Raw genomic sequence first — 114,511 nt, forward strand, 5'->3', positions numbered from 1 at the left:
TCAGGTTGGTGGAGTCGGTACGCATATAGGTGATGTGGCCGGCTTCATACAGCCGTTGCGCCATCATCATGGTTTTCTTCACGCCGAAGCTCAGGCGGGTGCTGGCGGCCTGTTGCAGCGTGGAGGTAATGAAAGGCGCGCCCGGCTTGCTGCTGGTCGGTTTGTCTTCGCGATCCAGCACCGTGTAGCGGGCTTTTTCCAGCAACTTGACCGCGGCGTGAGTCTGCTCGCGGTTAACCGGCTTGAACGGTTTGTCGTGCGCATGGGTCACTTCCATCTGCAGCGCGGTTTCACCCTTCGCCAGCAGATCGGCATGCAGCTCCCAGTACTCTTCCGGCACGAACGCCTTGATGTCGCGTTCGCGCTCCACCACCAGACGCACCGCCACCGACTGCACACGGCCGGCGGACAGGCCGCGGGCGATTTTCTTCCACAGCAGCGGCGAGACCATATAACCCACCACGCGGTCCATAAACCGGCGCGCCTGCTGCGCGTTGACACGATCAATGTTCAGCTCGCCCGGCTGTTTGAACGCCTGTTGGATCGCGTTTTTGGTGATTTCGTTAAACACCACGCGGCTAAAGCGTTTGTCATCGCCACCGATCACTTCCCGCAGGTGCCAGGCAATGGCTTCCCCTTCGCGGTCAAGGTCAGTTGCGAGATAAATGTGGTCGGCGTTTTCCGCCAACGATTTTAACTCGGCGACCACTTTTTCTTTACCCGGCAGGATTTCATAATGCGCTTTCCAGCCGTGGTAAGGGTCGACGCCCATGCGATTTACCAGCGCCGCCTTCTCATCTTTTTTAACTTTTTTCTTGGCTTTGTCTTCGGTTGAGTCAGCGCTCTTTTTGCTGGCTGAGCCACTGGTCGGCAAATCACGGATGTGACCGACGCTGGACTTCACCACGTAGTCACTTCCTAAATATTTATTAATAGTTTTGGCTTTTGCCGGGGACTCAACTATTACGAGAGCTTTACCCATATTTACCTTTACCTAATTTATTTCTTCTAAAAAGAAGTCTTTTATCTCGCCGTGCCGCGGCAATTCGTGTCTCTTTTTTTATATTGCGGCAGTCTGGCAAGAGATCAACAGATTTTTTTCTTTTGGTTGCCCAACTGCTCAACCTGAACGCAAGTTGTTGATCCTGCCTGCTATTCACCCATGCCCCAGAAGTATGGCTGTGTGAGTTTTATTCATGGCGTAAACAAAACCTTCCACCCGACGCCGCAAAATCCCACACTGTACCTGATAAAAAGCGTCACGCAACCTAATTAGCATGGAAAGTCCGATTTCGCCAACCGGCGGCCGCCCATGGCCATCCAGACGGCAAATAAACCTTAGTCGGTTTGCGGATAAAAGCGAACCGGCGTTAGAATATGCGCAGAGTTTTTAGTTTGGAGTCTAATAAATGCGCACGAATACTGCACCTATCGGCCGCGAGGCCCTGCTAGCGGAAGCAAATAACATCATCCGCCAACACGAAGATTATCTGCACGGCATGATCGCCACCGACGTTGAACAAAAAAGCGGCGTTTTAGTTTTTCGCGGCGAATACTTTTTGGATGCCGATGGATTGCCCACCGCCAAAACCACCGCGGTATTTAATATGTTTAAACATTTGGCTCACCTGCTTTCGGAAAAATACCACCTGGTCGATTAAGACAAGAAAACGGGGGCGCCTGGCCCCCGTTGATTCCCGCTCTCGTTGCCGTTACAACAACGGCTTTTCCCCACGCTGCCACCAGCGCAGCAGCAAACGATCGACGCTTTCCGCCGCGCTGCCGGTGAAGCGATCCATCAGGCGTTTGCGGCGCGTATAGCGCACAGCGATCACTTCGTGGTTATCCAGCTCGGCGATCAGCAAATCATCGCTGGTGCCGATGGCGTCGATCAGGCCCTTCTCTTTCGCCTGTGAACCGAACCAGTGCTCACCGGTAGCGACGCTGTCGATGTCGAGCGACGGGCGCTGCTCATGCACAAAGCGCTTGAACAGCTCGTGCGTTTCGTTCAGATCTTCTCGGAACTTCTCGCGCCCTTGTTCGGTGTTTTCGCCAAACAGCGTCAGCGTGCGTTTAAATTGCCCGGCGGTGTGCAACTCCACGTCGATATCGTTCTTTTTCAACAGGCGGTGGAAGTTCGGGATCTGCGCCACCACGCCGATGGAACCGATGATGGCGAACGGCGCCGCCACGATGCGATCCGCAACGCAAGCCATCATGTAGCCGCCGCTGGCCGCCACTTTATCCACCGCGACCGTCAGACGAATGCCGCCTTTGCGCAGGCGCTCCAACTGCGAAGCCGCCAGGCCGTAGCCGTGCACCACCCCGCCAGGGCTTTCCAGGCGCAACAGAACTTCATCCTGCGCCGACGCCACCGCCAGCACCGCCGAGATCTCTTCGCGCAGCGAGGTGACCTCGTGCGCGTCCATGCTGCCCTTGAAGTCCAGCACATACAGGCACGGCTTGGCCACTTCCACCGCGCCGGACTTGGCGCGCTGTTTCTTCAATTTGTCATCAGATTTAGTCTGCTTTTTGAACTGTTTCAGCCAAACCTTCTGCTCGGCGGCATCCATGCGCGCCAGGCGCATATCGCGCTGCATCTCGCGATACTGTTCGCCGAGATCGGTCAGCTGCAGCTCCCCTTTCTGGCGGCTCTTGCGTTGCCCCAAACTGACCGCCAGGATGGCCAACGCGGCGATGGCGAGCACCACCGTGGCGACCTTGGCCAGAAACAGGCCATAAACAGATATAAACTCCACAGATTCCGCCTTTATTTACAGGTTGTTAGTATGCTTATTTCCATTTTAGCCAACCGCAGCGACTGCTGTCGCGGCTAAATGAAAATTCATTGCGCACAGAGCATCACTATGGGGACGATTTACGGCCGAACCAAGCCGCCACCGCCGCGCTTTTGTTACAAAAGAATGCCATTTCAGCCTGCTACGCATTGAAAATGCCCGCGGATTAAGGCATATAACACCCATTATTCATCAATATGATGAGACGGATTCGCTGCGCGGCCCGCAGACGGTCGAGCCTTCGCTCCCGCCCCGGCCGCGCGTTTCACCCTTGCTCCCCGATATCTGCGGGAGAACAGCCACCCAGGCGAGGATTTATCGTGCATTACCAACCCAAACAAGATCTGCTCGAACAACGTATCATTTTGGTCACCGGCGCCGGCGACGGCATCGGCCGTGAAGCGGCGCTGACCTACGCGCGCTTCGGCGCCCAGTTGGTGCTGCTGGGGCGCACCGAGAGCAAACTGCTGGCGGTACAACAAGAGATCGCAGCCCAGGGCGGTGCCCCGGCCCTGGTGGTGACGCTGGACTTGCTGCACGCCACTCAGGAGCAATGCCGGCAGATAGCCGACGATCTGGCGCACCAGATCCCCCGCCTTGATGGCGTGCTGCACAACGCCGGCCTGCTCGGCGACATCGCGCCGATGGCCGACCTGTCGATGACCATGTGGCAAGAAGTGATGCAGGTTAACGTCAACGCCACCTTTATGCTGACTCAGGCACTGCTGCCGCTGCTGCTGAAATCCCACGCCGGGTCGCTGGTGTTCACCAGCTCCAGCGTCGGGCGTACCGGCCGCGCAGATTGGGGTGCCTATGCGGTGTCGAAGTTCGCCACCGAGGGCATGATGCAGGTGTTGGCCGACGAGTACAAAAACCGCAATCTGCGGGTGAACTGCATCAATCCGGGCGGCACTCGCACCAAAATGCGCGCATCTGCCTTCCCGCACGAAGACAAGAACAAGCTGAAAACCCCGGCCGATATCATGCCGCTGTATCTGTATTTGATGGGCGAAGACAGCCGCCGCAAAACCGGCATGAGCTTCGACGCGCAGCCGAACCGCAAACCCGGCGCAGCCGAATAATCAGGAGCGTTTCATGGCGGAAGATCGTCATCAACAGCGCCAGCAGCGCCTGAAAGAACAGGTCGATGCGCGCATCGCTGCGGCGCAGGACACCCGCGGCCTGCTGCTGGTGTTTACCGGCAACGGCAAAGGCAAAACCACCGCCGCCTTCGGCACCGTCACCCGCGCGGTCGGCCACGGCATGCGCGCCGGAGTGATCCAGTTCATCAAGGGCGAATGGCCCAATGGCGAAAAGAATCTGCTGCAGCAACACGGCGTTGAATTTCAGGTGATGGCCACCGGTTTCACCTGGGAAACGCAAAACAAGGCCGGCGACACCGCCGCCTGCCAGGCGGTGTGGCAGCACGGCAAACGCATGCTGGCCGACAGCAGCCTGGATCTGGTGTTGCTGGACGAAGTGACCTACATGCTGACCTACGGCTATCTGGAACTGGAAGAGCTGAAGGAAGCACTCCTGCAACGCCCTGCGCATCAGACGGTGATCCTGACCGGGCGCGGCTGCCATCGCGATCTGTTGGAACTGGCGGATACGGTCACGGAGATGCGGCCGGTGAAACACGCGTTCGACGCGGGCGTGAAGGCGCAACAAGGGATCGATTGGTAACAAAACGTTCTGGCCCCGAACGGGGCCAGAACGGCGGGATTAGCTGCGTTTGCTTGGCTTGCCTGGTTTGCTGCCTGGCGCACTGCGGCGGCCGCTGCCGGCCACCTGCGAGTGGCGCTTGACCGCCCGGCGGATCTGGTTGGCCTTCACGCGGCGGCGCTCACGCTCCACCGGCATTTTGCTGACCGTTTCCGGTTTCAACTCCACCAGCTCGCGCAGGTAGTTGATCGCAGGCAGATCCAGTTCGGCCCAGCCGCCGCGCGGCAGGCCTTTCGGCAGATCGATGTCGCCGTAACGCACGCGGATCAGGCGGCTCACCTGTACGCCCACCGCTTCCCACAGGCGACGCACTTCACGGTTGCGGCCCTCGGTCAGGGTCACGTTGTACCACTGATTGAGGCCTTCACCGCCCTGGAAGCTGATGGTACGGAAGGCGGCCGGGCCGTCTTCCAATTGCACGCCTTTGCTCAGCTGCTTCACTTTCGCATCGTCGACCTGGCCGAACACGCGCACCGCGTATTCGCGCTCCACTTCACGGCTCGGGTGCATCAGACGGTTGGCCAGTTCACCATCGGTAGTGAACAGCAGCAGACCGGAGGTGTTGACGTCCAGGCGCCCTACCGCCACCCAGCGCGAACCGCGCAGCTTCGGCAGGCGATCGAACACCGTCGGGCGGCCTTCAGGATCGCTGCGGGTACACAGCTCGCCTTCCGGTTTGTAGTAAGCCAGCACCCGGCAAACCACCTCTTCGGACTCTTTGATCGACAGGACATGACCGTCCAGACGAATTTTCATCGCCGGCGTCACTTCAACGCGATCGCCCAGCTTGGCGACCTTGCCGTCGACGCTGACGCGCCCGGCTTCAATCATGGTTTCGATTTCACGACGCGAGCCATGCCCGGCGCGCGCTAAAACTTTCTGTAACTTTTCGCTCATTGAGCAACCTCTAATGTCGCCTTCACAGGCGTCGGGGGGATACCGCCGCGGCCAACCGCCACCACGGTCATAATACGTTTATCAGGATCGAACCGCGTATTATACAGGCTTTCTAAGGTGTTGAAACCCACTTTATCGGCGGTGGCCCCCACAGGCGGCGTTCACGGCGCCAAAAAATCCTCCACTGCCCACAGCACCGCGTCAGGCCGTTCCAGAATACCGAGGTGAGTGCGGGCCTCCCCTAGACGCACCACGGAGAAAAACGGCTGCTCGGCGGCAAATGCCTGCTGTTGCCGCAAATAGTCGTCGCGGCGATCCAACGAGTAGATGTGCCGGCACGGCGGCGGCGCGCTCATGCCCGCCAGGCGTTGCAGCGGCGAGCCGAATTGCCGGTAGGCCTGTTCGATGGCCACCCCGGCGGCACGCCAAAGCCGGTAATCTTCCTGCGCCATCTCGACCTCCAGATGGCGTTTGACCCGATCGTGGCGGATGCCGCCCTGCCAAAAGTCGAACAAGGCGTCGCGTGCCGCCAGCCACTGCTGCGGCTGCTGCATGCGGCTCACCGCCGTAAAGAACGCCGGCTCCGGCTGCGTCATGATCCAGTCGAGAAACACCATGCCCCGTACCCGTTGCGGCAACGCTTCGGCCAACGCTACCGCCAGCCAGCTGGCGTGCGCCACCGACAGAGTGACCGCGTTATCCAAACGCAGCGCCGTCAGCAGTTGGCGCACATCCTCCAGCAAGTCGTCCGCCGTCAGCGACATATCCGTGGCTTTTGAAGACAGGCCATGGCCGCGCCAGTCGATGCTGATCACCCGATAGCGTTCGGCCGCCAGAGCGATGAACGGCTCAAACACGGTTTTCGGTTCGCACCAGCCGGGCAGCAACACCAACGTGAGCGGCCCTGAGCCGACATCCTGATAGTCGAGTATCATGTTGGCACTGTGAAATGCGGTCATATTACCTCCTGCGCGTCTCTCCCCGACCCGTTCGGGGAATACCGACGGGGATAAGGTGACAGCGCAGCAGGTATTGATCTATTGAAGTTCGTGCGGAAAGCCCCCTGGGCGCACCTTATGAAAAAATGCGCACTAATTGGAATGGGAACTTAATGGCGCACGCAGGGATAGGCGGCACTTAACGCCAGCATGATCACCGACGGTGCGGAATAATGCAGTTGCTCAGGATGCTCGTTCAAATACTGCATCACCGCGTCGGCGGCTACGCCGATGCTCATCCCGGCTTCCGGGCAGATATTGCGGTTGCCCTGCATGGAATAAGTATCGAATACGCCGGCGACGTATCCCATGAACATGCCGCCATTCAGCGCTTCGGCCACGGTGGCTTCACCGCTTTTATTTTTTACGTAACCGCTGGATTCCGCCAGCAGACCACTGCCCGAATAAAACCCCGCATTTGCCATTGAGGAAAATAATAAGGCCGCTAAAAAAGAAACCTGTTTAATCATTGCTGCGCATCCTGCCCATTATCAATTCTGAAGTCTTCAAGAATAGCGGCTTTCACGCGAAATAGCGTCGCTTCAGCCGATTTTCAGACAATGGGCAAGGTGGCAACAATTGACATCAACGGAAAGGCGCCGCGTCGCCCGCCCCCTCACGCACCACTTCCGGCGAGGATTCGGTCAGATCGATCACCGTGGTCGGCTGTTGGCCAAGGAAGCCGCCGTGGATCACCAGATCGACCACCTTGCCCAAATGATCGTTGATCTCTTCCGGATCGGACTCGGCAAAATCATTGCCCGGCAGCATCAGGGTGGTGGACATCATCGGTTCGTTCAGCGCCTCCAGCAGCGCCAATGCGATCGGGTTCGACGGCACACGCAGGCCGATGGTTTTGCGCTTTTCATTCATCAGGCGGCGCGGCACTTCTTTGGTCGCTTTCAGAATGAAGGTGTAGTTGCCCGGCGTATTGTTTTTAATCAGGCGGAACGCCGTATTATCGACGTGCGCATAAGTCGACAACTCGGACAGATCGCGGCACATCAGGGTGAAATTGTGGTTGCCGTCCAACTGACGGATGCGGCAAATGCGTTCCATCGCCGCCTTTTCTTCCAGCATACAGCCCAGCGCGTAGCCGGAATCGGTGGGATAAACGATCACCCCGCCCTTGCGCAGCACCTCAACCGCCTGGTTAATCAAACGCGGCTGTGGGTTGTCCGGGTGAATATAAAAAAGCTGACTCATGACTTGCTCCTAAAATGATGCCCGCGCGCGTTGCCACGCGCGAAAAATCAGACCGCCTCGCCAGGCTGCGGCCAATCGCGCCACACCGGCTCGACCCCGCCCGGCAGCCACAGTTTGCGGCCCAGTTCGATCCACGAACAAGGCTGATGAAAATCAGATCCTTGCGAGGCCAACAGGCGGTAGTCCTGGGCGTATTTCGCCAACTGCGAGCGCTCATGCGGCGCCTGCTGACACTGCGCCACTTCCATGGCGTCGCCGCCGTGTTCGGCGAAATGCGCCAGCAAACGTTTCAACCACTTCGCGGTCAGATCGTAACGGCCGGGATGCGCTATCACCGCCTGGCCGCCCGATTGATGAATCGCATCAATGGCTTGTTCTATTGTACACCACTGCGGCGGCACGTAGCCGGTTTTGCCTTTGGCCAGATATTTCTTGAACACCTGCGCCATGTTGTCCGCCACGCCAATCTCCACCAGGTAACGGGCGAAATGGCCGCGGGTCACCGCACCGGCCCCCGCCAACCGCTGGGCGCCGGCATAGGCGTCGGGAATGCGCGCTTTACCCAGACGCGCGCCGATCTCCTGCGCCCGCCGGTTGCGACGTTCGGTTTGTTCCGCCAATAGCGCCACCAGCGCCGGGTGCGCGACGTCCATGCCCAACCCAACGATATGAATTTCATGGTTTTCCCACAGCGTCGAGATTTCCACCCCGTTGACCAGCCGCAGCGGCAACGCCTGCTCCGCAATAGCGGCGGCGGCCTCAGCCAAGCCTGCGGTGGTGTCGTGATCGGTGATCGCCAGCACACCCACGCGCATCTCTACCGCCCGCAGCACCAGCTGCGTCGGCGTCAGATAGCCGTCGGAGGCGGTCGTGTGGCTGTGGAGATCGTACAGAGTAAAAGCGGTGGATGGGGGGTTACTGTCTGTCAAAACGGCTATCCGGCAATGGCTTGGCTTTCTATCATACCCGCGATCGGCGGCCGGACGGAAATCTATTCTGCGCCAGGCAGACGATGAATAGAATTCACGCTGATCGCTAAAACATTGTGCAAAAAGAGGGTTGACTTTGCCTTCGCGAACCAGTTAACTAGTACACAAGTTCACGGCAACGGCCGTGTCGGATGAGAGTTAACAAAGAGAGTCTGCAAATGAACACATACATTTCTCTTCACGGTTGGTGGCGTACCTCCCTCTTGCGGGCGGTGTAATCGCGCATAGCTGTCATCTGACAATGCAGATTTCCTGAGCCCGCACCTGATGCGGGCTTTTTTATGGACAGAATTCACTGGAACCACCGATGATGAACACCAAACCACAACTGACATTGCTGAAGGCGCAAGCCAGCTACCGGGGCGATCCCACCACCCTTTTCCACCAGCTGTGCGGCGCGCGGCCGGCCACCCTGCTGCTGGAGTCGGCGGAAATCAACAGCAAACAGAATCTGCAGAGCCTGCTGGTCATCGACAGCGCGCTGCGCATTACCGCACTGGGCCACACCGTCAGCGTGCAGGCGTTGACCGCCAACGGCGCGGCGCTGCTGCCGCTGCTGGACGAAGCGCTGCCGCCCGAGGTGCGCAATCAGGCGCGCCCCAACGGCCGCGAACTGACCTTCCCGGCGATCGACGAGGTGCAGGACGAAGACGCGCGCCTGCGCTCCCTGTCGGTGTTCGACGCACTGCGCACGCTGCTGACGCTGGTGGACTCCCCGGCGGACGAGCGCGAAGCCGTGATGCTGGGCGGCCTGTTCGCCTATGATTTGGTCGCCGGTTTTGAAAACCTGCCGGCGCTGCGCCAGGATCAACGCTGCCCGGACTTCTGCTTCTATCTGGCGGAAACTCTGCTGGTGCTCGATCACCAGCGCGGCTCGGCCCGCCTGCAGGCCAGCGTTTTCAGCGAACAAGCGAGCGAGACACAGCGCCTGCAGCAGCGTCTGGAACAGCTGCAGACCGAGTTGCAACAAACCCCGCAGCCAATCCCGCACCAAACGCTGGAAAACATGCAGCTGAGCTGTAACCAGAGTGACGAAGAGTACGGCGCGGTGGTCAGCGAGCTGCAGGAAGCGATCCGCCAGGGCGAGATTTTCCAGGTGGTGCCGTCGCGCCGCTTCACCCTGCCGTGCCCGGCGCCGCTGGCGGCCTACCAAACGTTGAAAGACAACAACCCCAGCCCGTACATGTTCTTCATGCAGGATGATGACTTCACCCTGTTCGGCGCTTCGCCGGAGAGCGCGCTGAAATACGACGCGGGCAATCGCCAAATCGAAATCTACCCGATCGCCGGCACTCGCCCACGCGGCCGCCGCGCCGATGGGTCGCTGGATTTGGATCTCGACAGCCGCATCGAGCTGGAAATGCGCACCGACCACAAAGAGCTGGCCGAGCACTTGATGCTGGTCGATCTGGCGCGCAACGATCTGGCGCGCATCTGCCAGGCCGGCAGCCGCTACGTGGCCGACCTGACCAAAGTGGATCGCTATTCATTCGTCATGCACCTGGTTTCCCGCGTGGTGGGCACCCTGCGCGCCGATCTCGACGTGCTGCACGCCTACCAGGCCTGCATGAACATGGGCACCCTCAGCGGCGCGCCGAAAGTGCGGGCGATGCAGCTGATCGCCGCCTCCGAAGGCACGCGCCGCGGCAGCTACGGCGGCGCAGTGGGCTACTTCACCGCCACCGGCGATCTGGATACCTGCATCGTCATTCGCTCCGCCTACGTTGAAGATGGCATCGCCACCGTGCAGGCCGGCGCCGGCGTGGTGCTGGATTCCGTCCCGCAGGCGGAAGCCGACGAAACCCGTAATAAAGCCCGTGCAGTGCTGCGCGCCATCGCCACTGCGCACCATGCCAAGGAGGTGTTCTGATGGCCGATATCCTGCTGCTCGACAACGTCGACTCCTTTACCTACAACCTGGTCGATCAGCTGCGCGCCAGCGGCCACCAGGTGGTGATTTACCGTAACCAGATCGCCGCCGAGGTGATCATCGAACGCCTGGAGCACATGACCCAGCCGGTGCTGATGCTGTCGCCCGGCCCTGGCGCCCCTTCCGAAGCGGGCTGCATGCCGGAACTGCTGCAGCGTCTGCGCGGCCAACTGCCGATCATCGGCATCTGCCTCGGCCACCAGGCGATCGTCGAAGCCTATGGCGGCCAGGTCGGCCAGGCGGGCGAGATCCTGCACGGCAAAGCCTCGGCGATCGCTCACGATGGCGAAGGCATGTTCGCCGGCATGGCCAATCCGCTGCCAGTGGCGCGCTACCACTCGCTGGTCGGCAGCAATATCCCGGCCGATCTCACCGTCAACGCCCGTTTCGGCGAAATGGTGATGGCGGTGCGCGACGACCGCCGCCGCGTGTGCGGCTTCCAGTTCCACCCGGAATCGATTCTGACCACCCACGGCGCGCGCCTGCTTGAGCAGACCCTGGCCTGGGCGCTGGCGAAGTAATATAAGGAACACGACGATGCAACCTATTCTTGAGAAACTGTACCGCGCCGAGTCGATGAGCCAGCAGGAAAGCCAACAGCTGTTCAGCGCCATCGTGCGCGGCGAGCTGGAGCCGAGCCAACTGGCGGCGGCGTTGATCAGCATGAAAGTCCGCGGCGAGCGCCCGGAAGAGATCGCCGGCGCCGCCAAAGCGCTGCTGGACGACGCTCAGCCGTTCCCGCGCCCTGACTATCTGTTCGCCGATATCGTCGGCACCGGCGGCGACGGCACCAACAGCATCAATATTTCCACCGCCAGCGCCTTCGTGGCGGCGGCGTGCGGCGCGAAGATCGCCAAACACGGCAACCGCAGCGTTTCCAGCCGTTCCGGCTCTTCGGATCTGCTGGCGGCGTTCGGTATCCGTCTGGATCTGCCGGCGGAAGAAGCGCGCAAGGCGTTGGACGATCTTGGCGTGTGCTTCCTGTTCGCGCCGCAGTACCACACTGGTTTTCGTCACGCCATGCCGGTGCGCCAGCAGCTGAAAACCCGCACGCTGTTCAACGTGCTGGGCCCGCTGATCAACCCGGCGCGCCCGCCGCTGGCGCTGATCGGCGTTTACAGCCCGGAACTGGTGCTGCCGATTGCCGAAACCCTGCGCGTGCTGGGTTATCAGCGTGCGGCGGTGGTTCACGGCGGCGGCATGGACGAGGTGGCGATCCACGCCCCGACGCACGTGGCGGAATTGAACAACGGCGAAATCAGCAGCTACCAGCTCACGCCGCAGTCCTTCGGATTGGAAACCTATCCGCTGGAAGCCTTGCTGGGCGGTACGCCGGAAGAAAACCGTGACATTTTGGCGCGGCTGTTACAAGGTAAAGGCGAGCCGGCGCACGCCGCGGCGGTCGCGGCCAACGTCGCGTTGCTTCTGAAGTTATTCGGACATGAAGACCTGCGCCAAAATGCGCGGCAGGCACTGGATATGATCAACAGCGGGCAGGCCTATGAGCGTGTCATCGCACTGGCGGCAAGAGGATAAATGATGCAGGAAACCGTGCTACACAAGATTGTCCGCGACAAAGCGCAATGGATCGCGGCGCGACAACAGCAACAGCCCCTGGCCGGCTTTCAGAACGACATCGTGCCGAGTGAACGCAGTTTCTATCACGCGCTGCAGGGCACCCGGACGGCTTTCATTCTCGAATGCAAGAAGGCCTCGCCTTCCAAAGGGCTGATTCGCGAGAACTTTGATCCGGTAGAGATCGCCACGGTGTATAAAGATTTCGCCTCGGCGATCTCGGTGCTGACCGACGAGAAATACTTCCAGGGCAGCTTCGATTTCCTGCCGCTGGTCAGTAAAGCCGTCAGCCAACCGGTGTTGTGCAAAGACTTTATCATCGATCCGTATCAGATTTACCTGGCGCGCTATTATCAGGCCGATGCCGTCCTGCTGATGCTGTCGGTGTTGACCGACGACCAGTATCGCCAACTGGCGGCGGTAGCCCACAGCCTGAATATGGGCGTGCTGACCGAAGTGATCAGTGAAGAAGAACTGCAGCGCGCGATCGCGCTGGAAGCGCGCGTGGTCGGCATCAACAACCGCGATCTGCGCGATCTGAGCATCGATCTGAACCGCACCCGCCAGCTGGCGCCGCGCGTGCCGCATGGCGTGACGGTGATCAGCGAGTCAGGCATCAACAGCTATGGGCAGATCCGCGAACTGAGCCATTACGCCAACGGCTTCCTGATCGGCAGCGCGCTGATGTCGGAACCCGATCTGCGCGCCGCCGTGCGCCGCGTGATCCTCGGCGACAACAAAGTGTGCGGCCTGACCCGTCCGCAGGACGCCGCCGCCGCCTATCAGGCCGGCGCCATCTACGGCGGGCTAATCTTCGTCGGCCGTTCGCCGCGCTATGTGGACATCACCCGCGCCCGCGAAGTGATCTCCGGCGCGCCGCTGAAGTATGTCGGCGTGTTCTGCGACGCCCAGCTCGATACCGTGGCGTTGACCGTTGAGCGCCTCGGGCTGCATGCGGTGCAACTGCACGGCGCGGAGGACCAGGCCTATATCAGCGCCCTGCGCGCCCGTTTGCCGGCCGATTGCCGCATCTGGAAAGCGCTGAGCGTGAAAGATCGGGTGCCGGCGCGCGATCTGCAGCATGTCGATCGCTACCTGCTCGACAACGGCGCCGGCGGCACCGGCCAACGCTTCGACTGGTCGGTATTGCAAGGCGAAGATCTGACCAACGTGATGCTGGCGGGCGGCCTGCGCGCCGACAACTGCGTCGAAGCGGCCAAGCTCGGCTGCGCCGGGCTGGACTTCAACTCCGGCGTGGAAAGCGAACCGGGCATCAAAGATCCCGCGCGCCTGGCCTCGGTCTTCCAGACCCTGCGCGCCTACTGAATACGGCTCTATATTAATAACGGATAATAACGGGAACTCTCATGACGCTGCTTAACCCCTACTTCGGCGAATTTGGTGGCCAATACGTGCCGCAAATTCTGATGCCGGCCCTGAAACAACTGGAAGAAGCCTTTGTCAGCGCCCAGCGCGATCCGGCGTTTCAGGCGGAATTTATCGATCTGTTGAAGAACTACGCGGGCCGCCCGACGGCGCTGACGCTGTGCAAAAACCTCACTGCCGGCAGCAACACCAAGCTTTATCTGAAGCGTGAAGACCTGCTGCACGGCGGCGCACACAAGACCAACCAGGTGCTGGGTCAGGCCTTGCTGGCCAAGCGCATGGGCAAAACCGAGATCATCGCGGAAACCGGCGCTGGCCAACACGGCGTCGCGTCGGCGCTGGCCTGCGCGCTGCTCGGCCTGAAATGCCGCATCTATATGGGCGCCAAAGACGTTGAGCGCCAGTCGCCGAACGTCTTCCGCATGCGGCTGATGGGCGCGGAAGTGATCCCGGTGCACAGCGGCTCCGCTACGCTGAAAGACGCCTGCAACGAAGCGCTGCGCGACTGGTCCGGCAGCTATGAAACCGCCCACTATATGCTCGGCACCGCCGCAGGCCCGCACCCGTACCCCACCATCGTGCGTGAATTCCAGCGCATGATCGGCGAAGAAACCAAAGCGCAGGTGCTGGAGCGCGAAGGCCGCCTGCCGGATGCCGTCATCGCCTGCGTCGGCGGCGGCTCCAACGCCATCGGCATGTTCGCCGATTTTATCGATGACGCCGAAGTGGGTCTGATCGGCGTGGAACCCGCCGGCCTGGGCATCGAAACCGGTCAGCACGGCGCGCCGCTCAAGCATGGCCACGTCGGCATCTACTTCGGCATGAAAGCGCCGATGATGCAGACCGCCGAAGGCCAGATTGAAGAATCCTATTCAATCTCCGCCGGGTTGGACTTCCCGTCCGTCGGGCCGCAGCACGCCTTCCTGAACAGTATCGGCCGCGCCGAATACGTGTCGATCACCGACGACGAAGCGCTGGAAGCGTTCAAGGCGCTGTCGCGCCACGAAGGCATCATCCCGGCGCTGGAATCCTCACACGCCCTGGCGCACGCGCTGAAAATGATCCGTGAAACGCCGCAGAAGGAACAGATCCTGGTGGTCAACCTGTCCGGCCGCGGCGACAAAGACATATTTACCGTTCACGACATTTTGAAAGCACGGGGAGAAATCTGATGGAACGTTATCAGCAACTGTTCAAACGCCTGGAAAGCAACAAGGAAGGCGCCTTCGTCCCGTTCGTGACGCTGGGCGATCCTAATCCGACGCTGTCGCTGCAGATTATCGACACCCTGATCGAAGCCGGCGCGGACGCGCTGGAGCTGGGCATCCCCTTCTCCGATCCGCTGGCGGATGGCCCAACCATCCAGAGCGCGACGCTGCGCGCTTTCGCCGCCGGCGTCACGCCAACCCAGTGCTTCGAGATGCTGGCGGCCATCCGCCAGAAGCACCCGACCATTCCCATCGGCCTGCTGATGTACGCTAATCTGGTGTTCCATAAAGGCATCGATGCGTTTTACCAACGCTGCGCCGAAGTGGGCGTGGATTCGGTGCTGGTCGCCGACGTGCCGTTTGAAGAGTCTGCGCCGTTCCGCGCCGCCGCCGCTCGTCACGGTATCGCACCCATCTTCATCTGCCCGCCGAACGCCGATGACGATCTGCTGCGCGAAATCGCTTCGCACGGCCGCGGCTATACCTACCTGCTGTCGCGCGCCGGCGTCACCGGCACCGAAAGCCGGGCGCAGCTGCCGCTGCATCACCTGGTGAACAAGCTGCGCGAGTATCACGCCGCGCCGCCGCTGCAGGGCTTTGGCATCTCCGAGCCCGAGCAGGTGAAGGCCGCGCTGCAGGCCGGGGCCGCCGGCGCGATCTCCGGCTCGGCCATCGTCAAAATCATCGAACAGCACCATGCCAACCCGGCGGAGATGCTGACCAGGCTGGCGGCCTTCGTCAGCAATATGAAGCGCGCCACCCGGGCGTGATCCTCTCCAGCGAGCGCCCCGCCGGCGCTCGCTTTAACAGCTTGTTTCCCCTCAAAGTTTGTTCCATTTATTTACAGCAAAAATTTGAACAAACGCAGGTCTTGTCTCACAATGAACTTTGTTCGCTATGCATTTCTTCGTTTGATTTGGGGAATGCGCTCGCTGCGGCGAAAAACCGTACGAGTTTAAACCATAACATTGCATGGAGAGTAATTTATGAAGCTTTTTAAAACCCTTTCGGCCTTGTGCATGGCCGCCGTTGTGGCGGTCGCGGTGAGCGCTTGCGCGCCGACGGCGAAATCTGAGGGAACGGGCGGTTATATCGATGACACGGTGATCACCACCAAAGTGAAATCGGCACTGCTGGCGGATAAAAACATCAAGTCACGTGAGATCAGCGTGGAAACCTTTAAAGGGCGCGTTCAGCTGAGCGGTTTCGTGACGTCCAGCGATGACGCCAATCGTGCGGTGCAGGTCACTCGCGGCGTTGCCGGCGTGAAATCCGTTGAAAACGTGATGCAACTTAAATAATACCGACACAGGGAGGCGCAACGCCTCCCTGTTTGTGGCCTTCATCAGAAGCGGTAACCCGCCCCGAACATGAACACCCACGGATCCAGACGCGTATCGAAGCTGTGGTGCCCACCGTTCGCATCGTTGAAGCGAGTTTTGGTTTCGATGTTCATCCACCACACCGACATGTTCAGCATCCAGTGCTCATCCAGGTTGTAATCCAGGCCGGCCTGCGCCGCCACGCCCCAGGAATCTTTCAGATCGAGGTTGCTCAACCCGGCGCTTTTGCCGTAGTCGTTGAATTTCTCGTCAAAGAAAGTGGTGTAGTTAACGCCGACGCCCAGGTAAGGACGCAGCTTATCCTGCTTGTCGCCGAAATAGTATTGCGCCATCAGCGTAGGCGGCAATTGGTGAACGGTCGCCAAATCAGTGCCGCCCAGCGTAACCTTGTGGCGGAATGGCGTTGCGGCCAACAACTCAACGCCGATGTTGTCCGTCACCATGTAACCGAAGGTCAGACCGAGCTGGGTGTTGTTTTTCGCATCCAGCGAACCCAACCCCAGCACGTTGTCCGAACCTGCATTTGGACGCACCGTCGCGGTGCCCGCGCGGAACAGGAAATCACCGGCCTGATGCGCACTTGCCAACATAGGCGCCATCATCGTCGCCAATACCATCAGAGTTGTCTTTTTCATTATCCATTCCATTTGTGTGGTTAATCGCTCGAGGGGGAATATACCTACTTTCGGGTATTTGTGATCCCATCGAGATCACATCTTATGTGTAAAAATTTAAAATCCCACTAAAAACAAGGTTACCTAACCGTCTAATAAATCAAGGATTGATCTGCATCAAAAAATCGATTTTGTTGCAAATTATCTACATGTTCAAATTTCTGTTGCGGAGAAAAATGCGGCTGAGGTAATTTCATTTTCCGTGTTGGTTTTGGTTGGTGCCGTGAGGAGTCGGTGGGCAATCAAGATGAGCGAAATCCTTAATCCCTGTGTCAGCTGCGGCGCATGCTGCGGTTATTTTCGAGTGTCATTCTATTGGGCCGAAGCCGAAGACGGCGGCGGCACCGTTCCCCTTTCCTTAACAGAGCCTTTGACCCCGTTCCTGCGCTGCATGCAGGGGACCAACAGCAAGTCCCCCCGCTGCAGCGCGCTGGACGGTGAAATAGGTAAAGCCGTTTCCTGCTCGATCTACCTTAATCGGCCCAGCCCGTGCAGGGAGTTCGATCAGTCCGGTGAAAACGGCCTGCGCAACGAAGCCTGCGATCGCGCCCGCGAACGCTACGGCCTGCCGCCGTTGCCGGTGCCCTTGCCGCTTTCGCTGCCTGAGACGACGATCGTTGAAGAAATAGGCGTAGTGCAATTCGCGGGGTGCCACAGCGGCGTGGAACAGGGTACAATCACCCACTGATTTATCTCTGTTTTCCCGACGCCAAGGAGTCTGCATGCCTATCACGGCCAACGCTTTGTACCGTGACAGTTTTAACTTTTTACGCAACCAACTGGCCAGCATCCTGATGCTGGCGCTGTTGACGGCGTTTATCTCCGTGCTGCTGAATCAGGCCTTCAGCCCTGATGCCGAACAGTTGGCGACGCTCGCTGCCACCACCAGCGATTTCGCCTCGTCTACCGGCATGGGCATTCAGGAAGTGATCCAGCAGATGACGCCGGAACAGCAGATGGTGTTGCTGAAAGTGTCGGCGGCCGCCACCTTCTCTGCGCTGGTCGGCAACGTGCTGCTGGTCGGCGGGATGCTGACGCTGATCCGTCTGGTGTCGCAAGGGCAACGCACCAGCGCCCTGCGCGCGCTCGGCGCCTCGGCGCCCGACTTGCCGCGCCTGCTGCTGCTGCTGTTTATCTGCACCCTGCTGATCCAGCTCGGCCTGACGCTGTTTGTGGTGCCGGGCGTGCTGATGGCTATCGCCTTCGCGCTGGCGCCGGTGATCGCCTCCGTCGATAAAAAAGGCGTGTTCGCTTCGCTCAAGCTGAGCAGCAAATTGGCCTTCGCCAATGCGCGCGTGATTGTGCCGGCGATGATGCTGTGGCTGGCGGCTAAGCTGCTGGTGCTGTTCCTGGTGAGCCATCTGTCGGTGCTGACGCCGAACGTCGCCAGCGTGGTGCTGACCGCGTTGAGCAACCTGGTCTCCGCCCTGCTGCTGATCTACCTGTTCCGGCTGTATATGCTGCTGCGCGGCTAACGCCGGCGTAAGCAAAAACCAAGGGGCACGCTTCGGCGCGCCCCTTTTTTGTTTACCCCACCACGGCGGCTTCCGCCTGCTCCTTACTCTGAATCAGCTTCAGCGCCAGGTACAGATCCGGCACCAAAATCAACTCTTTATCGCGTCCTAAGCGGTTGATGCGGAACCAACGCGTCAGTTCGGTGCGACGCCCCGCCAGCACCAGCCTTACGTTACGCTGTAACAGATCGCGTTTCAGTTCATCGATGGCCGCCAGCACGCTGATATCGGCATGGGTAAAACTGGCCACCGCATCCACCACCACCCAACGTGGCTGGAACGGCGTGCCGTCGACCAAATTGAGGATACGGCGTTTGAAATACGCCACGTTGAAATAGGTCAGCGGCGAATTGAAGCGATACATCATGACGCCAGGTACCACCTTCACCCCATTGTTATTGCCCATGGAATGGATCATACCTTCATCGTTGACGCCCAGCAGTTGTTCCGTCGGCCGGAAGACGGTGCGCAGAAACTGCATCAGCCCCAGCAACACCGCCAGCCCGATGCCGCTGATCACGCCCACCAGCAGCACGCTGAGGAAGGTAAACAGCGCCAAGCGGAACGCCTGCGCGTTGCGACGGCGCAAGATCCAGATACCGCGGATGTCCAGCAGCGACCAGGCCGCATACATCAGCACCACACCCAATCCCGCCACAGGAATAAACTGCAGCGGCGCCATCAGGAACAGCAAGACAAAGGCGATGACAGCGGCGGCGATGATCGACACCAACTGGCTCTTGCCGCCGTTGGCGTCATTCACCGCGGTGCGAGAATCTGCGCCGCTGATGGCGAAACCTTGCGACAGCGCAGAGACGATATTCACCAGTCCCAGCGCGCGAAACTCAGCGTCAGCGTTCACCTCATAACCGTTTTTGGCGGCGAAGCTGCGGGCGGTGAGCATCATGCTGACAAAGCTCACGACCGCCAGGTTAAGCGCCGGGATCACCATATCGCGCAGCAAACCAGGCTGGAAGTCCGGCCACTGGACGATCGGCAGCACGCCGCTGAAACCGCCCACCGTCACCACGCCATGCTGCTGCAGGCCGCCCGCCCAGGTCACGAACGCCGCCAGCACGATAGCGAACAGCGGCGCCGGCCAATTAGGCCGCCATTTTTTAAATCCAAGCAGCGTCACCAGCGTCAACAACGACACCGCCATCGTCAGCCAGTCGCTGTGCAGCAGGTTACCGGGCAGCGCGTAGATGCGCTCGATCAACTGTGCCGGGCGCATCGTAAACCCCAACACCTTGCCAATCTGATCGACGATAATGGTGATCGCCACCCCGTTCAGCAGCCCGCTGAGGATCGGCCGCGACAGCAGATCCGCCAGCGCCCCCAGCTTGAACCGGCTGGCCAGCAGGCACCAACCGCCCATCATGGCGGTCATCATGATGGTCAATTGCCAATGGCGTTCCATATTGCCCGCCGCCAGCGGCGTCACCACCGCGGCGATCACCGCACAGGTGGCGGCATCGGGCCCGACGATCAGCTGCCGTGACGAGCCGAACAGCGCATAGGCCACCATCGGCAAGACGCAGGAATAGAGCCCCACCACCGGGCTGACCCCGGCCAACTCTGCGTAGGCGATAGCCACCGGCAACGCCACGGCGGCGACGGAAAGACCGGCGCGAATATCCGGCTTGAGCCAGCTGCGTTGATAGCCCAATAAATGCGTCAAACCAGGCGTCAGGGCCTGGAGAGATTTCCACTGCATGCTGTTTTCCGCGGTAAATTATCTGGTTATTATGACGCTTACTATGCGGCCTGCGGCCCGCGCTGGCAATGCGCCCGCGCTTTCTTGCGTAAGTTTATGCAAATTCCTGCTTTCGCGGCAGAAATCCGCCGGCCAAACGCCGATAATCGGCAGCGCCCGGCGGTACACAGAGCTCGCCGAATCCGGTATAGTCGGCCGATGAACAGATGATGGATTGATTTATGAAGCAGTTTCTTGATTTCCTCCCGCTAATTGTCTTTTTCGCTTTTTACAAGCTGTACGACATTTACGTCGCTTCCGGCGCATTGATTGTCGCCACCGCGCTGGCGCTGGTGTTCACCTGGGTGAAATACCGCAAGGTCGAGAAGATGACGCTGATCACCTTCCTGATGGTGCTGGTGTTCGGCACCCTGACGCTGGTGTTCCACAACGATTTGTTCATCAAATGGAAGGTCACGGTGATTTACGCGCTGTTCGCGCTGGCGCTGCTGATCAGCCAATGGGTGCTCAAAAAACCGCTGGTTCAGCGCATGCTGGGTAAAGAGCTGACGCTGCCGGACAAAGTGTGGAGCAACCTTAACCTGGCCTGGGCGGTCTTCTTCCTGGCCTGCGGCCTGGCGAATATCTATGTCGCCTTCTGGCTGCCGCAAAGCGTCTGGGTCAATTTCAAAGTCTTTGGCCTGACGGTGCTGACGCTGGTCTTCACCCTCCTCAGCGGTATCTATATTTACCGGCACATGCCGGAAGAACAGAAAAAATAGTTACAAAATTGTTAATGCCTGCGGCGCTTGCCGCGGGCAGTATGATGTTATTCCCTCCTTTTAAAAGCAGACTGCTATGACACAACAACGACCTTTACCCAGCGGCGAGCTGGTGCTGCGCACGCTGGCGATGCCGGCCGATACCAATGCCAACGGTGATATCTTCGGCGGCTGGCTGATGTCGCAAATGGACATCGGCGGCGCTATCCAGGCAAAAGAGATCGCCGAAGGGCGCGTAGTGACGGTACGCGTAGACGGCATGACCTTCCTGAAACCGGTGGCGGTAGGCGACGTGGTTTGCTGCTATGCGCACTGCATTCGCACCGGACGCAGCTCGATCACCATCAATATCGAAGTGTGGGTCAAAAAAGTCTCTTCCGCCCCGATCGGCCAGCGCTACCGGGCGACCGAAGCGGTGTTCACCTATGTGGCGGTCGATGCGGAAGGCAACTCGCGCGCGCTGCCTGAGGGCAAAATGAATTTCCGCGTCGGCTTCGAAGAATAAACTGACGCTACACTGCAAATGCAAAAAGGGTCGCCGAGGCGACCCTTTCTTTTTGGTATGACCAAACTCAGTTCAATTCGGTCGTGCCGTTCAACTTGAAGCGGATAGTGACGGTGCGATCTTTCGCTTCTTTGGCTTCATAGCGCCATTTGCGCATCGCCTGCTTCACTTCACGTTCAAACATGTTGCGCGGTTCGGCCGACAAGATACGCACGTTGCTGACGCGCCCGTCGCTGTCGATATCAAACTGCACCCGCACGCTGCCTTCGATCTGTAAAGCCTGGGCCCGCGGCGGATAGAGCGGATTGGCGCGGCTGATCGGCCTTGGGCCGAGCTCGCGCGAGTTGCCCTGCACCGGCGCGGCAGGCGCCTGTTTCACCGGCGCTTTGTCGATCGGCTTGGCCGGCGAGTCGTTGTTGAACGGCGACGGTTCGCGCGGCTCGACTTTTTTCGGCTCCGGTTTCACCGGTTTTTCGACCTTCGGCTTCGGCTTGGGTTTCGGTTTCGGCTTGACCGGCTCCGGCTTCACAATCGCCTTCGGCGGCGGCTCCACAATAGGTTCCGGTTCTGGCTCCGGCTCAGGTTCGACCTGCGGCGGCTCCGGTTCGGCCGGTGCCGGCGGCGGCGGTTCGGCCATCGCGGCGGTATTGACCATCATGACGCTGATCGGCGCGTCCTCTGGCTTCGGCAGCTCCACCACTTCTTTTACCGAAGCGTAAAGCAATCCCGCCACCAGGGCGCTGTGCAGGCCTACGGACAAGACGAAAGGCACGGATATACGGCGATTAAGGAACATCTTTTTTAGCGGCATAATGATTCTGTTTCCTCTGGTTCGCCAAGTTTAAATGCAAATAGCAATCATATTCAATAACGAAAGGCAAACTATCGCTTTAATCGTCAGTATGCGCGGCGAAAACCAGCAAACTCATAAGGATATTAACCTGGCCGTTGCTTTTTTACCGCCGGGGCGACACGCTTTATTAACGTCTGGCCAGGCGTCAAAAAGTAAAAAACCCGCCGGAGCGGGTTAATTTCGGTGAGTCAGCGTTATTCTTCATCGCCATAGTAAAGCACGCCCAGCTTGATCAGCGGCCGCCCTTGCGCCTTACGGTGCAGGTTGGTGTCGCGCAGCGAATAGACGCAGCCGCAGTATTCCTGCTGATAGAAGCGTTCGCGCTTGCTGATCTCTATCATGCGCGACGAACCGCCCTTCTTGCGCCAGTTGTAATCCCAGTACACCAGATCGGGGTACTTTTCCGCCGCACGGATGCCGCAGTCGGTGATCTGCTGCATGTTCTTCCAGCGCGAGATGCCCAGCGAGCTGGAGATAGTGTCGTAACCATGCTCATGCGCATACAGCGCCGTGCGCTCGAAACGCATATCAAAACACATGGTGCAACGAATGCCGCGCTCCGGCTCATTCTCCATCCCCTTGGCGCGGGCGAACCAGTTGTCGGTGTCGTAATCGGCATCGATAATCGGCACCCCGTGCTGCTCAGCGAAACGGATGTTCTCTTCTTTACGCAGCAGATACTCTTTTTGCGGGTGAATGTTGGGGTTATAGAAGAAAATGGCATACTCGATCCCGGAGGCCTGAATCGCTTCCATCACCTCGCCGGAACAGGGCGCGCAGCACGAATGCAGCAGCAGTTTGTTTTTGCCCGCCGGCAAATCGAGTTTTTCCCTTACCAGTTCCGTCATGTCCTCACCTCAATGGCATATCAGTTTAAGCGCGCCGCACTATACGAATAAAAAGTAGCGGCTTCAAGGCATAAGCGCCAATCCGCCGGGAAATTCGCCCTATGCCGTTCCCCTGCCGCGCCTTTTGCGCTACCTTGGTAGCACCGTTTTATAGCCATGATTTTAAAGGTGAAACATGCTTTATCTGATCTACGCGCAAGACGTCCCCAATTCGCTGGAAAACCGTCTGGCGGTGCGCCCGGCACACCTGGCGCGCCTGCAGGCGCTGCGCGACGCCGGCCGTCTGGTGGTCGCCGGCCCTAACCCGGCCATCGACAGCAACGATCCCGGTGCCGCCGGCTTTACCGGTTCGACGGTGATCGCCGAATTCGCCTCGCTGGCGGAAGCCCAGGCCTGGGCGCAGCAGGATCCCTATATCGCCGCCGGCGTCTACGCCGACGTGACGGTGAAACCGTTCAAACAGGTGTTCTGACCTCATTAGCTGACCGGGAGCGGCGCACCGTTCCCGGATCAATGCGTGCTCTCGCCCGCTCCCGTCGGTAGAAAAAATGCCTTCCCTCCAGGGGCTGTCGCACCGCCCGCCTATACTCTCCTGAACCAGCGGCATCGCCGCGTACTCCGGGAGATCGACCGATGCGACTCGATGTTCACGCTCACCTGTGGAGCACTGAGTATCTGGATCTTTTGCAATCTCATGGCCTGCACGAAGTCGCCGCCTATCGGCAATTGGGCGCCGGCCGCAGCGATCGCGAGCTGGCAGCCCGCTTCGCTCTGCTGGACAGCGCCGGCATCGACATGCAAATCTTGTCGGCGACGCCGCTGTCGCCGCACCTGAAAGACGAGCAGGCGGCCGTTGATGCCGCGCGCCGGATCAACGATGAATATGCGGAGCTGGCAGCGCGTTATCCCGCCCGCTTTCGGGCCATCGCTTCCTTGCCGCTGCCGCATATCGACGCTGCGTTACGCGAGCTGGACAGAGCCTTGACCCAGCTCGGCATGCTGGGCGCGTGTATCACCACCTCGGTGCTCGGGCTGTCTATCGCCAACCCACTGTTCGAGCCGCTCTATCAGGAACTCAACCGTCGCCGCAGCGTGCTGGCCATTCATCCCGCTGGCCGCGGCGCGCACTCGCCGCTCATCGCCGATTACGCTTTAACCTGGTCGATCGGCGCGCCGATCGAAGACACGGTCGCCGCCATGCACTTTATCCTCAACGGCATCCCCCAACGCTTTGCGGAAATGAAAATCATTGTGCCACACCTGGGCGGCCTGCTGCCGATGACACTGGAACGCCTCGACCAAACCGTCGCGTGGGAAGCGCCGAATACGCCGGAACCCCCGAGCCGCGCCGCCCTGCGCATGTGGTACGACACGGTAGGCCACGATCAGGTGCCCGCGTTGCAAGCGGCGGCAGCGACGTTCGGCACAGAGCGGCTGTTGTTCGGCACCGATTTCCCGTTCCAGCCGGGCGAACTGTTTCAAACCACGGTGGACTACGTCCGGCGCGCGGGATTGCCGGAGGAAGATGTGAACGCCATTTTGGATCGCAATGCGGCTGCGCTGTTTGGGCTGGGTGCGGACTGAAGATCCGTCCTCATTCAGTAACGGGCAGGAGACTCCATTCCGGCCCCGGATTTCGGTTAGCTCAAGTGGGCTTTATACGGTTCTTTCACGTTGTGCTTCACGCAGGCCAGCGACAGCCGCGCAAAACGCTGCGTCCTCAATGTCGCACATCCCCCGTAATAACGGGATGTGCGACATGTCGTGAACCGGTCAATGTTGGGAAACTGCGTCAGACCTGTCGCAGGTAAACATCCGTAATGCGCAGGTCAAAGTTGCTTTTCATTTCGGTGACGTCAATAAGCAAGAAAGCGTGCGTAGCCCAGTCCGGCGCTCGCTCGAAGGCAGGAGGCTGCGTAGGATACCCCTGCATTTGGCCTGGGATGATAACGCTCTTCAGATCGGATTCATTGCCGCTAAATTGATAGGTGTAAACGTGACCGGTTTGCTGCTTGAGAATTTGGGGTTCCACGTCTTGTTGCGGACCATATTCGCGCAGCTTCGCCCATAGGATTTTGACCTGGCAGCGTTGCCCATCACCCGCGTAAGTGTTGGCGCGAACATGGTGAATAACGCTGCCGTAACCTTTCAGGCTGATGGTTCCCAGCACCGCCTGGAACACACCATTACCAGCGGCCGCGTTGCGCCCCAATGAAACGAAATCGGCCTGGCGAATAAGGCTGAAATTGGTGCTGTTAGTCGTCCCCCACCCGTAGCGAGATTTGCGCACCGTATTAACGCCTCCCGGCGGCAGAACCCAAACTTCCTCAGTCCATTTGTCGCTACCGTTGCTATACGTCGTGCCATCCAACCAATTGTCCTGTACGGCGGTATCGGTTCGCACCTGAGTTAACAGATAAGGCCAGGCGATAGGCAATTGCGTATTACGCAAAGAGACAGAGCCCGTGCCATCAATCCAACCACTGACGTTGGAGTCACCACCTTGTTGCATCTGACCGATATTGACCTTATCAAAGACCACTCGCGCCAAATCACCCACATAGAATGGGTTAGAGGTTGTCGGATAGGTCGTTGGGCTACCGCCGGCTTTGAAGGTAAACAGACCGCCGATAACGTTGACTTTGCAACTTTTGGCATCCGGGATGTTCAGGATATAATTTTGTGGGCCATAGCCTTCAACGTGACAATCGCGGAAAATATGTTGCCCCCCCTCGATATGCATATACTTTCCGACATGGCTGGAGGAGGTTTGCGGCCCGTTTTTACCATAAATGTAATCGAAGGAACAGTTGAAGAAATAGCTGTAGCCCCCCTGTAATTTCACACCGCAATTGCTCTGAGCGAAAATGCAGCTGTGGAAATTCATTTCTTCACCGGAGTTGGAAGTATTGTCGGGGAAGTAATAGCAAATGTCGCAGTGATTGAAACTAAAGCCATACATACGCAGGAAGTAGAAATCGGTAGTGCCGGTTATGCCATAGGCAAAACCTTCGATCCCACCCCCGATAAAGGTCAACGAATTGCGACCATAGCTAGCCGAGAGCGAAGTAGAAAACGTCATGCCATCGACAAATGAATTGGCGCCAGGGCCAATCATACGCAAATTTTTCACGCTGAGATTGCCCTGGGTATAACCGGCGTTGTTTTGCCATTGAATCGCGATTTTACGTTCGGTGGCGTTGCCCTGTGTCATGGCGCTAAAATCCAGCAAGGCGCCGGAGAAATCGTAATCGACGGTTTTCAAATCCAGCTTTAGCGTTTCCGTACATTTAAATTGCCCGCTCCCGAACTGCAGATTCCCGTTTTTCAATACGCGTGAACCGCTGGATACAGCCTGCGAACTGGCATAATCGTGAGCGGCTTGAATGGCAGCGGCATCTTCTGAAATACCGTCACCTTTCGCACCGAACATATAAGGCGACACCGTGCCGGCAACGTCCAGGACGCGCACCCACAACCAAGCGGCGTTGGGGCGGATGAACATCCCGCCATCATCCATTGGTGTCGATTGTGCTTTGGCGACGAAGATACCGCCGCCGAGAGGCTGACGATTGCCGGCATTCCAATCGCCGTAGTATGCGGTCACGGCGATCAATTCGCCGACTGCGCCAGGAAGAGTGTTTCGTAACGTAGCGATATCAGGGCAGGTATTCATCATATTATCCTCATAGAGTTACTGTATTTATATACAGCCATATAACTCTATGAACGAATGAACCGTGCATCAATAGCGGGAGTGTTGTTCTATTGCCCACCGAACATACCGGTCTATTGGATGGCCTCCTTCTGCTCCTTTTATCCCCTCCATACAAGGCAGAGACATGCCGTTACGCGACGAGTTTTCCTCGCACCACCACCTTGCCCGGCTTGATCTCGGGGTCGGCAATACGACGGATCGCCAGATTCAACGCTTGCCAGGCGATCTATTGCAAGTCGTGTGACACGCACGGGAAATGAAAACCGTAGATCTCGGCATGTGAAACCTCATCGATGCTGAACAGCGACACCTCCTGCATCAACGGCAGCCGATATTCGATGCAGGCCTTGATGATGCCCAGAGAGATCTGGTTATTGCAGCCAACGAAAAAGTCCGGGGCACGGTGATTGGCCAGCTAACGGCTCGTCTCTTGCCAGGCGACGCCCATCATAAAGAAACTGTTGTTCGGCACCGATTTTCCATTCCAGCCGGGCGAACTGTTTCAAACCACGGTCGACGACATCCGGCGAGCGGGTTTGCCGGAGGAAGACGTGAATGCCATTTTGGATCGCAATGCGGCTGTGCTGTTTGGGTTGCAGAATGTGAAGCGGCCCACATAGGTTTGGCCGCGTTTACGGCACGATGTGTTCACCGCTCTGAAAATACTCACCGATGACGCTTTCCAGCATCGCCACCGCCGGTTGGCTGGCGGCCGTGGCAGAACGGAGCAGTTGCACTTCGTGTGGTGTGACCGACGGCAATTCGTCGAGTATCCGCATCGCCGCCGAAACCCGTGCGCGGTCGAGCAGCGTGACGGCCAATCCTGCCTCGATGGCAGCCGCCACCACGCTGGCCGAAGGGCTGCTCACAACCACTCGCCAACGCCTTCCCGCCCTGGTCAATGCATCGATCATAGCCTCACGATAAGGGCAATCGGCGGCATGCAACGCCAGCGGCAGTGGCCGGTTAGCCTGCAGCGCCAGCGAACGGCCTCCGGCCCACACCGGCGCAGTCACCGCGAGCGGTGTCTGGCACGGTTTCCCCGAGGGTTGAACCACCAGCGCGAGATGCAGCCGATTACGGCCAACTTGTTCCGCCAGCGCCTGACTGGCAGCGGTAGAGACCTCCAGTTCCACCGCGGGAAAACTGTCGGCAAACCGCGGCAAAATATGGCGTATCACATGGGAAGCGTACTCATCAGGCAACCCCAATTTGATATGGCCGCTTAGCGGCGCGCCCCGCAGTTCCCGCAGAATATCGTCATGGGCGCTCAACAGCCCGAGCGTCGAAGCCAGCAGCTTGTTGCCCAGCGGCGTCAACGCCACGGACTGATTGTCACGCTCCAGCAAGCGGCCGCCCGCCACCTGTTCCAGGCGCCGGATATGCACGCTCACGGCGGCGGGGCTGCGATTGACAAATGCCGCCGCCGCGCGAAATTGCCCCAAACGCGCAATAGCGTGAAAAGTGCGCAAGAGATCGATATCCAATGTCGGCCGCATGATTTAACTCCATTAAACAACTGAACGAAAATTATTCGATTTATTAAATTATAGCCACTCACTACCATCGGGCGGAAAGGAGGTGACCATCATGTCCCTGCCACCATTTCGCCCCTCTTCCCACCGAGGCAAAGCCGCCCTCTGGCTGGCTGCGGCCGAGGTCCTGCTGATCGTGGCCTGGAGCTCCGGCTTCGTCGGCATCCGCTTCGCCGCCGATTACGCGCCGGTGTTGCTGGTGGCGTTCTGGCGCTGCGTGGTGGTCGCGTTCGCGTTGCTGCCGCTTAGTGTGCGTGCCATCAGGCGCGCATCTCCGCTGACGATAGCTGTTCACGCCGGGATTGGGTTGCTCGCCATGACCGGTTACCTGACCGGCGTCAGCAAATGCATCGAATATGGCGTGCCGGCCGGGTTGGCCGCGCTCATCGCCGATTTGCTCCCGCTCGGCACCGCGCTGCTGAGCATGCTGTTGCAACGCCGCTTGCCCGATGGCCGCGTTTGGTCCGGGTTAGCCCTGGGGGTTAGCGGGGTAACGCTGGCGACCGGCAGCGCCATCTCATGGGGAGATGCCCCATTGTGGAGTTACCTGTTGCCGCTGGCGGGGATGTTGGCGCTGGCGCTGGCAACGCTGTGGCAGGAACGGCTGCCGCAGACGCAAGCAATGAGTTTGCCATCCTCTCTGGGGATACAAAGTGCGGTTTCCGCGCTGGCTTTCGCCGCCATGGCCGGCGCGGAAGGCCCGCTGCTGCCAACGGTAACGACGGGGTTTGTGATCGGCGTGCTTTGGACCGCGCTACTGGCGACGCTGGCCGGCTACGGTCTGTACTGGTTTTGTCTAAGGCTCACTTCTGCGCTGCGCGTGACAAGCCTGCTGTTTCTCAGCCCCTTCGTCACCTTCTGCTGGGCAGGGTTAATGTTCAATGAACCCCTTTCCTGGCCCATGCTGCTAGGCGCGGCGGTGGCGGGAAGCGGTTTATGGCTGCTAATCCGTCCCGCCGGGCGGGATGAGCCCAAAACAGCGCAACGCGCTGAAAAATGACGGATAAGGCGAAAGGCGGCGCCGTTATGCGACGAGTTTTCCCCGCACCACCACCTTGCCCGGCTTGATCTCGGGGTCGGCAATACGACGGATCGCCAGATTCAACGCTTGCCAGGCGATCTCTTGCAAGTCGTGTGACACGCACGGGAAATGAAAACCGTAGATCTCGGCATGTGAAACCTCATCGATGCTGAACAGCGACACCTCCTGCATCAACGGCAGCCGGTGTTCGATGCAGGCTTTGATAATGCCCAGGGAGATCTGGTTATTGCAGCCAACGAAAAAGTCCGGGGCGCGGTGATTGGCCAGCCAACGGCTCGTCTCTTGCCAGGCGACATCCATAAAGAAATCGGCATACAGCACTTCAAACGACGCCACTTTCCCTTGCAGCGCCGCCTGCAGCCCTGTAACCCTGTCCCGTGCAACGTTGGAGTTCTCCGGCCCGGACACCACCACCACCCGCTGCGCTTTCTGTTCCAGCAGCCAGCGCCCCGCCTGAAGGCCGCAGTCCAGGTTATCGATATACACCCCGCTGCAGTGGCGATTGTCCAGCTCACGGTCGATCAATACCACCGGGATATTCAATGTTTCCAACCGCTTTAGATAGGAAGGCTGGTACAGATGATCGTTGGAAATGACCGAGAGAATGATCGCATCGACGTTGTAGCCAATCAGTTTGTCGATGATTCTGTCTTCGCTTTCCTGAGACTCATAGGAATCGAACACCAGGGTGTCATATCCCATTTTTTGCGCTTCAAGCGTCATCAACCGCGTCAGGCCGCCAAAGAACGGGTTGGCCATATCAGGGTTGACGATGCCGATGGTTCTGCTGCTTTTCGCCCGCAGGTTGCGCGCCGCAGCATTGACTACATAACCGAGTTCGGCAGCGGTCTCCCGAATGCGGCGCAGCGTTTCCGGATGAACCTTGTCCGGCTGTGAAAATGCCCGCGACGCGGTGATTTTACTGACGTTTGCCTGTGCGGCCACGCTAGCCAGCGTCGCTTTCCGTCCTCGCCCCACCGCCAAATGCAGCTCCTTAGCTTAAAGTTATCATTTTGTACCATTAACAACATCATGACAGAACTTTCATCGTGGCGCTAATGGTTTACGCCTGCCAGCCGGTTAATCCGGGGATCGGTAAAGATATCCAGCTCGTCACGGCTCTCGGAAGAGAACTCGGACACCACCGCCCCCCGCTTTCCAGCCTGAAACCAGTGCCGGGTATTGGGCGCGATGGTATATTGTTCGCCAGGCCGCAAGAGGATATAGCGATTGCAGGTATACCACTGCTCCGCGCCTTCCGGCACCCGGCATACCGGTTCACCGCCGGCGTCATTAAGCGTCAGGTTTTCATCGTCGACAAACAGAAACACCTCACCCCAACGGCAGCGAAACGTCTCTTGCTTGCCGGGCGTGCCGGCAAAAGGAGGATGCAAATGCTCTGGGCAAGTCTGCTCAGGAAACAGCACCAACTCTTTCGCACAATACCGAGGTGAGTTGACATAGGTCAGCAGCTGCAGCCCTGAGACAGGATAGTCGGCCAAGCCAAACGTCGCAATTTCAATACGTTGCTGTTCTTCTTCGGTCAGAACGATGTCCGCCTCGCGCAAATATTCCAGCGTAGCGGCTATGGCACGTTGTTGTTTGTTCATCATTTCCCCTGCAAAGTAACGGTATCGATATCAGAATGCTGATATTAAAACCGTCATTACATCGCCGATTTTGTGATCTTCATCCCCATATTGAATAACAACCCACCAGCAAAATTAACTCCCATCGAGTAATTCCAACATCGATCACAGTTTAACCACCCGCTTTAGCCCACTATCGCCGCATTGAAATGATATCGTTACCATAAAAATGATTCACCAGGAGGCAATATGAAAGCATTAGTGTTGGCCAAGGCGGGGGAAATCGCTATCGAGGACGTCCAGCTTGCCGAAACGCTGGGGCCCGATGATGTGCAGATAAAAATTCATTCCGTGGGCATCTGCGGCAGTGATGTGCACTATTACCAACATGGCCGCATTGGCCCGTTTGTGGTCAAAGCCCCGATGGTGCTCGGCCATGAGGCCGCCGGCGTGGTGCTCGCGACAGGTGAAAACGTCACTCACCTCAGCGTCGGCGATCGCGTTTGCATGGAACCCGGTATTCCGGATCTCAACTCGGCGCAGACGCGCGCCGGGATTTACAACCTTGACCCGGCCGTGCGCTTCTGGGCGACGCCGCCGGTGCACGGCTGCCTGCGCGAAACCGTCATCCACCCCGCCGCCTTCACGTTCAAACTGCCGGACAACGTCAGTTTCGCTGAAGGCGCCATGGTGGAACCCTTAGCCATCGGCATGCAAGCAGCCACCAAAGCCGGGATCAAACCCGGCGATATCGCGCTGGTGATCGGCGCCGGGCCGATCGGCGTGGTCACCGCTCTCGCGGCGCTGGCGGGCGGCTGCTCGGACGTCATTATTTGCGACCTGTTTGACGAAAAACTCGCCGTTGCGGCCAGTTATGAGGGGCTGCACGCCGTCAATATCAAAACCGGCGACCTGGCGGGGAAAGTGGCCGCGCTCACCAGCGGCAATGGCGCCGATGTCGTGTTTGAATGCAGCGGCGCAAAACCGGCCATCGCTACGCTGGCCGAACATGCGGCGCCAGGAGCGACCGCCGTGCTGGTCGGCATGCCGATCGATGCCGCGCCGATGGATATCGTCGCCGCGCAGGCCAAGGAAATCACCTTCAAGACCATTTTCCGCTACGCCAACATGTACCCGCGCACGTTGCGGCTGTTGAGCAGCGGCAAATTGCGCGTCCAGCCGTTGATAAGCCAAACCTACAAGTTCTCCGACAGCGTGGCCGCCTTCGAGCGCGCGGCGGCGGGACATGCCTCGGACATCAAAATCATGCTGGAAATGGAGTGATCCTATGGCGCTCTATGCTGGCATAGACTGCGGTACGCAAGGCACGAAAGTCGTGATTGTCGACAGCACACAGGGCGTGATCCTCGGTGAGGGCAACGCCCCTCACCGTCTCATCAGCCAAGCCAATGGCCGGCGCGAACAGGAGGCCGACTGGTGGATTGAGGCGCTGGTCATCGCTTTTCGCCAAGCCGTGACTAACGCCGGTATTGATGCCGGGGAAATTCATGCTCTGGGGGTCTCGGGCCAACAACATGGCTTTGTACCGCTGGACGCAGACGGCAACGTGCTGCACAACGTCAAGCTGTGGTGCGATACCGAAACCGCAGAGGAAAACGAACGGCTCCTGCAGCAGCTCGGCGGTGCCAACGGCTCGCTGGAAACACTCGGCCTGCGGATCGCCACCGGTTATACCGCGTCAAAAATCCTTTGGTTCAAGACACACCATCCTGCGTTGTGGGCAAAACTGCACACCGTATTGTTGCCTCATGATTATTTGAACTTCTGGCTGACCGGAGAGCGAGTAGCGGAATACGGTGACGCTTCCGGCACCGGGTTGTTCGATGTGCGCACCCGTAGCTGGAGCAAAGCCGCCGTCGATCTCATCGACGACAGCGGCCGTCTGTGGCAAGCCCTGCCGCCGCTCAAAAATGCGGAGTGCTGCATCGGCACGGTGCGCCCCGCCGCGGCGGAAAAACTCGGCCTCAGCCCAACGGTGCGGGTATCGACCGGCGGCGGCGACAACATGATGGCGGCCATCGGTTCCGGCAACATCGAGGCCGGCACCCTCACCCTGAGCCTGGGTACCTCCGGCACGCTATTCGCCTGGTCTGCCGCCCCCGTCGCGGCGGAATCAGACATGATTGCCGGCTTCTGCTCCAGCACCAACGGGTGGCTGCCATTGATTTGCACCATGAATGTCACCTCGGCCACCACCGCGGTACAAACGCTGCTGGACGAAGACCTTGCCGGCTTTAACGGTTTATTGGCGCAGGCCTCACCCGGCGCAGGCGGTGTCGAGATGCTGCCGTTCTTCAATGGCGAGCGTGTTCCGCCGTTGCCTCACGCGCGCGCCAGTCTGCATAACCTCGATAGCGACAATTTTACCCGCGCCAATCTCTGCCTGGCGGTGGTCGAAAGCGCTACCTATGGCCTGCGCTATGGCATCGAGCTGTTTCGCCGTCAGGGAATTGAAGCGCGCGAGATCCGCCTCACCGGCGGCGGCGCTCGCAGCGCCGCCTGGCGACAAATCGTCGCGGACGTGATGGGGTGCCCGGTGGTCTGTCTGAAAGCCAAAGAGACCGCTGCGCTGGGCGGCGCCATTCAGGCGATGTGGGCGACGACGTTGGCCGACGATCCGCTGCGGAATGCCGGCGCGTTGCTGTCCGAACTGTGCCAACGTTTCGTTGCGCTGGATGAGGCCACACGCGCACGGCCACATGCCGGCAGACGGGCGCAATACGAGACGCTTTATCAACGGTACCTGCAACGCTTGCAGCAGACCTACCCGGAGGTGCAACTGTGACGCGAGATCCCCATACGCAAGCGCCCGCCTACCTGCTGGAGGTCAGCGGCGTCAGAAAAGCCTTTGGCCCGGTCGTGGCGCTCAAGAATGCGGAGTTTTGCCTGCGGCGTGGTTCCATCCATGCCCTGTGCGGCGGCAACGGCGCGGGTAAATCCACCTTTCTCAGCATTCTGATGGGCTTTATTCAACCCGATGGCGGCGACATTTTTATCAATGGCCAACGCTGTGAATTTCATCATCCCCGGGAAGCCCTCAACGCCGGCATCGCCATCGTGCAGCAGGAACTGAGCGCGATCCCGGATCTGACGGTGGCCGAAAACATTTGGCTGGGCCGTGAGCCGAGACGCCTGGGGTTCGTCGATTTCGCCACGCTCAATCAACGCACCACCAGCCTGCTCAAGGAACTCGATTTCAAGATCGACGCCCGAGAGAAAATGCGCAACCTGAGCGTCGCCGAGCAGCAGCTGGTCGAGATCGCCAAAGCGCTGTCGCATGCCAATGCCGACATCATCATCATGGATGAACCCACCTCGGCGATTGGCGAGGAGGATGCGCAAAAAATCTTTCAGACGCTTCAGCAATTGGCGGCGAAAGGTAAAGGCATTATTTACGTCTCTCACCGTTTGTCAGAGATATTTCAAATTGCGGACAGCTACACCATTTTCCGCGACGGCGCCTATATCCATGAAGGCTATATCGCCGACATTACCCGTGAGCAGTTGATCGAACACATTATCGGCGGCGAGTACGACAGCGAGTTCGCCAAATTCAATCAGCCCGGCGAGGAGGTCTTGCTGGAGGTCAACGGCCTGTGTTGGCGCAGCAAGATAAAGGATATCAGCCTGCAGCTTAAGCACGGTGAAATCCTGGGCATCTACGGGCTGGTGGGATCGGGCCGCAGCGAATTTCTCGATCTTATCTTCGGCATTCAGCATGCCGACAGCGGCACGATCCGTTTGGGCGACAAGACGCTGAACCGCCATTCCCCGCGAGAGGCCATCGACAGCGGCATTGCCTACGTGACGGAAGATCGCAAGGAAACCGGCCTGGTGCTGTGCCGTTCCGTCAGTGAAAACATCAATATCGCCTCTTTTGCCGGCATCAGCCGAATGGGGTTCGTCAGCGAGAAACGGGAGCAAGCGCGAACCCGCGACATGATCCAGCGCTTCAACGTTAAAACCCACGATGGCGAACAGCCCGTGGGCAACCTGAGCGGCGGCAACCAGCAAAAAGTGGTGCTGGGCCGCTGGGCGCTGCTGGATCCGGAGGTGTTGTTGCTCGACGAGCCGACGCGCGGCATCGACGTCGGCGCCAAGAAAGAGATCTATCGATTTATGTCGGAGTTCGCCTTGCAAAACAAGGGGATCATCATGGTTTCCTCCGAGCTTTCGGAAATTATCGGCATGAGCGATCGCATATTGGTGTTTCGTGACGGGCAGTTGGCCGGTGAGCTTTCGGCAGCCGATGCGACCCAGGCAGCACTGATGAAACTTGCGGTTTAACAGAGAGAGAAAAAAAATGAGCAGCGCCCACTCCTTATCACCAGGAATTTCATTTTTCACCCGCAATAAGCGCCGTATGCACAAATACGGCATTATCATCGCCTTCTTCGCGCTGTGCCTGATCGTGGCGCTGATTGGCGAATATCAGGTCGCCCAGGGGGCCTGGAGCAGCAATTATTTTCTCAGCAATGAAAACACCCTGATCGTCCTGCGCCAGGTCTCGATCAACGGCATTCTGGCGATCGGCATGACCTTCGTCATCATTACGGCCGGCGTCGATCTCTCCGTGGGCTCGGTGCTGGCGCTAAGCGGGATCGTCGCCGCCCGCTTCGCCACCAACAACAGCGGATTGGCTATCGGCGACACCGCGACCGCCGTCATGGTGCCGCTGATCGTGGCGCTGGGCATCGGGATCGTCTGCGGCCTGGTGAACGGCACCGTGTTGGCTCGCTACCGGCTGCAACCCTTTATCGTCACCATGGGCATGCTCTCTGCGGCGCGCGGTTTAACCATGTTGACCACCAACGGCAATCCGGTTTCGCAATTGAACAACGATTTCCGCTGGTTGGGCAATGGTTATGTCGGCGGCGTTCCGGTGCCGGTCATCATCTTCATCGTGCTGTTCGCCCTCGCCTGGCTGGTGCTGAATAAAACCCTCTTCGGGCGCTACATCTACGCCGTCGGCGGCAACCCGAAAAGCGCGCGCACCTCGGGGATTAACGTCACGCGCATCAAAATACTGGTGTATACGCTGTGCGGCGCGCTGGCCGGCATCGCCGGCCTGATCCTCACCGCACGCACCGGTTCGGCGCAGACCAACGCCGGCGCAGGGTATGAGCTGGACGCCATCGCAGCGGTGGTGATCGGTGGCACCAGCATGGCCGGCGGCGTCGGTACGCTGGTCGGCACCTTCTTCGGCGTGCTGATTATCGGGGTGATGAATAACGGCCTCGATCTGCTCGGCGTGCAATCGTATTACCAACAAATTATCAAAGGCGCATTGATCGTTCTTGCCGTCTTGCTCGACCCATCGCGTAAGCAACAGCGCGATTAATAACATCAGACCCAACTCTACCAGGAGAAAACCATGAATAAGACCAAGATAGCGTTGTTTGCCTCTGCCATGATGCTCGGTAGCCTGTCGGCAGCTCAGGCCGCCCCGGTAAAAATCGCGGTATTGATGTACGGCAACAAAGCCGAGTTCGTGCAATTGATGGAAAGGTTCGGCAAGGAGCACCCGGCGGTGAAAAGCGGCGAAGCCGTGCTGACCTTCTACGATGGACGTTATGATGCCTCGGTGCAAAACGATCAGGCCGCCACCGCTATCCAGACGCGCGCCGATGCCATTATCGTCAACCCGATGGATTTTGAGGCCAATATCGATATCGTCACTAATGCCAACGAAGCCAAAATTCCGGTGGTGGTCACCAACGCGCGCCTGAACACGGACGCGATGACGTCTGAAGTAGTGTCTAATGACGAGTTGGGGGGATACCTGGAAGCCAAAGCCGTCCTGGACAAACTCGACTGCAAGAACCGAAAGGTGAACGTGGTGATTATCGAAGGCCCGAAAGGCGGCAGCGGCGAGATCCAGCGCGGCAAGGGCAATGATAAAGCGATTGCCGAGTGCGGCGTCGGCCAGGTCACGGTACTTGAACGTAAAACGGCCAACTGGTCACGCGCGGAAGCGCAGCCGCTGATGGAAAACTGGCTGCAGAAACACCGGGGCAAAATCAACGGCGTGATTGGCCAAAACGACGAGATGGCGCTGGGCGCTATCGAGGCGATCAAAGGTGCCGGCCTGAATGTGAAGGACTTCGCGATTGCCGGCGTTGACGGCGTTTCCGACGCGATTCATGCGGTGCAGGCCGGTGAAATGGTCTCTATTCTGCAAGATGCCAAAGGCCAGATGCAGGGCTCCATCGACGTCGCGCTGCGCGCCGTGAAAGGGGAAAGCTATCAACCGCAGTCGGAGATCTGGAAGCAATACGCCAAGGATCTGAAATGGGAGGGCGGCACGCAAAAGCATTACTACATTCCGTGGACCGTCGTTACCGCAGAGAACGCCCAGTCGCTGTTGGACGCTCGTAAATAATTTCCCCCGCCCCCTGCCTTCAGGGGGCCCCGCTGGGGCGCTTGCCTGCAAACAAAAAAAAGCCAGCACGGAGTGGCTGGCTAAAAAGTTCTTCGAGGGAATATCTTGTGCGATAAACATACGCCTTTCACTGCGGGCTTTACTAGCTATCAGTGCGATAGGCACCCCCAGTTAAAATCAACGCCTGCATATCGGTGAACATCGCTTCCCATTCCGCCTGATCGATATCCATCAAACCAAAGTAACGCAGCATAAAGGCGCCTTCCGTGGCGAGAAACGCCAGGCGCGCGCGCTTGCCTTCTTCCGTCGTCAAATCCAAACCGGCGATGCGGCTGCGATACCATTCGCGCGTGCTCGCCAGATGCTCCGGCGTTTGAATCAGCGTCGCCATCAGCCCGGCGGCCTTGGCGCTGGCGGTCTGATCCGAGCTTTGCGTCGCCAGCATATGCGCCCGCATGCCGGTCTGCGGTGAAGGATCGTCACCGGCGATAGCGGCGAACAGCGTCTCGTAGGCACTCCCCCAGCGATCGAACATGGCGTCAATCAGGGCGTCTTTGCTGCCGAAACAGTACTGCACCCCGCCCTTGGAGATCCCCATCGCTTTGGCGACGGCGTCGATGGTCAAACCGGCGGCCCCCTGAGTGGCGACGATCTCTTCGGCGGCGTCCAAAACCTTGTCGCGATCGATGCTGCGTTGACGTCCCATTAAGAAACCCTTCTTTTCAATACGAACGTATGGATATATATTATCACCAGTATATCACCCGGCATCGCCGGAGGGTTACCCGAATGGCGGCGCCTTCGCGCCGCCCACGTTAACTGGATTATGACTTATGTACGCCAAGAACCGCTGGTTGATCCTGACGATGGTCGCCAGCGCCCTGTTCCTGATCGTCATCGATATGACGGTGCTCTATACCGCTCTGCCGCGTTTAACCCAGGCGCTGGACGCCAGCGCCTCGCAAAAACTCTGGATCGTCAACGCCTACCCGTTGGTGGTGGCCGGTCTGTTGCCTGGCGCCGGCATGCTGAGCGATCGCATCGGCCATAAACGGCTGTTTCTCGCCGGGCTGCCGGTGTTTGCCGTCGCGTCGCTGTGCGCCGCTTTCTCGCCTACCGCCGAGTGGCTGATCGCCGCACGGGTATTCCTCGCCGTTGGCGCGGCAATGATGATGCCCGCCACGCTGTCCATCGTACGCCACGTCTTTACCGACGAACGCGAACGCGCGCTGGCGATCGGCATCTGGGCGTCGGTGGCCTCCGGCGGCGCGGCCATCGGCCCGGTGGTCGGCGGCCTGCTGTTGGAGTATTTCTGGTGGGGCTCGGTGTTCCTGATCAATGTGCCGGTGGTGTTGCTGGTCTGGCCGTTGGCATGGAAACTGATCCCGCGCTGCGGCGGCGATAACCCGCGCCCCGCCGACATCGTCGGCTCGATACAGATCATGATAGGCCTGGTCGGCGCTATCTATGCGCTGAAAGAATTGAGCAAGCCGGCGCCTGACGTCAGCGCCTTGCTCGCGGCGGCCCTGATCGGCATCCTGTTCCTGGCGCTGTTCGTGCGTCGTCAGCAGCGCAGCGCCCACCCGATGATCGATTTCTCTCTGTTCCGCAACCGGCTGTTCGCCGGCGGCATCGGCGTGGCATTGCTGTCGATGGTGGCGCTGATCGGCGTCGAGCTGGTGCTCAGCCAACGCTTGCAACTGGTGCTCGGCCTCAGTCCGCTGCAGGCGGCGCTGTTCATCTTGCCGATCCCGCTGGCCTCGGCGTTGGCGGGGCCGATGGCCGGTTTGCTGCTGCCGCGCTACGGCGAACGCAGCATTATCCTCGGCGGTTTCGCCCTGACCGCCGTCGGCATTGCCGCCCTCGCCCTGTTGTCTCAGAGCGGCATAGCGCCGCAGCTGGTGAGCCTGGCGCTGGTGGGCTTCGGCCTCGGCGGCGTGATCACCGCCGCTTCCACCGCCATCATGCTGAACGCGCCGGAGGAGAAATCCGGCATGGCGGCGTCCATCGAAGACGTCTCCTACGAGCTGGGCGGCGTGCTGGGCGTGACGCTGCTCGGCGGGCTGATGACGGCGGTTTACAGCCACAGCCTGGCGCTGCCGGCGGAGCTGCCGGTCAGCGATTTAGCCTACGACAGCATCGACGAAGCGTTGCGCCTGGCGGCCGGAATGGCGGCCGATCGCGCGCAGCAGTTGACGCAGCTGGCGCGTCTGGCCTTTGATCGCGCCTTTATTTCGGTACTGATCGCCGCCGCGCTGTTAATGGCGCTGGGCGCAGGTGTGGTAAAACTGGCGCTGCGCAAGTAACCGAGAAAAGCGGCTTTTTTCGCCTGCGGAACCTGCGTAAACTGATTCGGCAATTTGCTCGGCGGATTTATCGTCATCGGTTTGAGCGATGGCAATAATGCCTGTTATCGTATTTAACCCTGCGATAAATCCGGTTACTGTAACAGCTATGGAAATTGATTCTGTCTACTATCGGAACAAATAATCAGGAGAAGATTATTATGGCAACGGCAAAGAAAGCAGCGAAAACCCATATCGGCCTTGACAGTAAACAATCGGCAAAACTCGCCGAAGCGCTCAATGCGCTGTTGGCAAACTATCAGGTGCTGTATATGAACGTGCGCGGCTATCATTGGAACATTACCGGCCCGCAGTTCTTTGAACTGCACGCGAAATTCGAAGAGACATATAACGATCTGCTGACCAAGGTAGATGAGCTGGCGGAACGTATTCTGACGTTGGGCTCGCAGCCGCGTCACGCTTTCAGCGATTATCTGAAAACCGCCGACATCAAGGAACACACCAACGTGACCGATGATAAGGGTACGCTGCGCGGCCTGTTGGAAGGGTATTCAATCTTGCTGCAACAGCAGCGTGAGCTGCTGACGGTGGCGGCAGACGCCGGCGACGAAGGCACCGCGTCGCTGATGAGCGATTACATCAAAGAGCAGGAAAAACAGGTCTGGATGCTCAACGCCTATTTGGGCAAATAACTCAGACGCCATAACAAAACAGTCCCTTACGGGACTGTTTTCGTTTTACCACTCGCAGGATACCGCAAACAGCAGCGCGCGCCGATGCTGATCGTCCAGGCGGCGCCGCACCCGGATAATATGGCGATTGCTGCACGACTGGCGTTCCAGCCAGCGATGCCGCCGACGTTGGCTCTGCCGCAACATGCGCCAGCGGCCCACTTCATTTCTACTGCGTCTCATAATTCCGTCACTCGTTCGTCTAATGCCAACCGCGGGCATTATAGCCCTTTCCGCCCGCGATCCAAGCCGCCGTTATCGGCGGCACAGCGGACGCCACGCGGGCAAAAGCCGCCCTTTCAATTTCGGCAAGTGCCTTAACTTCATCATATTTATGCAACATAAGCGCCGATAAAAGGTTTCGCCTTGCCCGATCTGTGCGTACACTCATCATTGGTGGTTTGCGAACGGGATTTTTCGCCTTTATGACAACATTTTATACCGTAATCAGTTGGCTCATGGTGTTCGGCTACTGGCTGCTGATCGCCGGCGTGACGATGCGCATTTTGATGAAACGCCGTGCGGTTCCCTCTGCCATGGCCTGGCTGCTGGTTATCTATATTCTGCCGCTGTTCGGCATCGTCGCCTATTTATCGTTCGGCGAACTGCACCTGGGCAAGCGCCGTGCCGAGCGCGCCAAGGCCATGTGGCCGTCGACCGCGCGCTGGCTGAAAGAATTGAAAGAGAGCCGCCGCATCTTCGCCACCGAATACAGCGAAGTCGCCGAACCGCTGTTCCAGCTGTGCAACCGCCGCCAGGGCATCGACGGCGTCAAGGGCAACCAGCTGCAGCTGCTCACCACTACCGACGACACGTTGAAAGCGCTGATCCGCGACATCGAGCTGGCGCGCCACAACATCGAAATGGTGTTCTATATCTGGCAGCCCGGCGGCCTGGTCGATCAGGTGGCCGAATCGCTGATGGCCGCCGCGAGGCGCGGCGTACACTGCCGCCTGATGCTGGACTCCGCCGGCAGCCTGCCATTTTTCCGCAGCCCCTACCCGGCGATGATGCGCAACGCCGGCATCGAAGTGGTCGAAGCGCTGAAGGTCAACCTGCTGCGCGTATTCCTGCGCCGCATGGATCTACGCCAGCACCGCAAGGTGGTGCTGATCGACAACTACATCGCCTATACCGGCAGCATGAACATGGTCGACCCGCGCTATTTCAAGCAGGATGCGGGCGTCGGCCAATGGATCGATCTGATGGCGCGCATGGAAGGCCCGGTGGCCACTACGATGGGCATCGTCTATGCCTGCGACTGGGAGATTGAAACCGGCAAGCGCATTCTGCCGCCGCCGCCGGACGTCAACATCATGCCGTTCGAGCAGGAAAGCGGCCATACCATTCAGGTGATCGCCTCCGGCCCCGACTTCCCCGAGGAGATGATCCACCAGGCGCTGTTGACCGCGGTCTATTCCGCGCGCGAGCAGCTGATCATGACCACGCCGTACTTCGTGCCGAGCGACGATCTGCTGCACGCCATCTGCACCGCCGCTCTGCGCGGCGTTGAGGTCAGCATCATCGTGCCGCGCGACAACGATTCGATGATGGTGCGCTGGGCCAGCCGGGCGTTCTTCTCCGAGCTGCTGGAAGCCGGCGTGAAAATCTATCAGTTCGAAGGCGGCCTGCTGCACACCAAGAGCGTGCTGGTCGACGGCCAGCTCAGCCTGGTCGGCACCGTCAATCTGGATATGCGCAGCCTGTGGCTCAACTTCGAGATCACCCTGGTGATCGACGACGACGGCTTCGGCAGCGATCTGGCCTGCGTGCAGGAAGATTACATCGCCCGCTCCAAGCTGCTGAACGCCAAAGAGTGGTTGAAGCGGCCGTTCTGGCATCGCCTGGTCGAACGCCTGTTCTACTTTTTCAGCCCGCTGCTGTAAAAGCCGCAGCGAGCGTGCTTTAATAACGCCAAATCATTTGTTATCAGGATTTTTTTATGGATTTGAATAACCGCCTTACCGAAGACGAAACGCTGGAACAGGCCTACGACATCTTCCTCGAATTGGCCGGCGACAATCTGGATCCGGCGGATATTCTGCTGTTCAATCTGCAGTTTGAAGAGCGCGGCGGCGCAGAACTGTACGACCCCTCCGAAGACTGGAGCGAGCACGTGGATTACGACCTGAATCCGGACTTCTTCGCCGAAGTGGTGATCGGTCTGGCGGACAGCGACGGCGAGCCGATCAACGACGTGTTCGCCCGCGTGCTGATCTGCCGCGAGAAAGACCACAAGCTGTGCCACATTCTGTGGAAAGAGTGATTCGCCGCTCATATTTCGGATAAAAAAAGCCCCGCTGAGTCAGCGGGGCTTTTTGTTGCCGGCTAGCGGCGCATTACAGCGGATCGACCTTCAGGCATGAAACCGCATGACGGAAACTGCCCTCCAGCAGCGGACGCGTCTTGGCGCACTCCGGCCCGGCGATCGGGCAGCGGGTGCGGAACACGCAGCCGGACGGCGGGTTGATCGGCGAAGGCAGCTCCCCTTCCAACAGCTGGATCTGCTTTTCCTTCTCCTTGTCCGGATCCGGGATCGGCACCGCCGACATCAACGCCTTGGTGTAAGGGTGCTGCGGATTGTGGTACACCTCGTCATAGGTGCCCAGCTCCACCGCATGGCCCAGATACATCACCAGCACGCGATCGGAAATGTGCTTCACCACCGCCAAATCGTGGGCGATAAAGATCAATGACAGGCCCATCTCGCGCTGCAGCTGCTGCAGCAGGTTTACCACCTGCGCCTGAATCGACACATCCAACGCGGAAACCGGCTCGTCGCAGATCACCAGCTTCGGTTCGAGGATCAGCGCGCGCGCAATGCCGATGCGCTGGCATTGGCCGCCGGAGAACTCGTGCGGATAACGGTTGATCAGGTTAGGCAGCAGGCCGACCTTCAGCATCATCGCCTTGACCTTGTCCTTCACTTCCTGACGCGGCATTTTCGGGTAATAAGTACGCAGCGGCTCGGCGATGATTTCGCCGATGGTCATGCGCGGGTTGAGCGAAGCCAGCGGATCCTGGAAGATCATCTGGATATCGCTGCGGGTTTTGCGCCAGTCGGCGTCGTTCATGCCCAGCAGATCTTTACCCAGCCAGGCGACGCGCCCGCTGGTGGCCTTCACCAGGCCGATGATGGCGCGCGCGAAGGTGGATTTGCCGCAGCCGGATTCGCCGACCACGCCCAGGGTTTCCCCCTCGAACAGCCGCAGCGTAACGCCATCGACCGCCTTCAGGGTTTTCGGCGGCTGCCAGAACCACTGCTTGTCGTCATGAATGTCGAAGTGCACTTTCAGATCGGCCACTTCGAGCAGCACTTTCTTGTCGGTTACCGCTGTCATACCAACGCCTCCACCGGTTTAAAGCAGGCGCGCAGGCGCCCTTCCCCAAATTGCTCCAATGGCGGAGCGCTCGCGCACTGTTCCATGGCGTACGGGCAGCGCGGCTGGAACGGGCAACCTTTCGGCAGCCGCAGCAGGTTCGGCGGGTTGCCGGGAATGGTCAGCAACGCTTCGCCTTCGGCGTCGAGGCGCGGCACCGCGTTCAACAACCCGATGGAGTACGGGTGGCTCGGCTGGTAGAACACCTCACGCGCGCTGCCGTATTCCATGGTGCGGCCGGCGTACATCACCAGCACCTTGTTGCAGATGCCGGCCACCACGCCCAGATCGTGGGTGATCATGATGATGGCGGTGTTGAACTCGCGCTTGAGCTCGTTGAGCAGCGTCATGATCTGCGCCTGAACGGTCACGTCCAATGCGGTAGTCGGCTCGTCGGCAATCAGCAGCTTCGGCCGGCACAGCAGCGCCATGGCGATCATCACGCGCTGGCGCATGCCGCCGGAAAACTCATGCGGATACATGCGCATGCGCTTGCGCGCTTCCGGCATTTTCACCGCGTCGAGCATGCGCACCGACTCTTCGAAGGCTTCGCTTTTGCTCATTTTCTTATGCAGCATCAGCACTTCCATCAGCTGTTCGCCAACGCGCATATAGGGGTTGAGCGAGGTCATCGGGTCCTGGAAGATCATCGAGATCTCTTCGGCCCGTAGCTTGTTGAGCTGGTTTTCCGGCAGGTTGAGGATTTCGCGGCCGTTGAATTTGGCCGAGCCGCCGATGCGGCCATTGCTGGCCAGCAACCCCATCAGGGCGAACGCGGTCTGCGATTTGCCGGAGCCGGATTCGCCGACGATGCCCAGCGTTTCACCGGCGCGCAGATCGAAGTTCAGATCGTTCACCGCCGTCACATCGCCGTCCGGGGTGGAAAACGTGACGCGCAGGTCTTTCACGTCCAGCAGCGGCGACGCTTTAACGCCGACGGCGGTTTGCAGCTCAGGATGTTCAATGGTGCTCATGGTGGCACTCCTTAACGATCTTTCGGGTCGAGGGCGTCACGCAGGCCATCGCCGATGAAGTTGAAACAGAACAGAGTGACAACCAGGAAACCCGCCGGGAACAGCAGCAACCACGGTGAAACTTCCATTGAGTTGGCGCCGTCGCTGAGCAATGCGCCCCAGCTGCTCAGCGGCTCCTGCGTACCCAGCCCCAGGAAGCTGAGGAAGGATTCGAACAGGATCATGCTCGGCACCAGCAACGAGGCATACACCACCACCACGCCGAGCACGTTCGGCACGATATGCCGCAGCACGATGTTGCGCGTGGAGACGCCGCACACCAGCGCCGCTTCGATAAACTCCTTGCGCTTCAGACCGAGGGTTTGGCCGCGCACGATACGCGCCATGTCCAGCCACGACACCATGCCGATCGCCACGAAGATCAGCAGGATATTCTGGCCGAAGAAGGTCACCAGCAGGATCACGAAGAACATGAACGGGAAGGAGTTGAGGATCTCCAGCAGGCGCATCATCACCGAGTCGATCTTGCCGCCCAGATAGCCGGACATCGCGCCGTACAGGGTGCCGACGATCACCGCCACCAGCGCCGCCGCCACGCCGACCATCAGCGAGATGCGCCCGCCGATCGCCACGCGCACCAGCAGATCGCGCCCGGAGGAGTCGGTGCCGAAATAGTGCCCCGATTCAACGCTGGGTGCGGCGGACATCATCGCCCAATCGGTATCGTCGTAGGCGAATTGCGACAGCATCGGCGCCAGCACCACAAACAGTGTGATCAGCGCCAGTATGAACAGGCTGCTGACCGCCGCGCGGTTGTGCATAAAACGCCGACGCGCGTCTTGCCACAGGCTGCGCCCTTCCACTTCCAGCTTCTCGCTGAAGTGTTCCAGAGCTTCGCTGTTCTTTTTAGTCAACATCATTCGCGTGCTCCAGATTAATAACGGATTTTCGGATCGATGACCGCATACAGCACATCGACGATCGCGTTGAACAGAATGGTCAGAGCGCCCACCAGAATGGTCAGGCTCAACACCAGGGAGTAGTCGCGGTTCAGCGCGCCGTTAACGAACAGCTGGCCGATCCCCGGCAGACCGTAGATGGTTTCGATCACCATTGAACCGGTGATGATCCCGACGAACGCCGGGCCCATGTAGGACAGCACCGGCAACAGCGCCGGCTTCAGCGCGTGGCGGAAAATGATGCGACGCATCGGCAAGCCTTTGGCGCGCGCGGTGCGGATGAAGTTGGAGTGCAACACTTCAATCATCGAGCCGCGCGTGATACGGGCGATGCTGGCGATATAGGCCAGCGACAACGCCACCATCGGCAAGATGATGAACTTAGGCGCACCGCCGTTCCAGCCGCCGCCCGGCAGCCATTTCAACGTGATGGCGAAGATCAGCACCAACAGCGGCGCCACCACGAAACTGGGTATCACCACCCCGGTCATGGCGAACCCCATCACCGTATAGTCCCATTTGGTGTTCTGGTTCAGCGCGGCGATCACACCGGCGCTCACGCCCAGCACCACCGCCAGCAGAAACGCGGCCAGACCGAGTTTGGCGGAGACCGGGAAAGAGCTGGCCACCAAATCGTTGACCGAATAATCCTTGTATTTAAAGGACGGGCCGAAGTCTCCCTGCGCAAGCTGCGCCAGATAATGACCGTACTGTTTCCAGATCGGGTCGTTCAAATGATATTTGGCTTCGATATTCGCCATGACTTCCGGCGGCAATGCGCGTTCCCCGGTAAATGGACTGCCGGGCGCCAGGCGCATCATGAAGAATGAGATGGTGATAAGGATAAATAGTGTCGGGATCGCTTCCAACAAGCGACGAAGTATAAATTTAAGCATTGCCCTAACCCTGTGCGACAGCCTGATAACGGCTTATTATTCTCAACATGGGCCGGCGGCCAAGCCGCCGGCTCTTACCGTATCAATGCTTGATGATGTACAGGTTTTTGTCGTACACGTTATCAAGCGGGTCTTTGCCGGTGTAGCCACCGACGTAAGGTTTCACCAAACGGGCGTTCACATAGTAATACAGCGGAACGATGGCGGAATCTTTATCCAGCTGAACTTCCGCTTTCTGATACAGATCGGCGCGCTCGTCTTTGGTCTTCGCGGTCAACACGTTGGCCATCAGCTTGTCGAACTCGGCGCTCTTGTAGTGCGGGGTGTTACTGCTGCTGTCGGACAGCATCATGTTCAGGAACGAGCTCGGCTCGTTGTAATCGGCACACCAGCCGGCGCGCGCCACGTCATAGGTCCCCTGATGGCGGGTATCCAGGAAGGTTTTCCACTCCTGGTTCACCAGCTTCACGTCCACGCCCAGGTTTTTCTTCCAGATGGAGGCGGCGGCGATCGCCAGCTTCTTGTGCAGGTCTGACGTGTTGTACAGCAGGGAGAAGGTCAGCGGTTTACCCGGGCCGTAGCCGGCGTCCGCCAGCAGTTTCTTCGCCACTTCGTTGCGTTTTTCCTGCGTCCAGCCGAACCACTCCGGCGGGGTCAGCTTGGCACCGTCGGTGTATGGCGGCGTAAAGCTGTAGGCCGGCAGATCGCCCTGGTTTTTCACCTTGTTGACGATAATGTCGCGGTCCATGCCCAGCTTCAGCGCTTCACGCACGCGCGCATCGGTGAACGGCGCCTTCTGGTTGTTGATTTCGTAGTAGTAGGTGCACAGATAAGGATCGACGTGCACCTCTTTCGGGATCTCTTTCTTCAACTTCTGGAACAGTTCGATCGGCATGTTGTTGTAGGTCATGTCGATTTCACCGGTGCGGTAGCGGTTAACGTCGGTCACTTCCGACGAAATAGGCAGGAACGTCACTTTATTGATGATGGTTTTGGCGTTATCCCAATATTCCGGGTTACGTTCCAGTACGATGCGTTCGTTGACAATCCAGTCTTTCAGTTTGTAAGCGCCGTTGCTGACATAGTTGGCCGGCAGCGTCCACTTCTCGCCAAACTTCTCCACCGCGTCCTTATAGACCGGTTTCATGGCGTAGTGCGGGGTCATTTCAACCAGATAAGGCACCGGCTCGCTCAGGGTCACCTGGAAAGTATGGTCGTCGATGGCCTTCACGCCCAGCGTCGACTTGTCTTTTTTACCGGCGATGATGTCATCGACGTTTTCCACATGGGCGTACTGCAGGTAGCTGGCGTAAGGCGACGCGGTTTTCGGATCCACTACGCGCTGCCAGCTGTAGACGAAATCTTGCGCCGTCACCGGCTTGCCGTTGGACCATTTGGCGTCTTTGCGCAGGTGGAAGGTCCAGACTTTGAAATCCTTGTTATCCCAGCTTTCCGCGACGCCCGGCACGATGGAACCGTCCGGGCTGTTGTTCGCCAGGCCTTCCATCAGATCGCGGGTCACGTTGTTTTCCGGCACGCCCTCGATTTTATGCGGATCCAGCGACTGCACTTCGGAACCGTTGTTTTTGACGATTTCTTGCTTATCCGCCAGCTGCACCCCCGCAGGAACGTCGGCGGCGAAAGCGCCGGTGGTTGCTGTGATGCCGAGCGCGGCGATGACGCCGGCGGCAATGAGGGTTTTCTTCGTGATGTTGGTCATACTTATCGACTCCAGTTTTTATTATCACAGGCTCTTCGTGGAACCTGCGTTGCCCGTAAGCGGACTCTGTTTTCCCGCCGCCGCGGAACGAATGCGGCGGCCGGCCTTCCCTATATCCCCCAGCGCCTCGGCGTGAGGAATACCCCTTTACTGCTTGATAATGTAAAGATTTTTAACGTCGGTATAGTCCAGCGGATCTTTGCCGGTGAACCCGCCTACCGTCGGCTTAATCAACCGCGCGCTGACGCGGTAATACACCGGGATCAACGCGGAGTCTTTGTCCAGCTGCGCTTCTGCCTGCTGATAGAGCGCGGCGCGCGCGGCCTCATCCGGCGCCTTCAGGGTGGCGGCCATGATGGCGTCGAACGCCGGGCTCTTATAAAACACGGTATTGATGCTGCTGTTGGACAGCACCAGGTTCAGGAAGGCGCTGGGTTCGTTGTAATCCCCGCACCAGGTGGCGCGCGCCACGTCGTATTGCCCCTGATGGCGGCTTTCCAGCGAGGTCTTCCACTCCTGATTGCGCAGCGTGACGTCGGCGCCGAGGTTCTTCTTCCACATCGACGCGGCGGCGATCGCCTGCTGTTTGTTTTGATCGGAGGTGTTGTACAGCAGCGAGAACTTCAGCGGTTTGGCGTCGCTGTAACCCGCTTCCGCCAGCAGTTTCTTGGCTTCGGCGTTGCGCTGTTCCTGGCTCCAGCCGGCCCAGGCGGGCTGCGTGAAGTTGGCGCCTTCGGTGAAGGTTGGCGTGAAACTGTAGGCCGGGATCTGCCCCTGGCCCATGATCTTGTTGGCGATGATGTCGCGATCCAGCGTCATCTTCACCGCCGTACGCACCCGCGGATCGGTGAACGGCGCCCGCTGGTTATTGAGTTCGTAATAGAAAGTGCACAGATAAGGGTTAACGTGCAGTTGCTCGGGCACTTCGCGCTTCATTTTGACATACAGGTACGGCGGAATGGCGCTGTTGGTGATGTCGATCTCGCCGCTGCGGAAGCGGTTGACGTCGCTGACTTCGGAAGCAATCGGCAGGAAGGTCGCCTGATTGATCACCGTCTGCTTGTTGTTCCAGTAGCTCGGGCTGCGCTCAAGCACAATCCGCTCGTTCACCACCCACTCTTTCAGACGGTAAGCGCCATTGCCGACATAGTTGGCGGGCAACGTCCATTTGTCGCCGAATTTCTCCACTACCGCGCGTTTCACCGGTTTGAGCGACGTGTGGCTCAGCATGCTGATGAAATACGGCACCGGTTCGCTCAGCGTCACCTGCAGCGTCTGGTCGTCCAGCGCCTTGACGCCGAGGGCCTGTGGAGGCTTCTTACCGGTCAGGATATCGTCGATATTGTCGACTTTGGTGTACTGCAGGTAGCTGGCATAGGGCGAGGCGATTTTCGGATCGGCCAGGCGCTGCCAGCTGTAGACGAAGTCTTGCGCGGTCACCGGGCTGCCGTCGCTCCACACCGCGCCGGGGCGCAGGTGGAAAGTCCATTGCTGATAATTCTGGTTTTCCCAGCTCGCCGCCGCCGCCGGCACCACATGCCCGTTGGCGTCGGTGCTCACCAGCCCTTCCAGCAGGTTAAGAATGATATTGCTTTCCGGTACGCCCTCGACCTTATGCGGATCCAATGAAGCCACTTCGCTGCCGTTGTTGATCACAATATTCTGCTGCTGCGCCAACTGAACGCCGGCCGGCACTTCCGCCGCCAAACTGCTATTTATGGCGCCGACGCTCAGCGCGCCGCTAATCAACAAGGTCAAAGAAGTGCGCTTCAGGGTTTGCTGCATAATCGAGGCTCCTTTTCACCGACAAGCATCGCTTATCGAAGTTTGTGAAGTGTTTATAAGAATTCTAAATAAACGGATACCAGCAAAAATCATTCCCGTTTTTATGGCGCATTTCAGTTAATTGACCACGGGAAAGTTGCTCGGAAATTAGCAGAAGCCAAATTCCATAGCCAATAAATTTTACGAAAATGTTAAGCAATTCTCTTTTATCGCACGAAGCCCGATCCGGCCCCCAAGATCGAGGACGTGGAGAAACAAAATCATCGCTATGATTTTAAAGAAAAAAAAGACGAAATCATTTCATTTGAAACCATCAACGCAATCTCATTACCGCACAAAGAAACATTCAGTTAACAATCCGGACATTCAAAGAACAAACACCTGCCTATGGTCGGTTAATCACTAATAACACCTGGATGAAAGTGAGACAAGCCCCACAGAATGATGTGATTAATTTAACAACAGCTTTACCGTTGAACGGGGGCAAAACGCGCGGAAATGGGGGAAGAAAAGTATCTGAAATAACGCTTAGCGTTTTTTTTGCACAGCAACATGAGATTTATGCAACATAAGAGTGCAACCGCATAAATTTTATTCATCCTGTGCACTATAATAATGCGAACCAATAAATAATTTAAACTTTAAAATTAATTTTAGCCGCGCCAAGGCGAAAGGTGCGCGGCTAAACAAAGGGTATTACAACAGGCCGGGGAATATCGCCTTAATGCCGGTAACGATAAACTCGATCCCGAGCGCCATCAACAACAGACCCATGATACGGGTGATCACGTTGATGCCGGTCTGCCCAAGCAAACGCACCAACAGCGGCGCGGCGCGGAACAACAACCAACAGCAAAAGGCGAACAAGGCGATCGCGACCGTAAAGCCGAGCAGGCTTTGCCAGTTGTGATAACGGGAACTCCACACGATGGTGGAACTGATCGCCCCCGGCCCCGCCATCAGCGGCAGCGCTAACGGCACCACGCCGATGCTCTCGCGGATCGCGCTCTCCGATTTTTCCTGTTTGTTCTGTTTGTCTTCTCCCAGCTTGCCGCTGATCATCGACATGGCGATGGTCACCACCAGAATACCGCCGGCGATGCGGAACGAATCGATGGAGATGCCGAACATCCGCAAGATCCCTTCGCCCAGGAACAGCGATGTCCACAGAATAATGGCGACCGACAGGTTGGCGGTCAGGTTGGTTTTATTGCGCCCTGCTTCCGCCTGGTAGCTGGTCATGCTGATAAACACCGGCAAGATGCCCACCGGGTTGACCAGCGCAAACAGACCGACAAAGAACTTGATAAAGCCGGAAAGATCCAACAGAGATTGGCCCACAGATGGCTCCGCGTTAAGTGCTATAAAAAGGTGTGCTGCCTATGCGCGCTAATGTAATGGAATTGCCGCAGGTAATCCATCCGGCCAGAGCAGCATTTTTGACTACCAGCAAGTTAGGCAACAAAACAAATGCCCTTTGTTAAAGTGATGTATGGCCTTTTGATTTTTTATGTTGAAAAAAGAGTCATCGATCACAGTTATTGATAATCACTCTCAACACCGTCAAGCTGAAAGGTGTCAGCTTGCACTTTTCATGATTTAGATCACAAATCAACTACCCAACAGTGGGTAAGCTCTTAGTCGTAGTCAGGGAGTAGAACAAAGTCGGTGGCAATCCAGCCGGTTCCGTTCTCTTCACTGCCTGCCCCTCCGGTTGGCGCAGGGTAAAGCTCTTTAAGCAAATCAGCAGCATGCGAAGAAATAACGCGGGAAACCCCCGGTATTCGAATCACCGTTTATTCCCGTTATGACTATACTAGTGGCTCGCACGGCTTATTTACTGAAAGAGTTTAACATTATCAGGAGAGCATTATGGCTGTAACGAATGTCGCTGAACTGAACGAGCTTGTCGCACGTGTCAAAAAAGCCCAGCGCGAATATGCCAACTTCACTCAAGAGCAAGTGGATAAAATCTTCCGCGCTGCCGCCCTCGCCGCTGCTGATGCCCGTATCCCGTTGGCCAAAATGGCCGTGGAAGAATCCGGAATGGGTATCGTCGAAGACAAAGTGATCAAAAACCACTTCGCTTCCGAGTACATCTACAACGCCTATAAAGATGAAAAAACCTGTGGCATCCTGTCTGAAGATGACACTTTCGGTACCATCACCATCGCCGAACCTATCGGCCTGATTTGCGGTATCGTCCCTACCACCAACCCAACTTCTACCGCGATCTTCAAAGCGCTGATCAGCCTGAAAACCCGTAACGGCATCATCTTCTCGCCGCACCCGCGTGCGAAAAATGCCACCAATAAAGCCGCCGATATCGTGCTGCAAGCCGCTATCGCCGCCGGCGCGCCAAAAGACATCATCGGTTGGATCGACCAACCTACCGTCGAACTGTCCAACCAGCTGATGCACCACCCTGACATCAACCTGATCCTGGCCACCGGTGGCCCGGGCATGGTGAAAGCCGCCTACAGCTCCGGCAAACCGGCCATCGGCGTCGGCGCCGGTAATACGCCGGTCGTGGTAGACGAAACCGCAGACATCAAGCGCGTGGTCGCCTCTATCCTGATGTCCAAAACCTTCGACAGCGGCGTTATCTGCGCTTCCGAACAGTCGGTCATCGTCGTTGACGCTATCTATGATGCGGTACGCGAACGCTTCGCTTCCCACGGCGGCTATCTGCTGCAGGGTAAAGAACTGAAAGCGGTGCAGGACATCATCCTGAAAAACGGCGGTCTGAATGCGGCCATCGTCGGGCAATCCGCACCGAAAATCGCCGAAATGGCAGGCATCAAAGTACCGGCCAACACCAAAGTGCTGATCGGTGAAGTGAAGCTGGTCGACGAGTCCGAACCTTTCGCACATGAAAAACTGTCGCCTACCCTGGCGATGTACCGTGCCAAAGACTTCGAAGACGCGGTCGCCAAAGCCGAAAAACTGGTCGCCATGGGCGGTATCGGCCACACCTCCTGCCTGTACACCGACCAGGATAACCAAACGGCTCGCATCGCCTACTTCGGCGATAAAATGAAAACGGCTCGCATCCTGATCAACACCCCGGCTTCTCAGGGCGGTATCGGCGACCTGTACAACTTCAAACTCGCGCCTTCGCTGACGCTGGGTTGCGGTTCCTGGGGTGGCAACTCCATCTCTGAAAACGTCGGACCTAAACACCTGATCAACAAGAAAACTGTAGCGAAGCGAGCAGAAAACATGTTGTGGCACAAACTTCCGAAATCGATCTACTTCCGCCGTGGCTCGCTGCCTATCGCGCTGGAAGAAGTGGCGACCGACGGGGCGAAACGCGCCTTCATCGTGACCGACCGTTTCCTGTTCAACAACGGCTATGCTGACCAGATCACCAAGGTTCTGAAGTCTCACGGCATCGAAACCGAAGTGTTCTTCGAAGTGGAAGCCGATCCGACGCTGAGCATCGTGCGTAAAGGCGCCGAGCAGATGAACTCCTTCAAACCGGACGTCATCATCGCGCTGGGCGGCGGTTCGCCGATGGACGCCGCGAAAATCATGTGGGTGCTGTACGAACATCCTGAAACCCACTTCGAGGATCTGGCGCTGCGCTTCATGGACATCCGCAAGCGTATCTACAAATTCCCGAAAATGGGCGTGAAAGCGAAAATGATCGCCATCACCACAACCTCAGGTACCGGTTCAGAAGTCACGCCGTTCGCGGTCGTGACCGACGACGCCACCGGGCAGAAATACCCGCTGGCCGACTATGCGCTGACCCCGGACATGGCGATTGTCGACGCCAACCTGGTGATGAACATGCCGAAATCCCTGTGCGCCTTCGGTGGCCTGGATGCGGTGACCCACGCGCTGGAAGCCTACGTCTCGGTGCTGGCGAACGAATACTCCGACGGCCAGGCGCTGCAGGCGCTGAAACTGTTGAAAGAGTATCTGCCGGCCAGCTACAAAGAAGGCGCGAAAAACCCGGTTGCCCGTGAACGCGTGCACAACGCCGCCACCATCGCCGGTATCGCTTTCGCCAACGCCTTCCTCGGGGTTTGTCACTCCATGGCACACAAACTGGGTTCGGAGTTCCACATTCCGCACGGCCTGGCCAACGCGATGCTGATTTCCAACGTCATTCGCTACAACGCGAACGACAACCCGACCAAGCAGACGGCCTTCAGCCAGTACGACCGCCCTCAGGCGCGCCGCCGCTACGCTGAAATCGCCGACCACCTCGGCCTGAGCGCACCGGGCGACCGCACCGCGCAGAAGATTGAGAAACTGCTGGCCTGGCTGGACGAGCTGAAAACCGAGCTGGGCATCCCAACCTCCATCCGTGAGGCGGGTGTGCAGGAGGCGGACTTCCTGGCGAAAGTCGACAAGCTGTCGGAAGACGCGTTCGACGACCAATGCACCGGCGCCAACCCACGCTATCCGCTGATTGCCGAACTGAAGCAAATCATGCTGGATACCTTCTACGGCCGCGAATTCAGCGAAACAGTCGAAGAGGAAGCGACAGCTCCGGCTGCAGCCAAAGCCGCGGTAAAGAAGTCCAAGAAATAACGGTTTCGTGAACCGATAAAAAAACCCGCCAAACGGCGGGTTTTTTATTGCGCCGGAGGCGCTGCATTTCGACTCACGCCGCCAAAACGCCTCAGCGGGCTTTGGCGGCGTTTTCTCCCCTACTCCAGGGAGTGAATCGCCTCTTTATAATGCTTGCGGCAGACGGAGACATAGCTCTCGTTACCGCCAATCACCACCTGCTCACCGGCGTGCATCGCCTGGCCGTTTTCATCCAACCGCAACACCATATTGGCTTTGCGCCCACAGTGACAGATGGTTTTCAATTCCACCAGCTTATCGGCCCAGGCCAGCAAATATTGGCTGCCGGTAAACAGCTCACCGAGAAAATCGGTACGCAGGCCGTAGCACAATACGGGAATGTCCAGTTGGTCCACCACATCACACAATTGCTCAACCTGCGCCTTGGTCAGGAACTGGCTTTCATCCAGCAGTACACAATGCACCGGCTGCTGTTGATGCTCTTGCTGAATCATGGCGTACAGCATCGAGTCGTTGTTATAGAGCTGGGCCTGCGAGGATAAACCGATGCGCGAGCTGACCTTACCTACGCCAAAGCGGTGATCGATCTCCGCAGTGAACACCAGCGTGCGCATACCACGTTCTTGATAGTTATATGAAGACTGTAGCAGCGCGGTGGACTTGCCGGCATTCATCGCAGAGTAATAAAAATAAAGTTGAGCCATGGCCCCGCAACTCCGATGGTATAAGAAATATTCAAATGTCGATTAGGACGGTAAGTGTACCATAAGCCGCCCCCCAGGCTCAGCCCAAAGCGAACGAATATTGCGTTCGCCGTAATAATGCGCTTTCAAGCGAAACATATCGTTCTGTCGGCCCGTTCTTTTTACAGCTATTTACAGGATAATGTATGCCTGTCATCACTATTAATTCTTGCTAATGGTTAACCGCGATCATTTGCCCATTAATGCATAATCACCCTTTCGCCGCGGCGGGTGCCGCAACCGCAACGGCGCGCCAGTCTATTATACACGGGGCCAATACAGGGCATTTAATCACCTCCGCTGTCCCCGACGTTTCCTGACGCAATCTTTACCTATATACCCCTATTGTTTACAATGTCTGCCTTGCCATGACGTGATTAAGCCCACAGAACCCATTGTAATATTGATATAAATTACGGCGATAACTTATCGATGAAAGCCTTGCGACACGCGCCTTTTAAAGCATGCCTGCTGAAATTTTGACTTAAGTGCGACAAGGGTAATAGTTAACAGCCCTTCCTATATTAGTCGGACAGATCCGATTAACGGATTTTTAAAAGGTAAATTTGAGTATTCAAGTCAATTTGGCTATTGCAGAAAAGAAAATAGCACTCTATTATTATCGAGACGCCCCCCACCAATATAATTTGAGACTAGGACAATGAGCGAAGCATTAAAGATTTTGAACAACATCCGCACTCTGCGCGCCCAGGCAAGAGAATGCACACTGGAAACGCTGGAAGAAATGCTCGAGAAACTGGAAGTTGTTGTGAACGAACGTCGCGAAGAAGACAGCCAGGCTCAAGCAGAAATCGAAGAACGCACCCGTAAACTGCAGCAATACCGCGAAATGCTGATTGCTGACGGTATCGATCCGAATGAACTGCTGCAAACCATGGCTGCCAACAAGGCTGCCGGTAAAGCAAAACGCGCAGCACGTCCTGCTAAATACCAATATAAAGACGAAAACGGCGAATTGAAAACCTGGACCGGCCAAGGCCGTACTCCAGCGGTGATTAAGAAAGCTATCGAAGAGCAAGGTAAATCTCTGGACGATTTCCTGCTGTAATAGCGATTCGGCCCGTATCTGAAAGGCTCCCTGCGGGGGGCCTTTTCATTTTAAAGCTTATCGCCGCGATCCTGCCTCATCCCTTTCCTTTTAGTAAATATCCTAATTCGCATTTTGTTCCTTGCATGAGGTTCCAACGATAAAAAAGGGCCCTAAGGCCCCTTTGTCGCATATACCCTCGTTCAATTATTGAACCTGGTAGAATGCCTTATACCAATCAACAAAGCGCTTCACCCCTTCTTCAACGCTGGTTTCCGGCTTAAAACCAATGTCACGATAAAGCTCCGCGGTATCCGCGCTGGTATCCATCACGTCGCCAGGTTGCATTGGCAACATATTCTTGCGGGCAGTTAGCCCCAAAGCCTGCTCCAACGCCGTGATATATTCCATCAGTTTAACGGGGGTGTTATTGCCGATATTATAAACATGATACGGCGCGGAACTGGTCGCCGGCGATCCCTGTTCAACGGTCCATGACGGATCTGCCTGCGGAATAACCGCCTGCAGCCGCACAATCGCCTCGGTGATATCATCAATGTAAGTAAAGTCACGGTGCATTTCACCGTGGTTATATACATCGATACTCTCCCCCGCCAATATGGCCTTGGTAAACTTGAACAGCGCCATATCCGGACGCCCCCAGGGACCATATACGGTAAAGAAGCGTAGCCCCGTCGTCGGGAGACCGTATAAATGAGCGTAACTGTGTGACATCAGCTCATTGGCTTTTTTGGTTGCCGCATACAGTGACACAGGGTGGTCGACCGAATCTTCGGTAGCAAACGGCAACTTGCGATTGAGGCCATAAACAGAACTGGAGGAAGCGTAAAGTAAATGCTCGACCTTATTATGACGGCAGCCTTCCAGAACGTTCAAATGACCGATCAGGTTAGCGTCCGCATAAGCCAACGGGTTGACCAGCGAGTAACGCACGCCGGCTTGGGCACCCAAATGAATGACTCGTTGGAACTGATGCTCGGCGAACAATGTCGCCATGCCTTCACGATCGGCCAAATCCAACTTGATGAAGCGGAATCCCGGCTTATCCGCCAGTCTGTCCAGACGGGCCATTTTCAGGCCCACGTCATAATAGTCATTCAGGTTATCGATGCCGACAACCTGATGCCCGGCGGTCAACAAACGCTCTGCAACGTGATAACCAATAAACCCTGCGGCGCCTGTAACCAGGAATTTCATGCCCACTCCTTAAATAACCGGTTTAATCGAGGCACCGCGGCCAATCGCATAGTAGGTAAAGCCGCGATTCGCCAAACGCTCAGGATCGTACAGGTTACGTCCATCGAAGATCACCGGCTGCTTCAACGCGCCCTTGATCACATCAAAGTCCGGTGCGCGGAAATTCTGCCATTCGGTGCAGATCACCAGAGCATCGGCGCCGTGCAACGCAGCCTCTTTGGTACCCATCAGCTTCAAGTCGTCGCGCTGGCCATAGATGCGCTGAACTTCGTTCATCGCTTCCGGATCGTAGGCCTGAACGGTGGCGCCGGCAGCCCACAGCTGCTCCATCAGCACACGGCTGGACGCTTCACGCATGTCATCGGTATTCGGCTTGAACGCCAGACCCCACAGTGCGAAGGTTTTGCCCTTCAAATCGCTGCCGAAATAGTCTTTGATAAAGCTGTTCAGCTTGTCTTTTTGTTGGTAGTTGACCTGCTCTACCGCCTGCAACAGCTTCGGTTGGTAACCGATCTGCTCCGCCGTGCGGATCAGCGCCTGAACATCTTTCGGGAAGCAAGAACCACCGTAGCCACAGCCAGGATAGATGAAGTGATAACCGATGCGTGAATCGGAACCGATGCCCTGACGCACTTTCTCAATGTCCGCGCCCAACATTTCCGCCAGGTTGGACATTTCATTCATAAAGCTGATTTTGGTCGCCAGCATGCAGTTGGCGGCATATTTGGTCAGCTCCGCGCTGCGGATATCCATCATGATCATACGATCGTGATTGCGGTTAAACGGCTCGTACAGCTCGCGAATAGGCTCGATCACCTCTTTATTATCGGTGCCGATCACGATGCGCTCAGGGCGCATGCAGTCAGCCACCGCAGCGCCTTCCTTCAGGAATTCAGGGTTGGACACCACGTCGAACGGCACGTTGCTGCCGCGTTTTGCCAGCGTTTCCGCCATCACCTGACGCACTTTGTCCGCCGTACCGACCGGCACGGTAGATTTGTCGATCACCACTTTGCGATCGGTCATGTGCTCGGCGATGGTGCGCGCCACCGCGGTGACATATTTCAGATCGGCGGAACCGTCTTCATCCGGCGGCGTACCGACGGCGATAAACTGGATATTCCCGTGCGCCACGCCCGCTTTGGCATCGGTGGTGAAATGCAGGCGCCCAGCCTCATAGTTTTGCTGTACCAGCGGCGTCAGACCCGGTTCAAAAATCGGGATATTCCCTTTTTTCAGGTTCTCGACTTTTCGTTCGTCAACATCGATGCACATAACATCATGGCCAACTTCAGCCAGCACGGCGGCCTGTACCAGCCCCACATAACCAATACCAAAAACTGTTACTTTCATGTGAAAATCCTAGTTTTTCAAATTAAGACGAAAGATCAAATTACTTCTTGTCAGCGGCAACAACCTGTTGCAGCCACTGAGAAAACTCTTTGCCCAGGCTGGCATGACGCATGCCGTACTCCACGAAGGCCTGCATGTAACCCAGTTTGTTACCGCAGTCATGGCTCACGCCTTTCAGGTGATACGCTTCCACCGTTTCCTGCTGCATCAGCATTTCGATGCTGTCAGTCAGCTGAATTTCATCGCCGGCGCCTGGAGGCGTTTTCGCCAACAGCGGCCAAATATCGGCGGACAACACATAACGACCGACAATCGCCAGGTTGGAAGGGGCTTTATCCGGCGACGGTTTCTCAACCACGCTGACCATCGGCGCGCTTTCGCCCGGTTGCAAATCAACGCCCTTACAGTCGGCTACGCCGTAGTTTCCGACATCCTTATGCGGCACGGGTTCAACCATGATCTGGCTGACGCCGGTGGCTTCGAAGCGCTGCAGCATTTCGTGCAGGTTGTCTTTTTTCGGATCGGCGCTGTATTCGTCGAGGATCACGTCCGGAAGCACCACCGCGACCGGTTCATCGCCCACCATCGGGTAGGCACACATAATCGCGTGCCCCAGGCCTTTGGCATTACCCTGACGAACCTGCATCACGGTAACGCCTTTCGGGCAGATCGACTGCACTTCGTCCAGCAATTGGCGCTTGACGCGTTTTTCCAGCATCGCTTCGAGTTCGAAACTGGTATCAAAATGGTTTTCGATCGAGTTCTTGGAGGAGTGGGTGACCAGCACAATCTCGTTAATCCCCGCCGCAATGCACTCATTGACGACGTATTGGATCAGAGGTTTATCAACCAGCGGCAGCATTTCTTTCGGAATGGCTTTGGTGGCCGGCAACATCCGCGTACCCAAGCCTGCAACCGGGATCACGGCTTTTCTGACTTTGCGATTTACAGCAGGCATTATTTCCTCTCTTAAAGCTAAAGCGCTCATTTTATGAGCGTGGGCTCGATATAAAAAAACCTTCGGAGTATACCAGCTTATGCGCGCCGAGCATTAACCAGAACACAAATAGAAAACATTTAGGACTATTACCCGTTCGGATAATCCGGAGAATAAATAAACGGTTTAATTACAGATAAGTAAATAGCTTAAGATCGCGCCGATCGCTGCCTGCTATTCAGCGCTGAGCATCAGTCGCAATCGGCCACCGCTGCCCCATACCTGACATTGCCAGGCGGTACAACGCTGGCTGATCTGATTCATGTAGGTAGCCCCCAGCGTCCCCAGTGGCACGCCGTTGCTCAGCTGGATTTGATTGTCACCGGTATTGACGTTGGCATGCAGCCCGGCGGAAACCAGAATCAGGTTTTTATTTTCGGCGTGATAATATCCCAACAACAGAGGGAATTGACCGTCCAATTTCCCCTGCCGCAATAATTGATTAACCTGCTTTAACAATGCCGACATTTGCGGCAAACGATGCTGTTGATTAGCCAGATGGTCCTGCAGCAGCCCATTAAATAATGCGCGCAACAGCAGCGCCGCCAATACGCCATTATCGCCGGCGCGCGTGACGTCCAGACAATAGAATGCCAGATCCTTTTCTGACAAGGCGGCGATATCCAGCACCAGGCCGGGATTTTCGCCGGTGGTTAACTGCCGATAGTTGATCCGGCAATGCGCAATGGTCTGCTGTACCGGCGGCTGCAGTTGCTTAAGCAGTTTGACGGCTTCGGAAGGATTTTTGCTCAACGCATCCCAATCCTGAAACAGTTCAACCTCTTCAATCGCCTGGGAGGTGAACATATTGGGGTATAAGCACGCCAGCACCGCTTCACGCAGGCGATTGAGATCGGTCAGCGGCTTGAGCAGCACATCCTGCACGCCCAACCGCAGCACCTTGGCGATGTCCGCCATCTTGTCGGTGGCCGAGATCACCAGTACCGGGATCTGCAGCCCCTGCAAACGCAGGTGTTCAACGAATTCGATACCGCCCATTTCCGGCATCGCGAGATCGCACAGAATCAGATCCGGCTTGAAGTCATCGACGGCACTCAGCGCCTGTAAACCGTTGGTCGCCTCGCCGGTTTCAGCGCCCAGCGAGGTCAGATAACCGACCAGCACGGAACGAAAAACCTGTTCGTCCTCAACGATCAAGATGCGCTTGTGAGTGAGTGGTAATGCCATCAGCCGAGCCTCGTCCCTTTCCATAGTGTAATAGTGGCTCAAAAAGGTCACTTATGCTCGTCTGAAACAGACCAACTGCGCATTGCCAACCAAGAACCGAGAATTATCTATTTTTTATCAACGGCAACAACCGATCCAGTTGTTTTTCAACCGCCAGCAACCCCGCCTCGATCGCTTCATCGGCGCGGTGGAAATCCAGCGTTGAGATTTGCGGGCAAAAAGGCTGGATCAAGACATCCGGCGGATCGCTCGCCATCCGGTTGCGCTTCAGGCGATTCTCCAGCATTTGAATCGATGTGCTCATAATCTCCATCGCCGTCGGCGCCGTAGCCGGTTTGCGCTTGCGCATTCTGCCGACGCGTTCCCGAAGACGCCCGCGCCAGGTAGCCGCAGGCGCATCGTCCGGGCTTTCTTCCTCGATACGTATCGAGAACAGATCCTGCTGCATCAGGTGCGCGTCATGCTGCAGATCGACCGCAATGACGATATCGGCGCCCATGGCGCGGCAAAGCGACACCGGCACCGGATTGACCACCGCGCCATCCACCAGCCAATAGCCGTCGGCCCATACCGGCGCCAACAGGCCGGGCATGCTGCAGGAGGCGCGTATCGCCTGATGAATATCGCCTTCGGTCAGCCACAGCTCACGGCCGGTACTGAGATTGGTCGTCACGGCACCGAACTTCAACGCACAATCGGCGATATCATTGATCTTCAGCAGCTGTCCAACGGCGTTAAACACCCGCTCGCCGCGCAACAGGCCGCCGCGCTGCCAGGAAAAATCCATCAGGCGAATCACGTCCCAATAGCTGAACGATCGCACCCACTGCTCCATCGCCGGCAGGCGATGGCTGGCGAACGCGGCGCCCACCAACGCGCCGACAGAGCAGCCGGCAACGATATCGACCTCAATCCCCAGCTTCTTTAACGCATTGATCACGCCGATGTGCGCCCAGCCTTTAGCCGAGCCCGCTCCCAGCGCCAGTCCGATCTTGATTTGCCGCATCGCGTCATCCTCTCGGTAAACGGTGTTCTCTGCTTTCAGGGTAGATTGTCACTGACGAATATTGTTAGGTAACATATGCGCTAAATTCATTTTCAGCCTCGTTTTCTCAGGAGTCATTTTGCCCGAATCATGCCCATGCGGCAGCGGACTGGCGTATAACGCGTGCTGCGCCCCTTTTATCAGCGGCAGTCAACCGGCGCCGACGCCCGGCCAACTGATGCGTTCACGCTTCACCGCCTACGTGAATCATAACGTCGACTATCTGATCGCCACCTGGCACCCCGACTGCGGCGCCGAAGCGTGGCGCAATGCCATCGTCGACAGTTTTAAGAATACCGAGTGGCTGGGCCTGACGATCGTGGAAGAGAAAGCCGGTCATGAGCCGGATGAAGGCTTCGTCGAATTCATCGCCCGTTTCACCGATGGCGAAAGCGGCGAGCCGCAGACGATGCATGAGCGCTCGCGCTTCCTTCGTCGCGATCAACGTTGGTATTATATCGACGGCACCAAACCCCAGCCCGGCCGAAATGCGATGTGTCCCTGTGGCTCAGGGAAAAAATACAAGAAGTGCTGCGGGCGCTAATCGGCCGGCGCTTCACGTTTACGCCTGCGCAGACAGGCCGTTCAGTATCAGACAGGATCCTCAAACCCATGCCACACCAAAATGTACAACGGAAAGTGTTACGCACCATCTGCCCGGACGCCAAAGGGCTGATCGCCAAGATCACCAACATCTGTTACAAGCACGAACTCAATATCGTCCAGAACAATGAGTTCGTCGATCACCGCACCGGGCGTTTCTTCATGCGCACCGAACTGGAAGGCATTTTCAACGACAACACGCTGCTGGCCGATCTGGACAGCGCCCTGCCGGAAGGTTCACTGCGTGAACTGCACAGCACAGGGCGCCGGCGCATCGTGGTGCTGGTCACCAAAGAGGCGCACTGCCTGGGCGATCTGTTGATGAAAAGCGCCTATGGCGGCCTCGATGTTGAGATCGCCGCCGTAATCGGCAACCACGACACGCTGCAAACGCTGGTGGAGCGTTTCGATATTCCTTTCCATCTGGTGAGCCACGAAGGCTTGACGCGCGAACAGCACGACCGCGAAATGACGGCCAAGATCGATCAATATCAGCCGGATTACGTGGTGCTGGCCAAATATATGCGCGTGCTGACCCCGGCCTTCGTGCAACATTATCCGAATCAGGTAATCAACATTCACCATTCGTTCCTGCCGGCGTTTATCGGCGCACGACCTTATCACCAGGCCTACGAGCGCGGGGTAAAAATCATCGGCGCCACTGCCCATTACGTTAACGACAATCTCGACGAAGGCCCGATCATCATGCAGGACGTGATCCACGTCGATCACACCTATTCCGCCGAGGATATGATGCGCGCCGGCCGCGACGTGGAGAAAAACGTGCTCAGCCGGGCCCTGTATCAGGTGTTGGCGCAGCGCGTCTTCGTCTACGGCAATCGCACCGTTATTCTGTAATCGTTCAATAAATCGGTGCATTTCGTTCAGGGATGCACCGCCAAGAATAAAAAAACGGCAAACGATTCATTTTCTGCATTTCAATGCTTTACACATCCGCTTCATTTGATATGATGCGCCCCGCTTACCGAGACAGCGCTCTCGCAAGCAAGGCCAGTTAAATAGCCATGTATATGGTGGGGTTCCCGAGCGGCCAAAGGGAGCAGACTGTAAATCTGCCGTCACTGACTTCGAAGGTTCGAATCCTTCCCCCACCACCATCTTTTCGTTGCTGATACGCATTGGGTTAAAGCGAATCAGAAAGGGAAGGATAACGCGCTTTAGCGCGGCCCGAAGGGTGAGGAACGAAGTGACGAATAATCCTTCCCCCACCACCATCTTCTCTCTGCCAGGAGCGAAGACGCAGTAAAGAAACCGGCCAGGTTTCTTCCGGGTAAAACCGGAACAACAATTTGTAAATCCATGAATACCATGGTGGGGTTCCCGAGCGGCCAAAGGGAGCAGACTGTAAATCTGCCGTCACAGACTTCGAAGGTTCGAATCCTTCCCCCACCACCATCTCTTGCAGAAAATCCCAAAACTGAGTTAAAAGCACATCGCCTCCATAATGCTCCGCACAGGGGAAGGATGAGAAGTTTCGACAAGGTTCGAGTCTCACGCAGTGAGACAACGCGCTTCAGCGCGGCCCGCAGGGTGAGTCGCGCAGCGACGAATCATCCTTCCCCCACCACCACCTTTTGCAGAAAATCCCCGAACCTAATTAAAAGCACATCACTTCCATAATGCTCCGCATTGGGGAAGGATGAGAAGCTTCGACCAAGGTTCGAGTCTCACGCAGTGAGACAACGCGCTTCAGCGCGGCCCGCAGGGTGAGTCGCGCAGCGACGAATCATCCTTCCCCCACCACCACCTTTTGCAGAAAATTCCAAACCCTACTTAAAACACGTTGCATCCAATGTTCTCGTATCAATAAATCAAGTTATCTCCCCTTATCTCCCCTTATCGCCGCTTTCACCTTGATGTTTTATCTCCTCTCTCCCAGCCGTAACTTGAACTCCGGCCGACAATTCGCTATACCACTGGCTTCTTTAGTGCAGTAAGGAACAGGTGGATGCGAAACAATATTTGCGTTTTTTGTGGCGCCAGCGAAGGCGTCAATCCCGCTTATGCCGAGCAGGCTCGTCAACTGGGGCAACTGCTGGCCGCACAGGGGCGCCGTTTAATCTATGGCGGCGGCAAAAAAGGATTGATGGGGATCGTGGCAGACGCGGTGTTGGCCGCAGGCGGTGAAGCGGTCGGCATTATCCCCGAGCGCCTGGTTGAAGCGGAAACGGCGCATCGCGGCCTGACTGAATTGGAAGTGGTGCCAGACATGCATACGCGCAAAGCCCGTATGGCAGCGCTGGCGGACAGTTTTATCGCCCTGCCCGGCGGCATCGGCACGCTGGAAGAGCTGTTTGAAATCTGGACCTGGGGGCAAATCGGCTATCACAATAAGCCGGTCGGCCTGCTGAACGTCAACGGATTCTACCGCCCGCTGAGCCAGTTCCTCGAGCACGTCGCCGATCAGGGTTTTATGCGTCACGACTATCTCGGCACCCTGCACATCAGCGAATCGGCACAGACGCTGCTGCAACAGTTTGACGACTATCAACCTAAAAATTACGACCGCTGGGCGAAATAAACCCGCGGCGCAGTCAGCGGTCCTGCCGCTGTCTGCGTTACATTTCCCGCCAAACTCTGCTACTATCACAGCACATTTTTCTCGTGAAAACGGCACCGCTCATGAAGTTTGTCTCTTTTAATATCAATGGACTGCGCGCGCGTCCGCATCAGCTGGCGGCAATTATCGAACAGCACCAGCCCGACGTGATCGGTCTGCAGGAAACCAAAGTTCACGATGACATGTTCCCATTGGAAGAAGTCAGCCAGCACGGCTATCACGTGTTCTATCACGGGCAAAAAGGCCATTACGGCGTGGCGCTGCTGACCAAAGCGGAGCCCCTGGCCGTGCGCCGCGGTTTCCCAACCGATGAAGAAGACGCGCAGCGTCGCATCATCATGGCCGATCTGGCTACGCCGCAGGGCACGCTGACGGTGATCAACGGCTACTTCCCGCAAGGTGAAAGCCGCGACCATCCGATCAAATTCCCGGCTAAAACACGCTTTTATCAGGATCTGCAAAACTACCTGGAGCAGCAGCTGTCGGCGGAATCCCCGGTGCTGATCATGGGTGACATGAATATCAGCCCGAGTGATTACGATATCGGCATCGGCGAAGACAACCGCAAACGCTGGCTGCGCACCGGCAAGTGCTCCTTCCTGCCGGAAGAGCGCGAATGGATGGATCGCCTGCTGAACTGGGGCCTGGTGGATACCTATCGCCACGCCAACCCGGGGCGCAACGACGAGTTTTCATGGTTCGACTACCGCTCCAAAGGGTTCGACGACAATCGCGGCCTGCGTATCGATCTGCTGCTGGCCAGCACCCCGCTGGCTTCGCGCTGCATCGCCACCGGCATTGATTACCAAACCCGCGGCATGGAGAAACCTTCCGACCATGCGCCGGTCTGGGCGGAATTCACGCTGTAACCCCATCCCCCGGCGCTCGCCGGGGTTTTATTCTGTGAAGCCGATGAAAATTATCGACGTAGTAGCCGCCATTCTGGAACAAAATGGGCGTATTTTGCTGGCCCAGCGCGGCGCAGGCAGCGATCAAGCCGGCCTGTGGGAGTTTCCCGGCGGTAAGGTAGAAACCGGCGAAAGCCAGCCGGAGGCGCTGACGCGCGAGCTGGATGAAGAATTGGGGATTAACGCCCGTATCGGTAACTATGTGGGCAGCAATCAGTGGCGGCAAGGCGAACGCATCATCCGACTGCATGCCTGGCGAGTCGCGGAGTTCTCCGGTGAACTGCAACAGCGCTGCCATTCGGCGCTGGTCTGGGTCACGCCGCAACAGGCGCAGGAATACCCCCTGGCGCCCGCTGACGTTCCACTGTTGGCGGATTATCTCGCCGCGCAAGGCGAGGCGCGCTGAGCGCGGTGACAGGTTACATCGTCACTTCTTCAATCGTACCCAAATCAAGGGGTTGGTGCCGATAGTATTAGGCTCACGCACGCACTGCAGCACTTCCCCTTCGACTTTGAGCACCGCCCCCTCGGAATAGTTCTGATTCTGGTAGACGCAACAACGGCTGCAGGGCTGCGCCGACGGCGGATTGTCGCCGCTTTTGGCCGCGCCCCAGATCTCCGGCGAAACCGGTAGCACCACGTCCACATCGCCGCGATTGGCGGCGGCCAGGCCGGAAAACATCAGGGCCGCGGCAGCCAATACACCAGTGAGTCCACGCTTCATTCACTCTTCTCCTGCGCCTTGCCGGCGCTTTTCCTGCGTTTTTTGCCTCCGCTGGAGGGCGGCGGCGGCAATCCACGAAACGCCATGCTCGCCCGGCTCTGCTTGGCCTGATAAATCAGCTCTTGCAGCGTGCCGACCAACGGCTGCATAAAGTCCTGATAGCGGCAGGATTTCTCGCTGATTTGCGTCAGCGTGGCTTCCCAGTTGGCCGTCATATCAGGGCGCGCAGCAAGATCCGGCAGCGAGTGAATCAACGCGCGCCCGGTTTCGCTGGAGTGAATATAGCGTCCCTTCTTGTACAGAAACGCCCGCTTGAACAGCAATTCGATGATCCCCGCTCGCGTCGCTTCCGTACCTAAACCATCGGTCGCCCGCAGGATTTTCTTTAGCGCTTTATCTTGTACGAACCGCGCGATGCCGGTCATGGCCGACAACAGGCTGGCGTCAGTAAACGGCCGCGGCGGCTGCGTCTGGCGCTCCACCACTTCACCGCGCTCGCACAACAGCTCATCATCTTTAGCCACCACCGGCAGCGGCGCACCTTCGTTCTCCTCGTCACGCTCCTTGCTGCCCAGCAGCGTACGCCAGCCGGCCTCCGCCAGGAATCGCGCCTTGGCGATAAATTTGCCGCCGGCGATATCCAGCTCGATCACACATTTGCGGAATACCGCATCCGGACAGAACTGCATCAGATACTGGCGCGCCACCAGCCCATACACGTTCCGCTCATCCTGCGTCAGATTAATCTTGCCGGCGCGGGCGGTGGGAATGATGGCGTGGTGCGCGTCGACCTTTTTATCGTCCCAGCAACGGTTGCGGCGATCGCTGTCGATCACCGGCTGCGGATACAGCTCGGGCTGGTGCACGCTGATGGCGTTCAGCACCGCGTGGCGGCCGGCGAAATGCTCTTCCGGCAGGTAGCGACAGTCGGAACGCGGATAGGTAATCAACTTGTGGGTTTCGTACAGCCGCTGGCAAACGTCCAGCACCTGTTGCGCGCTGAGGTTATAACGCCGGGCCGCTTCGATTTGCAGCGTGGAGAGCGAAAACGGCAGCGGCGCGGTATCCGATTCCCGTTTATCGTTATAAGACGTGACCAGAGCCGGCTGGCCTTCAATGCGCTTGACCACATGCTCCGCCAACGGCCGGTGCAGCAAACGCCCCTCTTCGTCCTGATAAGGCTCGCACGACTCGCTGGGCTGCCACAGCGCCACGAAACGCTCTTCTTTCGGCGTGACGATGTGCGCCTTGACCTCAAAGAAGTCTTTCGGCACGAAGTTTTCGATCTCTTCATCACGCCGTACCACCAATCCGAGCACCGGCGTCTGCACCCTGCCTACCGACAGCACGCCGTCGTAACCGGCGTTGCGGCCCAGCAGCGTATAAGCGCGGGTCATATTGATGCCGTACAGCCAGTCGGCGCGCGAACGCGCCAGCGCAGACACGCACAGCGGGATGAAGTCACGGTTGTCGCGCAGGCGTTCAACCGCGCGCTCCACCGCCTGCGGGTTGAGATCGTTGATCAGACAGCGGCGCACGTTCTGGCGTTTTTCCGGCGTCAGATCCAGGTAGTCCAGCACCTCATCCACCAGCAGCTGCCCTTCGCGATCCGGGTCGCCGGCGTGAACCACTTCATCGGCTTCAAGCAGCAACTTTTTAATGGCGTTGAGCTGTTTACTGACCGAAGGCCGCGGCTGCAACCGCCATTTTTCAGGAATGATCGGCAGGTCTGCCAACGACCAGCGCGCATAGCGGCTGTCATAAGCGTCAGGCTGAGCCTGCTCCAACAGGTGGCCGACGCACCAGGTCACCACATCGTTGTTGCCACAGGCGATATACCCGTCGCCGCGGCGATGCGGCTTGGGCAATACGTCGGCAATGGCGCGCGCCAAACTCGGTTTCTCGGCTATGAACAGTCGCATTAATCACCGTTTTTCTGGCTGAACGTCATCAAGAATTCTCTTACTTCTGCATAGTTCCCACGGAAGACGATCCGCTGGGCTTTCTTTTCCAACTGATAGCAATACATCGGATCGTAGTACTGCTGCAACAAGGGCGCCAACCACTCGCTGTGCGCGTCACCCTGGCCGCTGAGACGCTGTGCCCGCAACGCCGCTTCCAGCCGCTGCGTCAGCTGCTGGAAGCGCTCCAGGCCCAACCGGCGGCGAATGGCGAACAGGCCGTGATGCAGATAGTCGTCGTACTGCCGCCAGCCTTCTTCCACGCCATAGGCCTGTTCGAACTGTTCGCGCATCCCGTCGATATATTCGGCCTGCAGGCGTGCCAGGCGAATATCAAACGGATCGTCGATCACCGCCACCGGCGCCTGCTGCATGCCGTTGAACAACGGCAACGGCAGATTGTTGCTGCCGATGATCCGCCCTTCGTCTTCCAGCACCCAACGGCGGCTGCCACCATGCTGTTTTTTCAGCAATAACACAGCCAGACGATTCTCAAAATCGATCTGTGAGCTTTGCCCCGCCAGCGTTCGGCCAAAAGATGAACCGCGATGGCGCGCCGCGCCTTCCAGATCGACGCCGTCGGCCAGTTCGTTGACCAACAGCGTCTTGCCGCTGCCGGTATTGCCGCCCACCAGGGCCATCGGCAATGCCGCGCTTTGCGCCAACACGCCGAGCAGATAATTGCGCAGCGCCTTATAACCGCCAATGATACGCGGGTACTCGACGCCGGCCTCATGCAACCATTGCTGCACCAGCTGTGAGCGCAGACCGCCGCGGAAGCAATAGAGATAGCCTTCGGGCCGCTGCGCACAGGCCGCCAGCCAGGCGGCGGTGCGCTGTTCGCGCAGTTTGCCGTTCACCAGACTGTGGCCGAGCGCGATCGCCGCTTGCTGACCATGCTGCTTATAGCAAGTGCCCACCGCCTGCCGCTCGCTGTCGACCATCAGCGGCAGGTTCACCGCCTGAGCGAAGGCGCCCTGCTGAAACTCGATCGGCGCACGCACGTCAATCAGCGGCACGTCCTGCAGAAAAATGCGTTGATAATCGGCGCTGTCCGGCCTGCCTTGCATCTTGGACACTACACAACCTCGATCAGCGGTTTACCTGCCTGTGCGGCATGCAGCTCACCGATAGAATTGAGCGTGATGCCGTGCTGCTCGGCAATCGCCAGCACCTGCGCCTGCGCCTCCGGCAATACCGCCAACAGCAAACCGCCGGAGGTTTGCGGATCGCACAGCAGCTGACGCTGCAAATCGCTCATCTCGCCCACAAGATGGCCGTAACTGTCGAAGTTGCGCCCGGTGCCGCCCGGCACGCAGCCCTCGGCGATATACGCCTCGACATCCGGCAGCTTCGGCACCCGATCGAACCAGACCGTCGCCTGCAGACCGGAGCCCTGACAAACCTCGCTCAGGTGGCCCAACAGGCCAAAGCCGGTGATGTCGGTCATCGCCGTGACGCCCGCCACTTCGGCAAAGTCGGCGCCCGGCTTGTTAAGACGGCACATCACGTCCGTCGCCAGCCCTTGATGTTCAGGGCGCAGCTTGCTTTGCTTCTCGGCGGTCGTCAGCACGCCAATGCCCAGCGGCTTGGTCAAATAGAGTTGCGCCCCGGCCTGTGCGGCGCTGTTCTTTTTCACTCGCTCGGTATTGACCACGCCGGTGACCGCCAGGCCGAAGATAGGTTCCGGCGCATCGATGGAATGGCCGCCGGCCAGCGCGATCCCCGCCTGCTGGCAAGCGAAACGTCCGCCGTCGATCACCTGCTGCGCCACCTCCGGCGGCAGTTTGGCGATCGGCCAGCCGAGAATGGCGATCGCCATGATCGGTTTGCCGCCCATGGCGTACACGTCGCTGATGGCGTTAGCGGCGGCGATACGGCCGAAATCGAACGGATCGTCGACGATCGGCATGAAGAAGTCGGTAGTGCTGATGATGCCGACGCCGTTGCCGATGTCATACACCGCCGCGTCGTCGCGGGTTTCATTGCCGACCAACAGACGCGGATCGACAAATTTTTCCCGCTCGCTGTGCAGGATGGTTTCGAGAACTTTCGGTGAGATTTTGCAGCCGCAGCCAGCGCCATGGCTGTACTGGGTTAAACGGATCGCTGGCGATGTCATAGTCCACTCCCTTCGATAACGGCACTCAAGATAACATAGGGTAGCGCTTGCCGAGGGGATTGATAAGAGCGGGCCGCCGATAAGCGAACGGCCTGCTCAGAAACCATGCAATTTTGCGGGGTTTGGCGCATTTTCGCCGCGCCCCGTTGGATAATACTTAGAAATAGCTGACGAAAGGCGTGCTGTCCGGCGGCGTCACTTTAGTGGCGGCCTTCAGCTGCGGCGTGCCCAGATAGAGGAAACCGACGATCTCGTCCTGCTCGCGGCAACCGAAGGCTTCACGCACCAGCGCATGCTCGGTCCAGGCGCCGGTGCGCCAGATGCCGTTAAAGCCCTGCGCCAGCGCCGCCATCTGCATCGCCTGCACGGCGCAACCGGCGGAAACCACCTGCTCCCAGCGCGGCACCTTGGTCTCTTCAGTGCAATGCGCGATGACGGTGATGATCAGCGGTGCGCGGAACGGCGCCTTGGTGGCTTTTTCGATCGCCGCTTCATCCAACTGATCCTGCTTCGCCGCCGCCTGCAGCAGCTGACTGAAGCGCTCCAGGCCCTGATTCTCGATCATCACGAAACGCCACGGCTGCAGCGCACCGTGATCGGGCGCACGCAGGCCCGCGTTGATGATGTTTTGGCGCACTTCCCCCGCCGGCGCCGGTTCCGCCAGGCGCGAAGCCGAGCGACGATTCAATAAAAGATCCAGAGCATCCATCGTAAACTCCTGATAACAATTTTCATTCCGGCCACGTTAACATAGCTAAACGGCGAGTTACAGCCTCGGCGATAGCGTCTGTGTGCCACGATTTAAAGCTGACATTTACCCGGCCGCTCATTAGGATAGCGGAACATTCTCGACTCTTGTTGGAGAGCACATGCGCACATTGTGGCAAATTATTGCCGGCATTTTCCGGTGGACATGGCGTCTGCTGAATTTTATCAGGGAACTGATCCTTAACCTGTTCCTGGTCCTGCTGATCCTGGTTGGGGTCGGCATCTATCTGTCCTTCCAAAGTTCCTCCACCTCGACGGCCCCGGCGCGCGGCGCGCTGTTGGTCGATTTAAGCGGCGTGGTGGTCGATCAGCCTTCGGTAAACAATCGGGTGCGGCAATGGGGGCGTGAACTGTTGGGCGCCTCCAGCAGCCGCCTGCAGGAGAACTCGCTGTTCGACGTGGTGGACAGCATCCGCAAGGCCAAAGACGACAAAAACATTACCGGCATGGTGTTGCAGCTGAATGACTTCGCCGGCGCCGATCAGCCGTCGCTGCGCTATATCGGCAAAGCGCTGCGCGAGTTCCGCGACAGCGGCAAACCGATCTTCGCCATCGGCGACAGCTACAACCAAACGCAATACTACCTGGCCAGCTACGCCAACAAGGTCTTCCTGTCGCCGCAGGGCGCGGTCGATCTGCACGGTTTCGCCACCAACAACCTGTATTACAAGTCGTTGCTGGACATGCTCAAGGTCACCACCAATATCTTCCGCGTCGGCACCTATAAATCGGCGGTCGAACCGCTGATCCGCGACGATATGTCCCCGGCGGCGCGCGAAGCGGACAGCCGTTGGATCGGCGGCCTGTGGCAGAACTACCTGGAGACCGTGGCCGCCAACCGCCAACTGACGCCGCAGCAGCTGTTCCCGGGCGCAGCCGGCGTGCTGAGCGGCCTGCAGGCGGCCGGTGGCGACACCGCCCGCTATGCGCTGGACAATAAGCTGGTGGACGAGCTGGCGTCGCGCACCGCGATCGAAAATCAGCTGGTCAAGACCTTCGGCTGGGACAAACAGGCGAACGATTTCAACGCCATCAGCATCTACGACTACCAGCCGAAGCCGGACGCCAACCAGGGCGGCAAGATCGCCGTGGTGTTCGCCAACGGCGCCATCATGGACGGCCCGCAGACGCCGGGCAACGTCGGGGGGGACACCACCGCCGCCGAGCTGCGCCAGGCGCGCCTGGATCCGGCCGTCAAGGCCGTGGTGTTCCGCGTCAACAGCCCAGGCGGTAGCGTCAGCGCGTCCGAAGTGATCCGCTCCGAGCTGGCCGCCGTGCGCGCCGCCGGCAAACCGGTGGTGGTGTCGATGGGCGGCATGGCCGCGTCGGGCGGCTACTGGGTCTCGACGCCGGCCGACTATATCATCGCCAGCCCGAGCACCCTGACCGGTTCTATCGGCATTTTCGGCATCATCAATACCTACGAGAAAACCCTGGATACGCTGGGTGTGCACACCGACGGCGTGGCGACCTCGCCGCTGGCCGATATCGCGGTCACCAAGGCGCTGCCGCAGGAGTTCTCGCAGATGATGCAGCTGAATATCGAAAACGGGTATAAGAACTTCCTCGATCTGGTCGCCAAATCACGCAAGATGACCCCGCAGCAGGTTGACCAAATCGCACAGGGTCACGTCTGGCTCGGCAGCGACGCCAAGGCCAACGGCCTGGTCGATCAGTTGGGCGATTTCGACGACGCGGTGAAGAAAGCCGCCGAGCTGGCAAAGCTGCAGCAGTGGCAGCTCGACTGGTTCGTCGATACCCCAAGCCTGAGCGATATGGTGCTCAGCCAGTTTGGCGTTTCCATTCACGCCATGCTGCCGGCCGCGATTCAGGCCATGCTGCCCGCCCCGCTGGCTTCGGTCGCCAACGCGGTGAAAGAACAACCTGGCTTGTTCAATAACCTGAACGATCCGCAAAACCGTTATGCGATCTGTCTCACCTGCGGAGAAGTCCGCTAACAAATAATTCTGCAGCCCGGCCACCGCCGGGCTTTTTTTCTGCCGCCATGTCCCTATAATTCAGCCCATCTTATCTTTGTTAAAATCATAACCATGCAAAAGAAATCCATTTACGTCGCCTACACCGGCGGCACCATCGGCATGCAGCGTTCCGAGCACGGCTATATTCCGGTTTCCGGCCACCTGCAGCGTCAGCTGGCGCTGATGCCGGAATTCCATCGGCCGGAGATGCCGGATTTCACCATTCATGAATACGCGCCGCTCATCGATTCCTCGGATATGACGCCGGAAGACTGGCAGCACATCGCCGACGACATCAAACAGAACTACGATCGCTACGACGGCTTCGTGATCCTGCACGGCACCGATACCATGGCGTTCACCGCCTCGGCGCTCTCCTTCATGCTGGAGAACCTGGCCAAACCGGTGATCGTCACCGGCTCGCAGATTCCGCTGGCGGAGCTGCGCTCCGATGGCCAAACCAATCTGCTGAATGCACTGTACCTGGCGGCCAACCATCCGGTGAACGAAGTCAGCCTGTTCTTCAACAACAAGCTGTTCCGCGGCAACCGCACCACCAAAGCGCACGCCGACGGCTTCGACGCCTTCGCTTCCCCCAATCTGCCGCCGCTGCTGGAAGCCGGCATCCATATTCGCCGCCAGCAAGGCATCGACAGCCCGGCTTGCAACGGCGCGTTGCAGGTGCATGACATCACGCCGCAGCCGATCGGCGTGGTCACCATCTATCCGGGCATTTCCGGCGCGGTGGTGCGTAATTTCCTGTTGCAGCCGGTCAAGGCGCTGATCCTGCGCTCCTACGGCGTCGGTAACGCGCCGCAAAAGGCCGAGCTGATCGACGAGTTGCGTGCGGCCTCTGAACGCGGCATCGTGGTGGTCAACCTGACGCAGTGCATCTCCGGGCGCGTCAATATGGAAGGCTACGCCACCGGCAACGCGCTGGCGCATGCCGGGGTGATCAGCGGTTTCGACATGACGGTGGAAGCCGCCCTGACCAAGCTGCACTATCTGTTGAGCCAGCCGCTGACGCCGGAACAAATCCGCGCCCTGATGCAGCAAGATCTGCGCGGCGAGCTAAGCATCAACGGTTAACTTACTGAACTCTGGAGCGGCGATGAAAACGGCCCTGTTGTTGATCGATCTGCAAAACGATTTCTGCCCCGGCGGCGCGCTGGCGGTCACGGAGGGCGACGCCGTCATTCCGGTCGCCAATCAGGCGATCGCCGCCTGCCTGGCGCGGGGCGAGCCGGTGGTGGCCAGCCAGGACTGGCATCCCGCCAATCACCGCAGCTTTGCGGTGAACTCCCATGCGCAGGTCGGCACCCTCGGCGAGCTGGAAGGTCTGCCGCAGGTGTGGTGGCCGGTGCACTGCGTGCAAGGGAGCCACGGCGCCGATTTTCATTCTCAATTGCAGCGGCAACACATCGATGCCGTTTTTCGCAAAGGGCAGGATACGAGCATCGACAGCTACAGCGCGTTCTTCGATAACGGCCACCGGGCGCAGACCGAACTGCACGATTGGCTGCAATCGCAGGGCGTCCGGCGGCTGGCGATCATGGGCCTGGCGACCGACTACTGCGTGAAGTTCAGCGTGCTGGATGCACTGGCTGCCGGCTATCCGACGCAGGTGATCGTCGACGGCTGCCGCGGCGTGAATCTGCAGCCGGGCGACAGTGAGCAAGCGCTGCAGGACATGGCGCGCGCCGGCGCACAGCTAGTTACCCTGTCACAGTTTCTCGCCAACTAAATCCTCTCGGGCGCCACCGGCGCCCTCTCTACGCAGCGGCGAAATTATCGACGCCGCTCACAATACCACCTTTCTTCTTCCCCAACGGCTTGTGACCGGCAGGCGCTTTTGCTGTTATGGCTGCGACGCTTTTGGCGTCAATCGGTTATACGCATCCGGGGCCCACTGAGCCCGGCTTTATTGTGCCCGCCCCTGGCGGTACGGTCGGCCTTGCCGACCACAAGGAGACAGACATGAAAATAACCCGAAAACTGCTGCCTTTGCTGGCGGCGGTGCAATTGGCTATGGCCGGCGCAAGCACGGCCCAGGCGGCCTATCTCTCCGTCGGCTACTTCAACGGCGGCGGCGACGTTACCGCCGGCCCCGGTGGTGACATCGACAAGCTGGACGTGACGCAAATCACCCATCTCAACTATTCGTTTGGCCTGATCTACAACGACGAGAAAGACGAAACCAATGCGGCGCTGAAAGACCCCGCTCGCCGCCACCAGATCTACCTGTCGCCGAAAGTCACGGCCGATTTGCAACGGCTGCCGGTGCTGCGCAAACAGAACCCCGAGCTGAAAGTGCTGTTGTCGATCGGCGGCTGGGGCGCACGCGGTTTCTCCGGCGCTGCCGCCACCGCGGGAAACCGGGCGATTTTCATTCGCTCCGCGGTGCAGGTGATCGAGCAGTACGGGCTGGATGGGATCGATCTGGACTGGGAATACCCGGTAAACGGCGCCTGGGGTTTGGTGGAAAGCCAACCGGCAGACCGCGACAACTTCACCCTGCTGCTGAGAGAGCTTCATCAGGCGCTGGGTAAAGGCAAGCTGTTAACCATCGCCGTCGGGGCCAACGTCAAAAGCCCGCAGGAATGGGTCGATGTGAAAAGCATTGCCCCTTACCTCAACTACATCAATCTGATGACCTACGACATGGCTTACGGCACGCAGTACTTCAATGCCAACCTGTACGATTCAAAGCGCTGGCCAACCGTAGCCGCCGCCGACCGCTACAGCGCCGATTCCGTGGTAAAACATTATCTGGCCGCCGGATTAAAACCGGCGCAGATGAACCTGGGTATCGGTTTCTACGGCCGGGTGCCGAAACGAGCGACCGAGCCGGGCATCGACTGGGACAAGCCGGACGCCGCCAAACATCCGGTGACGCAGCCTTATTTCAGTGCGCGAGAAACCGCTCTGTTCCGCACGCTGGGGTTGGATCTCAGCAAAGACACTTACTTTAAATACCACGATATCGTCAGCAAATTGCTCAACGATCCGCAGCAGCGTTTTCGCGAACACTGGGATGACGACGCCAAAGTGCCATACCTGACGCTGCAATCCGCCGAAGGCAAACCGCTGTTCGCCATCTCCTACGAGAACCCGCGTTCGGTGGCTATCAAAGCCGAGTACATCAAAAGCCAGGGATTGGGGGGAGCGATGTTCTGGGAGTACGGCGCGGACGACAATAACCGGCTGGCGCAACAGCTGGCGGAGTCGCTGGGAATAAAAGGCGAGAAACGGTAAATCGACGGGGGCGATGGCGACATCGCCCCGCTTTAGGGACAGCTTACTGCGGTTTAAGTTTGACCAGCGGCTCGGCAACAAACTGCTGCTTCAGTTCTTGCTTGCTCTTCATCACGATCTGCCCGTCGGTGCCGATGCTCATGTGCTGCGGATCGACGTTGTTCATCGACTGCCACAGCATCACCGCCTGCAGGCTGTTTTCCTTCTGCTCAGGCGTCAGCGCCACGCCGTCCGGCCACTTGCCCAGCTCAACCGCCTGCACCAGGCGCTGGTATATCTCGGGCGTCATCGCCGCAATCAGATCTTTCACGTCCATCAGAGCCCTTCTCGCTTACAGATGAATAATTAGCTGAATCGATTTTGTTGATTAAATTACCACTTAACCGGCCGTTTGGTCGCCATTTTCGCCATCGGTGAAACTCAGCGAGGCGGAGTTGACGCAGTAGCGGTCGCCAGTCGGCTGCGGGCCATCAGGGAAAACGTGCCCCAGATGCGCGTCGCAGTGGCCGCAGCGGATTTCAACACGATGCATATTATGTGAATTATCATCAAGATAACGGATTGCATCGGCGGAAACCGGCTCATAAAAGCTCGGCCAGCCGCAGCCGGAATCGTATTTGGTTTCGGAATAGAACAGCGGCTGGTTACAGCACAGGCAATGGTACACGCCCTCGCGCTTGTTGTGCAGCAATTTGCCGCTGAACGGCGCTTCGGTGCCACGCTGTTGCGTCACATAACGTTGGATTTCATTCAGTTCCGTGACCGGATGACCGGGGGTTGTCTCTTTAGCCATTTGTGCTTATCTCTGAATGTGGATAATGTCAACGAAAACAATGATTAATAATAACAAAAAATTAACACCGCTGCAGGGGTTTTTGGCCTAAACTGTAGCCCATAAAGGCCACGTCACGATGATATGTGATAAAGATCACACATCTTGCGTATGCTGACTTTATACTTGGCGGCTTGTCCCCATATAACGGATGAGGCCGAGCGCAAATGGACTGTGCAATAAGCGTGCAAAACCACCCTTCCGGTTTGACTTGCCGCAAGTATTGACACGATTCCGCTTGACGCTGGGTAAGGTTTTTGTAATTTTACAACCAACCTTTTATTCACTAACAAATAGCTGGTGGAATATATGACTATCAAAGTAGGTATCAACGGTTTTGGCCGTATCGGTCGCATTGTTTTCCGTGCTGCTCAAGAGCGTTCTGACATCGAGATCGTTGCAATCAACGACCTGTTGGACGCAGAGTACATGGCTTACATGCTGAAGTATGACTCTACTCACGGCCGTTTCAACGGTACGGTAGAAGTTAAAGACGGCCACCTGGTTGTTAATGGCAAAACCATCCGTGTTACCGCAGAGAAAGACCCGGCTAACCTGAAGTGGAACGAAGTGGGTGTTGATGTGGTTGCTGAAGCGACCGGTATCTTCCTGACCGACGAAACCGCGCGTAAACACATCACCGCCGGCGCTAAAAAAGTGGTTCTGACTGGCCCATCCAAAGATGCGACCCCAATGTTCGTTCGCGGCGCCAACTTTGACAAATATGCCGGCCAGGACATCGTGTCCAACGCCTCTTGCACCACCAACTGCCTGGCGCCACTGGCTAAAGTCATCAACGACAACTTCGGTATCGTTGAAGGCCTGATGACCACCGTTCACGCCACCACCGCTACTCAAAAAACCGTTGATGGCCCGTCTCACAAAGACTGGCGCGGCGGCCGCGGCGCATCCCAGAACATCATCCCTTCTTCTACCGGCGCAGCGAAAGCGGTTGGCGTGGTTCTGCCAGAGCTGAAAGGCAAACTGACCGGCATGGCGTTCCGCGTACCGACCCCTAACGTGTCCGTTGTTGACCTGACCGTGCGTCTGGAAAAAGCGGCTACCTACGAAGAAATCAAGAAAGCCATCAAAGACGCCGCTGAAGGCTCTATGAAAGGCGTTCTGGGCTATGTTGAAGACGACGTGGTTTCCACCGACTTCAACGGCGAAGTACTGACTTCCGTGTTCGATGCCAAAGCCGGTATCGCACTGAACGACAACTTCGTGAAACTGGTTTCCTGGTACGACAACGAAACCGGCTACTCTAACAAGGTTCTGGATCTGATCGCTCACATCTCCAAGTAATGGCATGATGTTAAGCTGATAATGAGGGCGACATTTTTGTCGCCCTTTTTTATTTGTATCTCCGGCAAACAATAGGTCATGAAATGAACGAGAAAATTTTCACCCTGCCCGTTTCCGAACAAATTTCTCCTTATATCAGTCAGCGGCAACTCGATGAGCTGGGCGTGGTTGTGGTGTCGCACCCGAAAGTGCGCGCGGCCGTCGCGCTGCAAGGCGCGCATTTGCTGGCCTGGCAGCCCAGCGGTGAGCAGCCGGTGATTTGGCTCAGCAACAACACGCCTTTCGCCACAGGCAAGGCCATCCGCGGTGGCGTGCCGATCTGCTGGCCGTGGTTCGGCCCGGTGGCGCAACCCTCCCACGGCTTTGCCCGCAACCAGCCCTGGAGCCTGACGGCGCACGATGAAGATGAGAACGGCGTCATCCTGACCTTTACGCTGAAAGACAATGAGCAGACCCGCAAACTGTGGCCGCACGCCTTCACGCTGATTGCTCGCTTCAAGCTGGGTGAAGAGTGCGAGATCGAGCTGGAATCGCACGGCGATTATCAAGCCACGGCGGCGCTGCACAGTTACTTCCAGGTCGGCGACATCGATCGGGTCAGCGTGGCGGGCCTGGGCGAGCCTTATATCGACAAGGTGGCGGGCGGCGCAGAGGCGCATCAGACGGGTGAAGTGACATTCATCGGCCAAACCGACCGCGTCTATACCCGCCCGGAAGCTTTCAGCCAGATCCGCGATCCGGCACTCGCTCGCACCATCGAGGTTCACCACCATCATATGAGCGACGTCATCGCCTGGAACCCCGGCGTGGAACTCTCCTGCAGCATGGGGGATATGCCGAACGACGGTTACAAGACCATGGTCTGCATCGAGACCGGGCGCGTCAGCAAACCGCTGGTCGCTGCCGGCGAGCAACCCGCCCGTTTGGGTGTCACCTTCCGCAGTCGTAAGAAGGCCTGAGGAACCGTGCGCGGAAGCGCACTACAGATGTGCAAAAGGGGCGCCAGCGCCCCTTTTTGATGCACGACATGCACGATAGTTGTGCAATGCGTGATTAGAAGGTGTAGCTCACACCTGTCATCAACAAACCGGTGTAAGATTTATCCACCATCGGGCTGTCTTTCACTTCATCCGACAACTTCACATAGCGGCCGACGAAGAAGGCGTTCCAGCTTTTGTTGATCTGATAATTGGCGCTCAGCTCGAGATACGGAGCCCAGCTATCGCCAGGGGTGTAGCTGTCCAGGCCGCTGCGACGTGATTCATTGGCGCTGACGCCGTAGTAATATTTGTTCTGGTTCTTGCTGTTCCACATCACGCCCACGCCCGGGACCAGCGTCAGCGCGTCCAGATCAAACTTGTACAGATAAGCAACATCGCCCACCAGCCCGTTGCTGTTGTTCAGCGTGTCGCCGGTGAACGTGGTACGAAGGGTGCCCCATTCCGCGTTGTGCGAATAGGCCAGGCCGGCCATCAGCGTGCCGCGACGCTTGTCGAGGCGCTTCATGCGATCGTCGTCGCTGTCGCCCGGACGGTAGCCCCATGGCGTGTAGTAACCCATGATGCTCAGCTGGTTTTCTTGATCTTTCCACAGGTAGTAACCGGCGGTCAGAGTACGGAAGTAGAAGTCGTCACCTTCATAGTCGATGACGGGCACCGGATAAACGCGGTCCTGATAACCGCGATACGCGTCCGGACTAACCAGCGCGGCAGCACCGAGTGACCAGGTCCCCGCCTGAGCACTTTGCGCACAAACCATTGCGGAAGCGATAATTGCTAGCGTTTTGAGTTTTGAAATCTTCACTGGTTCTTTTTCCATAAATTACAGGGTTAATAGCCGCGATAGTTTATGTGAAAATTTAGTTGCGTGCCTAATCTTTACAAAGGAAAACGACCAAGATCGAATAACTTATAGCGGAATTATGAATTAATCATGGCGGAACGATGACGTTTTATCCCGCAGGCCGCGCCAGACAAGGCATTTGGTTATCCCGGCAATAACTGAGTCATTGATATGACTTAAAAAAAGCTTTTTCTGCGGCAGGAAATTTTCCGGCAAGCAAACTAAGCTTAAATCAGAAGGTGAATTTATCCTGGGCCCAGTGGCATACAGCGCAACTCGCGATAATAAGCGCACCAAGTTGGCATACGGGTTGCTGTACTCAGGCGTATTCTCATCTTTCGGGAGCCAGAACACTATCACACGCTCTCTTTAACCTGTGCTAATAACGAAAGGACGGGCATCATGAACATATTTGACCACTATCGCCAGCGCTACGAAGCTGCCAAGGACGAAGAGTTCACACTGCAGGAATTTCTTACCATTTGCCGGCAAGATCGCAGTGCCTATGCCAACGCGGCCGAACGTCTGCTGATGGCTATCGGTGAACCTGTGATGGTCGACACTGCGCTAGAATCACGCCTGTCGCGCCTGTTCTCCAACCGCGTGATCGCACGCTATCCGGCCTTCGAAGAATTCTACGGCATGGAAGAGGCCATCGAACAGATCGTCTCTTACCTGAAGCACGCTGCGCAGGGCCTGGAAGAGAAGAAACAGATCCTTTACCTGCTGGGCCCGGTGGGCGGCGGTAAATCCTCGCTGGCAGAACGCCTTAAAGCGTTGATGCAGCGCGTGCCCATCTACACCCTCAGCGCCAACGGCGAACGCAGCCCGGTCAACGATCATCCGCTGTGCCTGTTCAACCCTCAGGAAGATGCCTCAATCCTGGAAAAAGAGTTCAACATCCCAAGTCGCTATCTCGGCACCATCATGTCGCCGTGGGCGGCGAAGCGCCTGCACGAGTTCGGCGGCGATATCACCAAGTTTAAAGTCGTGAAGGTGCGCCCTTCCATCCTGGAGCAGATCGCCATCGCCAAAACCGAACCGGGCGATGAGAACAACCAGGACATCTCGGCGCTGGTCGGTAAAGTGGACATCCGTAAGCTTGAGAACCACGCGCAGAACGATCCGGACGCCTACGGCTATTCCGGCGCACTGTGCCGCGCCAACCAGGGGATTATGGAATTCGTCGAGATGTTCAAAGCGCCGATCAAAGTGCTGCATCCGCTGCTGACGGCGACTCAGGAAGGTAACTACAACGGCACCGAGGGCATCTCCGCCCTGCCGTTCAACGGCATTATTCTGGCGCACTCCAACGAATCCGAGTGGGTGACCTTCCGTAACAACAAGAACAACGAAGCGTTCCTCGACCGCGTGTACATCGTCAAGGTGCCTTACTGCCTGCGCGTGTCGGAAGAGATCAAGATTTACGACAAGCTGCTGGATCACAGCGAGCTGACTCACGCGCCCTGCGCGCCGGGCACCCTCGAAACGCTGGCGCGCTTTAGCGTGCTGTCGCGGCTGAAAGAGCCGGAAAACTCGAGCATTTACTCGAAAATGCGCGTGTATGACGGCGAAAGCCTCAAGGATACCGATCCGAAAGCCAAGTCCTATCAGGAGTACCGCGACTACGCCGGGGTTGACGAAGGCATGAACGGCCTCTCCACCCGTTTCGCCTTTAAAATCCTCTCGCGGGTATTCAACTTCGATCACGCCGAGGTGGCAGCCAACCCGGTGCACCTGTTCTATGTGCTGGAGCAGCAGATCGAACGCGAACAGTTCCCGCAGGATTTGGCCGAGAAATACCTCGAACATCTGAAAGGCTATCTGATCCCGAAATACGCCGAGTTTATCGGCAAAGAGATCCAGACCGCCTATCTGGAATCCTACTCGGAATACGGACAGAACATTTTTGACCGTTACGTGACCTACGCGGACTTCTGGATCCAGGATCAGGAGTATCGCGACCCCGACACCGGTCAGCTGTTCGACCGCGAGTCTTTGAACGCCGAACTGGAGAAAATTGAAAAACCGGCCGGTATCAGCAACCCGAAAGATTTCCGCAACGAAATCGTGAACTTCGTGCTGCGCGCCCGCGCCAACAACAACGGCCGCAATCCGAACTGGACCAGCTACGAGAAGCTGCGCACCGTGATCGAGAAGAAAATGTTCTCCAATACCGAAGAGCTGTTGCCGGTGATTTCGTTTAACGCCAAAACCTCGACGGACGAGCAGAAAAAACACGACGACTTCGTCGACCGCATGATGGAGAAAGGCTATACCCGCAAGCAGGTGCGCCTGTTGTGTGAATGGTATCTGCGGGTCAGAAAATCCTCATAACGCCTCAGGTAAGCGGCATTATCAGGGCCATGTCCACAGTCATGGACGTTGCAGCGCAGCCCAAGGAGGGGCTTACACATTGCGCTGTCGCGACCGGGACATGAAGAGTTGGCAACGTCGTTTGGGGGAAGTATGGCCTATTTCATTGACCGACGGCTGAACGGCAAAAACAAGAGCATGGTGAACCGCCAGCGCTTCTTGCGCCGTTACAAGTCGCAAATCAAACAGTCGATTGCCGAAGCCATCAACAAGCGTTCGGTCACCGACGTAGACAGCGGGGAGTCGGTCTCCATCCCCACTGACGATATCAACGAACCGATGTTTCATCAGGGGCGCGGCGGCACACGCCATCGCGTTCACCCAGGCAATGACCACTTCGTACAGAACGATCGCGTTGAGCGGCCTCAGGGCGGCGCAGGCGGTGGCGGCGGCCAGGGCAACGCCAGCCAGGACGGTGAAGGCCAGGATGAATTCGTCTTCCAGATCTCCAAAGACGAGTACCTCGATCTTTTGTTCGAGGATCTCGCCCTGCCCAATCTGAAAAAGAATCAGTACAAGCAGTTAACCGAGTTCAAAACCCATCGTGCCGGCTATACCGCCAATGGCGTGCCGGCCAACATCAGCGTCGTGCGTTCGCTGCAGAACTCGCTGGCGCGACGAACCGCCATGACCGCCGGTAAAAGACGCGCGTTGCACGAGCTGGAAGATGCGCTGACCCAGTTGGAAAATACCGAGCCGGTACAATTGCTGGAAGAGGAGCGGCTGCGCAAGGAAATTGCCGAACTGCGCAAGAAAATCGAAAGCGTGCCGTTTATCGATACCTTCGACCTGCGCTACAAAAACTATGAGCGCCGGCCGGAGCCCTCCAGCCAGGCGGTGATGTTCTGCCTGATGGACGTGTCCGGCTCGATGGACCAGGCGACCAAAGACATGGCCAAGCGTTTTTACATTCTGCTCTATTTGTTCCTGAGCCGAACCTATAAAAACGTCGAGGTGGTCTACATTCGCCATCACACCCAGGCGAAAGAGGTGGACGAACAGGAGTTCTTCTATTCGCAGGAAACCGGCGGCACCATCGTTTCCAGCGCGCTGAAGTTAATGAATGACGTAGTCGAAGAGCGTTATGACCCGGCACAATGGAATATCTATGCCGCGCAAGCGTCGGACGGCGACAACTGGGCCGACGATTCACCGCTGTGTCATGAGCTGTTGGCGAAAAAGATCCTGCCGATGGTGCGTTATTACAGCTACATAGAAATCACTCGCCGCGCTCACCAAACGCTGTGGCGCGAATACGAGGATCTGCAGGCGAAATTCGACAACTTCGCCATGCAGCATATCCGCGAACCGGACGATATCTATCCGGTATTCCGCGAACTGTTCCGTAAGCAGACCGTGTGAATAACGCCGCGTGAATGTCACCACAGCCGGAAAGCACCGTTTTCCGGCTGTTTCTTTTTCGCATTATATATTTGCAAAACCCATGTTTATTTTTTAAACAATGACAACAACAATAATAAGTCAGATTCCCCAGAACGGTCCTCTCTATTATTTGTTCTTCTGAGGTTATTCCTAAACATCCGCCGCTCCCCCCGCACGGCTTGATAGGAATATTCCCATTCAGTTATCGTTACCCCATCGCTTAAGTCTCTTCCTAAGCGAAATTTGCCTCATTTTATTTTTCTATGGCTTCTCAGCCCGCTGCGGCGGGCATTTACCTGTCAGCAGGTTAGACATCATGATCGACTACACCCTCTATGGCCTCAACAAGCACGATGTTGATGAATACCATAAGCAAATATGTTGCCTGCTCGGCAAAAACGTGCTGCTGGTGTTGACCGCCAACAAGCCGATAACCAAACAGAACCTGCTCGCCAGCCTTATCCAGGAGATAGAAAAGCAGCCCGATGATTATTTTCAGCGGCTGCATCGCGCGGCAATAGAAATGATCGGCGTTAACGGACGCTAAGGCGATATGCGTAAGGCAGACCTCTACGCCATTATTGCCGTCGCCGTCGTGTTGATGATGCTGTTATAACGGTATCAGCGAAGGGATAATCTGCCGCAGAATGTCGAGCCTTCCTGCCCCTGCTTTATTTCAAACCGGCCGCTTCGTCAATCAAACCCGCCACCTCATCGGCATGGGAAACCAGCGAGGCATGGCTGGCATTCAGCACCATCACTTTCTTGGCCTGCAGCCGCTGCGCCATGCGCCGCTGATTCTCCGGCGCTATCATGCGATCGTCGCTGGAAAGTTGATACCATGACGGCTTACGTTTCCAGGCGGGCTCGCCGATGGTGTTGCCAAAGGTCTCGGCCAGCGGGGCCTTCTGCGCCACCGCCATCACCAATGCCTCGTCGGCGGTCAGATCCTGGCAAAAGCTTTCGTGAAACTTGTCGGTTTTAATCCACAGATAACCGTCGCTGTCCGAGGCCAGATTCTCGACTGCCGCAGGAGGATGCGCTTGCGTAATACCGCCGGCACTTTCACCGGCATCCGGCGCAAACGCGGCGATGTAGACCAGGCCAACCACGTTAGGCTGGTTGCCCATTTCCGTGATCACGGCACCCCCGTAAGAGTGCCCGACCAACAATACCGGTCCCGCTTGCTGCGCGACCATCTTGCGCGTACGTTCCGCATCCTCAGCCAGCGACGTCAACGGCATTTCCACCGCATGAATCGCCGTATATCCCCTGCGCGACAACTCGATGATGACCTTACTCCAGTGCGCGGCGCCGCCCCAGAATCCGTGTACCAGCACGATAGTTGGTTTTGTGCTCATTGCCGACTCCTTCATCTCATAGGAAAGCGCCGCAGGCAGATGAACGCCCCCGCAAGGGGCGAGCCTGGCTGCCTTCGACGCCACGCAGTCCCCCTTTTATATAGTCAGCCTCATGGCGTTCAGCAATAGCTACGACGAGTTAACGTCCCCGATTTTCCACCGCCGCCACGGCTTATCGAAGCGGCTTACGCCGCACGACCGGGAAAAAAAAGGATTAAAACTAGGATTTTTACCCATACCGATCTAAAATTTCGCGCAAAAACAAAGAGAAGTAAATTTGGCTCACCGGGAAAAGGAATGAAGTTGTGAAGGAAATGATCTCCATCGTTTTTATGGCATGCCTGCTGGCGCTGCTGTTTTCGTGGCTGTTCGTCTACGGTCTTAACATTCATTAAACCCATAACGACAACCATCCCCCTCCCTGGCGGGCAAGCGGCGTATCGCGACTGATGCGCTAAAACCGGCGCCTGAAGGGTTCACGTACCGCCAAACCCGACGCCACCTCACCTTAACCTTGCTGTTCGCAAATACATCATTAATCTTTATGAGTCATAACCCCACCGCGTTTCCCCCTTCACCGACTCTTTTACTGCTCAGCGGAGTTCACTCCAGAAGGATGGCTTGCCTGACGCAAAATGTTACCGGTAACTATGCTGTTGATTTCTTTTGGCAATAAACATAAGGCCGCTAATAACCCTACGTTCTTTATAGAAATAAATTATGCATACTTATGGATAAAGGTTTGAATAAAGGGCCTTTGGTCATTGATTATCACCCGCCAAGCTCCTAGAATTCGCGCGTAAAAATACAACTGGGATCGGGTTTCATGTCGCCGCTGTGGGTTGCAACGCAATACTGTTATTTTATTGGTCTGTTAGTTTCTATGGTTTTCACCTACCTGGTTAGCCGGGACACCGTCAAAATTCGCTGTATCAGCGCACTGACCATCGGGTTAACCTGGCCGTTGAGCCTGCCGGTGGTGTTGCTGTTTTCGCTGTTCTAACGCCCCAATGCCGCGCGCTGGCTTTTAAACAGCCATATTAATGAAAAGAGGCTGACCACCGGCGTCATGGTTTTTGGCGTGGGATAAAAAAGTGCCAGCGCAAGGCTGGCATGAAAACGGGAAGCAATGTGAGCAATGTCGTGCCGGATCGGGGGCACAGAAGGAGACAACCCTTTTCCCCTCACCGGTGAATAAAATGATAATACGTCTCATTATTGAATGCAAAGTCATTTCCCCAGGCAACTTTCCCCCTTGAGAAACTATCAGCCGCGCGGCGATCGCCAGCGCTGATACAATCGCCCCGCCCCCCACACCAGCAGCCAGAGCAAAGCGTTCAACCCCAACCATAGCATCAGCAAGTAGAAGAAAGTCTGATAGCCGGGTATGCCCCGATCGGCCAAAAACGGGTTGAAGTGAAAAAATTTGACGATCGCGAACGGATTAAGATTGAAACGGTTGAACACGACCGCCGTCAGCAACGGTGGCAATAGCGTATAAAACGCCAGGCTGAACAACAGCAGGATTTTTGTGCCCGAAGTATTTTTATAATCTTTCATATCAATAAATTATATCTGTCATCATAGTGCAAAAACCGCCAGGCATTCGTACGCCAATCGACCCCGCGGGCGCAAAAGAGTTCCAGGCCAACGCGGAAATAAAGCCGATCCCGCGTTTAATTGTCATTTAGCGCTCGGGTGATATATACCCTGTGGATTTTAAATTACGATGTCGCCGCGCCGTCTTCAAGCACAGCGTTTACATGGCATCATCAGGAGGCATTAATGAAACCGGACGCACTCTCCCTGCCGCCGACCCCGAAAAAGCTCAAGGTCATCTACGGCTGGTATATTTATGTGATCTATATCCTGCTGGTTTTCAACATTTATATGGCGGTCTACAACGTCTGCGTTCGGCACCCGATCGAGGCCCCGCTGTTGTCGCTGTTTCACAGCCTGTTTCTCGCGTTGATGCTGCAGCAGGTGCTCAAGAAAAACGTCGTTTTCGCCTGGATCTTGCTGAGCTATTTTATTCTGATGCGCCTGTATTACGCCAATGTGCTGCATGTTGAGTTCACGCTGGTGAGCCGTTGCCTGGTGCTGCTGATTCTGACGCTGCTGCTGACCGGCGCCGTAGCCGTCGGGCAACTGGCCACGCCGCCGCAGCGGCATGACTGGCTGGCGCGGCTGGGCTGGCGGCAATGGGGGGCACTCACGGCGCTGGCGGCCATCCTGACACCGCTGATTACCACCGACTATCTGGGATAAACTGGGGGCTATTTGGGAATATGAGGTTCGGAAATGTCTACGACGCGGCATATTTTGGTGTAGTTACCCGCCTTCTCACAGATCTTGTCCGTGACGAACATGCTAAGGTAGCCCAGCAACAGCAAGTAGCCGACCATGCACAGAATAAAGATAAGCGTTCTCACCGATAGCGACCAACCTGACAAGAGTATCACGAGCATCATAACCTGAACGAGGCGCTTTAAAAGGATTTCATGTGCGCACCGGCCGCATCGGCGCACGTTCTGTAGTAACATTAAGCCACCACGCCCACCACCGGAAACGCCGATGCACCATCTGATGTTAGACATTGAAACCCTGGATATAAAACCCAGCGCCGTCATTCTGGTGGTTGCGGCGGTGTTTTTCGATCCCCGGACCGGGGAACTCGGCGCCGAATTCGAGGCCGCCGTCAGCAGTCAGAAAGACCAACCGGGCCGTACCATCAGTCTGGACACGGTCGCCTGGTGGGCGAAACAGTCCGATGAAGCACGCAAACAGGCCTTCGGCGGCACCGAGAGCCTAAAGCGCGTGCTGAGCAGCCTCAGCCGCTTTATCCATATGAACAGCACCGATACGGTAAAGGTCTGGGGGAACGGCAAAGAGTTCGACTGCGCGATCCTCGAACACGCCTTCCAGCAGTTGGAAATGCCCTGCCCGTGGAAGTTTTGGGATACTCAGGACGTGCGCACGGTGATCACGCTGGCGGAACTGCATGGCTTTAACCCGAAAAAGGCTCGCCCGTTCGAAGGTATGCCGCATCGTGCGCTGGATGATGCTCGCCACCAGGCCCGTTATGTGGCCGATACCGTCTCGGCGCTCTATTATCGTCAGGGGGCGCAGCGCTGACCCGCTTTGCCCCTTTTCATTTGCCGCCAGAGTCTCTACTCTAGCCCTCTTTGTCACTCGGACGTGCCTTTTCTGTTATGCAAAAGTTTCTGTTTATGCTTCTCAGCCTGGTGCTGCTCGGCCCATTAGGCATCGATCTTTATCTGCCGACTATTCCCGCTATTGCCGTCGGTCTGGGCAGCAGCGAAGCGTTGATCCAATCCACCATATCGCTATTTATTCTGGTACTTGGCCTCGGCCAGGTCATCGCCGGCCCGCTGGTGGATAACTATGGCCGCAAACCGGTGGCGCTGGCCGGCATTATCCTCTACATGATCGGCGCCGCGATGGCGGCGCTGGCCACCAGCCCGACGATTTTCATCGCTTCGCGTCTGCTGCAAGGGGTGGCGGTTTGCTGCACCGCCGTCGTCGCCTTCAGCGGCGTGCGCGATCGCCTGAATGGCGACGACGCCGCCCGCGCTTTCGGCTTTCTTAACGGCACGCTGAACATCATCCCGGCGCTGGCGCCGCTGCTCGGCGGCCTGCTCGCCGAAGCCTTCGGCTGGCGCGCGCCCTTCTGGTTCCTGGTCGGCTACGCGCTGCTGGTGTTGGCGCTCATCGCGCTGCGCCTGCCGGAAACTCGCCCCGCCGACACCGTGCCGGTCAAGGGGTTGCCGGTGCGTCAATACGCGCGCATCCTCAGCGAACGGCGTTTCCTCTCTTTTGCGGTGGTGAACTCCGGGGCGATGGGCATGGCGCTGACCTACGTTTCTCTGGCACCGAACGTGCTGATGGGCACCGCCGGCCTGACGCCGCTGCAATTTTCGCTGGTGTTCGGCGCCAACGGTTTCTGGATCATGCTGGTCAGCTTCTTCGCCAACCGCATCATCCACAAGGTCGGCCGTCCGGTTTGTCTGGCGACCGGCGGCATGTTGATGGGACTGGGCTGTCTGGGCCTGCTGCTGGGCGTCATGCTGCTGCCCGCGACGGCGCAAACGCACTGGCTGACGTATATGCTGCCAGTCGCCAGCGCCTGCGCCGGGTTGGCATTCGTGATGGGCCCGGCCACCAGCTACGCGTTGGAACCCTACTCCAATGAGGCCGGCGTCGCGTCCGCGCTGGTCGGTTTCGTGCAGATGGCGGGCGGCGCCGCGCTGGGTCTGGTGGCGATGGCGTTGCCGCTGCAACCCAAGCTGTCGCTGGCGCTGGTGATGCTGGCGGGCTGCCTGCTGGCGCTGCACGCGCGGCGGCTCAGCAAGCAGATTAAAGGGCAGATCAGAAAAGTCGCCTGAGCCCCGGCTCAGGCTTCGATGGCGACCGGCACTCGCGCCGCTAACGCCGACAGCAGTTCATAGCCTAACGTCCCTGCCGCCGTGGCCACCTCATCCACCGGCAGGCGTTTCCCCCACAGCTCGACTTCGGCGCCCAGTTCGACTTGCGGACAGGGCGTCAGATCCACCGCCAGCATATCCATCGATACCGTTCCCAGGGTGCGCGTCAGCACGCCGCCAACCCATACCGGCGTACCGGTCGGCGCATGACGCGGATAGCCGTCGGCGTAACCGCAGGCCACCACACCGATACGCTGTGCGCCTGCGGCGCTGTAACGGCCACCGTAACCCACACGATCGCCAGACTTCAGCTGCTGAATGCCGATGATTTCACTGCTCAGCGTCATCGCGGGCTGCAGCCCCGTCGCCGCAATGTCATTCCAGCAACCGCTCGGCGAAGCGCCATAGAGAACGATCCCAGGACGGATCCAACGGCCGTGGGTCGAAGGGTGCCACAGCGTGGCGGCCGAGTTGGCCAAGCAGCGCGGCAACGGTATATCGTTAGCCGCCGCCTCGATGGTGGCCATCTGCTGCGTCACGCCTTCGGGGCCGTCGGCGGTGGCGAAATGGCTCATCAGCGTAAGCTCGGCAATGTTGGCTACCGCCTGCGCCCTGCGCCACACCTCATGCAGCCGCTCGGGTGCGAACCCCAGCCGATTCATGCCACTGTTCACTTTCAGATAGACATTGAGCGGCGCGTTCAGCGTGGCGTCGGCGATCGCCGCCAGTTGCCAGTCGCTGTGCACCGCCGTCGTCAGGCGATAACGGTCAAGCAACGCCAGATCCTGCGGCTGGAAGAAGCCTTCCAACAACAGGATAGGCCCTTGCCAACCCGACTCGCGCAGCAGCACCGCTTCGGCCAGATCCAGCATGGCGAAGCCGTCGGTTTGCGCCATGCTGCGCCAAACGTGTTTGATGCCGTGGCCATAGGCGTTAGCCTTGACCACCGCCCAGACTTTGGCGCCGGGGGCGAAACGGCGCACCACCTGCAGGTTATTTTCAATCGCGCCGAGATGCATCGTGGCGGTTATGGGACGGGGCATCGCTTCTCCTTGGGGCAGCGTACGGCGGCCACGCGCGCCTGCGCGTGGCCGGGAAAGTCTATGACAGAGTCAACGATTAACGTGCGGGATGCACGTCGTTCAGCGGAACCGCGTGTTGCTGACGAAACCCGGCGCTGTAACGCGCCACCGCCAGGTCATCGGAAGGGATCGCCGGCGTAATGCCGGACATCAGATCGGACAACAACTGCCCGGAGCCACAGGCCATCGTCCAGCCCAACGTGCCATGCCCGGTATTGAGATACAGGTTCTTCAGCGAGGTGCGGCCGACAATTGGCGTACCGTCCGGCGTCATCGGCCGCAGGCCGGTCCAGAACGTTGCCTCTTCCACTCGGCCGCCGTTCGGGTAGAGATCGCGCACCACCATTTCCAGCGTTTCGCGCCGTTTTTGCTCCAGCTGCGTATTGAAACCGACGATCTCCGCCATGCCGCCAACGCGAATGCGCTGGTCGAAGCGTGTGATGGCGATTTTATACGTCTCATCCAATACCGTAGAGAACGGCGCCGCCGCTTCGTCGGTGATAGGAATGGTCAACGAATAGCCCTTCAGCGGGTAAACCGGAATGGACACCAGGCCGCGCAGCAGTGCCGTGGAGTATGAGCCGAACGCCACCACATAGCTGTCGGCCTTGAACACTTCCTCGCCGCACTGCACGCCGGCGATCTTGTCGCCCTCCACCAGCAGACGATCGACGCTGCGGTTGAACAGGAAGGTGACGCCCGCCTGCTCTGCCATCTTCGCCAACTGTTGCGTAAACAGCTGGCAATCGCCGGTTTCGTCGTTCGGCAACTGCAGGCCACCGGTCAGCTTGTGCGCCACCTGCGCCAGCGCCGGCTCGACGCTGCCGAGCTGGCCGGCTTCCAGCAATCTGTAAGGCACGCCGGCATCTTCCAATACCGCAATGTCTTTCGCGGCGTTTTCGAACTGTTGTTGAGTGCGAAACAGCTGCAGCGTGCCGCCCTGACGACCTTCGTACTGGATGCCGGTTTCCTGACGCAGCGCCTTGATACAATCGCGGCTGTATTCCGCCAGGCGCACCATGCGGCCTTTGTTGGTCATGTAGTGTTCGGTGTTGCAGTTTTTCAACATCTGCCACATCCAGCTCAGCTGGAAGCTGCTGCCGTCGAGGCGGATGGCCAACGGCGCATGGCGCTGGAACATCCACTTGATGGCCTTCAGCGGCACGCCCGGCGCCGCCCAGGGGGCAGCATAACCCGGTGAAATCTGCCCGGCGTTCGCCGCGCTGGTTTCCAGTGCCGGGCCTGGCTGACGATCGATCACCGTCACCTCATGCCCCGCCTTCGCCAAATACCAGGCACTGGCTACGCCCACCACTCCACTACCTAAAATTACCACTCGCATCGCTGACTCCAGCCCAAGGCTTCACAAAGCATAATCTTCTGCTTACAGGAAATTAACTCAGTGAAAAAATCCGTCCAACAACTTCGTCATCAAACGTGACAATATTCACAATTAATTTATCGTCGATGGGCCATGTATTTGCAATAGCCGTCTGAAAATAGCGATAAGATGCGGTTTAGAGGGGATTATGGCGTCATACCGCCACTGAATTGATATCAACGCTATCAATGATAGCACTCAAAAAAGGCGTAATAAGCAACATTGATTTAACAGAATATAAAAATACCAGCCAACATTTAAACAGAATAAAAATCTAATAAAATAAAAAATACCAACATAACAAACAAAGAGAGCCCCCTCCCTCCGCAGCAGAAAAATCGCGCAAAATTTCAGCTGCCGTTAACCTTGCTTTCAGTGCCGGAATAAAACACCCGAGCCCTTGGCCCGCCCGTTTATGTTGAACGCTGCAGCACGATATGAACGTTAAAGCCAGAAGCAGCGCCTAAAGTTCACACTGTCGCTATTGTGGAAAACGTCTTATGTTCATCGCCATCTACCAGTTTTCAGTCAAACCCGGACACGAGCACGCCTTTCGCCAGGCTTGGCTGGCGTTGACCCAAGGTATCTATCTGCAGCGCGGCAGCCTTGGCTCGCGCCTGCATCGGGATGTGGGCGGGCAGTTTATCGGCTATGCGCAATGGCCAAGCCGAGTCGCATGGGAAAGCGCCGGTGATATTCAGTTGGATGAACGCTACCTGCAAGCCCGGGAACGAATGCGTGCGACCTTGTTGGCAGATAAAACGCTATTTGAAATGGAAGTGACGGATGATTACCTGCAAATCAGACCGTTTGACTGAGCACAAGCCCACACAGGCGGGCGGGCTTGTGGTTGCGGGAACGAGCAGCATCAATGATGCAGCATCTCGTCCACGACTTCTTTGGTTTGCAGTTGGAATGGGTAGTAAGTCGGCCAGTTATCCATCTCTTTCAGCAACGCTTCCTGCGACGTGTTGCCCATAAAGATATGGAAATGCGCCGATTTGCGCGGGCCGATAATGTGATCGCTGAACTGCACGAATTTCGGCGCCAGGCTGCCGGCATCCTGGCATTCAAACAGATAACGCACGCCCTTTTTACCGGAAACATACGTCAGGATCTTATGCCCGGCGTACTTATACTGACAGGCGCTGGATTGGTCACCGCGGTGAAATTCCATGACGCCGTTTTCAATGCCGATGGTATCCACATCGGTGGCATACCCTTTGCGGTAATACGCCTTCACTTCGGCGAAGGTCTTGCGCTTGTCCTGTGCCGCTTTCTTCTTGAACACCGGGTCAAGATCCCCATTGAGCAGATAGGGATACACGGATTGCCACACGCCCTCCCAGTCGGCCAGATCGCGATCTTTGACGTCCTTATCGTCGAACACGCCTCCCTCCGCCTTTTTTTCCGCCTCCGTCAGCGGCTTGCCATGTGAATGATGCCCGTGGGCGCATGCCTGCCCGCTGATAAACAACGCGGCCAGCGCCACCGCCAGTTTGCCAAAATGCCTCGCCAAAATGCGCTCCTTGTCCGTTATCGAGAAAAATCAAAAGTTACAATATAACATAACAATTTTCAATCCTTGTCGTGCAACAGGCATTGTGTTGCGCCCCCCTGCCGCAGGGTTATACTCGAAGAGGAAGTGCGGTGCCGCACCGCCTTCTGCCGGGACGGGCGCCGGATTGACCGCCGTTCGCTCCTTTGCGTACCGGCATTTTTATTTCACTGATTTGCAATGGTTAATTATGACTTGAACTATGCTTGTTACAGGGTCTGCCGTTTGAGCAAGACCCGTGAATAATGAGGGTGCGCTGATGACTACTTCAACACATGAAAAGGTTAAGGATGATAAACGTCTGAGCGATGGACCGGACTGGACGTTCGAACTGCTGCAGGTGTATTTGGAGCAGATCGACCGCGTCGCCAAGCATTACCGACTCGACACCTACCCCCATCAAATCGAGGTGATCACCTCCGAGCAGATGATGGACGCCTATTCGAGCGTCGGCATGCCGATCAACTATACCCATTGGTCCTTCGGCAAGAAGTTCATCGAAACCGAACAGCGCTACAAACAGGGCCAGCAAGGGCTGGCGTATGAAATCGTCATCAACTCCAATCCCTGCATCGCCTACCTGATGGAGGAGAACACCATCACCATGCAGGCGCTGGTGATGGCGCACGCCTGCTATGGCCACAACTCGTTCTTCAAGAATAACTATCTGTTCCGCAGCTGGACCGATGCCAGCTCCATCGTCGATTATCTGCTGTTCGCCCGCCACTACATCAGCCAGTGCGAAGAGCGCTACGGCGTCGATGAAGTGGAGCGACTGCTGGACTCTTGCCATGCGCTGATGAACTATGGGGTCGACAGGTACAAGCGCCCGCAGAAAATCTCCCTGGTGGAAGAGAAAGCGCGCCAGAAAAGCCGCGAAGAGTATCTGCAAAGCCAGGTGAATACGTTATGGAAGACCTTGCCACGCGTTGAACGCGAAGAGTCGCCGGAGCAGGCGCGCCGGTACCCGAGCGAACCGCAGGAAAATATCCTCTATTTTATTGAAAAGAATGCACCGCTGCTGGAACCCTGGCAGCGTGAGGTGTTGCGCATCGTGCGCAAGGTCAGCCAGTATTTCTACCCGCAAAAGCAGACTCAGGTGATGAACGAGGGTTGGGCCACCTTCTGGCATTACACCATCCTCAACCATCTGTACGATGAGGGCCGAGTGACCGAGCGGTTTATGCTGGAGTTTTTGCACAGCCACACCAACGTGGTGTATCAGCCGCCGTACAACAGCCCGTACTATAACGGCATCAACCCTTATGCGCTGGGCTTCGCCATGTTCCAGGACATCAAGCGCATCTGCCAGTCGCCGACCGAAGAAGACCGCTACTGGTTCCCGGACATCGCCGGAAAAGACTGGCTGGAGACATTGCACTTCGCCATGCGCGACTTCAAGGACGAGAGCTTTATCAGCCAGTTCCTGTCACCCAAAGTGATGCGCGATTTCCGGTTGTTCACCGTGCTGGACGACGATCGCAACAACTATCTGGAGATTGCCGCAATCCATAACGAAGCCGGTTACCGGGCGATCCGCCAGGAGCTGTCAGCGCAATACAACTTGAGCAACCATGAGCCGAACATTCAGATCTGGAACGTGGATCTGCGCGGTGACCGCTCGCTGACATTGCGCTACATCCCGCAGGAACGCGCGCCACTGGATAAGAGCCGCCGCGACGTGTTGAAGCACCTGCATCGCCTGTGGGGCTTCGACGTGATCCTCGAGCAGCAAAATGATGACGGCAGTGTAGAGTTGCTCGATCGCTGCCCGCCGCGGCCTACGCCGCTGTAACCGCCCTTGCCCCGCCACAACCTATAAACATAGTCAGGGAGTGGCAGGGGCACATTGAGCGCCTCTACGACTATAGACACAAGGGAAAATTCCTAAAGCGTGACATCCCCCTTTTTCACTTTACAAAATTGACATACCTTTGCATTATGCCAACGTATTTACTCCAATGCGCTCAGTGATTATTTAATGCTCAGCGAGTATCCAGGTGGACTAATGGAAAATGTAGTAAAAGAAACAGTAAAAAACTATAGACGTGATATTGACGGCTTACGTGCCATTGCAATAATTCTGGTTGTTCTTTATCACTCGGGAGTCGGTTTTCTCAGTGGTGGTTTTATCGGTGTCGACGTTTTCTTTGTTATATCAGGCTTCTTAATTGGCGGAATTATCTATACAGAAACAACACAGAATAAATTCTCTTATTCAAAATTCTATGTCCGTCGAATAAAACGAATCGCACCAGCCTTGATTGCAATGCTGATAGTATGCTCTGCCTTTGCCTTTTTCTATCTATCTGCATTAGAGCTAAAAGACTTCAGCCTTTTTTCCAGTGCGACAATCTTATCCGTTCCTAACATAATGCTTTGGCATAAAACAAACTATTTTTCGCCAAGTGCAGAGTTAAATCCGTTATTAATGACGTGGTCATTAGGCGTTGAAGAACAGTTTTATATTTTCCTGCCAATTATTTTCTCCATTATTGTCAAGGCAAATATTAAAGTAGTTAAGACTATTTCTGTACTATCGATAGCCTCTTTTATTCTTTGCATTATCCTTACAAAAACATCACCTCTCTTTTCGTTTTTCATGCTTCCAACTCGGGCATGGGAGTTGGGTGCTGGCGTAATTATTTCAATAATGCATAAAGAGGGACGATTCAACAGTTTGAAAGCTTCACATAGAGAATGGCTTTTTTTGGCCGGGCTCGCAATGATATTATTTGCAGCGCTAACTTTTGACAAAAAAACGGAGTTCCCAGGTTATTCCGCCACCTTACCCGTGCTCGGTTCGATTTTTTTAATTCTAAGCAACGGTAAGTTAAGCTCAATCATTCTTGGCAACCGTGTGATGGTATTTATTGGATTAGTATCTTATTCTTGGTATCTGTGGCACTGGCCTCTGCTTTCTTTTGCTCGCATAGGTATCGACGAGAGACTGTCATTACATGCCGGCTTACTGATATCAACCGTTGCCTTATTTATTGCTTACCTCTCCTATCTCTTTGTTGAAACTCCATTCAGAAAAAGGGTTCACCTATCCAATCCGAAGATCATTTTTGGTTACATCTTGGTTTCAGCAGCATTGCTCTTACCGACCGCTCTCGGTTATCTCTTGAAAGGTATACCACAAAGACTCAGTCCGGAGGTCGTGCAAGTCGACAAGGACAAGTTAGAGAGAGTTGCTGACCGTTGTCTGGTAGGGTATGGAGCAAAAACCTACTCTAGAGATGAAACCTGCCTCCCAAACTCCAGTCAGGATGCCGTTGCTCTCGTGGGTGATAGCCATGCAGCGGCCTTACGAGGCGGCGTTGAAAAGTATGCGAAAAATAACAATTTAGTCGTGTATCAAATTAATAAAGCTTCATGCCCAATGCTGGTTGGCGCAACACGAACCATTAATACCTACCCAGCACATGGTGCTGAATGTGATGAGTTTAATAAAAATGCATTGAACCTTATAAGTGAAAACAAAAAAATAAAAACTGTTATTATCTCCGCTTTGTGGGACTCGGCCATCTATGATAATAGTGGAAGCTACAAAAGTACTGTAACGACAGAAACTGGAATATCTGCTTTAAGCTCAGGCCTTAATGAGTTAGTAAACCAATTAAAAGCCGCTCGCAAGGAGGTTATAATAGTCAGTGATGTCCCCCAACTTGACTTCGATGTAGTTAAAAACATCGACAATCAACAAATACCCTTACGCAAATTAATAAACAGTTTACTTTCAAGAGAAAAAACAGCAGGTGAATTTACCGATCGCTATCAACTGCCACACTCGGACGTAAACGACTTATTGACTTCTATTGCACAAGAAAAAGGCATTAGAAAATTCAACCCTGCTGATAACTTATGCGATAATACCGGCTGCAAGTTTAAGTCAAAAGATCGTCCGTTTTATTATGACAACCAGCATTTAACTACGTTAGGCAGTATATATGCTCTGCACGGGCTATAACGAAGTTTAAAACCACCCTTGGCACCGGTTCTTCCGGTGCCCTTCATGATAATTTAATAAACCTCCTAAAAACCACTAACATGAATTTCACTGGCCTATTTTAAGCTAAAGCTTTAACAAGCTGTAATGAAAGAACAAATAGTTCATCTAAAAACCACCACATCATCTCCTGATAATAAAGACATCCTGAAAAATTAGAAAAAAAACTCACAGTGTAAAAATTACACTGTGAGTTAATATCTATTAAATAATTGCTATGAGAGCCGCAATCAGCGACGCGCTTCGGTCAGATCGCTCGGCATGGTGCCCTGCATGCTCTGCCAAATCGCTCCGCTGTCTTTACCGTAGCTGCGCACGGTATCCATCACCTGGTCGTACAATTTCTCATGGCACAGCGTGGACAGCTTGCTGTAGAAGGCCAGCGCCAGCTTGCGCGCTTCCGGATTGGAGAAGTAGTAACGGCCCACGCGGGTGTACAGCCCTTTCAGACCGTTGAAGATCAGGCCATAGATCGGGTTGCCGGAAGCGAACGCCAGACCACGGAAGATCTCATAGTCCAGGACATTGAAGGCATCCGCCTGATCTTCCACCTCGGCGGCTTTCGCCAGCACTTCCTGCGCCTGCTCAGGATGATTGCGCACCGCAGCGCGAATAAAGATCGACGCGATATTGGTGCGCACGGACAGCAGGTTATCGATCAGCTGAGGGACGCTTTTGTGATCGAGACGGGCCACCGTCTCAAGGATATTGAGGCCGGACGTTTCCCAAAAATTGTTCACTTTGGTCGGTTTACCATGCTGAATGGTCAACCAGCCATCGCGGGCCAGACGTTGCAACACTTCACGTAACGTGGTGCGCGTGACGCCAATCAACTCCGAAAGCTCACGCTCCGCGGGCAAAATAGAGCCAGGGGGGAAGCGATTATTCCAAATACTCTCAATAATGTACTCTTCCGCGAAACCGGCAGGACTCTGCGCCTTTATGACCATGTGTTTGACGTTCCGTTGCGACGATAAAATCAGTAAAAGTAATCAGCTCATCATACCAGATCGTGCTGACATGACATAGCGTGAGCGAAAAACAATAAACGAAAGTGTGCATAACGTGGCAAAAAACGCGCAAAAACACCGGCCCTGAGAAATTTGCCGCCGTAAAACAAGCTCCGGTTGCGCCCGCCCCCGCCGCGTTGTTAGGGTACGTGCTACGACTGATTTAAGGATGCATAAAGGACAATGGAAACAACCCTGCGCAGCGCCCTGCTCAAAAACTTCCTGGGGCAATCTCCCGACTGGTACAAACTGACCATTCTCATTTTCCTGGCGATCAACCCGCTGGTGTTCTTTTTCGCCAGCCCGTTTCTCGCGGGTTGGCTGTTGGTGATCGAGTTCATCTTTACCCTGGCGATGGCGTTGAAATGTTACCCGTTGCTGCCTGGCGGCCTGCTGGCGCTCGAGGCCGTGGCCATCGGCATGACCAGCCCGGCGCAGGTCTCGCAGGAAATCGAACATAATCTGGACGTGTTGCTGCTGCTGATCTTTATGGTGGCCGGCATCTACTTTATGAAGCAACTGCTGCTGTTCGTGTTCACCAAGCTGCTGCTCAACATCCGCTCGAAAACGCTGCTGTCGCTGGCGTTCTGCCTGGCCGCTGCCTTTCTTTCCGCCTTCCTCGACGCGCTGACGGTCGTGGCGGTGGTGATCAGCGTGGCCACCGGCTTCTATTCCATCTATCACAACGTGACGTCGAATCGCCCCGACGGCGACATCGGCGATGACAGCGATTTTACCGGCGAAGAGCGCAAACAGACGCTGGAGCAATTCCGCGCCTTTCTGCGCAGCCTGCTAATGCACGCCGGCGTCGGCACTGCGCTCGGCGGGGTCATGACCATGGTGGGCGAGCCGCAAAACCTGATCATCGCCAAAAACGCGGGCTGGGGTTTTATCGATTTCTTCCTGCGAATGGCGCCGGTCACGCTGCCGGTGTTGGTGTGCGGTCTGCTAGTTTGTTGGCTGGTAGAACGTTTTCGCCTGTTTGGCTACGGCGCGCAGCTACCGGAAGCGGTACGCGACGTGCTGAAAGAGTATGACCGCAAGGCCACTGCGGGCCGTAGCAAACAAGAACGGCTCAAACTGGTGATGCAAGCGCTGATCGGCGTTTGGCTGGTGCTGGCGCTGGCCTTCCACCTGGCTGAAGTGGGGCTGATTGGCCTGTCGGTCATCGTTCTCGCCACCTCCCTGTGCGGCGTGAACGACGAGCACGCCATCGGCAAAGCGTTCCAGGAAGCGCTGCCGTTCACCGCGCTGCTGACGGTGTTTTTCACCGTGGTCGCGGTCATCATCGAGCAGCACCTGTTCAGCCCGGTGATCCAGTTTGTGCTGCGCGCCGAGCCCGCTTCTCAGCTTTCGCTGTTCTACCTGTTCAACGGCCTGCTGTCGTCGGTTTCCGACAACGTGTTCGTCGGCACGGTTTACATCAACGAGGCGCGCACCGCGCTGGAAACCGGCGCTATCGGGCTGAAGCAGTTCGAGCTGCTGGCGGTCGCCATCAATACCGGCACCAACCTGCCCTCGGTCGCTACCCCTAATGGGCAGGCGGCGTTTCTGTTTCTGTTGACGTCGGCCTTGGCGCCGCTGGTGCGTCTGTCGTATGGCCGCATGGTGTGGATGGCCCTGCCTTATACGATCGTATTGACCGTGGTCGGCCTGCTGTGCGTACAGTTCACGCTGGAGCCAGCGACCGAACTGTTGACACAGTGGCACTGGCTGACGCTGCCGTCCATCGACGCCGTCGGCCACTGAGACGGCGCCGGCAGGGTGAACCGACTATTTTTACGCTGAATCCGGCCCAGGTGGCTGGCAGCGAAGAGGAATTGGTTTACACTGCCGGTTCAATTGCTTACTGCATGGAAGAATCTAGATATGTTGCAATTCTTTAACCGCTGTTCACAAGGACGCGGCGCCTGGCTGCTGATGGCCCTGACAGCGTTGGTGTTGGAACTGGTCGCGCTCTATTTCCAGCACGTTATGCTGCTGCAGCCGTGCGTGATGTGCATTTACGAGCGTTGCGCGCTGTTCGGTATCCTCGGCGCCTCGCTGGTGGGCGCCATCGCGCCGAAAACGCCGCTGCGCTACGCGGCGATCTTGCTGTGGATCTACAGCGCCTGGGAAGGCGTACAGCTGGCGTGGAAGCACACCATGATCCAGTTGCATCCTTCGCCATTCAATACCTGCGATTTCTTCGTCAGCTTCCCGTCCTGGCTGCCGCTGGACAAATGGCTGCCGGCGGTGTTCCACGCTTCCGGTGACTGCTCCGTGCGTCAATGGCAATTCCTGACGTTGGAAATGCCGCAATGGTTGGTCGGCATCTTCGGCGCCTATCTGCTGGTGGCGCTGATTGTGCTGATCGCGCAGTTTGTTCGCCCACGCCGCCGCGACCTGTTCGGCCGCTGATCGGCAGACAAACAAAAAACGGCGCCGGAAGGCGCCGTTTTTTTAGGTATTGCTGCCACATTCCGAGATAAAGCCACCTCAGGTATGTGTAAGGAAGTAAACGAGCACGATCAGCGCTCCAGCTACGGCAAACAGGCGGATCATTTTCATTGTTATACTCTCGAACTTGCGGGAGAACGGCCAAATTACCCAACTTGTCGTTTAAAAAGAAGCATCCCGGCACAATTAAGCGCGTAATTTACATAACATTAAACTTCTGCGATATCGGCGACTAAAAACTGGCCGCTCTGGCTCATTCCTTTCAGCCTTCGAGCATCAATAAATTACCGTTACTTATGAACGACTGCACCTTTGTCACATTCAGAGCACAATATTTTGGTGAAGTTTACCCATAAAATCCTTATAGTATCGGCAAAGTGAGTACTACCGATTTCCCTGGTGTTGTTGTGTGTCTTGCCCCTCATCTTTGCAGGGGCTTTTTTCCTTCTCCCCCAACCGTCAGTCCCCGCTGCCTTTAAATAAATCATTCAAATTTAACTCTGCGCGGTATCACTCATCGGCCATCGCTCGCGCACTAATGATTAAAATCGTTCGTGATTCTTTCCTTATGCTGAAAGCAGTAGGCCAATGACATCAAGGACACGATTTATGCCGGATACCACATTGCCCCCTTCGTCTCAGCGCCCCTTCCTGCGGCGCATGCTGCTCAAAGCCGGGAAAAAATTCCTGCGCTGGAACGGCGAATTTCAGACTCGCCATTCGCTCATCTCCACCACGCCGCGGATCGGCAATCATGAATTCCATTGGGTGACGGCGCTGGAAGCCCGTTGGCCGGCCATTCGCGAGGAGTTGGATCGGTTACTGGAGCACCCGGAGGACATCCCCGCGTTCCATCAAATATCACCGGATCAGAAACGCATCTCTAAAGGAGATAACTGGAAAACCTTCGGGCTGTTTGTCTACGGGCAACGGGTTGATGAAAACTGCGCCATCTGCCCGCGCACAGCAGAGGCGGTCAGCGAGATCCCGGGCATGCGCACCGCCATGTTTTCAATCCTCAAACCGCACTATCACATCGTGCCCCACAAGGGCCCGACGCGAGCCGTCGTGCGCGCGCATCTGGGATTGATCGTGCCAAAGGATCGGGACAAGCTCTGGATCCGCGTCGACGATCAGATCCTGCACTGGGATGAAGGCAAGGTGATTTTGTTTGATGATTCTTATGAACACGAGGTCCGCAATGATACCGACGAGCTGCGCGCGGTGTTGTTTCTCGATATCGACCGGCCAATGGACAAAGTGGGCACGGCGGTGAATAAACTGCTGTTCAGCCTGATCAAAGCCAGCCCGTATGTGAAGCAGCCGCTGAAAAATCTGGCCAACTGGCATCGCCGAGATAAAAAAGCGTGAAGCAAGAGTCTCACGCGCGTAAGCTCAATAGCCAAGAGGGCGGAATGTCTTAACACGCCGCCCTCTGGCATTAAAACTCGTGTTGCCGAGCAACATCTGTCAAGGTATCCGCGTTATCTGGCCCAGTCCGGCTTGTTGAGGATATGATCCTGCCAGTCCACCACTTCACTCTCGCGCACTGCGATATGCCGCACCGTGATGCGCTCGCCGTGCATCGCCGCTTTGGAGCCGCTGATCAGCGGGTGCCAGGGGAACAGCGGCTTTCCTTCGCCAATCAGACGATAGGCGCAGGTCGGCGGCAGCCAATCGAAGGTGGTGAGATTTTCGCGCGTCAGTTTGATGCAGTCTTCTTCCAGCTCGAAGCGCCGCTCGTAGTTGCGGCATTGGCAGGATTTGATGTTGAGCTGGTTGCAGGCTACGTTGGTAAAATAAATCTCGTCGGTATCTTCGTCGATCAGCTTATTCAAACAGCATTGCCCGCACCCGTCGCACAGCGATTCCCACTCTTGTTCTGACATTTCCGCCAGCGTTTTCTGTTGCCAAAAAGCGAGTTGTGACATGTTAGCGTCCGGTTTCGGTAAATGGATAAGTCACCTGCGAGCAGGTTCGAGGGGGGACTATATAGACATTTTAGCCACAAGATGCAAGCTTTGCCGCCGACGATGCCGGCGGCAAGGAGAAATCAGATCACCCGGGTGCTGAGCGTTTTGCCGTTCAGGCTGATTTTCAGCATGTCGCCGGAAGCCATCGGGCCCACGCCCTGCGGCGTGCCGGTCAGGATGATGTCACCGGCGCGCAGCGTGAAGAAGCGGCTCATGTAGCTGATAAGCGGCAGGATTGGCGTGATCATGTCGCGCGTATTGCCCTGCTGGCGCAATTGATCGTTGACGGTCAACGACAGCTCGGCGTTTTGCGGATCGCCGAATTCCGCCACCGGGATAAATCCCGACATCGGGCAGGAACCGTCGAAGGCCTTGGCCTTTTCCCACGGCTGGCCGGCCTTTTTAAAGCCCGCTTGCAGATCGCGCAGCGTCAGATCGAGCGCCACACCGTAACCGGCGATCGCCCGCGCAACGCGATCTTCGTTGGCCTGTTTCAACGGCGTGCCGATCAATACCGCCAGCTCCACCTCATGATGCACCGCACCGAACTCTTTGGGGATGGCCACCGGCTGGCGAATATCACACAACGCCGTTTCCGGTTTGATAAACACCACCGGCTCGACGGACACCGCGCTGCCCATTTCCTTGATGTGATCGGCATAGTTGCTGCCGACGCAGACCACCTTGTTCACCGGGAAATCGAGCAACGAACCCTGCCAGTCTCTATGTTGATACATACCGCTTCTCCCAAACTGTAGAGGCTTGGCGCGCCAAGCCGATTATTGGTGTGCCGGATCAATGCCCGATCGCGTCTGCCATCATACCCACGGCGAGAGCGAAATAGTAAGAGCGATTCCAGTGCATAAGGGTGCGGAAATTATCATAGACCAGGAACGTCCGCCCCTGCAGATCATCCGGCGCGATAATCCAACCGCGCTGCACGGCATGTGGCAACGCACTGCCATCCGCGCGGCGCACGCCGCGTTTTTGCCAGTCGTTGACGCTGCGCGCCTGCGCGTCTTTCAGGCCCAGTTCGGCCCGGTTGAAACCGGCGGGCAATTTGACCTCGCGCCCCCAACCGATGCCGGGCTGCCAACCCTCTTTGGACAAATAGCTGGCTGTAGACGCGAAAACGTCGTCAATGTTATTCCAGATATCGATGCGCCCGTCGCCGTCGCCATCCGCAGCGTAGCGCAAGAAGGAGCTCGGCATAAACTGGCATTGCCCCATCGCGCCGGCCCAGGAGCCTTTCAGCGGCGTATCGCCGACGTGCCCCTGCTCAACTATCTGCAGCGCCGCCATCAGTTCCTGGCTGAAAAAAGCTTCACGGCGCCCTTCAAACGCCAAGGTCGCCAGCGCAGACACCACGTCTTCCCGCCCCTGAATCTTGCCGTAGGCGCTCTCCATCCCCCACAGCGCGATGATATAACGCCCTGGCACCCGATAGCGCTCGCTGGCCCGCAACCATTGCGCATGGCGCAGCCGATACAGTTCGCGCCCCTGGCGCACCTTGGCGGGCGACATCACCCGCCGTAGATAGTCGTCCAGGGTTACCTTCTGCTCCGGCTGATTGCGATCGGCCTTGATCACCCGATCGACGAAATGGATTTGCGCAAACGCGCGATCAAGGGTGGCCTGACTGATGCCCTGTTCCCGCGCCCGGCGCTTAAGTTGATCGACATACGCCGGGAACTGCGCCGGATCGCGGCCGCTCGCCGCCAGCGTCGTCTCCTGCGCCGCCTGCGATGCGCCGGGCATCAGCACCCCGCCCAGCGCCAACCAGGCGGCCAATACGGTCTTTCTCGCCGAACGTGTCATCGCGCCTCCCCTGGCCGTGGCGACTGTCTCAGGCCTTATCGCCCGCCAGATGCTGATTGAGCAGGTTTTCAACCGGCGGCGGGAACTGCAGATAATAGCCTTCGTCTTTCAACGCCTGCTTCACCTTTTCGATATCCGCCGAGGCCAATTTTTTGCGCTCATCGAGCGACAGCATCATGGCGAATTGCGGCACGCCGAAACTTTTCATCAGCTCTTCCGGCACACGAGAGAAATCGTCTTTTTTTTCGACATAAAGATAAGTTTGATCGCGTTTCGGGCTTCTATAGATCACACAAAGCATTTTTTTAACTCTATTTAATTGAGGGAGCGTCTTGCCTGGATATAACTCTGACTATAACATGCTTATAGTACATCGGAATATCGCACCCCGAGTGGTATTCCGGGGATTTAAAGTTGCTGAGACTGAGTCAGGATAGATGTCACAATCGCCAATTGAGCTAAAAGGCAGCAGTTTTACCCTATCGGTTGTTCATTTGCATAATTCGCAGCCCGAGGTAATACGCCAGGCGTTACAGGAAAAAGTTGAGCAAGCGCCCGCTTTTCTGAAAAACGCCCCTGTTGTTATCAACGTCGCAACGCTGGAAGGCGATGCGAACTGGAAAGAACTTCAACAGGCTGTCGCGGCAGCAGGTCTGCGCGTTGTGGGTATCAGCGGTTGCAGAGATGAGCGTCAAAAGCGCGCGATAGCCCGCGCCGGGCTGCCGCTGCTGAGCGAAGGCAAAGGCCAGAAAATGGCGGCGCCGGAGCCTGCACCAGCGCCCGTGGTGGCGGATAACGCCCCCGCCAAAACGCGCATCATCAGTACGCCTGTCCGCTCCGGCCAACAGATTTACGCCCGCAACAGCGATCTAATCGTGACCAGCAGCGTCAGCGCCGGCGCCGAGTTGATTGCCGACGGCAATATTCATGTCTACGGCATGATGCGCGGTCGCGCACTGGCAGGCGCGTCAGGCGACACGCAATGTCAGATTTTTTGCACCCACCTGGCGGCTGAGCTAGTCTCTATCGCAGGGCAGTACTGGTTGAGCGACCAAATCCCGTCCGATTACGTCGGGCAGGCCGTACGACTCAGCCTGTTGGATAACGCTTTAACCATACAACCTTTAAATTAAGCCCTTTTGACAAGGAATCCATTTCATGGCACGCATTATTGTTGTTACATCGGGTAAAGGGGGCGTTGGCAAGACCACTTCGAGCGCGGCCATCGCTACCGGCCTGGCCCAGAAAGGCAAGAAAACCGTCGTGATCGATTTCGATATCGGTCTGCGTAATCTTGACCTGATCATGGGCTGCGAACGTCGGGTAGTTTATGATTTCGTGAACGTGATTCAGGGCGATGCCACGCTGAATCAGGCGTTGATCAAAGACAAACGCACTGAAAACCTCTATATCCTGCCGGCTTCGCAGACGCGCGACAAAGACGCGTTAACCCGTGAAGGCGTTGAAAAAGTCCTCAACGATCTCGGCGAGATGGATTTTGACTTCGTGGTCTGCGACTCACCGGCCGGTATCGAAACCGGTGCGCTGATGGCGCTGTATTTCGCCGACGAAGCTATCATCACCACCAACCCGGAAGTCTCTTCGGTACGCGACTCCGACCGTATCCTGGGCATTCTCTCTTCTAAATCACGCCGCGCTGAGAAAGGCGAATCGCCTATCAAGGAACACCTGCTGCTGACCCGTTATAACCCGGGCCGCGTCAGCCGTGGCGACATGCTGAGCATGGAAGACGTGCTGGAAATCCTGCGCATTCCGCTGGTGGGCGTAATCCCGGAAGACCAGTCCGTGCTGCGCGCTTCCAACCAGGGTGAGCCTGTCATTCTGGATGCCGAGTCAGACGCCGGTAAGGCGTATGACGATACCGTTTGCCGCTTGTTGGGGGAAGAACGCCCATTCCGCTTCATTGAAGAAGAGAAGAAGGGTTTCCTGAAACGCCTTTTTGGGGGATAAACCATGGCCTTATTAGACTTCTTTCTGTCCCGCAAAAAACAGACAGCCAATATAGCCAAGGAACGGCTGCAGATTATCGTCGCAGAGCGTCGTCGCGGGGACAGTGAGCCCCCGTATCTGCCTGATTTGAAACGCGATATTCTGGCGGTTATTTGCAAATACATTCAGATCGATCCTGAAATGCTGCATGTGCAGTTCGAGCAGAAAGGGGACGATATTTCGGTACTTGAACTTAACGTGACATTACCGGAATCGGAAGAAGCAGCTAAATGATTGCGACGCATTAATTACCCCCTGTATATTTTATGCAGGGGGTAACTGTATGTGCATCCAGTTATTAAGCATTATCGGCAGCAAAAAATCGATTTTTCCCTTTGGGACAATTCCCAATTAACTTTGCCGCCACCTCGTTTAAAGTAAATTCTGGCCAGATTTACCTTCAACGCATTATTTCCTGCCTATATTCACCCGAGCAGAGTTTCCCTACCCTGCCCTGGTGATAACCAGCGATTAATAATCTTTCAGGATGTCCTGCAACGGCACCATTAATAAATCGCCGCGCCAGCCGCTGATTAATTCAGGGCGACTCTCGCCGTCCTTCAGTTTCCAATGCCAGTTCAACAATTGGTTAATTTGGCGACGGGATGCCAGCAGCTCGCTGCTCAACCCGCTTTGCTCGCTGACGGTAGCGATCGCCGCCTTGATGTCTTTGAACACCTTCTTGTAGCCCGGCTGATCGATAAGGTTGGCCAACGGCGCCGGCAACTCGGACTCGTCCAGCGCTTCGGCCTCCGCCACCAGCGCCAGCAGCGTTTTACCGTGATAACGGATCTCCGGCCCGCTCAGACCCAGCGAATCCAGTTCTCCCAGCGAAGACGGCATATAGCGCGCCACCTGCCACAGGTTCTCCTCACGCACCACAAAGTTCACCGCCAGATCGCGCTCACGCGCCTGGCGCAGCCGCCATTCCGCCAACTTCTGCAGACAACCGAGCTGACGCGGGCGCAGCTGCCAGGCGTTGCTGATTTCGCGATAGGCCAATGCCGGCGCCAGCGTCTCGCTACGGCGCTGGCACAGCAGCAGGCACTCGTTATTGGCCGCCGCGGTCCAACCGGCCTCTTCGGTCTCCTGCACCAACTGTTTAGCCATCGGCAGCAGATAGAACACGTCGGCGGCCGCGTACACGCATTGCCTTTCGGTCAGCGGGCGCGCCAGCCAGTCGGTGCGCGACTCGCTCTTGTCCAGCTCAACCTTCATATACTCCGCCACCAGCGTCGCGAAGCCACAGGAGAGCGGCCGGCCGGTAAAGGCAGCCAGGATCTGAGTGTCGACCATCGGCGTCGGCAGCGTTTTAAAGGCGTTGAGAAACACTTCGAGATCTTCACTGCCGGCATGCAGGAACTTCACCACGGCGGTGTCGGCCAGCAGGTCGACAAACGGCTGCCATTGCTTGATCGGCAGAGGATCGATAAGGGAGAGTTGTTCACCGTCGTAGAGCTGGATCAGGCCCAGCTGCGGATAGTAGGTGCGCGTTCTGACAAACTCGGTGTCCAGCGCAATCTGGGCATGCTTTCTCGCCTGCTCGCAGACCTGCTGCAATCCGGCATCGGTAGTGATCAACTGATAATTCAAAACATCATTCTCTTGTAGGATTCAAACACAACAACGCCGGCATTCACCGGCGTTGTTGATAGTCAGGCGCGAGAGCGAAACCTAGGCGGCATCGGCCGGCTTCGGCGTTTTTAGCTCATCGCGCAGTTCTCGCCGCAAAATCTTGCCGACGTTAGACTTCGGCAGTTCATCGCGGAACTCAACAATTTTAGGCACTTTATACCCGGTCAGGTGCCGACGGCAATGGGTCAACAGCTCTTCCTTGGTCAGCGAGGCGTCTTTCTTCACCACGCAGATCTTCACCGTTTCGCCGGAGACCTCGCTCGGCACACCGATCGCCGCACATTCCAGCACTTTCGGATGCTGGCTGACCACGTCCTCGATCTCGTTCGGGTAAACGTTGAAACCGGAGACCAGGATCATGTCTTTCTTGCGGTCGACGATGCGCACGAACCCCTGCTCGTCTACGGTCACCACATCGCCGGTCGCCAACCAGCCATCTTTCAGCACTTCGTCGGTGGCGTCCGGACGCTGCCAATAGCCTAACATAACTTGCGGCCCTTTGACCCACAGTTCGCCCGGTTCGCCCGGCGGTACATCCTGGCCATTGTCGTCCACCAGACGAATGTCCGTCGACGGCACCGGCAGGCCGATGCTGCCGCTGTAGTGTTTCAGATCGTAAGGGTTACCGGCCACCAACGGCGCGCACTCCGTCAGGCCATAACCTTCCAGCAGGTGTTTACCGGTGGTTTTCTCCCACTTCTCGGCCACCGCTTTTTGCACCGACATGCCGCCGCCGACCGAGAAACGCAGCGTAGAGAAATCGAGCTTGTGGAACTCTTCGTTGTTCAGCAACGCGTTGAACAGCGTATTCACCCCGCTCATGGCGGTGAACGGATATTTGCCCAGTTCTTTCACCAGCCCCGGAATGTCGCGTGGGTTGGTGATCAGCAAATTGCGCCCGCCCAGATCGATAAACAGCAGGCAGTTCACCGTCAGCGCGAAAATGTGATACAGCGGCAACGCCGTCACCACCAGTTCCTGCCCTTCGCGGAACAGCGGCGAATAGGCGGCCTTGGCCTGCTCGAGGTTGGCCTGCATGTTGCGGTGCGTCAGCATCGCGCCCTTCGCCACCCCGGTGGTGCCGCCCGTATATTGCAGGAAGGCCAGATCGGCATTAATGATGTCCGGTTTTACATACTGCAGGCGGCGGCCGCGCTGCAGCGCGCTGCGGAAGGAAATGGCGTCCGGCAGGTTGTATTTGGGCACCAGGCGCTTGACGTACTTGACCACGAAGTTGACCAGCGTACCTTTGGCGGCCGACAGCTGATCGCCCATGCGCGTCAGGATCACGTGTTTGACCTGAGTGTTGAACACCACTTTTTCCAGCGTATGGGCAAAGTTGGAAACGATGACGATGGCGCTGGCGCCGCTGTCGTTCAACTGGTGCTCCAGCTCACGCGGGGTATACAGCGGGTTGACGTTGACCACCACCATGCCGGCGCGCAGAATGCCGAACAGGGCGATGGGGTATTGCAACAGGTTAGGCATCATCAGTGCGACGCGGTCGCCCTTCTTCAGGCCCAGTTCATTTTGCAGGTAAGCCGCGAAAGCCCGGCTGCGTTCTTCCAGTTTGCGGAAGGTCATCACCTCGCCCATATTGATAAAGGCGGGCTGATCGGCATAGCGCTGCACGGCATGCTCAAACATTTCGATCAACGACGAATAGCGATCGGCATCAATCTCTGCGGGCACATCTGCCGGATACCGTTTTAACCAGACCTTATCCAAGGTATTACTCCTGAAATCATTACTAATTATCATCGCAGCCCTCAAACTCGCAGCCTAACCATAACAATATTTTAACTCAGCAGACCAGTTCGGGTTTTAAACATTATTCAGGTTGCGATGTACGTCACTAATTGTCGGATATTCCTTATCCCAAAAAACAAAAGGGCGGCCTGAGCCGCCCTGTCAAAATTGTTCACATCAAGCGTATGCTACTCGGTTACGATGGTTTGCACCTGTGCCGGGCCAGGGTTGTACCAGCCATAGCCTGCGCCCCAACCGGGTCCCCACGGACCTCCGCGCCAGCCCCAAGGGCCCATCGGCGCCGGCGGCATCACCACCTGCTGCACCAGATGCCAGCGTTTGAAACCGGTCACGTTCATCGTCACGAAGCGATACGGCGTCATGCCGATTCGCCCCTCTTTCAGACCGGTAATGGCGCCGACGACGGTCACCAGCTGGCCTTTGAAATCGACCGGTTCGAGGAAGCCGTTTACCGTGGCCAGCAAGCGGCCGCGCGACGGTTCGCCCAGTATCGGCCGCGCACCGCTGTCGAGCGGCACCGCCGCAATCTCCAGCACCGTGCGCCCCTGTTCGTTGGCGACGTTCACCACGGTGCCGCCGAAACGGGCTTCCGCGCCGGTAAACAGGTTGGGTGCATTTTGTACCGAGGAAAGCTGAGTCACCGGCGTAGGGCTGGAGCCTTTGATCGCATCCGGTACGGTGACGCACCCGGTCAGAACCAGCGCGCCGCAGGCGACGGCCAGCAGCGACAGCTTTTTACTTGCAGTGCGGATTAACATGGTCGCAATCTCCTGAAATGCCTGTAACTTTGACCGCGTTTCAGCGTTCAAGTTGCAGGCCTTCATCGCCCGGCATCAACATCAGCACAATAACGCCGCGATTACTCGCGGCCCGGCAGTTTTTTCCAGGTCACTTCATTGCGCAGATAGGTCGGCTCGGCGTTTTCCACCGCTACCGCCAGCCCTTCTTGCCAGTCCTGCAGCGCCAGCGGCAGCATGTCTTGCGCCTGCGGCAACAGCATCTGGCCATCGCGCACGCTCAGCGTGGAACCGTTGACCAGATCGGGGTAGGTTTGCCAGCCGGTGCCGACGTGGGCCCATTCGCCCTGCAGGCGCTGCGCACGCTCCAGCGCCTGCGCCGGCGACAGCACGGCCTCGCCTTCGCTTTCCAACCAGCGGCCGTCCGCCTGGCGTTCGAACTGCCCCCAGTAAACTTCACCCATGCGCGCATCGATCGCCGCCAGCACACGCTCCGCGCCGCTGACGCGCCAGGCGCCCTGCGCCATGGTTTGCAGCGTGGAGACGCCAATCATCGGCAGATCGGCGCCCAGCGCCAGGCCCTGAGCGATGCCGATGCCGATGCGCACCCCGGTAAAACTGCCGGGGCCGCGGCCGAAGGCCAGCGCATCGAGCTGGTTGAGCGCCAGGCCAGATTCCGCCAGCACCTGCTGCACCATAGGTAAAATACGTTGCGTATGCTCGCGTGGGCACAGCTCAAACAGGGCGTGGATTTCGCCTTGATTCCAGACGGCGACGGAACAGGCTTCCGTCGCGGTATCGATCGCTAAAATTCGCGTGGACATGCCAACCTCTGGCGGGAATAAAACTGGGTTTTTCATACAGGGCGCGCATTGTAGCACAGCCCCGTAAGCCCTTCATCTTTCACGTGGCCGACGTGTCGGCGGCCTGCAGGAAGGCGATTGCCTGCTTCAGATCGCGGGTGCGCGGCGTGGGCGGCAGGCTATTGAGGAACACCTCGCCGTAAGGGCGCATCACCAGACGGTTATCGCAGATCACCAGCACGCCGCGATCGTCGGTGTCGCGGATCAAACGGCCGACGCCCTGTTTCAGGGTGATGACCGCATCCGGCAACTGCACATCATTGAACGGATCGCCGCCACGCAGGCGGCAATCTTCAATACGCGCCTTCAGCAACGGATCGTCCGGTGACGTGAACGGCAGTTTATCGATGATGACGCAGGACAGCGCATCGCCGCGCACGTCCACCCCTTCCCAGAAGCTGCTGGTCGCCACCAGCAGCGCGTTACCGGCGGCGACAAACTGCGCCAACAGCTGGCCTTTACTGGTTTCCCCCTGCAACAGCACCGGCAGCGTCATCGTGGCGCGAAACTCTTCCGCCAGCTCACGCATCATCTGGTGCGAGGTGCACAAGAAGAAGCAGCGGCCGTTGTTGGCTTCGATTAATGGCCGCAGCATGCGCGCCAGCTGGCGCGCCCCGCCGGGCTGATTCGGCGAAGGCAAAAAGCGCGGCACGCACAGCAACGCCTGTTTGGCATAGTCGAACGGGCTCGGCAGCAGCAGCGTTTTGGCCTTGGTCAGTCCCAAGCGTTCGGTGAAGTGACCCAACTGATCGTTGACCGACAGCGTGGCCGAGGTAAAGATCCAGCTGCCCGGCTTCTCGTCCAGCATTTCGCGGAACCGGTCGGCCACCGTCAACGGCGTCAGCGCCAACACGAAGTGGCGCGAATTGCACTCATACCAATAGCTGTAGCCCGGCTCCGTCACCGCCTTGAGGCGTTTGAGACGCGCGCGGTACAGCGTGGCGCGCTCAAAGGCGGCGTCCAGCAGCGCCGAACGCCCCAGCGACAGCTTCATCACGTCGTAACACAGCTCCAGCGCGTCATCGAGCAGCAATAAAGCGCGCTGCACGTTCGGTTCCCCGAGCACATCGCGCAGATTGCCGCGAAAACCCGGCTCTCCCAGATTAAGGCGAAAATCTTGCGTGCTCAGGCTGAGACGGTCGGCGCTTTTTTGCAGTTGGGCGGCATCGCGCACCTCGGTGCGGTAGGCGATGGTGATGTCCTTCGCCAGATCCAACAATTGGCGGCTGGTGAGCTGCTGGCCGAAATACTGGCTGGCGATGTCGGGGATTTGGTGCGCCTCATCAAAAATCATCACCTCGGCTTCCGGGATCAGCTCGGCGAAACCGCCCTCTTTCACCACCATATCCGCCAGGAACAGGTGATGGTTCACCACCACCACATCCGCATCCATCGCGCGGCGGCGCGCTTTGACCACGAAGCAATCCTGATACAGCGGGCAGTCGCTGCCGAGACAGTTATCATTGGTGCTGGTCACCAATGGCCAGACGAAACTGTCTTCCGCCACTTCGCTGCAGGTGCTGATGTCGCCTTCTTTGGTCTGCGACGACCACTTGCGCAGCTGCACCAAATCGATCAGCGTCTGCCCCGCCAGCTCCCCGCCGGCCATCGACTGTTGCTCCAGCCGCTCCAGACACAGGTAGTTGGAGCGTCCCTTCAGCAGCGCCAGCTTGCCT

108 protein-coding genes, 2 tRNA genes, 2 other RNA genes, 2 pseudogenes and 1 other annotated feature (2 of these 115 running past the window's edge) are annotated in these 114,511 nt (G+C 57.3%); of the genes and pseudogenes, 59 read left to right on the top strand and 55 right to left on the bottom strand.

Features of this window, described 5'->3' with window-relative positions; all coding sequences use genetic code 11:
• Positions 1–982, bottom strand: partial view of a type I DNA topoisomerase gene (gene topA / locus GT753_RS09190; RefSeq protein WP_015378045.1) — the beginning only. 1,616 nt of this gene lie to the left of the window's left edge; the window shows 982 of its 2,598 coding nt (coding positions 1–982); the start codon lies at positions 980–982; the stop codon falls past the left edge of the window.
• Positions 983–1,409: 427 nt separating this feature from the next.
• Between topA and GT753_RS09195 the strand changes: the two genes are divergently transcribed.
• Positions 1,410–1,661, top strand: coding sequence for a YciN family protein (locus GT753_RS09195; protein WP_004930700.1), 252 nt, complete (start codon positions 1,410–1,412; stop codon positions 1,659–1,661).
• 51 nt (positions 1,662–1,712) lie between these two features.
• Here the strand turns inward: GT753_RS09195 and sohB are convergent, their stop codons facing one another.
• On the bottom strand, positions 1,713–2,759 hold the full coding sequence (gene sohB / locus GT753_RS09200) for a protease SohB (RefSeq protein ID WP_004930703.1): 1,047 nt from the start codon (positions 2,757–2,759) through the stop codon (positions 1,713–1,715).
• 359 nt (positions 2,760–3,118) lie between these two features.
• Here sohB and GT753_RS09205 point away from each other — a divergent pair, with 359 nt between their 5' ends.
• Positions 3,119–3,880: a YciK family oxidoreductase gene (locus tag GT753_RS09205; RefSeq protein ID WP_021503822.1), complete on the top strand. Its 762-nt coding sequence runs from the start codon at positions 3,119–3,121 to the stop codon at positions 3,878–3,880.
• Positions 3,881–3,893: 13 nt separating this feature from the next.
• A complete protein-coding gene (cobO, locus tag GT753_RS09210; protein WP_004930707.1) occupies positions 3,894–4,484 on the top strand; it encodes a cob(I)yrinic acid a,c-diamide adenosyltransferase in 591 nt (196 codons plus the stop codon).
• A gap of 39 nt (positions 4,485–4,523) precedes the next feature.
• Here cobO and rluB read toward each other — a convergent pair whose 3' ends face one another.
• The 5 genes from rluB to GT753_RS09235 form a co-directional block, all read right to left on the bottom strand.
• On the bottom strand, positions 4,524–5,420 hold the full coding sequence (rluB, locus tag GT753_RS09215) for a 23S rRNA pseudouridine(2605) synthase RluB (protein ID WP_015378049.1): 897 nt from the start codon (positions 5,418–5,420) through the stop codon (positions 4,524–4,526).
• A gap of 161 nt (positions 5,421–5,581) precedes the next feature.
• The gene (locus tag GT753_RS09220) at positions 5,582–6,379 is read right to left on the bottom strand and encodes an alpha/beta fold hydrolase (protein WP_021503823.1); all 798 of its coding nucleotides are present in this window, start codon (positions 6,377–6,379) and stop codon (positions 5,582–5,584) included.
• A 149-nt stretch (positions 6,380–6,528) separates the two neighbouring features.
• Positions 6,529–6,888 carry a Rap1a/Tai family immunity protein gene (locus GT753_RS09225; RefSeq protein ID WP_004932057.1) on the bottom strand — a complete coding sequence of 120 codons (360 nt, stop codon included), beginning with the start codon at positions 6,886–6,888 and terminating at the stop codon, positions 6,529–6,531.
• A gap of 115 nt (positions 6,889–7,003) precedes the next feature.
• Positions 7,004–7,624 carry an L-threonylcarbamoyladenylate synthase gene (locus tag GT753_RS09230; protein ID WP_004932058.1) on the bottom strand — a complete coding sequence of 207 codons (621 nt, stop codon included), beginning with the start codon at positions 7,622–7,624 and terminating at the stop codon, positions 7,004–7,006.
• 47 nt (positions 7,625–7,671) lie between these two features.
• On the bottom strand, positions 7,672–8,553 hold the full coding sequence (locus GT753_RS09235; protein ID WP_015378064.1) for a PHP domain-containing protein: 882 nt from the start codon (positions 8,551–8,553) through the stop codon (positions 7,672–7,674).
• 239 nt (positions 8,554–8,792) lie between these two features.
• Positions 8,793–8,896 (top strand) — a sequence feature (Trp leader region).
• Between the two features lie 24 nt (positions 8,897–8,920).
• Between GT753_RS09235 and GT753_RS09240 the strand changes: the two genes are divergently transcribed.
• From GT753_RS09240 to GT753_RS09270, 6 genes and pseudogenes are all read left to right on the top strand, one after another.
• Positions 8,921–10,483, top strand: a complete 1,563-nt coding sequence (locus tag GT753_RS09240; protein ID WP_160125543.1) for an anthranilate synthase component 1 — start codon at positions 8,921–8,923, stop codon at positions 10,481–10,483.
• Positions 10,483–12,079, top strand: a pseudogene (trpD, locus tag GT753_RS25825) (bifunctional anthranilate synthase glutamate amidotransferase component TrpG/anthranilate phosphoribosyltransferase TrpD). Before GT753_RS09240 ends, trpD begins: the two are co-directional and overlap by 1 nt.
• A gap of 3 nt (positions 12,080–12,082) precedes the next feature.
• Positions 12,083–13,444: a bifunctional indole-3-glycerol-phosphate synthase TrpC/phosphoribosylanthranilate isomerase TrpF gene (gene trpCF, locus GT753_RS09255; protein WP_174242138.1), complete on the top strand. Its 1,362-nt coding sequence runs from the start codon at positions 12,083–12,085 to the stop codon at positions 13,442–13,444.
• Between the two features lie 41 nt (positions 13,445–13,485).
• The gene (trpB, locus tag GT753_RS09260) at positions 13,486–14,676 is read left to right on the top strand and encodes a tryptophan synthase subunit beta (protein WP_015378068.1); all 1,191 of its coding nucleotides are present in this window, start codon (positions 13,486–13,488) and stop codon (positions 14,674–14,676) included.
• Positions 14,676–15,482, top strand: a complete 807-nt coding sequence (gene trpA / locus GT753_RS09265) for a tryptophan synthase subunit alpha (protein ID WP_048323769.1) — start codon at positions 14,676–14,678, stop codon at positions 15,480–15,482. Before trpB ends, trpA begins: the two co-directional genes overlap by 1 nt.
• 216 nt (positions 15,483–15,698) lie before the next feature.
• Positions 15,699–16,013 carry a BON domain-containing protein gene (locus GT753_RS09270; protein ID WP_004932073.1) on the top strand — a complete coding sequence of 105 codons (315 nt, stop codon included), beginning with the start codon at positions 15,699–15,701 and terminating at the stop codon, positions 16,011–16,013.
• Positions 16,014–16,057: 44 nt separating this feature from the next.
• On the opposite strand, the gene ompW is transcribed toward GT753_RS09270, so the two are convergent.
• Positions 16,058–16,690 (bottom strand): outer membrane protein OmpW, encoded by a 633-nt coding sequence (ompW, locus tag GT753_RS09275; RefSeq protein WP_004932076.1) that lies wholly within the window; start codon positions 16,688–16,690, stop codon positions 16,058–16,060.
• Between the two features lie 286 nt (positions 16,691–16,976).
• On the opposite strand from ompW, the gene GT753_RS09280 reads away from it, so the two are divergent.
• Positions 16,977–17,417: a YkgJ family cysteine cluster protein gene (locus tag GT753_RS09280; RefSeq protein ID WP_031299680.1), complete on the top strand. Its 441-nt coding sequence runs from the start codon at positions 16,977–16,979 to the stop codon at positions 17,415–17,417.
• 34 nt (positions 17,418–17,451) lie between these two features.
• Positions 17,452–18,204, top strand: coding sequence for a YciC family protein (locus GT753_RS09285; protein ID WP_004932079.1), 753 nt, complete (start codon positions 17,452–17,454; stop codon positions 18,202–18,204).
• A gap of 52 nt (positions 18,205–18,256) precedes the next feature.
• Here the strand turns inward: GT753_RS09285 and GT753_RS09290 are convergent, their stop codons facing one another.
• Positions 18,257–19,960, bottom strand: coding sequence for a SulP family inorganic anion transporter (locus tag GT753_RS09290; protein ID WP_160125545.1), 1,704 nt, complete (start codon positions 19,958–19,960; stop codon positions 18,257–18,259).
• A 221-nt stretch (positions 19,961–20,181) separates the two neighbouring features.
• On the opposite strand from GT753_RS09290, the gene GT753_RS09295 reads away from it, so the two are divergent.
• Together GT753_RS09295 and yciA are read left to right on the top strand one after the other, a co-directional pair.
• Positions 20,182–20,721, top strand: a complete 540-nt coding sequence (locus GT753_RS09295) for a septation protein A (RefSeq protein WP_004932082.1) — start codon at positions 20,182–20,184, stop codon at positions 20,719–20,721.
• Between the two features lie 76 nt (positions 20,722–20,797).
• Positions 20,798–21,226, top strand: a complete 429-nt coding sequence (yciA, locus tag GT753_RS09300) for an acyl-CoA thioester hydrolase YciA (protein WP_004932085.1) — start codon at positions 20,798–20,800, stop codon at positions 21,224–21,226.
• Positions 21,227–21,293: 67 nt separating this feature from the next.
• Here yciA and tonB read toward each other — a convergent pair whose 3' ends face one another.
• On the bottom strand, positions 21,294–22,037 hold the full coding sequence (gene tonB, locus GT753_RS09305; protein ID WP_021503828.1) for a TonB system transport protein TonB: 744 nt from the start codon (positions 22,035–22,037) through the stop codon (positions 21,294–21,296).
• Positions 22,038–22,273: 236 nt separating this feature from the next.
• Positions 22,274–22,927: an epoxyqueuosine reductase QueH gene (locus tag GT753_RS09310; protein ID WP_015378073.1), complete on the bottom strand. Its 654-nt coding sequence runs from the start codon at positions 22,925–22,927 to the stop codon at positions 22,274–22,276.
• 175 nt (positions 22,928–23,102) lie between these two features.
• Here GT753_RS09310 and GT753_RS09315 point away from each other — a divergent pair, with 175 nt between their 5' ends.
• Both GT753_RS09315 and GT753_RS09320 read left to right on the top strand, forming a co-directional pair.
• The gene (locus GT753_RS09315; protein ID WP_004932096.1) at positions 23,103–23,399 is read left to right on the top strand and encodes a YciI family protein; all 297 of its coding nucleotides are present in this window, start codon (positions 23,103–23,105) and stop codon (positions 23,397–23,399) included.
• Positions 23,400–23,560: 161 nt separating this feature from the next.
• Positions 23,561–24,511, top strand: coding sequence for an amidohydrolase family protein (locus tag GT753_RS09320; RefSeq protein WP_049242970.1), 951 nt, complete (start codon positions 23,561–23,563; stop codon positions 24,509–24,511).
• Positions 24,512–24,719: 208 nt separating this feature from the next.
• On the opposite strand, the gene GT753_RS09325 is transcribed toward GT753_RS09320, so the two are convergent.
• Together GT753_RS09325 and GT753_RS25830 are read right to left on the bottom strand one after the other, a co-directional pair.
• Entirely contained in the window at positions 24,720–26,606 is a 1,887-nt protein-coding gene (locus GT753_RS09325; protein WP_160125546.1) for a hypothetical protein, read from the bottom strand.
• 169 nt (positions 26,607–26,775) lie between these two features.
• A pseudogene (locus GT753_RS25830) lies at positions 26,776–27,099 on the bottom strand (substrate-binding domain-containing protein); the annotation flags it as partial.
• A gap of 7 nt (positions 27,100–27,106) precedes the next feature.
• On the opposite strand from GT753_RS25830, the gene GT753_RS09330 reads away from it, so the two are divergent.
• Complete coding sequence (locus tag GT753_RS09330) at positions 27,107–27,265, top strand: amidohydrolase family protein (RefSeq protein WP_230857990.1); 159 nt, start codon at positions 27,107–27,109, stop codon at positions 27,263–27,265.
• 12 nt (positions 27,266–27,277) lie between these two features.
• Here GT753_RS09330 and GT753_RS09335 read toward each other — a convergent pair whose 3' ends face one another.
• Complete coding sequence (locus tag GT753_RS09335; RefSeq protein WP_160125547.1) at positions 27,278–28,144, bottom strand: LysR substrate-binding domain-containing protein; 867 nt, start codon at positions 28,142–28,144, stop codon at positions 27,278–27,280.
• 91 nt (positions 28,145–28,235) lie between these two features.
• Here GT753_RS09335 and GT753_RS09340 point away from each other — a divergent pair, with 91 nt between their 5' ends.
• Positions 28,236–29,180: a DMT family transporter gene (locus tag GT753_RS09340; protein ID WP_160125548.1), complete on the top strand. Its 945-nt coding sequence runs from the start codon at positions 28,236–28,238 to the stop codon at positions 29,178–29,180.
• A gap of 24 nt (positions 29,181–29,204) precedes the next feature.
• Here the strand turns inward: GT753_RS09340 and GT753_RS09345 are convergent, their stop codons facing one another.
• Together GT753_RS09345 and GT753_RS09350 are read right to left on the bottom strand one after the other, a co-directional pair.
• On the bottom strand, positions 29,205–30,206 hold the full coding sequence (locus GT753_RS09345; RefSeq protein ID WP_015378079.1) for a LacI family DNA-binding transcriptional regulator: 1,002 nt from the start codon (positions 30,204–30,206) through the stop codon (positions 29,205–29,207).
• A gap of 71 nt (positions 30,207–30,277) precedes the next feature.
• Positions 30,278–30,832: a D-lyxose/D-mannose family sugar isomerase gene (locus GT753_RS09350; protein WP_021503837.1), complete on the bottom strand. Its 555-nt coding sequence runs from the start codon at positions 30,830–30,832 to the stop codon at positions 30,278–30,280.
• A 228-nt stretch (positions 30,833–31,060) separates the two neighbouring features.
• Here GT753_RS09350 and GT753_RS09355 point away from each other — a divergent pair, with 228 nt between their 5' ends.
• The 5 genes from GT753_RS09355 (at position 31,061) to GT753_RS09375 (ending at position 37,214) form a co-directional block, all read left to right on the top strand.
• Complete coding sequence (locus GT753_RS09355; RefSeq protein WP_154870287.1) at positions 31,061–32,095, top strand: NAD(P)-dependent alcohol dehydrogenase; 1,035 nt, start codon at positions 31,061–31,063, stop codon at positions 32,093–32,095.
• Between the two features lie 4 nt (positions 32,096–32,099).
• Positions 32,100–33,617, top strand: a complete 1,518-nt coding sequence (gene xylB, locus GT753_RS09360) for a xylulokinase (protein ID WP_044031109.1) — start codon at positions 32,100–32,102, stop codon at positions 33,615–33,617.
• Positions 33,614–35,119, top strand: coding sequence for a sugar ABC transporter ATP-binding protein (locus tag GT753_RS09365; RefSeq protein WP_004932117.1), 1,506 nt, complete (start codon positions 33,614–33,616; stop codon positions 35,117–35,119). Before xylB ends, GT753_RS09365 begins: the two co-directional genes overlap by 4 nt.
• A 76-nt stretch (positions 35,120–35,195) precedes the next feature.
• Positions 35,196–36,173 carry an ABC transporter permease gene (locus GT753_RS09370; RefSeq protein ID WP_371732163.1) on the top strand — a complete coding sequence of 326 codons (978 nt, stop codon included), beginning with the start codon at positions 35,196–35,198 and terminating at the stop codon, positions 36,171–36,173.
• Positions 36,174–36,206: 33 nt separating this feature from the next.
• Entirely contained in the window at positions 36,207–37,214 is a 1,008-nt protein-coding gene (locus tag GT753_RS09375; RefSeq protein WP_004932124.1) for a substrate-binding domain-containing protein, read from the top strand.
• A gap of 142 nt (positions 37,215–37,356) precedes the next feature.
• Here GT753_RS09375 and GT753_RS09380 read toward each other — a convergent pair whose 3' ends face one another.
• Positions 37,357–37,920, bottom strand: a complete 564-nt coding sequence (locus tag GT753_RS09380) for a TetR/AcrR family transcriptional regulator (protein WP_160125550.1) — start codon at positions 37,918–37,920, stop codon at positions 37,357–37,359.
• Positions 37,921–38,047: 127 nt separating this feature from the next.
• On the opposite strand from GT753_RS09380, the gene smfY reads away from it, so the two are divergent.
• Together smfY and GT753_RS09390 are read left to right on the top strand one after the other, a co-directional pair.
• Positions 38,048–39,520: a multidrug efflux MFS transporter SmfY gene (smfY, locus tag GT753_RS09385; protein WP_021503842.1), complete on the top strand. Its 1,473-nt coding sequence runs from the start codon at positions 38,048–38,050 to the stop codon at positions 39,518–39,520.
• Positions 39,521–39,720: 200 nt separating this feature from the next.
• Positions 39,721–40,212 (top strand): Dps family protein, encoded by a 492-nt coding sequence (locus GT753_RS09390; RefSeq protein WP_004932132.1) that lies wholly within the window; start codon positions 39,721–39,723, stop codon positions 40,210–40,212.
• A gap of 45 nt (positions 40,213–40,257) precedes the next feature.
• Here GT753_RS09390 and GT753_RS09395 read toward each other — a convergent pair whose 3' ends face one another.
• On the bottom strand, positions 40,258–40,434 hold the full coding sequence (locus GT753_RS09395) for a YciY family protein (protein WP_025159792.1): 177 nt from the start codon (positions 40,432–40,434) through the stop codon (positions 40,258–40,260).
• Positions 40,435–40,676: 242 nt separating this feature from the next.
• Here GT753_RS09395 and cls point away from each other — a divergent pair, with 242 nt between their 5' ends.
• Both cls and GT753_RS09405 read left to right on the top strand, forming a co-directional pair.
• A complete protein-coding gene (gene cls, locus GT753_RS09400) occupies positions 40,677–42,137 on the top strand; it encodes a cardiolipin synthase (protein WP_160125551.1) in 1,461 nt (486 codons plus the stop codon).
• 56 nt (positions 42,138–42,193) lie between these two features.
• Positions 42,194–42,517: an HI1450 family dsDNA-mimic protein gene (locus GT753_RS09405; protein ID WP_004932139.1), complete on the top strand. Its 324-nt coding sequence runs from the start codon at positions 42,194–42,196 to the stop codon at positions 42,515–42,517.
• 73 nt (positions 42,518–42,590) lie between these two features.
• On the opposite strand, the gene oppF is transcribed toward GT753_RS09405, so the two are convergent.
• The 7 genes from oppF to GT753_RS09440 all read right to left on the bottom strand — a co-directional run bounded on the left by oppF (position 42,591) and on the right by GT753_RS09440 (position 51,306).
• Positions 42,591–43,592, bottom strand: a complete 1,002-nt coding sequence (gene oppF, locus GT753_RS09410; RefSeq protein WP_004932143.1) for a murein tripeptide/oligopeptide ABC transporter ATP binding protein OppF — start codon at positions 43,590–43,592, stop codon at positions 42,591–42,593.
• Entirely contained in the window at positions 43,589–44,605 is a 1,017-nt protein-coding gene (locus GT753_RS09415; protein WP_044031106.1) for an ABC transporter ATP-binding protein, read from the bottom strand. Before GT753_RS09415 ends, oppF begins: the two co-directional genes overlap by 4 nt.
• A gap of 11 nt (positions 44,606–44,616) precedes the next feature.
• Positions 44,617–45,525 (bottom strand): oligopeptide ABC transporter permease OppC, encoded by a 909-nt coding sequence (oppC, locus tag GT753_RS09420; RefSeq protein ID WP_004932149.1) that lies wholly within the window; start codon positions 45,523–45,525, stop codon positions 44,617–44,619.
• A 14-nt stretch (positions 45,526–45,539) separates the two neighbouring features.
• Positions 45,540–46,460, bottom strand: a complete 921-nt coding sequence (oppB, locus tag GT753_RS09425; RefSeq protein ID WP_004932150.1) for an oligopeptide ABC transporter permease OppB — start codon at positions 46,458–46,460, stop codon at positions 45,540–45,542.
• A gap of 82 nt (positions 46,461–46,542) precedes the next feature.
• Complete coding sequence (gene oppA, locus GT753_RS09430; protein WP_160125552.1) at positions 46,543–48,180, bottom strand: oligopeptide ABC transporter substrate-binding protein OppA; 1,638 nt, start codon at positions 48,178–48,180, stop codon at positions 46,543–46,545.
• A gap of 147 nt (positions 48,181–48,327) precedes the next feature.
• Positions 48,328–49,965 (bottom strand): ABC transporter substrate-binding protein, encoded by a 1,638-nt coding sequence (locus tag GT753_RS09435; protein WP_015378088.1) that lies wholly within the window; start codon positions 49,963–49,965, stop codon positions 48,328–48,330.
• A gap of 696 nt (positions 49,966–50,661) precedes the next feature.
• Positions 50,662–51,306, bottom strand: coding sequence for a YchE family NAAT transporter (locus GT753_RS09440; protein ID WP_015378089.1), 645 nt, complete (start codon positions 51,304–51,306; stop codon positions 50,662–50,664).
• Between the two features lie 531 nt (positions 51,307–51,837).
• Here GT753_RS09440 and adhE point away from each other — a divergent pair.
• On the top strand, positions 51,838–54,510 hold the full coding sequence (adhE, locus tag GT753_RS09445; RefSeq protein ID WP_044031103.1) for a bifunctional acetaldehyde-CoA/alcohol dehydrogenase: 2,673 nt from the start codon (positions 51,838–51,840) through the stop codon (positions 54,508–54,510).
• Positions 54,511–54,629: 119 nt separating this feature from the next.
• Here the strand turns inward: adhE and GT753_RS09450 are convergent, their stop codons facing one another.
• Positions 54,630–55,214, bottom strand: a complete 585-nt coding sequence (locus GT753_RS09450; RefSeq protein ID WP_015378091.1) for a thymidine kinase — start codon at positions 55,212–55,214, stop codon at positions 54,630–54,632.
• Positions 55,215–55,914: 700 nt separating this feature from the next.
• On the opposite strand from GT753_RS09450, the gene hns reads away from it, so the two are divergent.
• Positions 55,915–56,322 (top strand): histone-like nucleoid-structuring protein H-NS, encoded by a 408-nt coding sequence (hns, locus tag GT753_RS09455; protein ID WP_004932170.1) that lies wholly within the window; start codon positions 55,915–55,917, stop codon positions 56,320–56,322.
• A 186-nt stretch (positions 56,323–56,508) separates the two neighbouring features.
• Here the strand turns inward: hns and GT753_RS09460 are convergent, their stop codons facing one another.
• The 5 genes from GT753_RS09460 to rssA form a co-directional block, all read right to left on the bottom strand.
• On the bottom strand, positions 56,509–57,519 hold the full coding sequence (locus tag GT753_RS09460) for an NAD-dependent epimerase (RefSeq protein ID WP_015378092.1): 1,011 nt from the start codon (positions 57,517–57,519) through the stop codon (positions 56,509–56,511).
• Between the two features lie 9 nt (positions 57,520–57,528).
• Positions 57,529–58,872, bottom strand: a complete 1,344-nt coding sequence (locus GT753_RS09465) for a UDP-glucose/GDP-mannose dehydrogenase family protein (protein WP_004932175.1) — start codon at positions 58,870–58,872, stop codon at positions 57,529–57,531.
• A gap of 40 nt (positions 58,873–58,912) precedes the next feature.
• On the bottom strand, positions 58,913–59,830 hold the full coding sequence (gene galU / locus GT753_RS09470; protein ID WP_015378094.1) for a UTP--glucose-1-phosphate uridylyltransferase GalU: 918 nt from the start codon (positions 59,828–59,830) through the stop codon (positions 58,913–58,915).
• 213 nt (positions 59,831–60,043) lie between these two features.
• Positions 60,044–61,057: a two-component system response regulator RssB gene (rssB, locus tag GT753_RS09475; RefSeq protein ID WP_004932178.1), complete on the bottom strand. Its 1,014-nt coding sequence runs from the start codon at positions 61,055–61,057 to the stop codon at positions 60,044–60,046.
• Between the two features lie 103 nt (positions 61,058–61,160).
• Complete coding sequence (gene rssA, locus GT753_RS09480; RefSeq protein WP_015378095.1) at positions 61,161–62,063, bottom strand: patatin-like phospholipase RssA; 903 nt, start codon at positions 62,061–62,063, stop codon at positions 61,161–61,163.
• 118 nt (positions 62,064–62,181) lie between these two features.
• Between rssA and GT753_RS09485 the strand changes: the two genes are divergently transcribed.
• From GT753_RS09485 to GT753_RS09525, 9 genes are all read left to right on the top strand, one after another.
• Positions 62,182–62,646 carry a YchJ family protein gene (locus tag GT753_RS09485; RefSeq protein ID WP_004932183.1) on the top strand — a complete coding sequence of 155 codons (465 nt, stop codon included), beginning with the start codon at positions 62,182–62,184 and terminating at the stop codon, positions 62,644–62,646.
• A 68-nt stretch (positions 62,647–62,714) separates the two neighbouring features.
• The gene (gene purU, locus GT753_RS09490; protein WP_004932187.1) at positions 62,715–63,563 is read left to right on the top strand and encodes a formyltetrahydrofolate deformylase; all 849 of its coding nucleotides are present in this window, start codon (positions 62,715–62,717) and stop codon (positions 63,561–63,563) included.
• 175 nt (positions 63,564–63,738) lie between these two features.
• A tRNA-Tyr gene (locus GT753_RS09495) sits at positions 63,739–63,823 on the top strand.
• A 213-nt stretch (positions 63,824–64,036) separates the two neighbouring features.
• Positions 64,037–64,121, top strand: a tRNA-Tyr gene (locus GT753_RS09500).
• Positions 64,122–64,169: 48 nt separating this feature from the next.
• Positions 64,170–64,296, top strand: a non-coding RNA gene (locus tag GT753_RS09505) — RtT sRNA.
• Between the two features lie 48 nt (positions 64,297–64,344).
• Positions 64,345–64,472: non-coding RNA, RtT sRNA (locus GT753_RS09510), on the top strand.
• 202 nt (positions 64,473–64,674) lie between these two features.
• Positions 64,675–65,247, top strand: a complete 573-nt coding sequence (locus tag GT753_RS09515) for a TIGR00730 family Rossman fold protein (RefSeq protein ID WP_004932190.1) — start codon at positions 64,675–64,677, stop codon at positions 65,245–65,247.
• Positions 65,248–65,348: 101 nt separating this feature from the next.
• Positions 65,349–66,155 carry an exodeoxyribonuclease III gene (gene xthA / locus GT753_RS09520; RefSeq protein WP_004932192.1) on the top strand — a complete coding sequence of 269 codons (807 nt, stop codon included), beginning with the start codon at positions 65,349–65,351 and terminating at the stop codon, positions 66,153–66,155.
• 43 nt (positions 66,156–66,198) lie between these two features.
• A complete protein-coding gene (locus GT753_RS09525) occupies positions 66,199–66,600 on the top strand; it encodes a pyrimidine (deoxy)nucleoside triphosphate diphosphatase (RefSeq protein ID WP_004932193.1) in 402 nt (133 codons plus the stop codon).
• A 21-nt stretch (positions 66,601–66,621) separates the two neighbouring features.
• On the opposite strand, the gene GT753_RS09530 is transcribed toward GT753_RS09525, so the two are convergent.
• The 5 genes from GT753_RS09530 to GT753_RS09550 all read right to left on the bottom strand — a co-directional run bounded on the left by GT753_RS09530 (position 66,622) and on the right by GT753_RS09550 (position 71,710).
• Positions 66,622–66,918 carry a YnjH family protein gene (locus tag GT753_RS09530; protein WP_004932195.1) on the bottom strand — a complete coding sequence of 99 codons (297 nt, stop codon included), beginning with the start codon at positions 66,916–66,918 and terminating at the stop codon, positions 66,622–66,624.
• Positions 66,915–68,840, bottom strand: coding sequence for a DNA topoisomerase III (locus GT753_RS09535; RefSeq protein WP_021503851.1), 1,926 nt, complete (start codon positions 68,838–68,840; stop codon positions 66,915–66,917). The genes GT753_RS09530 and GT753_RS09535 overlap by 4 nt, the downstream gene beginning before the upstream one ends.
• On the bottom strand, positions 68,840–69,949 hold the full coding sequence (gene mnmH, locus GT753_RS09540) for a tRNA 2-selenouridine(34) synthase MnmH (protein ID WP_160125686.1): 1,110 nt from the start codon (positions 69,947–69,949) through the stop codon (positions 68,840–68,842). Before mnmH ends, GT753_RS09535 begins: the two co-directional genes overlap by 1 nt.
• An 8-nt stretch (positions 69,950–69,957) precedes the next feature.
• Positions 69,958–71,001: a selenide, water dikinase SelD gene (selD, locus tag GT753_RS09545; RefSeq protein WP_118891967.1), complete on the bottom strand. Its 1,044-nt coding sequence runs from the start codon at positions 70,999–71,001 to the stop codon at positions 69,958–69,960.
• A 157-nt stretch (positions 71,002–71,158) separates the two neighbouring features.
• Positions 71,159–71,710, bottom strand: coding sequence for an NAD(P)H nitroreductase (locus tag GT753_RS09550; RefSeq protein WP_004932204.1), 552 nt, complete (start codon positions 71,708–71,710; stop codon positions 71,159–71,161).
• Between the two features lie 160 nt (positions 71,711–71,870).
• Here GT753_RS09550 and sppA point away from each other — a divergent pair, with 160 nt between their 5' ends.
• From sppA to GT753_RS09570, 4 genes are all read left to right on the top strand, one after another.
• On the top strand, positions 71,871–73,727 hold the full coding sequence (gene sppA, locus GT753_RS09555; protein WP_044031094.1) for a signal peptide peptidase SppA: 1,857 nt from the start codon (positions 71,871–71,873) through the stop codon (positions 73,725–73,727).
• Between the two features lie 93 nt (positions 73,728–73,820).
• A complete protein-coding gene (ansA, locus tag GT753_RS09560; RefSeq protein ID WP_004932210.1) occupies positions 73,821–74,837 on the top strand; it encodes an asparaginase in 1,017 nt (338 codons plus the stop codon).
• Between the two features lie 22 nt (positions 74,838–74,859).
• Positions 74,860–75,492, top strand: coding sequence for a bifunctional nicotinamidase/pyrazinamidase (gene pncA / locus GT753_RS09565; RefSeq protein ID WP_015378100.1), 633 nt, complete (start codon positions 74,860–74,862; stop codon positions 75,490–75,492).
• 233 nt (positions 75,493–75,725) lie between these two features.
• The gene (locus GT753_RS09570; protein WP_015378101.1) at positions 75,726–77,003 is read left to right on the top strand and encodes a glycoside hydrolase family 18 protein; all 1,278 of its coding nucleotides are present in this window, start codon (positions 75,726–75,728) and stop codon (positions 77,001–77,003) included.
• Between the two features lie 43 nt (positions 77,004–77,046).
• On the opposite strand, the gene GT753_RS09575 is transcribed toward GT753_RS09570, so the two are convergent.
• Both GT753_RS09575 and msrB read right to left on the bottom strand, forming a co-directional pair.
• On the bottom strand, positions 77,047–77,319 hold the full coding sequence (locus GT753_RS09575; protein ID WP_004932218.1) for a YeaC family protein: 273 nt from the start codon (positions 77,317–77,319) through the stop codon (positions 77,047–77,049).
• Between the two features lie 63 nt (positions 77,320–77,382).
• The gene (gene msrB / locus GT753_RS09580) at positions 77,383–77,796 is read right to left on the bottom strand and encodes a peptide-methionine (R)-S-oxide reductase MsrB (RefSeq protein ID WP_004932219.1); all 414 of its coding nucleotides are present in this window, start codon (positions 77,794–77,796) and stop codon (positions 77,383–77,385) included.
• A gap of 348 nt (positions 77,797–78,144) precedes the next feature.
• Between msrB and gapA the strand changes: the two genes are divergently transcribed.
• Together gapA and GT753_RS09590 are read left to right on the top strand one after the other, a co-directional pair.
• A complete protein-coding gene (gene gapA / locus GT753_RS09585; RefSeq protein ID WP_004932222.1) occupies positions 78,145–79,140 on the top strand; it encodes a glyceraldehyde-3-phosphate dehydrogenase in 996 nt (331 codons plus the stop codon).
• 83 nt (positions 79,141–79,223) lie between these two features.
• On the top strand, positions 79,224–80,099 hold the full coding sequence (locus GT753_RS09590; protein WP_021503854.1) for a D-hexose-6-phosphate mutarotase: 876 nt from the start codon (positions 79,224–79,226) through the stop codon (positions 80,097–80,099).
• 94 nt (positions 80,100–80,193) lie between these two features.
• On the opposite strand, the gene GT753_RS09595 is transcribed toward GT753_RS09590, so the two are convergent.
• Together GT753_RS09595 and GT753_RS09600 are read right to left on the bottom strand one after the other, a co-directional pair.
• Positions 80,194–80,958 (bottom strand): MipA/OmpV family protein, encoded by a 765-nt coding sequence (locus tag GT753_RS09595; RefSeq protein ID WP_015378103.1) that lies wholly within the window; start codon positions 80,956–80,958, stop codon positions 80,194–80,196.
• A gap of 108 nt (positions 80,959–81,066) precedes the next feature.
• Positions 81,067–81,342, bottom strand: coding sequence for a hypothetical protein (locus GT753_RS09600; protein ID WP_160125553.1), 276 nt, complete (start codon positions 81,340–81,342; stop codon positions 81,067–81,069).
• Positions 81,343–81,384: 42 nt separating this feature from the next.
• Between GT753_RS09600 and yeaG the strand changes: the two genes are divergently transcribed.
• The 3 genes from yeaG (at position 81,385) to GT753_RS09615 (ending at position 85,288) form a co-directional block, all read left to right on the top strand.
• A complete protein-coding gene (gene yeaG / locus GT753_RS09605) occupies positions 81,385–83,319 on the top strand; it encodes a protein kinase YeaG (protein ID WP_004932230.1) in 1,935 nt (644 codons plus the stop codon).
• A 132-nt stretch (positions 83,320–83,451) separates the two neighbouring features.
• Positions 83,452–84,720 carry a YeaH/YhbH family protein gene (locus GT753_RS09610; RefSeq protein ID WP_004932234.1) on the top strand — a complete coding sequence of 423 codons (1,269 nt, stop codon included), beginning with the start codon at positions 83,452–83,454 and terminating at the stop codon, positions 84,718–84,720.
• Between the two features lie 337 nt (positions 84,721–85,057).
• Positions 85,058–85,288, top strand: a complete 231-nt coding sequence (locus GT753_RS09615) for a hypothetical protein (RefSeq protein WP_004932237.1) — start codon at positions 85,058–85,060, stop codon at positions 85,286–85,288.
• Positions 85,289–85,412: 124 nt separating this feature from the next.
• On the opposite strand, the gene GT753_RS09620 is transcribed toward GT753_RS09615, so the two are convergent.
• Positions 85,413–86,102 carry an alpha/beta hydrolase gene (locus GT753_RS09620; RefSeq protein ID WP_160125554.1) on the bottom strand — a complete coding sequence of 230 codons (690 nt, stop codon included), beginning with the start codon at positions 86,100–86,102 and terminating at the stop codon, positions 85,413–85,415.
• Between the two features lie 826 nt (positions 86,103–86,928).
• Between GT753_RS09620 and GT753_RS09625 the strand changes: the two genes are divergently transcribed.
• A complete protein-coding gene (locus GT753_RS09625; RefSeq protein ID WP_015378105.1) occupies positions 86,929–87,105 on the top strand; it encodes a GhoT/OrtT family toxin in 177 nt (58 codons plus the stop codon).
• Between the two features lie 263 nt (positions 87,106–87,368).
• Here the strand turns inward: GT753_RS09625 and GT753_RS09630 are convergent, their stop codons facing one another.
• Entirely contained in the window at positions 87,369–87,662 is a 294-nt protein-coding gene (locus GT753_RS09630; RefSeq protein WP_015378107.1) for a hypothetical protein, read from the bottom strand.
• 225 nt (positions 87,663–87,887) lie between these two features.
• Here GT753_RS09630 and GT753_RS09635 point away from each other — a divergent pair, with 225 nt between their 5' ends.
• From GT753_RS09635 to GT753_RS09645, 3 genes are all read left to right on the top strand, one after another.
• Complete coding sequence (locus tag GT753_RS09635) at positions 87,888–88,370, top strand: hypothetical protein (RefSeq protein WP_015378108.1); 483 nt, start codon at positions 87,888–87,890, stop codon at positions 88,368–88,370.
• Between the two features lie 306 nt (positions 88,371–88,676).
• On the top strand, positions 88,677–89,237 hold the full coding sequence (locus GT753_RS09640; RefSeq protein WP_004932251.1) for a 3'-5' exonuclease: 561 nt from the start codon (positions 88,677–88,679) through the stop codon (positions 89,235–89,237).
• Positions 89,238–89,314: 77 nt separating this feature from the next.
• The gene (locus tag GT753_RS09645) at positions 89,315–90,508 is read left to right on the top strand and encodes a multidrug effflux MFS transporter (protein WP_015378110.1); all 1,194 of its coding nucleotides are present in this window, start codon (positions 89,315–89,317) and stop codon (positions 90,506–90,508) included.
• Between the two features lie 8 nt (positions 90,509–90,516).
• On the opposite strand, the gene dadX is transcribed toward GT753_RS09645, so the two are convergent.
• A complete protein-coding gene (gene dadX, locus GT753_RS09650) occupies positions 90,517–91,590 on the bottom strand; it encodes a catabolic alanine racemase DadX (protein ID WP_160125555.1) in 1,074 nt (357 codons plus the stop codon).
• Positions 91,591–91,666: 76 nt separating this feature from the next.
• A complete protein-coding gene (locus GT753_RS09655) occupies positions 91,667–92,971 on the bottom strand; it encodes a D-amino acid dehydrogenase (RefSeq protein WP_028127472.1) in 1,305 nt (434 codons plus the stop codon).
• A 539-nt stretch (positions 92,972–93,510) separates the two neighbouring features.
• Here GT753_RS09655 and GT753_RS09660 point away from each other — a divergent pair.
• Positions 93,511–93,828 carry an antibiotic biosynthesis monooxygenase gene (locus GT753_RS09660; RefSeq protein ID WP_015378113.1) on the top strand — a complete coding sequence of 106 codons (318 nt, stop codon included), beginning with the start codon at positions 93,511–93,513 and terminating at the stop codon, positions 93,826–93,828.
• A gap of 50 nt (positions 93,829–93,878) precedes the next feature.
• On the opposite strand, the gene zinT is transcribed toward GT753_RS09660, so the two are convergent.
• A complete protein-coding gene (gene zinT / locus GT753_RS09665; protein WP_088381668.1) occupies positions 93,879–94,529 on the bottom strand; it encodes a metal-binding protein ZinT in 651 nt (216 codons plus the stop codon).
• A gap of 298 nt (positions 94,530–94,827) precedes the next feature.
• On the opposite strand from zinT, the gene GT753_RS09670 reads away from it, so the two are divergent.
• Together GT753_RS09670 and GT753_RS09675 are read left to right on the top strand one after the other, a co-directional pair.
• Positions 94,828–96,363, top strand: coding sequence for a SpoVR family protein (locus GT753_RS09670; protein WP_015378115.1), 1,536 nt, complete (start codon positions 94,828–94,830; stop codon positions 96,361–96,363).
• Between the two features lie 213 nt (positions 96,364–96,576).
• Entirely contained in the window at positions 96,577–98,541 is a 1,965-nt protein-coding gene (locus GT753_RS09675) for an acyltransferase family protein (RefSeq protein ID WP_015378116.1), read from the top strand.
• 269 nt (positions 98,542–98,810) lie between these two features.
• On the opposite strand, the gene fadR is transcribed toward GT753_RS09675, so the two are convergent.
• Positions 98,811–99,530 carry a fatty acid metabolism transcriptional regulator FadR gene (fadR, locus tag GT753_RS09680; protein ID WP_015378117.1) on the bottom strand — a complete coding sequence of 240 codons (720 nt, stop codon included), beginning with the start codon at positions 99,528–99,530 and terminating at the stop codon, positions 98,811–98,813.
• A gap of 243 nt (positions 99,531–99,773) precedes the next feature.
• Here fadR and nhaB point away from each other — a divergent pair, with 243 nt between their 5' ends.
• From nhaB to GT753_RS09695, 3 genes are all read left to right on the top strand, one after another.
• Positions 99,774–101,339, top strand: a complete 1,566-nt coding sequence (gene nhaB, locus GT753_RS09685; RefSeq protein ID WP_160125556.1) for a sodium/proton antiporter NhaB — start codon at positions 99,774–99,776, stop codon at positions 101,337–101,339.
• Between the two features lie 120 nt (positions 101,340–101,459).
• Positions 101,460–101,990, top strand: a complete 531-nt coding sequence (gene dsbB / locus GT753_RS09690; RefSeq protein WP_004932277.1) for a disulfide bond formation protein DsbB — start codon at positions 101,460–101,462, stop codon at positions 101,988–101,990.
• 648 nt (positions 101,991–102,638) lie between these two features.
• Positions 102,639–103,400 (top strand): aspartyl/asparaginyl beta-hydroxylase domain-containing protein, encoded by a 762-nt coding sequence (locus GT753_RS09695; RefSeq protein WP_015378119.1) that lies wholly within the window; start codon positions 102,639–102,641, stop codon positions 103,398–103,400.
• Between the two features lie 113 nt (positions 103,401–103,513).
• On the opposite strand, the gene GT753_RS09700 is transcribed toward GT753_RS09695, so the two are convergent.
• From GT753_RS09700 to GT753_RS09715, 4 genes are all read right to left on the bottom strand, one after another.
• Positions 103,514–103,960, bottom strand: coding sequence for a YcgN family cysteine cluster protein (locus GT753_RS09700; protein ID WP_004932284.1), 447 nt, complete (start codon positions 103,958–103,960; stop codon positions 103,514–103,516).
• Between the two features lie 122 nt (positions 103,961–104,082).
• Positions 104,083–104,739, bottom strand: a complete 657-nt coding sequence (locus GT753_RS09705; protein WP_004932286.1) for a fumarylacetoacetate hydrolase family protein — start codon at positions 104,737–104,739, stop codon at positions 104,083–104,085.
• A 58-nt stretch (positions 104,740–104,797) separates the two neighbouring features.
• The gene (locus GT753_RS09710) at positions 104,798–105,760 is read right to left on the bottom strand and encodes a lytic transglycosylase domain-containing protein (RefSeq protein WP_230858006.1); all 963 of its coding nucleotides are present in this window, start codon (positions 105,758–105,760) and stop codon (positions 104,798–104,800) included.
• A gap of 88 nt (positions 105,761–105,848) precedes the next feature.
• Positions 105,849–106,121 carry a YcgL domain-containing protein gene (locus GT753_RS09715; RefSeq protein ID WP_004932294.1) on the bottom strand — a complete coding sequence of 91 codons (273 nt, stop codon included), beginning with the start codon at positions 106,119–106,121 and terminating at the stop codon, positions 105,849–105,851.
• A gap of 136 nt (positions 106,122–106,257) precedes the next feature.
• On the opposite strand from GT753_RS09715, the gene minC reads away from it, so the two are divergent.
• The 3 genes from minC to minE are packed head-to-tail and all read left to right on the top strand — an operon-like array spanning position 106,258 to position 108,064.
• On the top strand, positions 106,258–106,953 hold the full coding sequence (gene minC / locus GT753_RS09720; RefSeq protein WP_004932297.1) for a septum site-determining protein MinC: 696 nt from the start codon (positions 106,258–106,260) through the stop codon (positions 106,951–106,953).
• Positions 106,954–106,978: 25 nt separating this feature from the next.
• Positions 106,979–107,791 (top strand): septum site-determining protein MinD, encoded by an 813-nt coding sequence (minD, locus tag GT753_RS09725; protein ID WP_004932300.1) that lies wholly within the window; start codon positions 106,979–106,981, stop codon positions 107,789–107,791.
• Between the two features lie 3 nt (positions 107,792–107,794).
• Complete coding sequence (minE, locus tag GT753_RS09730; RefSeq protein WP_004932303.1) at positions 107,795–108,064, top strand: cell division topological specificity factor MinE; 270 nt, start codon at positions 107,795–107,797, stop codon at positions 108,062–108,064.
• A gap of 237 nt (positions 108,065–108,301) precedes the next feature.
• Here minE and rnd read toward each other — a convergent pair whose 3' ends face one another.
• From rnd to GT753_RS09755, 5 genes are all read right to left on the bottom strand, one after another.
• On the bottom strand, positions 108,302–109,423 hold the full coding sequence (gene rnd, locus GT753_RS09735; RefSeq protein ID WP_015378121.1) for a ribonuclease D: 1,122 nt from the start codon (positions 109,421–109,423) through the stop codon (positions 108,302–108,304).
• An 81-nt stretch (positions 109,424–109,504) separates the two neighbouring features.
• Positions 109,505–111,193: a long-chain-fatty-acid--CoA ligase FadD gene (fadD, locus tag GT753_RS09740; RefSeq protein ID WP_004932309.1), complete on the bottom strand. Its 1,689-nt coding sequence runs from the start codon at positions 111,191–111,193 to the stop codon at positions 109,505–109,507.
• A gap of 209 nt (positions 111,194–111,402) precedes the next feature.
• The gene (locus GT753_RS09745) at positions 111,403–111,993 is read right to left on the bottom strand and encodes a Slp family lipoprotein (protein ID WP_160125557.1); all 591 of its coding nucleotides are present in this window, start codon (positions 111,991–111,993) and stop codon (positions 111,403–111,405) included.
• Positions 111,994–112,094: 101 nt separating this feature from the next.
• Complete coding sequence (tsaB, locus tag GT753_RS09750) at positions 112,095–112,796, bottom strand: tRNA (adenosine(37)-N6)-threonylcarbamoyltransferase complex dimerization subunit type 1 TsaB (protein ID WP_021503868.1); 702 nt, start codon at positions 112,794–112,796, stop codon at positions 112,095–112,097.
• A gap of 79 nt (positions 112,797–112,875) precedes the next feature.
• Positions 112,876–114,511, bottom strand: partial view of an ATP-dependent DNA helicase gene (locus tag GT753_RS09755; protein WP_004932318.1) — the 3' portion only. Its footprint extends 281 nt past the window's final position; 1,636 of the gene's 1,917 nt are visible here — the last part of the coding sequence; the start codon falls outside the window, past its right edge; the stop codon is at positions 112,876–112,878.

Origin of the sequence: Serratia sp. Z4, from assembly GCF_009900725.1 — a bacterium.
GTDB lineage: Bacteria > Pseudomonadota > Gammaproteobacteria > Enterobacterales > Enterobacteriaceae > Serratia > Serratia nematodiphila.

Excerpts from the sequence above, each read along its gene's own strand:
- minD (WP_004932300.1), top strand. The coding sequence starts at position 106,979 with ATGGCACGCATTATTGTTGTTACATCGGGTAAAGGGGGCGTTGGCAAG.
- GT753_RS09450 (WP_015378091.1), bottom strand. The coding sequence starts at position 55,214 with ATGGCTCAACTTTATTTTTATTACTCTGCGATGAATGCCGGCAAGTCC.
- GT753_RS09355 (WP_154870287.1), top strand. The coding sequence starts at position 31,061 with ATGAAAGCATTAGTGTTGGCCAAGGCGGGGGAAATCGCTATCGAGGAC.
- xylB (WP_044031109.1), top strand. The coding sequence starts at position 32,100 with ATGGCGCTCTATGCTGGCATAGACTGCGGTACGCAAGGCACGAAAGTC.
- xthA (WP_004932192.1), top strand. The coding sequence starts at position 65,349 with ATGAAGTTTGTCTCTTTTAATATCAATGGACTGCGCGCGCGTCCGCAT.
- purU (WP_004932187.1), top strand. The coding sequence starts at position 62,715 with ATGCCACACCAAAATGTACAACGGAAAGTGTTACGCACCATCTGCCCG.
- ompW (WP_004932076.1), bottom strand. The coding sequence starts at position 16,690 with ATGAAAAAGACAACTCTGATGGTATTGGCGACGATGATGGCGCCTATG.
- GT753_RS09290 (WP_160125545.1), bottom strand. The coding sequence starts at position 19,960 with ATGCAGTGGAAATCTCTCCAGGCCCTGACGCCTGGTTTGACGCATTTA.
- hns (WP_004932170.1), top strand. The coding sequence starts at position 55,915 with ATGAGCGAAGCATTAAAGATTTTGAACAACATCCGCACTCTGCGCGCC.
- GT753_RS09280 (WP_031299680.1), top strand. The coding sequence starts at position 16,977 with ATGAGCGAAATCCTTAATCCCTGTGTCAGCTGCGGCGCATGCTGCGGT.
- GT753_RS09310 (WP_015378073.1), bottom strand. The coding sequence starts at position 22,927 with ATGACGGAACTGGTAAGGGAAAAACTCGATTTGCCGGCGGGCAAAAAC.
- trpA (WP_048323769.1), top strand. The coding sequence starts at position 14,676 with ATGGAACGTTATCAGCAACTGTTCAAACGCCTGGAAAGCAACAAGGAA.
- sppA (WP_044031094.1), top strand. The coding sequence starts at position 71,871 with ATGCGCACATTGTGGCAAATTATTGCCGGCATTTTCCGGTGGACATGG.
- ansA (WP_004932210.1), top strand. The coding sequence starts at position 73,821 with ATGCAAAAGAAATCCATTTACGTCGCCTACACCGGCGGCACCATCGGC.
- GT753_RS09340 (WP_160125548.1), top strand. The coding sequence starts at position 28,236 with ATGTCCCTGCCACCATTTCGCCCCTCTTCCCACCGAGGCAAAGCCGCC.
- GT753_RS09230 (WP_004932058.1), bottom strand. The coding sequence starts at position 7,624 with ATGAGTCAGCTTTTTTATATTCACCCGGACAACCCACAGCCGCGTTTG.
- rluB (WP_015378049.1), bottom strand. The coding sequence starts at position 5,420 with ATGAGCGAAAAGTTACAGAAAGTTTTAGCGCGCGCCGGGCATGGCTCG.
- GT753_RS09465 (WP_004932175.1), bottom strand. The coding sequence starts at position 58,872 with ATGAAAGTAACAGTTTTTGGTATTGGTTATGTGGGGCTGGTACAGGCC.
- GT753_RS09535 (WP_021503851.1), bottom strand. The coding sequence starts at position 68,840 with ATGCGACTGTTCATAGCCGAGAAACCGAGTTTGGCGCGCGCCATTGCC.
- GT753_RS09295 (WP_004932082.1), top strand. The coding sequence starts at position 20,182 with ATGAAGCAGTTTCTTGATTTCCTCCCGCTAATTGTCTTTTTCGCTTTT.
- cobO (WP_004930707.1), top strand. The coding sequence starts at position 3,894 with ATGGCGGAAGATCGTCATCAACAGCGCCAGCAGCGCCTGAAAGAACAG.
- selD (WP_118891967.1), bottom strand. The coding sequence starts at position 71,001 with ATGACATCGCCAGCGATCCGTTTAACCCAGTACAGCCATGGCGCTGGC.
- GT753_RS09390 (WP_004932132.1), top strand. The coding sequence starts at position 39,721 with ATGGCAACGGCAAAGAAAGCAGCGAAAACCCATATCGGCCTTGACAGT.
- GT753_RS09675 (WP_015378116.1), top strand. The coding sequence starts at position 96,577 with ATGGAAAATGTAGTAAAAGAAACAGTAAAAAACTATAGACGTGATATT.
- GT753_RS09270 (WP_004932073.1), top strand. The coding sequence starts at position 15,699 with ATGAAGCTTTTTAAAACCCTTTCGGCCTTGTGCATGGCCGCCGTTGTG.
- GT753_RS09625 (WP_015378105.1), top strand. The coding sequence starts at position 86,929 with ATGTCGCCGCTGTGGGTTGCAACGCAATACTGTTATTTTATTGGTCTG.
- dsbB (WP_004932277.1), top strand. The coding sequence starts at position 101,460 with ATGTTGCAATTCTTTAACCGCTGTTCACAAGGACGCGGCGCCTGGCTG.
- msrB (WP_004932219.1), bottom strand. The coding sequence starts at position 77,796 with ATGGCTAAAGAGACAACCCCCGGTCATCCGGTCACGGAACTGAATGAA.
- GT753_RS09335 (WP_160125547.1), bottom strand. The coding sequence starts at position 28,144 with ATGCGGCCGACATTGGATATCGATCTCTTGCGCACTTTTCACGCTATT.
- GT753_RS09550 (WP_004932204.1), bottom strand. The coding sequence starts at position 71,710 with ATGGATGCTCTGGATCTTTTATTGAATCGTCGCTCGGCTTCGCGCCTG.
- GT753_RS09570 (WP_015378101.1), top strand. The coding sequence starts at position 75,726 with ATGAAAATAACCCGAAAACTGCTGCCTTTGCTGGCGGCGGTGCAATTG.
- GT753_RS09610 (WP_004932234.1), top strand. The coding sequence starts at position 83,452 with ATGGCCTATTTCATTGACCGACGGCTGAACGGCAAAAACAAGAGCATG.
- GT753_RS09615 (WP_004932237.1), top strand. The coding sequence starts at position 85,058 with ATGATCGACTACACCCTCTATGGCCTCAACAAGCACGATGTTGATGAA.
- yciA (WP_004932085.1), top strand. The coding sequence starts at position 20,798 with ATGACACAACAACGACCTTTACCCAGCGGCGAGCTGGTGCTGCGCACG.
- GT753_RS09530 (WP_004932195.1), bottom strand. The coding sequence starts at position 66,918 with ATGAAGCGTGGACTCACTGGTGTATTGGCTGCCGCGGCCCTGATGTTT.
- GT753_RS09195 (WP_004930700.1), top strand. The coding sequence starts at position 1,410 with ATGCGCACGAATACTGCACCTATCGGCCGCGAGGCCCTGCTAGCGGAA.
- rssB (WP_004932178.1), bottom strand. The coding sequence starts at position 61,057 with ATGGCATTACCACTCACTCACAAGCGCATCTTGATCGTTGAGGACGAA.
- GT753_RS09745 (WP_160125557.1), bottom strand. The coding sequence starts at position 111,993 with ATGTTAATCCGCACTGCAAGTAAAAAGCTGTCGCTGCTGGCCGTCGCC.
- GT753_RS09515 (WP_004932190.1), top strand. The coding sequence starts at position 64,675 with ATGCGAAACAATATTTGCGTTTTTTGTGGCGCCAGCGAAGGCGTCAAT.
- oppA (WP_160125552.1), bottom strand. The coding sequence starts at position 48,180 with ATGACCAACATCACGAAGAAAACCCTCATTGCCGCCGGCGTCATCGCC.
- minC (WP_004932297.1), top strand. The coding sequence starts at position 106,258 with ATGTCACAATCGCCAATTGAGCTAAAAGGCAGCAGTTTTACCCTATCG.
- cls (WP_160125551.1), top strand. The coding sequence starts at position 40,677 with ATGACAACATTTTATACCGTAATCAGTTGGCTCATGGTGTTCGGCTAC.
- GT753_RS09285 (WP_004932079.1), top strand. The coding sequence starts at position 17,452 with ATGCCTATCACGGCCAACGCTTTGTACCGTGACAGTTTTAACTTTTTA.
- GT753_RS09525 (WP_004932193.1), top strand. The coding sequence starts at position 66,199 with ATGAAAATTATCGACGTAGTAGCCGCCATTCTGGAACAAAATGGGCGT.
- GT753_RS09575 (WP_004932218.1), bottom strand. The coding sequence starts at position 77,319 with ATGGACGTGAAAGATCTGATTGCGGCGATGACGCCCGAGATATACCAG.
- GT753_RS09660 (WP_015378113.1), top strand. The coding sequence starts at position 93,511 with ATGTTCATCGCCATCTACCAGTTTTCAGTCAAACCCGGACACGAGCAC.
- oppC (WP_004932149.1), bottom strand. The coding sequence starts at position 45,525 with ATGATGTTGACTAAAAAGAACAGCGAAGCTCTGGAACACTTCAGCGAG.
- pncA (WP_015378100.1), top strand. The coding sequence starts at position 74,860 with ATGAAAACGGCCCTGTTGTTGATCGATCTGCAAAACGATTTCTGCCCC.
- trpB (WP_015378068.1), top strand. The coding sequence starts at position 13,486 with ATGACGCTGCTTAACCCCTACTTCGGCGAATTTGGTGGCCAATACGTG.
- GT753_RS09645 (WP_015378110.1), top strand. The coding sequence starts at position 89,315 with ATGCAAAAGTTTCTGTTTATGCTTCTCAGCCTGGTGCTGCTCGGCCCA.
- GT753_RS09705 (WP_004932286.1), bottom strand. The coding sequence starts at position 104,739 with ATGTATCAACATAGAGACTGGCAGGGTTCGTTGCTCGATTTCCCGGTG.
- GT753_RS09710 (WP_230858006.1), bottom strand. The coding sequence starts at position 105,760 with ATGCCCGGCGCATCGCAGGCGGCGCAGGAGACGACGCTGGCGGCGAGC.
- GT753_RS09670 (WP_015378115.1), top strand. The coding sequence starts at position 94,828 with ATGACTACTTCAACACATGAAAAGGTTAAGGATGATAAACGTCTGAGC.
- gapA (WP_004932222.1), top strand. The coding sequence starts at position 78,145 with ATGACTATCAAAGTAGGTATCAACGGTTTTGGCCGTATCGGTCGCATT.
- GT753_RS09325 (WP_160125546.1), bottom strand. The coding sequence starts at position 26,606 with ATGATGAATACCTGCCCTGATATCGCTACGTTACGAAACACTCTTCCT.
- smfY (WP_021503842.1), top strand. The coding sequence starts at position 38,048 with ATGTACGCCAAGAACCGCTGGTTGATCCTGACGATGGTCGCCAGCGCC.
- mnmH (WP_160125686.1), bottom strand. The coding sequence starts at position 69,949 with ATGCAAGGCAGGCCGGACAGCGCCGATTATCAACGCATTTTTCTGCAG.
- oppF (WP_004932143.1), bottom strand. The coding sequence starts at position 43,592 with ATGACAGCGGTAACCGACAAGAAAGTGCTGCTCGAAGTGGCCGATCTG.
- GT753_RS09435 (WP_015378088.1), bottom strand. The coding sequence starts at position 49,965 with ATGCAGCAAACCCTGAAGCGCACTTCTTTGACCTTGTTGATTAGCGGC.
- tsaB (WP_021503868.1), bottom strand. The coding sequence starts at position 112,796 with ATGTCCACGCGAATTTTAGCGATCGATACCGCGACGGAAGCCTGTTCC.
- GT753_RS09635 (WP_015378108.1), top strand. The coding sequence starts at position 87,888 with ATGAAACCGGACGCACTCTCCCTGCCGCCGACCCCGAAAAAGCTCAAG.
- dadX (WP_160125555.1), bottom strand. The coding sequence starts at position 91,590 with ATGCCCCGTCCCATAACCGCCACGATGCATCTCGGCGCGATTGAAAAT.
- oppB (WP_004932150.1), bottom strand. The coding sequence starts at position 46,460 with ATGCTTAAATTTATACTTCGTCGCTTGTTGGAAGCGATCCCGACACTA.
- GT753_RS09315 (WP_004932096.1), top strand. The coding sequence starts at position 23,103 with ATGCTTTATCTGATCTACGCGCAAGACGTCCCCAATTCGCTGGAAAAC.
- GT753_RS09225 (WP_004932057.1), bottom strand. The coding sequence starts at position 6,888 with ATGATTAAACAGGTTTCTTTTTTAGCGGCCTTATTATTTTCCTCAATG.
- tonB (WP_021503828.1), bottom strand. The coding sequence starts at position 22,037 with ATGCCGCTAAAAAAGATGTTCCTTAATCGCCGTATATCCGTGCCTTTC.
- trpCF (WP_174242138.1), top strand. The coding sequence starts at position 12,083 with ATGCAGGAAACCGTGCTACACAAGATTGTCCGCGACAAAGCGCAATGG.
- GT753_RS09640 (WP_004932251.1), top strand. The coding sequence starts at position 88,677 with ATGCACCATCTGATGTTAGACATTGAAACCCTGGATATAAAACCCAGC.
- GT753_RS09370 (WP_371732163.1), top strand. The coding sequence starts at position 35,196 with ATGCACAAATACGGCATTATCATCGCCTTCTTCGCGCTGTGCCTGATC.
- GT753_RS09630 (WP_015378107.1), bottom strand. The coding sequence starts at position 87,662 with ATGAAAGATTATAAAAATACTTCGGGCACAAAAATCCTGCTGTTGTTC.
- GT753_RS09405 (WP_004932139.1), top strand. The coding sequence starts at position 42,194 with ATGGATTTGAATAACCGCCTTACCGAAGACGAAACGCTGGAACAGGCC.
- GT753_RS09715 (WP_004932294.1), bottom strand. The coding sequence starts at position 106,121 with ATGCTTTGTGTGATCTATAGAAGCCCGAAACGCGATCAAACTTATCTT.
- minE (WP_004932303.1), top strand. The coding sequence starts at position 107,795 with ATGGCCTTATTAGACTTCTTTCTGTCCCGCAAAAAACAGACAGCCAAT.
- rssA (WP_015378095.1), bottom strand. The coding sequence starts at position 62,063 with ATGCGGCAAATCAAGATCGGACTGGCGCTGGGAGCGGGCTCGGCTAAA.
- GT753_RS09700 (WP_004932284.1), bottom strand. The coding sequence starts at position 103,960 with ATGTCACAACTCGCTTTTTGGCAACAGAAAACGCTGGCGGAAATGTCA.
- GT753_RS09415 (WP_044031106.1), bottom strand. The coding sequence starts at position 44,605 with ATGAGCACCATTGAACATCCTGAGCTGCAAACCGCCGTCGGCGTTAAA.
- fadR (WP_015378117.1), bottom strand. The coding sequence starts at position 99,530 with ATGGTCATAAAGGCGCAGAGTCCTGCCGGTTTCGCGGAAGAGTACATT.
- GT753_RS09590 (WP_021503854.1), top strand. The coding sequence starts at position 79,224 with ATGAACGAGAAAATTTTCACCCTGCCCGTTTCCGAACAAATTTCTCCT.
- GT753_RS09595 (WP_015378103.1), bottom strand. The coding sequence starts at position 80,958 with ATGGAAAAAGAACCAGTGAAGATTTCAAAACTCAAAACGCTAGCAATT.
- GT753_RS09655 (WP_028127472.1), bottom strand. The coding sequence starts at position 92,971 with ATGCGAGTGGTAATTTTAGGTAGTGGAGTGGTGGGCGTAGCCAGTGCC.
- GT753_RS09695 (WP_015378119.1), top strand. The coding sequence starts at position 102,639 with ATGCCGGATACCACATTGCCCCCTTCGTCTCAGCGCCCCTTCCTGCGG.
- GT753_RS09240 (WP_160125543.1), top strand. The coding sequence starts at position 8,921 with ATGATGAACACCAAACCACAACTGACATTGCTGAAGGCGCAAGCCAGC.
- GT753_RS09350 (WP_021503837.1), bottom strand. The coding sequence starts at position 30,832 with ATGAACAAACAACAACGTGCCATAGCCGCTACGCTGGAATATTTGCGC.
- GT753_RS09620 (WP_160125554.1), bottom strand. The coding sequence starts at position 86,102 with ATGAGCACAAAACCAACTATCGTGCTGGTACACGGATTCTGGGGCGGC.
- adhE (WP_044031103.1), top strand. The coding sequence starts at position 51,838 with ATGGCTGTAACGAATGTCGCTGAACTGAACGAGCTTGTCGCACGTGTC.
- GT753_RS09375 (WP_004932124.1), top strand. The coding sequence starts at position 36,207 with ATGAATAAGACCAAGATAGCGTTGTTTGCCTCTGCCATGATGCTCGGT.
- nhaB (WP_160125556.1), top strand. The coding sequence starts at position 99,774 with ATGGAAACAACCCTGCGCAGCGCCCTGCTCAAAAACTTCCTGGGGCAA.
- GT753_RS09395 (WP_025159792.1), bottom strand. The coding sequence starts at position 40,434 with ATGAGACGCAGTAGAAATGAAGTGGGCCGCTGGCGCATGTTGCGGCAG.
- GT753_RS09220 (WP_021503823.1), bottom strand. The coding sequence starts at position 6,379 with ATGACCGCATTTCACAGTGCCAACATGATACTCGACTATCAGGATGTC.
- yeaG (WP_004932230.1), top strand. The coding sequence starts at position 81,385 with ATGAACATATTTGACCACTATCGCCAGCGCTACGAAGCTGCCAAGGAC.
- GT753_RS09460 (WP_015378092.1), bottom strand. The coding sequence starts at position 57,519 with ATGAAATTCCTGGTTACAGGCGCCGCAGGGTTTATTGGTTATCACGTT.
- galU (WP_015378094.1), bottom strand. The coding sequence starts at position 59,830 with ATGCCTGCTGTAAATCGCAAAGTCAGAAAAGCCGTGATCCCGGTTGCA.
- GT753_RS09320 (WP_049242970.1), top strand. The coding sequence starts at position 23,561 with ATGCGACTCGATGTTCACGCTCACCTGTGGAGCACTGAGTATCTGGAT.
- GT753_RS09380 (WP_160125550.1), bottom strand. The coding sequence starts at position 37,920 with ATGGGACGTCAACGCAGCATCGATCGCGACAAGGTTTTGGACGCCGCC.